Source organism: Lacticaseibacillus parakribbianus, assembly GCF_025490915.1.
Classification (GTDB): Bacteria; Bacillota; Bacilli; order Lactobacillales; family Lactobacillaceae; genus Lacticaseibacillus; species Lacticaseibacillus parakribbianus.
In genome coordinates this window covers 1-115,343 of sequence record NZ_JANQBA010000006.1, presented here as the reverse complement: position 1 = coordinate 115,343, position 115,343 = coordinate 1, and the positions used below count along the sequence as shown (strand labels likewise).

General features: G+C 61.3%; 98 protein-coding genes (1 of these 98 running past the window's edge). 60 read left to right on the top strand and 38 right to left on the bottom strand.

The annotated features are described in order from the left end of the window. Positions 1-405, top strand: partial view of a hypothetical protein gene (locus NUH19_RS07000; protein ID WP_262315835.1) — the end only. Its footprint begins 633 nt before the window's first position; 405 of the gene's 1,038 nt are visible here — the last part of the coding sequence; the start codon falls outside the window, past its left edge; the stop codon is at positions 403-405. A gap of 41 nt (positions 406-446) precedes the next feature. After that, entirely contained in the window at positions 447-1,862 is a 1,416-nt protein-coding gene (locus NUH19_RS06995; protein ID WP_262315834.1) for a hypothetical protein, read from the top strand. Positions 1,863-2,040: 178 nt separating this feature from the next. Here the strand turns inward: NUH19_RS06995 and NUH19_RS06990 are convergent, their stop codons facing one another. Continuing rightward, the gene (locus NUH19_RS06990) at positions 2,041-2,220 is read right to left on the bottom strand and encodes a hypothetical protein (protein ID WP_262315833.1); all 180 of its coding nucleotides are present in this window, start codon (positions 2,218-2,220) and stop codon (positions 2,041-2,043) included. 345 nt (positions 2,221-2,565) lie between these two features. Continuing rightward, a complete protein-coding gene (locus NUH19_RS06985; RefSeq protein ID WP_262315832.1) occupies positions 2,566-2,745 on the bottom strand; it encodes a hypothetical protein in 180 nt (59 codons plus the stop codon). A 379-nt stretch (positions 2,746-3,124) separates the two neighbouring features. On the opposite strand from NUH19_RS06985, the gene croR reads away from it, so the two are divergent. The 5 genes from croR to NUH19_RS06960 all read left to right on the top strand — a co-directional run bounded on the left by croR (position 3,125) and on the right by NUH19_RS06960 (position 7,799). After that, positions 3,125-3,811: a response regulator transcription factor CroR gene (croR, locus tag NUH19_RS06980; protein WP_262315831.1), complete on the top strand. Its 687-nt coding sequence runs from the start codon at positions 3,125-3,127 to the stop codon at positions 3,809-3,811. Beyond that, positions 3,811-4,983 (top strand): sensor histidine kinase, encoded by a 1,173-nt coding sequence (locus NUH19_RS06975; RefSeq protein WP_262315830.1) that lies wholly within the window; start codon positions 3,811-3,813, stop codon positions 4,981-4,983. The genes croR and NUH19_RS06975 overlap by 1 nt, the downstream gene beginning before the upstream one ends. 676 nt (positions 4,984-5,659) lie before the next feature. Next, positions 5,660-6,970 (top strand): D-alanyl-D-alanine carboxypeptidase, encoded by a 1,311-nt coding sequence (locus NUH19_RS06970; RefSeq protein ID WP_262315829.1) that lies wholly within the window; start codon positions 5,660-5,662, stop codon positions 6,968-6,970. Positions 6,971-7,139: 169 nt separating this feature from the next. Then, positions 7,140-7,463 carry a type II toxin-antitoxin system RelE/ParE family toxin gene (locus tag NUH19_RS06965; protein WP_262315828.1) on the top strand — a complete coding sequence of 108 codons (324 nt, stop codon included), beginning with the start codon at positions 7,140-7,142 and terminating at the stop codon, positions 7,461-7,463. Positions 7,464-7,472: 9 nt separating this feature from the next. Continuing rightward, complete coding sequence (locus NUH19_RS06960) at positions 7,473-7,799, top strand: helix-turn-helix transcriptional regulator (protein ID WP_262315827.1); 327 nt, start codon at positions 7,473-7,475, stop codon at positions 7,797-7,799. 101 nt (positions 7,800-7,900) lie between these two features. On the opposite strand, the gene NUH19_RS06955 is transcribed toward NUH19_RS06960, so the two are convergent. Then, complete coding sequence (locus NUH19_RS06955; protein ID WP_262315826.1) at positions 7,901-8,248, bottom strand: hypothetical protein; 348 nt, start codon at positions 8,246-8,248, stop codon at positions 7,901-7,903. A gap of 96 nt (positions 8,249-8,344) precedes the next feature. Between NUH19_RS06955 and greA the strand changes: the two genes are divergently transcribed. From greA to NUH19_RS06940, 3 genes are all read left to right on the top strand, one after another. Continuing rightward, on the top strand, positions 8,345-8,983 hold the full coding sequence (gene greA, locus NUH19_RS06950) for a transcription elongation factor GreA (RefSeq protein ID WP_262315825.1): 639 nt from the start codon (positions 8,345-8,347) through the stop codon (positions 8,981-8,983). Positions 8,984-9,019: 36 nt separating this feature from the next. After that, positions 9,020-10,570 carry a UDP-N-acetylmuramoyl-L-alanyl-D-glutamate--2,6-diaminopimelate ligase gene (locus tag NUH19_RS06945; protein ID WP_262315824.1) on the top strand — a complete coding sequence of 517 codons (1,551 nt, stop codon included), beginning with the start codon at positions 9,020-9,022 and terminating at the stop codon, positions 10,568-10,570. Between the two features lie 115 nt (positions 10,571-10,685). Next, the gene (locus NUH19_RS06940) at positions 10,686-11,150 is read left to right on the top strand and encodes a GNAT family N-acetyltransferase (protein ID WP_262315823.1); all 465 of its coding nucleotides are present in this window, start codon (positions 10,686-10,688) and stop codon (positions 11,148-11,150) included. 120 nt (positions 11,151-11,270) lie between these two features. Here the strand turns inward: NUH19_RS06940 and NUH19_RS06935 are convergent, their stop codons facing one another. The 9 genes from NUH19_RS06935 to NUH19_RS06895 all read right to left on the bottom strand — a co-directional run bounded on the left by NUH19_RS06935 (position 11,271) and on the right by NUH19_RS06895 (position 20,682). After that, positions 11,271-11,678 carry a GtrA family protein gene (locus NUH19_RS06935; RefSeq protein ID WP_262315822.1) on the bottom strand — a complete coding sequence of 136 codons (408 nt, stop codon included), beginning with the start codon at positions 11,676-11,678 and terminating at the stop codon, positions 11,271-11,273. After that, the gene (locus NUH19_RS06930) at positions 11,671-13,416 is read right to left on the bottom strand and encodes a hypothetical protein (protein WP_262315821.1); all 1,746 of its coding nucleotides are present in this window, start codon (positions 13,414-13,416) and stop codon (positions 11,671-11,673) included. Before NUH19_RS06930 ends, NUH19_RS06935 begins: the two co-directional genes overlap by 8 nt. A gap of 48 nt (positions 13,417-13,464) precedes the next feature. After that, positions 13,465-13,845 (bottom strand): hypothetical protein, encoded by a 381-nt coding sequence (locus NUH19_RS06925; protein ID WP_262315820.1) that lies wholly within the window; start codon positions 13,843-13,845, stop codon positions 13,465-13,467. A gap of 3 nt (positions 13,846-13,848) precedes the next feature. After that, positions 13,849-14,796 carry a glycosyltransferase family 2 protein gene (locus NUH19_RS06920; RefSeq protein WP_262315819.1) on the bottom strand — a complete coding sequence of 316 codons (948 nt, stop codon included), beginning with the start codon at positions 14,794-14,796 and terminating at the stop codon, positions 13,849-13,851. Further along, a complete protein-coding gene (locus tag NUH19_RS06915; protein ID WP_262315818.1) occupies positions 14,793-15,494 on the bottom strand; it encodes a phosphatase PAP2 family protein in 702 nt (233 codons plus the stop codon). Before NUH19_RS06915 ends, NUH19_RS06920 begins: the two co-directional genes overlap by 4 nt. A gap of 188 nt (positions 15,495-15,682) precedes the next feature. After that, a complete protein-coding gene (locus NUH19_RS06910) occupies positions 15,683-17,047 on the bottom strand; it encodes a HAMP domain-containing sensor histidine kinase (RefSeq protein WP_262315817.1) in 1,365 nt (454 codons plus the stop codon). Beyond that, complete coding sequence (locus NUH19_RS06905) at positions 17,044-17,745, bottom strand: response regulator transcription factor (RefSeq protein ID WP_262315816.1); 702 nt, start codon at positions 17,743-17,745, stop codon at positions 17,044-17,046. The genes NUH19_RS06910 and NUH19_RS06905 overlap by 4 nt, the downstream gene beginning before the upstream one ends. 620 nt (positions 17,746-18,365) lie before the next feature. Then, a complete protein-coding gene (locus NUH19_RS06900) occupies positions 18,366-19,508 on the bottom strand; it encodes a trans-sulfuration enzyme family protein (RefSeq protein ID WP_262315815.1) in 1,143 nt (380 codons plus the stop codon). Positions 19,509-19,569: 61 nt separating this feature from the next. After that, positions 19,570-20,682 (bottom strand): trans-sulfuration enzyme family protein, encoded by a 1,113-nt coding sequence (locus tag NUH19_RS06895; protein WP_262315814.1) that lies wholly within the window; start codon positions 20,680-20,682, stop codon positions 19,570-19,572. A 564-nt stretch (positions 20,683-21,246) separates the two neighbouring features. On the opposite strand from NUH19_RS06895, the gene NUH19_RS06890 reads away from it, so the two are divergent. Continuing rightward, entirely contained in the window at positions 21,247-22,107 is an 861-nt protein-coding gene (locus NUH19_RS06890; protein ID WP_262315813.1) for an aldo/keto reductase, read from the top strand. A 676-nt stretch (positions 22,108-22,783) separates the two neighbouring features. Here the strand turns inward: NUH19_RS06890 and gnd are convergent. Continuing rightward, on the bottom strand, positions 22,784-23,680 hold the full coding sequence (gene gnd, locus NUH19_RS06885) for a phosphogluconate dehydrogenase (NAD(+)-dependent, decarboxylating) (RefSeq protein ID WP_262315812.1): 897 nt from the start codon (positions 23,678-23,680) through the stop codon (positions 22,784-22,786). 127 nt (positions 23,681-23,807) lie between these two features. Here gnd and NUH19_RS06880 point away from each other — a divergent pair, with 127 nt between their 5' ends. From NUH19_RS06880 to NUH19_RS06865, 4 genes are all read left to right on the top strand, one after another. Further along, on the top strand, positions 23,808-24,644 hold the full coding sequence (locus NUH19_RS06880; protein WP_262315811.1) for a MurR/RpiR family transcriptional regulator: 837 nt from the start codon (positions 23,808-23,810) through the stop codon (positions 24,642-24,644). Between the two features lie 198 nt (positions 24,645-24,842). Next, positions 24,843-26,291, top strand: coding sequence for a gluconokinase (locus NUH19_RS06875; RefSeq protein WP_262315810.1), 1,449 nt, complete (start codon positions 24,843-24,845; stop codon positions 26,289-26,291). 59 nt (positions 26,292-26,350) lie between these two features. Further along, positions 26,351-26,698, top strand: a complete 348-nt coding sequence (locus NUH19_RS06870) for a hypothetical protein (protein WP_262315809.1) — start codon at positions 26,351-26,353, stop codon at positions 26,696-26,698. Between the two features lie 119 nt (positions 26,699-26,817). Beyond that, positions 26,818-27,567, top strand: coding sequence for a Fic family protein (locus NUH19_RS06865; protein WP_262315808.1), 750 nt, complete (start codon positions 26,818-26,820; stop codon positions 27,565-27,567). Positions 27,568-27,654: 87 nt separating this feature from the next. Here NUH19_RS06865 and NUH19_RS06860 read toward each other — a convergent pair whose 3' ends face one another. The 4 genes from NUH19_RS06860 to NUH19_RS06845 form a co-directional block, all read right to left on the bottom strand. Further along, positions 27,655-29,313: an extracellular solute-binding protein gene (locus NUH19_RS06860; protein ID WP_262315807.1), complete on the bottom strand. Its 1,659-nt coding sequence runs from the start codon at positions 29,311-29,313 to the stop codon at positions 27,655-27,657. A 73-nt stretch (positions 29,314-29,386) separates the two neighbouring features. Continuing rightward, positions 29,387-30,304 carry a carbohydrate ABC transporter permease gene (locus tag NUH19_RS06855; protein ID WP_262315806.1) on the bottom strand — a complete coding sequence of 306 codons (918 nt, stop codon included), beginning with the start codon at positions 30,302-30,304 and terminating at the stop codon, positions 29,387-29,389. Positions 30,305-30,316: 12 nt separating this feature from the next. Further along, positions 30,317-31,288, bottom strand: a complete 972-nt coding sequence (locus NUH19_RS06850) for an ABC transporter permease (protein WP_262315805.1) — start codon at positions 31,286-31,288, stop codon at positions 30,317-30,319. A 431-nt stretch (positions 31,289-31,719) separates the two neighbouring features. Further along, entirely contained in the window at positions 31,720-33,060 is a 1,341-nt protein-coding gene (locus tag NUH19_RS06845) for an alpha-L-fucosidase (RefSeq protein ID WP_262315804.1), read from the bottom strand. A 168-nt stretch (positions 33,061-33,228) separates the two neighbouring features. On the opposite strand from NUH19_RS06845, the gene NUH19_RS06840 reads away from it, so the two are divergent. The 11 genes from NUH19_RS06840 to NUH19_RS06790 all read left to right on the top strand — a co-directional run bounded on the left by NUH19_RS06840 (position 33,229) and on the right by NUH19_RS06790 (position 50,263). After that, entirely contained in the window at positions 33,229-34,263 is a 1,035-nt protein-coding gene (locus NUH19_RS06840) for a glycoside hydrolase family 18 protein (RefSeq protein WP_262315803.1), read from the top strand. A 15-nt stretch (positions 34,264-34,278) separates the two neighbouring features. Next, positions 34,279-34,740, top strand: coding sequence for a hypothetical protein (locus NUH19_RS06835; RefSeq protein ID WP_262315802.1), 462 nt, complete (start codon positions 34,279-34,281; stop codon positions 34,738-34,740). A gap of 112 nt (positions 34,741-34,852) precedes the next feature. Beyond that, positions 34,853-36,808 carry an alpha-amylase family protein gene (locus NUH19_RS06830; protein WP_262315801.1) on the top strand — a complete coding sequence of 652 codons (1,956 nt, stop codon included), beginning with the start codon at positions 34,853-34,855 and terminating at the stop codon, positions 36,806-36,808. Positions 36,809-36,973: 165 nt separating this feature from the next. Next, a complete protein-coding gene (locus NUH19_RS06825) occupies positions 36,974-38,839 on the top strand; it encodes a beta-N-acetylhexosaminidase (protein ID WP_262315800.1) in 1,866 nt (621 codons plus the stop codon). A gap of 338 nt (positions 38,840-39,177) precedes the next feature. Further along, complete coding sequence (locus tag NUH19_RS06820; RefSeq protein ID WP_262315799.1) at positions 39,178-39,849, top strand: DUF624 domain-containing protein; 672 nt, start codon at positions 39,178-39,180, stop codon at positions 39,847-39,849. Next, positions 39,842-42,049, top strand: coding sequence for a helix-turn-helix transcriptional regulator (locus tag NUH19_RS06815; RefSeq protein WP_262315798.1), 2,208 nt, complete (start codon positions 39,842-39,844; stop codon positions 42,047-42,049). The genes NUH19_RS06820 and NUH19_RS06815 overlap by 8 nt, the downstream gene beginning before the upstream one ends. A gap of 227 nt (positions 42,050-42,276) precedes the next feature. After that, positions 42,277-44,571 carry a glycoside hydrolase family 31 protein gene (locus tag NUH19_RS06810; protein ID WP_262315797.1) on the top strand — a complete coding sequence of 765 codons (2,295 nt, stop codon included), beginning with the start codon at positions 42,277-42,279 and terminating at the stop codon, positions 44,569-44,571. Further along, a complete protein-coding gene (locus NUH19_RS06805; RefSeq protein ID WP_262315796.1) occupies positions 44,568-45,677 on the top strand; it encodes an acyltransferase domain-containing protein in 1,110 nt (369 codons plus the stop codon). The genes NUH19_RS06810 and NUH19_RS06805 overlap by 4 nt, the downstream gene beginning before the upstream one ends. Positions 45,678-45,783: 106 nt before the next feature. After that, positions 45,784-46,479 (top strand): signal peptidase I, encoded by a 696-nt coding sequence (lepB, locus tag NUH19_RS06800; RefSeq protein WP_262315795.1) that lies wholly within the window; start codon positions 45,784-45,786, stop codon positions 46,477-46,479. A gap of 846 nt (positions 46,480-47,325) precedes the next feature. Next, positions 47,326-48,204 carry a proline iminopeptidase gene (gene pepI / locus NUH19_RS06795; protein ID WP_262315901.1) on the top strand — a complete coding sequence of 293 codons (879 nt, stop codon included), beginning with the start codon at positions 47,326-47,328 and terminating at the stop codon, positions 48,202-48,204. A gap of 406 nt (positions 48,205-48,610) precedes the next feature. Continuing rightward, positions 48,611-50,263, top strand: a complete 1,653-nt coding sequence (locus tag NUH19_RS06790; protein WP_262315794.1) for an ATP-binding cassette domain-containing protein — start codon at positions 48,611-48,613, stop codon at positions 50,261-50,263. Positions 50,264-50,541: 278 nt separating this feature from the next. On the opposite strand, the gene NUH19_RS06785 is transcribed toward NUH19_RS06790, so the two are convergent. The 4 genes from NUH19_RS06785 to NUH19_RS06770 form a co-directional block, all read right to left on the bottom strand. Next, positions 50,542-51,153: a helix-turn-helix domain-containing protein gene (locus NUH19_RS06785; protein WP_262315793.1), complete on the bottom strand. Its 612-nt coding sequence runs from the start codon at positions 51,151-51,153 to the stop codon at positions 50,542-50,544. Positions 51,154-51,476: 323 nt separating this feature from the next. Beyond that, a complete protein-coding gene (locus NUH19_RS06780; RefSeq protein ID WP_125753885.1) occupies positions 51,477-52,610 on the bottom strand; it encodes a site-specific integrase in 1,134 nt (377 codons plus the stop codon). Then, positions 52,607-52,870, bottom strand: coding sequence for a DUF3173 family protein (locus NUH19_RS06775; RefSeq protein WP_225419500.1), 264 nt, complete (start codon positions 52,868-52,870; stop codon positions 52,607-52,609). Before NUH19_RS06775 ends, NUH19_RS06780 begins: the two co-directional genes overlap by 4 nt. A 77-nt stretch (positions 52,871-52,947) precedes the next feature. Beyond that, positions 52,948-54,228 carry a replication initiation factor domain-containing protein gene (locus NUH19_RS06770; protein WP_125753887.1) on the bottom strand — a complete coding sequence of 427 codons (1,281 nt, stop codon included), beginning with the start codon at positions 54,226-54,228 and terminating at the stop codon, positions 52,948-52,950. A gap of 869 nt (positions 54,229-55,097) precedes the next feature. Between NUH19_RS06770 and tnpC the strand changes: the two genes are divergently transcribed. Continuing rightward, positions 55,098-56,318, top strand: a complete 1,221-nt coding sequence (gene tnpC / locus NUH19_RS06765; RefSeq protein WP_262315792.1) for an IS66 family transposase — start codon at positions 55,098-55,100, stop codon at positions 56,316-56,318. Here the strand turns inward: tnpC and NUH19_RS06760 are convergent. Beyond that, a complete protein-coding gene (locus tag NUH19_RS06760; protein ID WP_262315791.1) occupies positions 56,290-57,708 on the bottom strand; it encodes an IS5 family transposase in 1,419 nt (472 codons plus the stop codon). The two genes, tnpC and NUH19_RS06760, sit on opposite strands and share 29 nt — an antisense overlap. Positions 57,709-57,867: 159 nt before the next feature. Between NUH19_RS06760 and NUH19_RS06755 the strand changes: the two genes are divergently transcribed. After that, a complete protein-coding gene (locus tag NUH19_RS06755; protein WP_225877967.1) occupies positions 57,868-58,116 on the top strand; it encodes a transposase domain-containing protein in 249 nt (82 codons plus the stop codon). Positions 58,117-58,477: 361 nt separating this feature from the next. Here the strand turns inward: NUH19_RS06755 and NUH19_RS06750 are convergent, their stop codons facing one another. Then, positions 58,478-64,651, bottom strand: coding sequence for a SpaA isopeptide-forming pilin-related protein (locus NUH19_RS06750; protein WP_262315790.1), 6,174 nt, complete (start codon positions 64,649-64,651; stop codon positions 58,478-58,480). A 780-nt stretch (positions 64,652-65,431) separates the two neighbouring features. On the opposite strand from NUH19_RS06750, the gene NUH19_RS06745 reads away from it, so the two are divergent. The 3 genes from NUH19_RS06745 to NUH19_RS06735 all read left to right on the top strand — a co-directional run bounded on the left by NUH19_RS06745 (position 65,432) and on the right by NUH19_RS06735 (position 67,998). Continuing rightward, entirely contained in the window at positions 65,432-66,013 is a 582-nt protein-coding gene (locus tag NUH19_RS06745) for a helix-turn-helix transcriptional regulator (protein ID WP_262315789.1), read from the top strand. 306 nt (positions 66,014-66,319) lie between these two features. After that, complete coding sequence (locus NUH19_RS06740; RefSeq protein WP_262315788.1) at positions 66,320-67,231, top strand: ABC transporter ATP-binding protein; 912 nt, start codon at positions 66,320-66,322, stop codon at positions 67,229-67,231. A gap of 2 nt (positions 67,232-67,233) precedes the next feature. Next, positions 67,234-67,998, top strand: coding sequence for an ABC transporter permease (locus NUH19_RS06735; protein WP_262315787.1), 765 nt, complete (start codon positions 67,234-67,236; stop codon positions 67,996-67,998). A 568-nt stretch (positions 67,999-68,566) separates the two neighbouring features. On the opposite strand, the gene NUH19_RS06730 is transcribed toward NUH19_RS06735, so the two are convergent. After that, a complete protein-coding gene (locus NUH19_RS06730) occupies positions 68,567-69,064 on the bottom strand; it encodes a hypothetical protein (RefSeq protein ID WP_262315786.1) in 498 nt (165 codons plus the stop codon). A gap of 35 nt (positions 69,065-69,099) precedes the next feature. Next, positions 69,100-70,122, bottom strand: a complete 1,023-nt coding sequence (locus tag NUH19_RS06725) for an acyltransferase (protein ID WP_262315785.1) — start codon at positions 70,120-70,122, stop codon at positions 69,100-69,102. Positions 70,123-70,245: 123 nt separating this feature from the next. Between NUH19_RS06725 and NUH19_RS06720 the strand changes: the two genes are divergently transcribed. Continuing rightward, entirely contained in the window at positions 70,246-71,442 is a 1,197-nt protein-coding gene (locus NUH19_RS06720; RefSeq protein ID WP_262315784.1) for a VanZ family protein, read from the top strand. Positions 71,443-71,577: 135 nt separating this feature from the next. Next, positions 71,578-71,922 carry a helix-turn-helix domain-containing protein gene (locus tag NUH19_RS06715; RefSeq protein WP_262315783.1) on the top strand — a complete coding sequence of 115 codons (345 nt, stop codon included), beginning with the start codon at positions 71,578-71,580 and terminating at the stop codon, positions 71,920-71,922. Between the two features lie 408 nt (positions 71,923-72,330). Here the strand turns inward: NUH19_RS06715 and NUH19_RS06710 are convergent, their stop codons facing one another. The 6 genes from NUH19_RS06710 to NUH19_RS06685 form a co-directional block, all read right to left on the bottom strand. Next, complete coding sequence (locus NUH19_RS06710) at positions 72,331-73,203, bottom strand: ATP-binding cassette domain-containing protein (protein ID WP_338085544.1); 873 nt, start codon at positions 73,201-73,203, stop codon at positions 72,331-72,333. Next, positions 73,196-74,245, bottom strand: coding sequence for an ABC transporter ATP-binding protein (locus tag NUH19_RS06705; RefSeq protein ID WP_262315782.1), 1,050 nt, complete (start codon positions 74,243-74,245; stop codon positions 73,196-73,198). The genes NUH19_RS06710 and NUH19_RS06705 overlap by 8 nt, the downstream gene beginning before the upstream one ends. 233 nt (positions 74,246-74,478) lie before the next feature. Further along, positions 74,479-74,826 carry a hypothetical protein gene (locus NUH19_RS06700; RefSeq protein ID WP_262315781.1) on the bottom strand — a complete coding sequence of 116 codons (348 nt, stop codon included), beginning with the start codon at positions 74,824-74,826 and terminating at the stop codon, positions 74,479-74,481. Positions 74,827-74,830: 4 nt separating this feature from the next. Next, positions 74,831-75,745 (bottom strand): ABC transporter permease, encoded by a 915-nt coding sequence (locus tag NUH19_RS06695; RefSeq protein WP_338085543.1) that lies wholly within the window; start codon positions 75,743-75,745, stop codon positions 74,831-74,833. Positions 75,746-76,162: 417 nt separating this feature from the next. Further along, positions 76,163-77,113, bottom strand: coding sequence for an ABC transporter permease (locus NUH19_RS06690; RefSeq protein WP_262315780.1), 951 nt, complete (start codon positions 77,111-77,113; stop codon positions 76,163-76,165). A gap of 536 nt (positions 77,114-77,649) precedes the next feature. After that, complete coding sequence (locus NUH19_RS06685) at positions 77,650-79,323, bottom strand: peptide ABC transporter substrate-binding protein (RefSeq protein ID WP_420844675.1); 1,674 nt, start codon at positions 79,321-79,323, stop codon at positions 77,650-77,652. A gap of 642 nt (positions 79,324-79,965) precedes the next feature. Between NUH19_RS06685 and NUH19_RS06680 the strand changes: the two genes are divergently transcribed. The 5 genes from NUH19_RS06680 (at position 79,966) to NUH19_RS06660 (ending at position 85,549) form a co-directional block, all read left to right on the top strand. Continuing rightward, complete coding sequence (locus NUH19_RS06680) at positions 79,966-81,375, top strand: ABC transporter substrate-binding protein/permease (RefSeq protein WP_420844674.1); 1,410 nt, start codon at positions 79,966-79,968, stop codon at positions 81,373-81,375. Next, positions 81,375-82,115, top strand: a complete 741-nt coding sequence (locus tag NUH19_RS06675; protein WP_262315777.1) for an amino acid ABC transporter ATP-binding protein — start codon at positions 81,375-81,377, stop codon at positions 82,113-82,115. Before NUH19_RS06680 ends, NUH19_RS06675 begins: the two co-directional genes overlap by 1 nt. A gap of 723 nt (positions 82,116-82,838) precedes the next feature. Then, positions 82,839-84,431 carry an Nramp family divalent metal transporter gene (locus tag NUH19_RS06670; RefSeq protein ID WP_262315776.1) on the top strand — a complete coding sequence of 531 codons (1,593 nt, stop codon included), beginning with the start codon at positions 82,839-82,841 and terminating at the stop codon, positions 84,429-84,431. A gap of 36 nt (positions 84,432-84,467) precedes the next feature. Beyond that, on the top strand, positions 84,468-84,902 hold the full coding sequence (locus NUH19_RS06665; RefSeq protein ID WP_262315775.1) for a universal stress protein: 435 nt from the start codon (positions 84,468-84,470) through the stop codon (positions 84,900-84,902). A 5-nt stretch (positions 84,903-84,907) separates the two neighbouring features. Continuing rightward, positions 84,908-85,549: a helix-turn-helix domain-containing protein gene (locus NUH19_RS06660; RefSeq protein ID WP_262315774.1), complete on the top strand. Its 642-nt coding sequence runs from the start codon at positions 84,908-84,910 to the stop codon at positions 85,547-85,549. A 179-nt stretch (positions 85,550-85,728) separates the two neighbouring features. Here the strand turns inward: NUH19_RS06660 and NUH19_RS06655 are convergent, their stop codons facing one another. Continuing rightward, on the bottom strand, positions 85,729-86,232 hold the full coding sequence (locus tag NUH19_RS06655; protein ID WP_262315773.1) for a hypothetical protein: 504 nt from the start codon (positions 86,230-86,232) through the stop codon (positions 85,729-85,731). An 88-nt stretch (positions 86,233-86,320) separates the two neighbouring features. On the opposite strand from NUH19_RS06655, the gene NUH19_RS06650 reads away from it, so the two are divergent. The 4 genes from NUH19_RS06650 to NUH19_RS06635 all read left to right on the top strand — a co-directional run bounded on the left by NUH19_RS06650 (position 86,321) and on the right by NUH19_RS06635 (position 89,895). Further along, on the top strand, positions 86,321-86,962 hold the full coding sequence (locus NUH19_RS06650) for an HAD family hydrolase (protein ID WP_262315772.1): 642 nt from the start codon (positions 86,321-86,323) through the stop codon (positions 86,960-86,962). Positions 86,963-87,386: 424 nt separating this feature from the next. Next, positions 87,387-88,121 carry a metal ABC transporter ATP-binding protein gene (locus tag NUH19_RS06645; protein ID WP_262315771.1) on the top strand — a complete coding sequence of 245 codons (735 nt, stop codon included), beginning with the start codon at positions 87,387-87,389 and terminating at the stop codon, positions 88,119-88,121. Next, positions 88,118-88,963: a metal ABC transporter permease gene (locus NUH19_RS06640; RefSeq protein WP_262315770.1), complete on the top strand. Its 846-nt coding sequence runs from the start codon at positions 88,118-88,120 to the stop codon at positions 88,961-88,963. The genes NUH19_RS06645 and NUH19_RS06640 overlap by 4 nt, the downstream gene beginning before the upstream one ends. Then, complete coding sequence (locus NUH19_RS06635; RefSeq protein WP_262315769.1) at positions 88,960-89,895, top strand: metal ABC transporter solute-binding protein, Zn/Mn family; 936 nt, start codon at positions 88,960-88,962, stop codon at positions 89,893-89,895. The genes NUH19_RS06640 and NUH19_RS06635 overlap by 4 nt, the downstream gene beginning before the upstream one ends. Before the next feature lie 388 nt (positions 89,896-90,283). On the opposite strand, the gene NUH19_RS06630 is transcribed toward NUH19_RS06635, so the two are convergent. Together NUH19_RS06630 and NUH19_RS06625 are read right to left on the bottom strand one after the other, a co-directional pair. Continuing rightward, complete coding sequence (locus NUH19_RS06630; RefSeq protein ID WP_262315768.1) at positions 90,284-91,549, bottom strand: hypothetical protein; 1,266 nt, start codon at positions 91,547-91,549, stop codon at positions 90,284-90,286. Between the two features lie 63 nt (positions 91,550-91,612). Further along, positions 91,613-92,134, bottom strand: a complete 522-nt coding sequence (locus NUH19_RS06625; protein ID WP_262315767.1) for a LuxR C-terminal-related transcriptional regulator — start codon at positions 92,132-92,134, stop codon at positions 91,613-91,615. A 291-nt stretch (positions 92,135-92,425) separates the two neighbouring features. On the opposite strand from NUH19_RS06625, the gene NUH19_RS06620 reads away from it, so the two are divergent. Further along, positions 92,426-93,016, top strand: coding sequence for a hypothetical protein (locus NUH19_RS06620; protein ID WP_262315766.1), 591 nt, complete (start codon positions 92,426-92,428; stop codon positions 93,014-93,016). Positions 93,017-93,155: 139 nt separating this feature from the next. Here the strand turns inward: NUH19_RS06620 and NUH19_RS06615 are convergent, their stop codons facing one another. After that, positions 93,156-94,208: a GH25 family lysozyme gene (locus tag NUH19_RS06615; RefSeq protein WP_262315765.1), complete on the bottom strand. Its 1,053-nt coding sequence runs from the start codon at positions 94,206-94,208 to the stop codon at positions 93,156-93,158. A 138-nt stretch (positions 94,209-94,346) separates the two neighbouring features. On the opposite strand from NUH19_RS06615, the gene NUH19_RS06610 reads away from it, so the two are divergent. The 13 genes from NUH19_RS06610 to NUH19_RS06550 all read left to right on the top strand — a co-directional run bounded on the left by NUH19_RS06610 (position 94,347) and on the right by NUH19_RS06550 (position 109,884). Continuing rightward, positions 94,347-94,574 (top strand): hypothetical protein, encoded by a 228-nt coding sequence (locus NUH19_RS06610; protein WP_262315764.1) that lies wholly within the window; start codon positions 94,347-94,349, stop codon positions 94,572-94,574. Between the two features lie 467 nt (positions 94,575-95,041). Next, the gene (locus tag NUH19_RS06605) at positions 95,042-95,269 is read left to right on the top strand and encodes a DUF2922 domain-containing protein (protein ID WP_262315763.1); all 228 of its coding nucleotides are present in this window, start codon (positions 95,042-95,044) and stop codon (positions 95,267-95,269) included. 60 nt (positions 95,270-95,329) lie between these two features. Continuing rightward, positions 95,330-95,920, top strand: a complete 591-nt coding sequence (locus tag NUH19_RS06600) for a hypothetical protein (RefSeq protein ID WP_262315762.1) — start codon at positions 95,330-95,332, stop codon at positions 95,918-95,920. A gap of 168 nt (positions 95,921-96,088) precedes the next feature. Then, complete coding sequence (locus NUH19_RS06595) at positions 96,089-96,646, top strand: hypothetical protein (protein ID WP_262315761.1); 558 nt, start codon at positions 96,089-96,091, stop codon at positions 96,644-96,646. Between the two features lie 397 nt (positions 96,647-97,043). Continuing rightward, positions 97,044-98,354, top strand: a complete 1,311-nt coding sequence (locus NUH19_RS06590) for a C40 family peptidase (RefSeq protein ID WP_262315760.1) — start codon at positions 97,044-97,046, stop codon at positions 98,352-98,354. Positions 98,355-98,978: 624 nt separating this feature from the next. Next, positions 98,979-102,446 (top strand): MSCRAMM family protein, encoded by a 3,468-nt coding sequence (locus NUH19_RS06585; protein WP_262315759.1) that lies wholly within the window; start codon positions 98,979-98,981, stop codon positions 102,444-102,446. Beyond that, positions 102,443-103,558: a prealbumin-like fold domain-containing protein gene (locus tag NUH19_RS06580; RefSeq protein WP_262315758.1), complete on the top strand. Its 1,116-nt coding sequence runs from the start codon at positions 102,443-102,445 to the stop codon at positions 103,556-103,558. Before NUH19_RS06585 ends, NUH19_RS06580 begins: the two co-directional genes overlap by 4 nt. Further along, the gene (locus tag NUH19_RS06575; protein WP_262315757.1) at positions 103,555-105,252 is read left to right on the top strand and encodes a SpaH/EbpB family LPXTG-anchored major pilin; all 1,698 of its coding nucleotides are present in this window, start codon (positions 103,555-103,557) and stop codon (positions 105,250-105,252) included. Before NUH19_RS06580 ends, NUH19_RS06575 begins: the two co-directional genes overlap by 4 nt. An 81-nt stretch (positions 105,253-105,333) precedes the next feature. Further along, a complete protein-coding gene (locus NUH19_RS06570) occupies positions 105,334-106,482 on the top strand; it encodes a class C sortase (protein WP_262315756.1) in 1,149 nt (382 codons plus the stop codon). A gap of 618 nt (positions 106,483-107,100) precedes the next feature. Beyond that, the gene (locus NUH19_RS06565) at positions 107,101-107,781 is read left to right on the top strand and encodes a type 1 glutamine amidotransferase domain-containing protein (RefSeq protein ID WP_262315755.1); all 681 of its coding nucleotides are present in this window, start codon (positions 107,101-107,103) and stop codon (positions 107,779-107,781) included. Between the two features lie 115 nt (positions 107,782-107,896). After that, on the top strand, positions 107,897-108,463 hold the full coding sequence (locus NUH19_RS06560) for a histidine phosphatase family protein (protein ID WP_262315754.1): 567 nt from the start codon (positions 107,897-107,899) through the stop codon (positions 108,461-108,463). Positions 108,464-108,520: 57 nt separating this feature from the next. Beyond that, the gene (locus tag NUH19_RS06555) at positions 108,521-109,069 is read left to right on the top strand and encodes a hypothetical protein (RefSeq protein WP_262315753.1); all 549 of its coding nucleotides are present in this window, start codon (positions 108,521-108,523) and stop codon (positions 109,067-109,069) included. After that, positions 109,060-109,884: an alpha/beta hydrolase gene (locus NUH19_RS06550; protein ID WP_338085542.1), complete on the top strand. Its 825-nt coding sequence runs from the start codon at positions 109,060-109,062 to the stop codon at positions 109,882-109,884. Before NUH19_RS06555 ends, NUH19_RS06550 begins: the two co-directional genes overlap by 10 nt. Positions 109,885-110,047: 163 nt before the next feature. Here the strand turns inward: NUH19_RS06550 and NUH19_RS06545 are convergent, their stop codons facing one another. Beyond that, positions 110,048-110,557 (bottom strand): YbhB/YbcL family Raf kinase inhibitor-like protein, encoded by a 510-nt coding sequence (locus tag NUH19_RS06545; protein WP_262315752.1) that lies wholly within the window; start codon positions 110,555-110,557, stop codon positions 110,048-110,050. Positions 110,558-110,868: 311 nt separating this feature from the next. Then, positions 110,869-110,964 (bottom strand): putative holin-like toxin, encoded by a 96-nt coding sequence (locus NUH19_RS06540; RefSeq protein ID WP_262315751.1) that lies wholly within the window; start codon positions 110,962-110,964, stop codon positions 110,869-110,871. Positions 110,965-111,261: 297 nt separating this feature from the next. Between NUH19_RS06540 and NUH19_RS06535 the strand changes: the two genes are divergently transcribed. From NUH19_RS06535 to NUH19_RS06520, 4 genes are all read left to right on the top strand, one after another. Next, complete coding sequence (locus NUH19_RS06535; protein ID WP_262315750.1) at positions 111,262-112,179, top strand: hypothetical protein; 918 nt, start codon at positions 111,262-111,264, stop codon at positions 112,177-112,179. 220 nt (positions 112,180-112,399) lie between these two features. Then, positions 112,400-113,086: an NAD-dependent protein deacylase gene (locus NUH19_RS06530; protein ID WP_262315749.1), complete on the top strand. Its 687-nt coding sequence runs from the start codon at positions 112,400-112,402 to the stop codon at positions 113,084-113,086. Positions 113,087-113,125: 39 nt separating this feature from the next. After that, entirely contained in the window at positions 113,126-113,719 is a 594-nt protein-coding gene (locus NUH19_RS06525) for a TMEM175 family protein (protein WP_262315748.1), read from the top strand. Next, positions 113,716-115,020 (top strand): TPM domain-containing protein, encoded by a 1,305-nt coding sequence (locus NUH19_RS06520; protein WP_262315747.1) that lies wholly within the window; start codon positions 113,716-113,718, stop codon positions 115,018-115,020. Before NUH19_RS06525 ends, NUH19_RS06520 begins: the two co-directional genes overlap by 4 nt. A gap of 85 nt (positions 115,021-115,105) precedes the next feature. On the opposite strand, the gene NUH19_RS06515 is transcribed toward NUH19_RS06520, so the two are convergent. After that, the coding region (locus NUH19_RS06515) for a hypothetical protein (protein ID WP_262315746.1) at positions 115,106-115,343 on the bottom strand (238 nt) is incomplete at its 5' end.

The following is a 115,343-nucleotide window of genomic DNA, read 5'->3' as shown; positions in this document are numbered from 1 at the left end:
GCCTTGGTGCTGCTGACGCCCGGGATCGATGACTACTCGCCGACCGGCCGGTCACTCATCGACGACTGGCAGACCGAGGACGTGTATTACGGGGATGAGTTCATCGGTGACGCTCCGGATGGCGTTTTGGCCTACCGCCTCTCGGAAACTACATCCCGCGCGGACAATCATCCAGTCATCGTGATGATCAATGGTGGTACCGCTTATGTGTACGCCACCGAGGAGATTCACACCTATCGCTGGCTGGTGGCCAACAGCATGCGCGTCGACCTGAACGCGCAGTGGCAACGGCTGTGGCAGAGCCACGACCTCAGGGCGATGACCTCGCTCATGACGATGCAAAATAGCGCCGGCGTTGGTGATCCCGGCATGAGTGAGGAGTACCTGGAAGCCACTAACGAGTAATTTGGTATCAGGCGTCGCAACTGTTTCAGATGGAGGAAAACATGGCACCGAACGAAAAATGGGTGAAGCGCTTCGAGGCGACGATGGGGCGTGAGCCCAGCGTGGCGGAGTATCAACAAGGCAAGGCCACGGACTTTGACCTGGACTTGCTGGCCGAATGGGCCGCGCTGCAGGGCAACGTGGCGACAGAGACCAAGACTGAGGCCAAGCCCGAGACCGATCCCGAGACCAAGTCAGAGACCAAGCCCGAGACGCCTGGTGCTGCGGCCAATCAGGCGCTGCCCGAACAGTCGAATCGGGCCGCCGATGGTGGCACGACGAAAGCCGCACCACACGACGAGGCCGGTGAGGAATCCACAGCCGCGGCCGGCGGCGCCAATACCACCAGCGCCGCAACTGCTGCCGGTGCCGCAAATACCGCAAGCGGGGTCGCGACTCGCGCCACAACTGCCGCAACCGTAGCGCATGATGACCGCACCTCCGCCAACCGCTCCGCCAAGCGTCACCGCGCGTTGCCGCGACCGGCGCTGATCGGTATTGGCGTTGCGGCGGTGGTGGTGATTTTGGCCGTGGCGCTGGGGCTTTTCTGGCACCACAACCAGGTGGCCGAATCGGCGGCTCGCGCGTCCAGCCTCAGCGCCGCTCGGGTCAGCAGCCGGGCCAAAGCCAAGGCCCAGGCCGCATCCAAGGCTAAGGCCCAGGCGGCGGCCAGTGCCAGCCGGGCCGCTGCGGCCAAGCCGCCGCGAGCCGCGACGGTTGCGGAGAAGCTGGCGCTGGTTTTGCTGGCGCCGGGAGCGGAGAAACAGGCGATGAGCGGCCAGCAGCTGCTGGAATCCGGAGATAAGGTGACGGCCACCCCGAGCAGCAGTCTGTACTCCGACGTGCCGGCCGGCAGCCACGCCTACTACCTGAGCCTCAGCTTTGAAGGCAAGACGCCGACCATCACCATCGTGGGCGATCATGCTTACATGGTGGCGTCCCAGGTTGCAGTGCCATATGCCTACATGAAGCAAAAAGGGGTTCACGTTGACCTGGCCGCCGCGTGGCAAAAGCAGTTCAAGAGTCAGGATCTGGCCAAGCTGGTGAAGCAGCTCACGGTCAAGGCCGCCGAAACGGCGACCGCTGACGAAAGCACGGCCGCCGCCTCCGACGCTTCCAGCGCCAATGACAGCGAGGTCGATGTCCACAACCTGACGCAGGCGCAGCTACTTCACTGGGTCAAGCTGGCCCTGGTTGCGCATGGGGCAGACGAGTCGGCGGTCAACGACTCCGACCAAATCGGGTTGAAACCCGGGTTCACCGATGGTTTTGCCACCGTGGCCGTTTACATGTGGAACGAGCTTCACACGGTTCAGAAGTGGGAGTACACCTACCGCGTGAACGCGAACGGCGAGCTCGAGTACACCGGGTCGGAGACCGAAGATTACAAGCCGACCGGGGTTGACTACAGCGAGTGACGCCGGCGGTTTACGGTCGGTGCCGGCCCATGTTATACTGGAGGCAGCAAAAAACGGCACCCCTGCCAGGGTGCCGCCTTGCAGACTACCGCGTTAAGAGCGGTGGCCCAAGTGTTATGGAAGCTAAGAAGCCGCCACTACTTCGGTCAAAAAGTTATGTGGGCGGCTTTTAGCTTGCTCATTTTTTGATGATGGCCCTCAGTGCCTGAATCGCAACGACCAGGCGGCCGATGGCTGCGATCGATTGCTCGATTTCCGCAATCAGCCGGTTCAGGCTTGCGACCTGTTTGCGTAACGCGTAGGTCGCAAGCGTCGAACCACTGAGGAACACCACGATCGCCGTCATAGACGGGATCACGAGTTTGCAAAGACTCCTTTCTTTCAGAATCCGACCACCAACACGCCTCAGCGTCATTGGCATCACCGGCTTTCGGAAGTGGGGGACCACCGCTCAGATCACTTTGTCTGCGGATGCATTGTACCAAGAAGCGGTTTGATTTGCCTAGGTGAGGGGCATGAGAAGTTGGTGTGACGCGGCTTTACCGCCGCGAACAGGCCATGTTATACTGAAGCCAGCAAAAAACGGCATCCCTGCCAGGGTGCCGCCTTGCAGACTACCGCGTTAAGAGCGGTGGCCCAAGTCTAAGAAGCTAAGAAGCCGCGTTAAACTCGGGAAAAGTTATCTGCGCGGCTTTTAGCTTGCTCATTTTTTGGTGATGGCCCTCAGTGCCTGAATCGCAACGACCAGGCGGCCGATGGCTTCAATCGATTGCTCGATTTCCGCCATCAGCCGGTTCAGGCTTGCGACCTGTTTGCGTAACGCGTAGGTCGCAAGCGTCGAACCACTGAGAAACACCACGATCGCCGTCCAGGACGGGATCACGAGTTTGCCGTGTCCTCCTTTCCACCAGAATCCGACCACCAATCCGCCTCAGCGTCATTGGCATCACCGGCTTTCGGAAGTGGGGACCACCGCTCATATCACTTTGTCTGCGGATGCATTGTATCAAGAAGTGCCGCTTTTTGCCTAGGTGAGGGGCATGAGAAGTTGGTGTGACCTGGCGCAAAAGTGGCGCGAACCGCTGTGAAGCAACGGCCTCGTGCTTTTTTGGCTTGCTCTGGGGGACGGGCTCTGCCCGTTGCAAACCCGCCCCACCCACAGATTAAGTTTTTCCAGTCGTTGCGCCGGCCGGCAAGCGCGGGGCGGTGAGGTTTGGTACAATGTATGCGACGTGATTACCCGTGAAAAGGGAGCGAATGGTATGAAAATCCTGATTGTCGACGACGACAAAGAAATCGTGGAACTACTCAGCATTTACGTGAAAAACGAAGGCTATGAACCGATCCTGGCTTACAGCGGCAAGGAGGCGATCACCCGCCTGGCGACCAACCCCGACATCGCGCTGATGATTCTCGACATCATGATGCCCAACATGTCGGGCATCGAGGTGGTGCGGCAGGTTCGCAAGGACTCGCAGATTCCCATCATCATCGTGTCGGCCAAGACCGGCGACATGGACAAGATTCAGGGGCTGATCACCGGCGCCGACGATTACGTGACCAAGCCGTTCAACCCGCTTGAGGTGATGGCCCGGGTCAAAAGCCTGCTGCGCCGCAGCCAAAACAACGTGACCAACCCCGAGCCCGACGAGCTGGAGGTCGGGCCGCTGACCATCAAGAAGGACAGCCACGAGGTCACCACCCTGACCGGCAAGCAGATTCAGCTGACGGCGCTTGAATTCGGCATCTTGTACCTGCTGGCCTCACACCCCAACCGCGTTTTTTCCGCCGACGAAATCTTCGAGCGGGTCTGGCAGCAGGAGTCGATCGTCTCCGCCAAAACGGTGATGGTCCACGTCTCGCACCTGCGCGACAAGATTGAGGAGGCGACCGGCGGCGAGAAGGTGATCGAAACCGTCTGGGGCGTCGGCTACAAGGTCGAAGCGTAATGGGTGAAAAGGTACACTTGACCGGCAAGGAGAAATCCGAGCTGTGGTTCGAGGGCCTGGTCACCCTGGTGCTGTTGCTGATGCTGAACTTCGCGATTTTCGTGCTGCTCAAGCAGATGATCGCGGCCAACCAGAACCTGCAAGACTCCATCTGGAGCGTCAAGCAGGTGCTGACCTTCGGCGCCAACCGGGCTCACCTGTGGAGCTGGCGCAACGTCTTCGGCATCGCGATGGCGCTGATCGACCTCGCCGTCATCTACTGGCGCCTGATTCGCCGCTACCGGCAGATGCAGATGCGCCACGTCATCCGCGAGCTGCACTACATCGCCGATGGCCACCTGGACCACCGCGTTCGCCTGGCCGTCAACACCGACCTGCAAAAGGTGATCAACAGCATCAACGCGCTGGTCGATTCGACCGTCAACTCGATGGCCGAGGAACGCAAGATCGAGCAGAGCAAAGACGAACTGATTACCAACGTCTCGCACGACATCCGAACGCCTTTGACCTCGATCATCGGCTACCTCGGCCTGATCGAGGACAACCAGTACCGCAGCCGAGACGAGCTGTTGAAATACACCCACACCGCTTACCTCAAGGCCAAGCAGATGAAGGTGTTGGTCGAGGACCTTTTTGAATACACCAAGGTTCGCCAGACCACGACGCCTTTGAACACCGTCCAGTTCGACATGCTGGCGATGCTCGAGCAGCTGGCCGCGAGCTTCGAGATGGAGTCCTCCAAAAAAGGCATGACCATCGTCGTCAAGGGCGAGCCCGATCCCCTGATGATGGAGGCCGACACCGAAAAGCTCGGCCGCGTGTTCAACAACCTGATTGTCAACGCCTTGAAGTACGGCAAGGGCGGCAAGCACATTTTCCTCGACGCCCAAAAGGTCGGCTCCGAGGTGGTGATCAAGGTCTCCAACGACGGTCAGCCGATCCCCAACGACGCGCTGAACCAGCTCTTCGACCGCTTCTACCGTGTCGAGGAGTCGCGGTCGCAGGAAACCGGCGGCACCGGCCTCGGCCTGGCCATCGCCCAGAGCATCATCGCCTTGCACGGCGGCTACATCTACGCCGACTCCACCGCGGCTTTGACCAGCTTCGTCATCCACCTGCCGCTGAAGGTGGGGGAGACGCTGAAAAGAGAGGGCGAAAAGCCGCGGGGTTAGCTGCACCGCGTTACGGCCTGGACCTCCGGGACTCGGGACGGGAACGCAGTGGGGCGTCCGAGCCGCGGTCTCGGACCTAGATTTGAAGCCGGAGCCGCGTTGCGGCTACCCTGTCTCCAAATCTGCCGGAATCGGTTGCGCGAAAGCCTCGCACAACCCGCGAGTCTTCCGGGCAACCGATTCTTTCACGGCGTTCCCGTCCCGAGTCCCTCCGGTGGCGACGCAGTGGGGCGTCCGAGCTGCCTGATACCGTGGTTTCTTCAACAAACGCCGTGACACGGTCTCGATTGCAGACTCGTTTTGATTTTTGAATTCGACTCAGATAGGGACGACAATTTTTATGCCGCAGATTTCCGCCCGGCCGGATGGTTGCAGTTAAGTACAATGCAGCAACCGGAGGGTAGCGGGGAGACCGGGCCGCGAAAGGATTAGGCGACGAGAGACTGCGGGTTGTGCAGGCTCTCGCCACCTAATCCCGGCAAAATCAAAGACCCCAAAGGAGCCGCAGGCGACGGGGGCTTTGATTTTAGGTCGGAGCCGTGCGGAGACCGGCCGCGCAGCTCGGCCTCCCCGCGGCCCGGAGGTGCGGCTACCGGCACCAGCATTGCCAGCACCAAGCGTCGCCAGTACCACCGAATTGTTCAGCACTTACCGAATTAGCTTAGGAGATTATGACATGAAGAAATTTTGGCGCGGCCTCATTGTAATGGTCGCAACCCTCAGCGTCTGGGCCGGCGTGGCGCCGGTCGCCGGCGTTCAGGCCGCAACCGCGGCCAGCACCGTCAGCATCGACGCCTCTGCGGCCCTGGCCGTCGAGGCGAAGACGGGCAAGATCCTTTTCGCCAAGAACGCCGACAAGCAGCTGCCCATCGCGTCGATGACCAAGATGCTGTCTTTGTACCTGGTGCTTGACGCGATCAAGTCCGGCAAGCTCAGTTGGAGCGACAAGGTGGCGCCGGACCAGGCGATTTACAAAATCTCCCAGGACACGGCGCTGTCCAACGTGCCGCTGCGCGTGGATGGGACGTACTCGGTCAAGGAGCTTTACCAGGCCAGCTTCGTCTACTCGGCCAACGCTGCGATGATGCTTTTGGGCAACGCGGTGGCCGGCAGCCAGAGCAAGTTCGTCGACCTGATGTCCGCCCAGCTGGAAAAATGGGGCATCAAGGACGCCCACATCGTCAACGCCACCGGGCTGCCGAACAGCTCGCTGACCGTCGACCGCTACCCCGGCAGCAGCGCCGACGACGAGAACAGCATGACCGCCAAGGACGTCGCCGTGGTCGCCCGGCACCTGCTGGCTGATTTTCCCGAAGTGCTCGACACCACGACAATCAAAACCGCGACCTTCCGCGCCGGCACCAGCGACGCGACCAAGATGGACAACTACGACTGGATGCTGCCGGGCCTGGTCGCGGCGCAAAAGGACCTGCCCGTCGACGGCCTCAAAACCGGCACGACGGACAAGGCCGGCGACTGCTTCACCGGCACCGTCGAGAAGAACGGGATGCGCATCATCACCGTCGTTCTCCACGCTAACGGCACCGCCAAGACCCGCCGCTTCGACCAGACGGCCAAGCTGATGCGTGCCACCCTGAGCAGCTGGAAGCTGATGAAGGTGACCACCGCCGGTCAGCCGCTGGCCGGCCACAGTGCGGTCAAGGTCGACAAGGGCAAAACCGCGACGGTGCCGCTTGCGGCGACCAAAACCGTCAGCATCTGGGTTCCAACCGGCACCACGGCCAAGGACCTCGCCTACAACTACAAGACCAAGAAGCTGGTGAAGGCCAACACAATCGAGGCCCCGGTCAACAATGGCACCACGGTCGCGACGGCCAACATCGCGGCCAAGGGCGACGACCTGGGTTACCTGAGCGGCAAAACCGGCGCCAAGGTCACCGTCCAAACCGCCAAGGCGGCGGAGAAGGCCAACTTCTTCGTCCTGCTGTTCCGCGGCATCGGCGAGTTCTTCGCCAACCTGTTCTAACTGACCACGCGAAGCGGCCGGTCCTTTCCCGGAAAACGGGAGGACCGGCCGCTTTTTGATTGGTAACGGGTGATGCAGCCGCTTTGCGGTAATCTCATCATAGTGAGGTTCGATCTTTGCTGTTTACTAGACGGGAATATTCCCCTGTGGTAAGATGAGGCGGTCAAAAATGGAAATCAGGTTTGTCAGTCGCAAGCTCGGCCGGCAGCTGCGCGAGCAACGGCAACGCGTTCGGGCTTTTGGCTGGGTCAGGGCCAACCGCTTGGCAGAACGAATGGATGAGTTGGCGGCCGCCGCGACGTTGCGAGAGATTTCGCGCTTTCCGCCGGCACGACTTCATGGTTTGCTCGGAGATCGTGCCGGACTTTGGGCGGTAGATGTGACGGCGAATTGGCGGCTCATTTTCGCCGGTGCCAATGATTATGGCATCCGAACAACGGACGATGCCGAGACGACGAAGGTCCTGATTGTTGCAATCGAAGATTACCATTAGGAGGGTCTCATGCAGGATTATGAATTTAGCAAGGGCGTCGCTATGCCTATTGTCGCCAGCACCTCAGCCGCCGATGCGCTGAGGGAGTTGATGGCGTTTCACCACCTGACCCAGGCGGATTTTGCCCAGCACATCGCCATATCACAAAAGCAGCTGTCCTTCATCCTCAATCGCAAGGCCTTCATGTCGGCGCCCGTGGCCCGGCAGATTGAGGCGGCGACCGGGTTGAGCGCCCAGTGGCTGCTGAAGCTGGACTTCAACTACCTTTACGCCCAGCGTGAAAACGCGCCGCTCGAGGCCGCCGTTCAGCCCTACGACTGGGCAAAGCGGGAGTAGTGGTTTCCAGCGGGGGCGATTCTTCTGACCGGCGTCCCGCCGGTGTGTGCAGTCCCGCGGTCCGCATTCACGGTCGGCCGTGGTTGCGCTGCGCCGCCGTTCTACACGCCGTACTGCGCCCGAACCTGAGCCAGCGCGGTGGCCGCGCTGTCCAGGGCCGCCCGGGCGGCCGCGGCCTCACGCTGGGCCGCCTCAAGCGCCGCCTGATGCGCGGTGGTCGCGCCCGTTCCCGTGGCGGCCGGCCCGGCGGCGCAATCGCCCCGGCTCCCGCAATCGCCCCGGCTCCCGCAATCGCCCCGGTTGCTGGGGGCGCCAGATTCGGCCGCCTCGATCGCCTGGCGCATCGCGGCGGCGGCAAAGACGTTCAAAGAGACGCCGTGCAGCGCCAGGTAGCGGTCGACTTGGGCCTGGGTCTCCGGATCGAGGTGAATGGTCACAACGTTGTTCATTAGGACGCCTCCTTACATTAACTTAATTATACAAGGCCGGGGCCGCACTCGTCAGGTGCGGCCCCGGTGCGTTATAGTGAAGGCGGAGGTGGCACAATGGAATTCTACGACATCACGGCAGAAGGACTAGCGAAGCTTCACGCGGAGGTCGCGGCGCTGCAAAAGCAGCGGCCGCACCGCATTGCGGTTTTGCAGGCGGCCCGGGCCCTGGGTGACCTGTCCGAAAACGCGGATTACAGCGCGGCCAAGCGCGACTTGCGCCACCTGGAAAGCCGGCTGCGCTACCTGGACAAGCTGATTCGCTACGCCCAGGTCGTCGCGACGCCGGCCGGGGATGCGGTCGCGATCGGCAAGGTAGTGACCGTCGCCTTCGTGGATGAAGACCAAGGCCGCGGGGCCGGCGCGACCACCGGCGGGGATGCGGCGACCGCCACCGCCGCGGTGGCCGGTACGAACGCGGCAGCCGCCGCTGCGAATGCGTCTACCGCCGATGCGGCTGCCAAGGTGGCCGCCGCTCGCGTCGCCGCGGTGCTGGCGGCGACGGCCCCCGAGGACCTAGCGACCTACCGACTGGTCGGACGGCACGAGGCCAGCATGGCGCCTGAAAACCTCGCCAGCGACTCGCCTTTGGGCCAAGCGCTGCTGCACCACCGCGTCGGCGACCGCGTGACGGTGGCCGCGCCGGCCGGGGCCTACCCGGTGGTCATCACGCGGGTGGCCGATTCCATGGTATAATAGAGCAACTAGACTGGATCGAAACGAGGAAAGACAATGTCATTATCGTTGAACGCATGCATTTTGCTACTCAAGGAGCACCACCTGCTGAAAAGCAGCGCGGTTCAAAACTCAATCGGCGTTGAGATGACGGGGATCAGCCTCGACTCGCGCAAGGTCTCCGGCCCCACGCTGTTTTTCTGCAAGGGGGCGCATTTTCGGCCGATCTACCTGTCGATGGCGCGAGACAACGGGGCGACGACCTACGTGGCCGAGAAGCCTTACGTCGAAGGCAACGGCATGAACGCGCTGATCGTCGTCAACGTCGAGAAGGCGATGGCGATTCTGGCGGCGGCGTTCTTTGATTTTCCCCAAGACGATCTGTTCGTGATCGCCTTCACCGGCACCAAGGGCAAGACCACCGGCGCCTACTTCACCCGCGGCATCCTCGAGCAGGCGCATCCCAAGCGCGTCGCCCTGTCCTCGACCATCGAGCGGGTGCTGGGCCCAAGCCCGGACCAGCGGCAAAAATCACACCTGACGACGCCCGAGTCCATCGACTTGTTCCGCGACATGCGCGAGGCGGTCGACAACGGCATGACCCACATGGTGATGGAGGTCTCAAGCCAGGCCTACCTGAAGAGCCGGGTGTTCGGTCTGACCTACGACGTCGGCGTGTTCCTGAACATCACGCCGGATCACATCGGCCCCAACGAGCACCCGGATTTTGCCAACTACCTGCACAACAAGCTGCAGCTGTTGGTCAACTCCCGCAAGGTGGTGCTGAACGCGGAGACCGAGCACTTCGATGCGGTCTACGCGGCGGCGACCACCACCACCAACCCAGACAGCATCTACCTTTACGCCAGTGCCGAGTTCAAGCCGGCCGATCCGAAGCTCGACATCGATTTTCGCTTCGAGAACCTGGAGGCCGATACCTCCGAGAGCCGCTTCAAGTTGGTGCCGGTGACCGACAAGGCGGCCGCCCTGAACCTCGGTAACACTTACGGGCTGCGGCTGATCGGTGACTTCAACGAGAGCAACGCGACGGCCGCCGCCATCGCCGCCGGCCTGGCCGGCGTCGACGCGACCAACGCGGTGCCGGGCGTCGCCAACGTGATGATTCCGGGCCGCATGGAGTTCCGCCAGGTCGCAGGCCACGGGACGGTGTTCATCGATTTTGCCCACAACTACGGCAGCCTCGCCGCCTTGTTCCACTTCATCAACAAGGAGTACCCGCAGGCCCCAATCAACTTGGTCCTCGGGGCCCCCGGTGACAAGGGCGTCTCGCGCCGCGCCGACTTCGCGCAGGTGATCAACGAAAGCGTGGCGACGGCGTACCTGACCACCGATGATCCCGGCTTCGAGGATCCGGCCGCCATCGTCGACCAGATCGACGCCGGCATCGACCACGACCACGTGACGGTTCACAAGGTGCTCGATCGCCGCACCGCCATAGAAGAAGCGCTGGCCGCGAACGCGGATGGCGCCGTGCTGGTGGTCGGCGGCAAGGGTGCCGACACCTACCAGAAGGTTCGCGGCGTCGACACGCCTTGGCCTTCCGACGTCGTGGTGGTCGACCAAAGCATCGCGGCGCTTCAGGACTGAGGCTGGCCCGACCGACCGTGCGCCGGATTCGGACCGGGCCGCGTTGGGGCGAGCGTTCGGCCGCACCGCACCGGGCTTTTGCAGCCCGACCGGCCGGCCCAAAGGAGGGACTGTGATGGCCAATGTCACACTGATACCGATGACCGAGGCGGCGTATGCGGCCTGGCTCGCCCAGGCGGTGCCGGAGTATGCCCAAGACAAAATCGCGGCCGGCACGTGGCCTGCGGCAGTCGCCTTGGCCAATGCGCAACGCGCCTTCGCCAGCCTGCTGCCGCAGGGGCTGGCCACGCCCGATGCCTTGCTGTGGACCATCACGTGCGAAGGCGTTGGCGTCGGCAGCCTGTGGGTCAGCTGGGACCAAGCACAGCGGCGCTTTTTCATCTACGACATCAAGCTGGATGCGGCCAGCCAGGACCAAGGCATCGGCACGGCGGCGCTGCGGCGTTTGGATGAGGCCGCCGCGGCTCGCGGCGTTTTGCGCATCGGCCTGCACGTATTCGGCCGCAACCACCGGGCCCGGCACGTCTACGAGAAGGCCGGCTTTGCCGTCACCGATCTGGAGATGGAAAAGCGGGTGTGACGGCGGCAACGACCGCTGGGTCAACGTGGTTCGAAACTTGAGATAAGACACGAAGGCGCCACCCCAACCGCAAACATGCGGTTGGGGTGGCGCGTTTGCTTTTGCCTAGTTTTCACTAGTTCAGCGGCTGAACAGGCGCTTGCTGAAGGCGTAGTTGAGGACGATCACGACGACCTGGTCGACCAGCTTGACCACAAGCGGCGCCGCGTGAAGCAGGCTCAGGCCGACGAAGAGAATCGCGGTGTCGACGGCCAACGACGCCCCGCGGAGGCCGAAGAAGCCCAGGGCCTCTTGCAGGACCGCCAGCGGCGCGGTGGTCGCGGAGTTGAACACCACCGTTTTGTTGGCGACGAAGGCGAAGGCGACGCTCAGCCACCACGCGGCGAGGTTGGCCCAAAACCAGGCGACCCCGAGGTGTGTGAGGGTGAAAAACAGCACGACGTTGATGCCGGTGGTGAGGCCGCCGACCACCAGGTAGCGCAGGATAGCGCCGAACTGAAAGCGCGAAAGGGTGGCATGTTTATCCATTGTGAGTCCTCCTTGCAAGGCAGGTATACACCAGGCTGGCCGCGGGGTCGGCGAAGCCGTTGGTGACCAGCGGCTTGGCACTCAGGCGCAGCTGCTGTGTGTGAACGATGTCCAGCGGCTGCCGGCGGCCGCTCAGGTTGCGAACGGTGATCCGGTAGCGGCCGGCGGCAAGCGCGTGGCGCAGCCGGAACACGGAGCCTTCCTGCCGCAAGCGCCGGCTGCGACCGGTCGCCGCGTTGGTCAGCGTGACCGTCAGCGCGGTGCCGGGGTGCCCCTGGACGGAAAAATAGTTGGCCGGCCCGTTCAGCGTCACCGCCTGGGTCGCCACGGTGCCGGGAATCAGCCACGTCGCCTTGGCCCCGTACTGCTCGGACTGCTGGCTGCGCTGGGCGGCGACCACCACCGGCGTGGCGGCGCTGCGACCGGCGCTTGCCGCCAGCAGCAGCGCGGCGGCCAGGGTGAGGGCGGCGGCCAGGGTGCCGGGCAGCCAGGCCGGGCGCGGCCGCCGCAAGTCGGCGGCAGGACGCGCGGTGGTTGGACGCTCGCCGCGGCGCGTCGCCCCCGCAAGGATTGTGCCTCGGTGGTTCTCACGCCAGAGCATTGTGCCGCGGCCGTTCTCACCCGCAAGCGTTTCGCCCCGGCGCTTTTTCCCCGCAGGCGCCTCGCCCCGGCGGCTTGCGGCCTGCCGGCGAGCGATTGTGGGGCGAGCCGGTCGCGGCAGCGCCGCCACGGCGACCAGCGCCAGCGGCACCAGCACCTGGCCGTAGCGGCCTTCAACTTCCCACAGCAGGACGTGAAAGGCCAGGTAGCCCAGCGCGGTGATCACGCAAAGCGCCGCCACCACGTCGGCTTGGCGCGTCCAGTCCGGCCGCCAGGTGAGCAGGCGGCCGGCCAGCGTCAGCCACAGCGTCAGGGTGGCAACGGTGTAGCTCAGCGCGGTGAGCGTGCGAAGGAACGCGGCGTGGCGCAGGTACCAGGCCGGCGCGGCCCGGAAGCCGCCGTTGTACCAGTCTTGGATGCTGCTGGGGTTCAGCAGCACCCCGAGCTTCACCACCCACAGGCGAATCAGGCCCCAGGGTCCGAGCCGCCGCACCCGCTGGGTGATGAGGGCGACGGCGTGGCGGTTTCGCGCCGCCTTGGTCGGCAGGGCGATGGCGGCGGCGACATCTGGGCCGGCGTAGGTGCCGCGATGCGCGGCGTTCACGCCCATCGCTAGCCAGTTGGTCACCGGCAGGGCGTAGGCGTCGTTTGCGGTGTAGCCGCTGGCTTGGCGAATGGCGGTGGTGAGCGGCGGCGTCAGTGCAAACCCCAGCACCACCAGTAGAATTGGCAGCACCAGGTGCTTTGGGCCCGACCGGTGGCCGTCCAGGGACCGGGCCGCGGTGCGGGAACCGCGTCGCCACAGCAGCCAGGCGAGAATTGCCAGTGCCGGCAGCAGGACAATTAGGTTGGGCTTGAGCAAGGCGCCGAGGGTGACGGTGCCGACCAAAAGGGTCCCGGACCGCCAGCGCCCGGCACCGGCGAGGCGCGGCCAGCGCCAGAACTGCCGCAGAATCACCAGCAGCACCAGCAGCGTCGGCAGGTCGGAGTAGGCGACCTGCAGGTAGTAGGTGTAGGCGAAAGGCGTCAGTGCGACAAAGGCAAGGGTGCCCAGCACGACGGTCGGCCGCCGGCTGAGCTGCCAGGCGGTGAGCAGGGCAAGCCCGATGAAACCATCAAGGCAAAGCAGGCTGAGCAATGGCACCGCCACGCTGGCGCCGAGGTGCAGCGCCGCCGTCAGCCGCAGCTACTGGGCCAAAAGAAACGCCAGCGGCACGTTGTTGGGATAGCGCCAAAAATACGTGGAGCCGAATCCGGACAGGCCGGCCGCTAGCCGGTCGGCCTGGGCCAGCACTCGAAACGGGTCGTGGTAAATCGTGTCGGGCAGCGCGTGTCGCACCGCCAGCTGGCCGCACAGCGCGGCGACCAGCACCAGGGCCACCACCCAGGCCAGCCGCCGGTGCGACCAGCCGGCGACCCAGGGGGCCAAAAGCCGCGCGGTGGCCACGACCAGCACCGTCAGAATCAGGCTCGCCGGACCAAGCGGCTTGATCAAAACGCTGAAGGCGGCCAGCGCCAGGCAGGCGACCAGCAGCAACGGTAGGAATGCGGGGCGAATTTTGACCATCGGCTAGTCCAGCACGGTCTGAACCGTGTAGCGAGGCCGGCCCTTGACCTCGGTCATCAGCTTGCCGATGTACTCGCCGATCACGCCCAGGCTGATCATCTGAACGCCGCCGACGAACCACAAGGACACCATCAGAGACGACCAGCCGTGAACGGTCAGCCCCAGTAGCTTCATCACGACGGCGTAGGTGACCATGCCGATCGCCAGCAGGCAAGACAGGGTGCCGAGCAGCAGGATCAGCCGCACCGGCGCGATGGTCAGGCTGGTGATGCCGTCCCAGGCGAACGCGAGCATTTTGCGCAGCGGGTACTTGGACTCGCCGGCCAGCCGCGGGGTTCGCTTGTAGGTGACCTGGGCGGTGGGGTAGCCGAGCTTGGGAATCAGGCCGCGGATGAAGATGTTGCGTTCGGGGTAGGCCAAGAAGGTGGTGACGGCGCGGCGCGACATCAGGCGAAAATCGGCGTGATCCGGCACCAGGTCAACGCCGAGCAGCCGCAGCACCTTGTAGTAGCCCTCGGCGGTGGTGCGTTTGAACCACGTGTCGGTGTCGCGGTTGTTGCGAACGCCGTAGACGATGTCGGCGCCATCCGCGTAGCGCTCGACCATCTCGGGAATCTTGTCCGGGTCGTCTTGCAGATCCGCATCGATGGTGACGACCGCGTCGGCCGTGGCGACCGCGGCCTGCATGCCGGCGATCAGGGCCGCCTGGTGCCCGAAGTTGCGGGAAAAACGCAGCCCCCGGACCCGCGAGTTTTGGCGATGCGCGTCTTCGATGATGGCCCAGGTGCGGTCGGTCGAGCCGTCGTCGACAATCAAGAGGTCGAGACGGGCGGTCGCCGGGCTTTGGGCGGCCACGGTGTCTTCGATGGCCAAGAGGCGCTGGATGGTCGAAGGCAGCACGGCCTCCTCGTTGTAAGCGGGAATCACAATCGTGAGTTTTTGCGTGTTCATGCGTGAGCCTTCCTTTCGATCAAGCGCTGCAGGCGACACTGCAGCGCCGCGGCGCCGGCGGTTGCCGCCGCGCCAAAACTTGCGGCCAGCAAGGCGCCGGCCAAGACATCCGAGGCGAAGTGGTCGCGCAGGTAGACGCGCGACGCGGCGACCAGCCCGATCCACACCAGCGCCAGCAGCAGCGCCACCAGCTGGGTCTCCTGGTCGCCAAGCTCCGGCAGGAAAATGACAAGAAGCAGAATCACCAGCAGCGTGGTGGCGAACACGTGGCCGCTGGGGAAGCTGAAGCCGGTGTCCGCCACCAGCTGGTGCGTCGGGCGTTGCCTTCCGGTCACGCCCTTGACGATCTCGGCGGCGGCCAGCCCGGCGACCTGAACGCCGGTGAACCACAGCGCCACCGCCGCGTCCCGGCGGCGCCACAGCCACCAGCCGATGATGGCGGCGACAATGAGGCAGGAAGCGGGGCTGCCGAGCACCGCCACCGCCTTGAAAAGCGCCGTGTTCAGCGGCGTGATGCCTCGGGTGGCGACGCCTCTGGCCGCCGCGTCGAGGTGGCGCAGCCAGGCGGCGTGGCTGACGACGCCAAGCGCCAGCAGGATGAACAGCACCAAAAGTGTCGCGGCCAGCCACTGGGCGAAGGCGCGGTGCGGCGATAAGGCGCGGCCTGGCGCAGCCGCCAGGGTGTTGGGTTGTGACATGTTGCGACCTCCCATCTGAATGACTCTAGGATAGGCGCCACGGTCGCTTGTTCCCACTCACGAAAACTGAGGCGAAACTCAATTTTCTTCAGCCGGCCGGCGCGAGCCGCGTGGCGGCGGGAAGCGAAGCTGAAGATTTTTCAGAAAGCCAAAAAACCACCGCCAAAAGTTTTTTGACGGTGGTTGCATCAGCCCTTGGGCAGGGTTAGAAAGAAAACGGTGCCGCGCGGCTGGTTGTCGGCGACGGCAAGCGTCGCGTGGGTCAGCTTGGCCAGCTGCGCGGCGATTGCCAGCCCAAGCCCGGTGCCGGCGACGGTGCCCCGCACGTCGGCGCTGCGGTAGAAGCGTTCGAAGACGTGTGCCTTGTCCGCCGAATCGATGCCGATGCCGCCGTCTTTGACGGCTACCACCGGCTCGCCGGCCGCGTTCGGGCTAAGCGTGACCGTAATCGGACAGTCTTTGGGCGAGTACTTGGCCGCGTTGGTTAGCAGGTTGACCAGGATCTGGTCCAGGGCCTGCGCGTTGCCTTGGGTGTGGAGGCCCGGCGTCAGGTCGGTTGCGATCGGCTGGGCGATGGTGCCGACCAGCTTTTGCACGGTGGCGGCGACCGTCGCGGTGAGGTCCAGGTCACCAAGATCCAGCGCCAGCCGGTCGGCACGAGACAGCTGCAGCAGCTCGGCAATCAGCTGCTCCATCTGGCGCGACTCTTCGGTGATGTAGCCGACGGACTTGGCCACAATCTCGGGATGCGCGACGCCGTGCCGCTCGATCAGCTGGGCGTGGCTGCGAATCGTCGCGATCGGCGTTCGCAGCTCATGCGCGGCGTTCATCACGAAGAGCTTCTGCTGGGCCTCACGCTCGGCGAGCTGGTGCAACAGCGCGTTGAAGTTGCCGGCAAGCTCCGTCACCTCGGTCGGCCGCTTGGGCACCGGCAGCTGCAGGTCGCCGGGCTCCTGGGCCCGGGCAATCGCTTGCGTGGTCTGCGACAGCGCCGTCAGCGGGTCGGTCAGCCGCTTGGTCAGCCGCCGAATGTAAAACGGCGTGAGTACCAAGGTCAGCACCAACAACACGACGGTCACCTGCACCACCAGCGTCAAAACGGCGAGCTGCGGCGCCATGTTCTGCCACAGCGTGTAGTAGATGCCCTTGGCGTGAACCATGCGGTGGTACAAGAAGCCGATTTTGGGGCGGTAGTACAGATGGGCGATTAAGGGGACCTTGACCGGGTCGACTTCCAGCACGTCGTCGGCGTTGGGCGACAGGTACTGGGTGACCTTGGCGTCCTTTCGCATGTTGTGAACGTAGACGTAGGTCTGGCTGGTGTCCAGGGTGCTGTTGCGCCGCCAAGTTTCCCAGTCGTCGTTGCCGTCGATGTCGGCCTGGCGCAGGCTTTGGCTGATGTGAGCCGTGGTGGTGCGAACCTGGGCCAACAGCTGATGGCCGACCGCCAAAATGATCGCCAGCCCCAGCGCCACCGTCACCACGGCGATCAGCTTGGTCAGGCTGCGCAGCATGATGGCGGCGCTGGACTGGTTGTGCGGCCGGCGCCTCATGCCTCTTCGACCTTGGCCGACAGCATGTAGCCGACGCCGCGAACGGTGTGGATCAGCTTGGGGCCGGAGGGGCCGGCGTCGATTTTGTTGCGGAGGTTGCGAACGTAGACGTCCAAAATGTTCGGCTGCCCCTCAAAATCCACGCCCCACACGGTGTCGAGTAGCGCCTCGCGCGAGCAGGGCTGATCGCGGTTGGCCGCCAAGGCGACCAAAAGCTCGTACTCGCGCTGGGTCAGCGGAATGATGGCACCGCCGCGGGTCACGCGCTTGGTCGCCGTCGTCACGGTGAGGTCGCCGACGCTGTACGTCGCATCGCTGTCGGACACTGGGCGGCCGTGGCGCAGCGCGACCTCGATGCGGGCCAACAGTTCCTCCATCTCGAAGGGCTTGGTGATGTAGTCGTCGGCGCCGCCGGTCAGCCCGGCCACCTTGTCGCCGATGTAGTCCCGCGCCGTCAGCATGATGATCGGAATCTGGCTGGTTTTGCGAATGCGGCGCAGCACCCCGAAGCCGTCCAGCCGCGGCAGCATCCAGTCTAAGATGATCAAGTCGAGCGTCGCGGCGTTTTGCGCCCACCGGTCCAGCGCCTCAAGGCCGTCCTTGGCCCAGATCACGGTCATGCCCTCCAGCTGAAACTCGGTGGTCAAAGAATCAGCCAGTCCGGCCTCGTCTTCCACCAATAGAATTGTCGTCGTCATTGTCTGCCTCCTGTGTGCCATTGCCAACAGTGTGGCACGGCGCCGCCAGCGTGTAAAGCCTGGCGGCGAGTCTAGCGTAGCCTGTTTTGGGAGGTAGCGCCACGCAGGGAAACTGAGCGCAATCTGAAGAAAACTCAGATGAGAACAGCCGATCGCATCGACTTGTCAGAAGTGGCGGAAAAGACTCGGCGGCTTGGACACGCAGCAAAGCGCTTAACCCTCAGCCCAATCGCGGCGATGTTGGACAAGGTACCCGTGATTCGGATAGTGCAAGAACCGTTCGTCAGCTGATGCGCCAATTGGCTGACAACGGCAAGCTGGTGATGGTTGCCACCCATGATCCGGTAATGGTAAAGATGGCAGATTTGCTGATTGAGTTGGGGTGATGTCGTTGAATCAAGGCAGACAGGCCCCGGCTGATACGTGTGACTAGTCGCAGAATTGATCCGAAACTGCACGAACGGCGCGATGCCCCCCTGCACTGCTACGGGATGGCTTCGCGCCTTTTGGTGTTTTGGGTGAGGCGTGGGTGCGACCAGCTAAAGGCACACTCGCGCACAACTTGGCGCGTCACGACAACTGGTGCGAAACGTCTATCATTGCTGCCGGTCCGGCCCGGCCTACTTCAGCTTCGCCAGCCCCTGGGCGAGGTCGGCCTGCAGGTCGCGGGGGTCCTCCAGGCCGACGGAGAAGCGCAAAAGCCCCGGGGTGATGCCGCAGGCCAGCTGCTCCGCCGGGCTCATCTCGGCGTGGCTCATCTTGGGTGGGTAGGAGAGAATCGACTCGGCGCCGCCCAGGCTGACGGAGAACTCGGGGATGGTCAGGCTCTCGGCCAGGATTCGGGCGTTGGCCTCGCTGCCGACGTCGAAGCTCAGCACTGCCCCGCCGTTGACCGCCTGCTTGGCCTGAATCGCGTGGCCGGCGTCGCCTTCAAGCCCCGGGTAGCAGACCCGCGTGACCTGCGGCTGCGCCTGCAGCCAGGTCGCCAGCGCCAGCGCCGCCTTGCTCGAGGCTGCCATGCGAACACCCAGCGTCTTGATGCCGCGCAGCAAGAGGAAGGTGTCGGTCACCCCGAGCGTCGCGCCGAACGCGTTTTGGATGAAGTAGATGCGGTCGGCCAAGGCGTCATCATTGGTGATCGCGGCGCCGGCCAAAATGTCGGAGTGGCCGGACAGGAACTTCGTGGCGGAATGCACCACGATGTCGACGCCAAGCGCCAGCGGTTTTTGCAAAACCGGCGACATGAAGGTGTTGTCGGCGATGGTCAACAGATTGTGGCGGCGGGCCAGCTCGGCGACGGCCCCGATGTCGGTGACCGCGAGGACCGGGTTGGACGGCGTCTCGATGTAAATCGCGCGGGTGTTGGGCCGAATCGCGGCCTCAACTGCGGCCAGGTCGGTCGGGTCGACGAAGGTGTGGGTGATGCCGAAGCGGTTGAGCACCTCCGTCAGGATGCGGAAGGTGCCGCCGTAGACGAACTTGGAGACCAGCAGGTGGTCGCCTTGGCTGAAAATCTCCAGGACGCTGGAAATCGCGGCCATGCCGGTGCTGAAAAGAAAGCCGTGCTTGCCGCCTTCAAGCGTCGCGACGGCGGCCTCGCCGACCTGGCGCGTCGGGTTGCCGGAGCGTGAGTAGTCGAACTCGCCGAAGTGGTCGAAGTCTGCTTGATAAAAGGTGGAACTGAGGTGAATCGGCGTGTTGACGGCGCCGCTTGCGGGGTCCTTGACCGTGGTGGCCTTGATGATGGTGGTCCAATCGTGCATGATGTGCCTCCTGTGTGAAAAATGCGTGGGTGGTTGCGTGGAATCGGTGGCGGCGCGGCTCTCAGGCCTTGGCGCCTGCGATGGCCTGGGTCAGGTCGGCCAGCAGGTCGTCTTGATCCTCTAGACCGACCGAGACGCGGATCAGCTGCGGCGTGATGCCTAGCGCCAGCCGCTGCTTTTCCGGCATGTCGTGGTGGGTCTGCACCGTCGGCACCGTGACCAGCGTCTCGACGGACCCCAGGCTCTCGGCGAACGAACAGACGCGCAGGCCGCGCAAGAAGGCGTCGACCGAGTAGCCAGTGGCCAGGTAAAAGCTGATCATGCCGCCGACCCCGGCGTAAAGCAGCTTGGCCACGCCGGGCAGCGCGGTGAGCTTGGCCGCCAGGTACTGGGCGTTGGCGGTGTGTGTACGCATCCGCACGGCCAGCGTTTTGAGCGACCGCAGCAAAAGCCACGCGTCGAACGGCGCCAGCGTCTGGCCGGTGGTGGTCAGCTGCGCCGCCAGCTGCGCCGCCAACGCCGCGTTTTGGACCACGACGGCCCCGGCCAGCAGGTCGTTGTGGCCGCCGAGGTACTTGGTGGCCGAATGCACCACGACGTCGGCGCCGAGCGTCAGCGGCCGCTGGTAGACCGGGGTCAAAAAGGTGTTATCGACGGCGATCAACACGTCGGGCCGCACCGCGTGAACGGCGGTCGCGACGGCCTGGATGTCGATGATTTTCATCGTCGGATTGGATGGCGACTCCAGCCAGATCAGCTTGGTGGTCGGGGTCAAAAGCGCGACCAGGTCGGCGACGTTTTGGCCGTTCCAGGTCCGGTAGGGGATGTTGTAGCGGTCGCGGCGCGTGTCGAAGTAGCGGAAGGTGCCACCGTACAGGTCGTCGCTTGCGATGATCGAGTCGCCGGTCTTCGTGAAGGTGCCAAAAACCAGGTCGATCGCCGCCATGCCGGAGCTGACGGCAAAGGCGTGGCTGCCGCCTTCGATCGCGGCCAGCTGGTCTTCAAGCAGCGCCCGGGTCGGCGTGGTCACCCGCGAGTAGTCGTAGCCGGTCGACTCGCCCAACCCGGGGTGGCGAAAGGCGGTGGAGAAGTATAGCGGCGGCACGATGGCGCCGGTGTTGGCGTCGTCGGTGCGGTTGGAACCCTGAATCAGTTGCGTGTCGAGTTTAGTCATGGTGTTGCCTCCAATTGTGATGTGATGGTTGAGAGAGACGAGTGGCGCCGCAGCGGCGGTTTGCGCCGGCGGGGCACCGCGGGAAGGGTAGCTTGGGTCGTCACTCGAGGCCAAGCCCGGGCCTCAAGCGCCAACCCTACGTTACCCGTCCCGCGCATTCGCCCGGCTGCGCCCTGGTACAAAAAAAGTCCCGCAGCAATAGTTCATTGCTGCGGGACGCGTTGGCGCGGTACCACCCGGTTTCGGTCGGGCGTCGCCGCCTGGCCCTCATCTCGTACGGCGCAAGCGCGATACGATAGTACGTTAACGGGTACACCCGGTCCGCGCTCGCATCGCTCACGTGGGCGCGACTCCAAGACCATTTTCACCGCCGCCGCTGACCGGTTCGCACCAATTCCGGCTCTCTGCACAGCTTGTGGGGGTTACTTATCTCTTCAACGTCGCTTATTGACTCGTATCTTAGGCCAAATGCGGCCGCGCGTCAATGATTTTTGGTCGAAGCGAGGCAAGTCTGTTACACTAATTAATGGTAAGTCACAAGTTTTCTGATAAGGAGCGAACAAAATGGCACATTTGACCAAACTGACCGACACTTACACGCTGAACAACGGCGTCGAGATTCCCATCGTGGGTTTCGGCACCTGGCAGACCCCGGACGGCGACGTCGCGCGTGACAGCGTCGCGGCCGCCATCGCCGCCGGCTACCGCCACATCGACACCGCCGCCGCATACGGCAACGAGGACAGCGTCGGCGCCGGCATCCGCCAGTCCGGCGTCAAGCGCGACGAGCTGTTCGTCACCACCAAGCTGTGGAACGGCGAGCACGGCTATGACGCGACCCACAAGGCGATTGACGCCTCTTTGACCAAGCTGGGCCTGGATTACGTCGACTTGTACCTGATTCACTGGCCGAACCCGGTCGCCTTCCGCGACCGCTGGGAGGCCACGAACGCCGAAACCTGGCGGGCGATGGAGGAGATTCTGAAGGCCGGCAAGGCGCGGGCCATCGGCGTGTCCAACTTCCGGCCCAAGCACCTCGACGCCCTGGCCAAAACCGCGACGGTGCAGCCGGCGGTTAACCAGATCTTCCTCAACCCGTCGGACCTGCAGCCGGAAGTGGTCGCCTACAACAAGGCCCACAACATCCTGAGCGAGGCCTACAGCCCGCTTGGCACCGGCAAGATTTTCGACGTGCCGGCCCTGGCCAAAATCGCGGCGCGTTACCACAAAACCGTCGCGCAGATCGTCCTGCGCTGGTCCCTGCAGCACGATTTCCTGCCGCTGCCAAAGTCCGTTCACGCGGCTCGCATCCAGGAGAATGCTCAGTTATTCGACTTTGAGCTGAGTTTCCACGACATGGAGCAGATCGACGCGCTGCGCGGCGTGGCCGGTGAGGCACTGGATCCGGACCTCGCCACCTTCTAGCACTTTGTGGTGGTTCTCACGATAAAATAGTTACGCAATGCAACCTTTTACAAACTTTTTACAATTCGTCGAGCCGTAAAACGTTTGCAATTTAGCGTGACTGGTAGTATCATGACACCGTAGCGATCGCAGCGCGGCCGGTCGATACCGCCGCCGCGCAGCACGCGGGACCCGCCTGTTTTCCTCATTCTCATCTGATGAACGTCGACCTATGTCGACCACGTCCGCGGCGTGAGTGTCTAGCGACGAAGAAATTCGCGTAAATGAAAACAGCTTAACTGGTTTGAGTCCAGAAAACGGGGCGGGTCCCGGTCCGATACAGGTATGCAACACCCCTCAAGCGTGGTGGTCTTTGCTGAGCGGACCACCGCCGTTCCGCGCTCGGCGCAAGCCAGCTTTCAACCGAGACACTGTGGGCTCGCCCGCAGTGCCTTTGTGCGTCCAACGCCAAACGGCAGCCTCCCAACGCGGGGAGGCTGCCGTTTTTTTGGTGTGGGAGACTGTTTGGGGTGAGTGAATTTCTTGTGTTCAGTGACTTTTTTGTGCGAGCGATTTTTTGGTGTGGCCGGTTCTTGTGTGGTCGCTTCTGGTGTGGCCAGCTTCTCGCATGGCGACTGTCCGGTGCAGACTGCTTCCGGTCGACCAATTTTCAGCGCGGTCTGCTTTTTGGTGCGACCTACTTCTGGTCGACGGCGTGGCCGCCGAACTCGTTGCGCAGCGCCGCGACCACTTTGCCGGTCATGGTGTCGTCTTGCTCCGAGCGGTAGCGCATCATCAGGGCGCTTGAGATCACCGGCGTCGGCACGTGGAGGCGCTGGGCCTCGGTGACGGTCCAGGCGCCTTCGCCGCTGGAGTGCATCACGCCCTTGATCTGGGTCAGGTCGGCGTCCTTAGAAAAGGCGGATTCGGCCAGCTCCATCAGCCAGCCGCGAATCACGCTGCCGTGGTTCCACATCTTGGCGACGGCGGCGTTGTCGTAGTCGAACGGACCATTGGCCAGCACGTCGAAGCCCTCGCCGATCGCCTGCATCATGCCGTATTCGATGCCGTTGTGAACCATTTTGAGGTAGTGACCGGATCCGGCGGGGCCGACGTAGAGGTAGCCGTCGGTCTGCGCGATGGCCGCAAAAATCGGCTCGATGGTCTTGAAGGTCGCCGCGTCACCACCGATCATGAAGTTGCCATCGGCCCGGGCCCCGGCCATGCCGCCGGAGGTCCCGACGTCGAAGAAGTGGATGCCCTGTTCCAAGAGTAGCGCGGCGTGGCGCAGCGAGTCTTGGTAAAAGGAGTTGCCGCCGTCGATCACGATGTCTTCGGGGTCCAGCAGCGTGGCGAGGCTGGCGATCGTCGCGTCGGTCGGCTTGCCGGCCGGTACCATCACCCAGACGATGCGCGGGGCAGGCAGCGCCGCTTTGAGCGCCTCGAGGTCGGCGCAGGCGGTGGCGCCGGCCAAGGCCGCGTCCTCGCGAGCGGCCGCGCTCAAGTCGTTGGCGGCGACGTCGATGCCGTGGTCCCTGAGGTTTTTGACCAGGTTCAATCCCATTTTGCCTAAGCCGATCATGCCGATTTTCATTGTGTGAGAAGCCTCCTTGGTTGATGCCTTAAGTGTATGTAAATTTGTTACAAAAATCAATCGAATCTGATGTAAATATTTTTCTCAAGGCGGGTCTGGTATACTAGTCTCGACTGGAGGGATTACGATGCCGGATTTCAACGCACTGCTGCAGGCCAATCGCCCGCACCTGAGCCAAAAGGAGCAGGGGTTGGGCGACTACCTGGTGCAACACGCCGCGGCGGCCAGCACGATGTCGATCTCGGCGCTGGCCCAGGTGACCGGCGTCAGCACCGCCACGCTGTCGCGCTTCGCCAAGGCGCTGGGGCTCGCCAATTTTCAGGCGCTGCGGGTCGCCTTGGCCCAGGCGCCGGCTCACCTCCCGCTGTTTGAGGAGCTCGACGCCAGCGACGCGCCGCTTGCCGTGGCGAAAAAACTGTTCGCGCTGAACCAGACCGCGCTGGCCGCCACGGCCGACCGCCTGGACGCGGCGACGCTGGAGCAGGCGACCGGCCTGATCACCGGTGCGAAGACGCTCGGGCTGTTCGGGCTGGGGGCGTCGAACCTGGTCGCGCTTGACGGCTACCACAAGTTCCTGCGAACGCCGATTGACGTGGCCTACACGATGGATTACCACATGCAGCTGATGGCGGCCACGCGTCTGGGCGAGCAAGACGCGGCGCTGGTGATTTCTCACACCGGCATCGACCTGGATGCCTTGGCCCTGGCCGAGACGCTGCAGCACAACCAGGTGCCGCTGATTGTAATCACCGGCGACGCCCGGTCGCCGCTGGCGGCCAAGGCCGACTGCCTGCTGGTCGCGGTGGCGGAGGAAACCGAGTACCGCGCCGAGGCGATGCATGCGCTGATCGCGCAGCTGTCTTTGATGGACACGCTGTTCGTGCTGGCGGCCAGCGCCACGGACACGGACTCCGCCAAGGTGCTGGACGCGATTCGCGGCACGATCGCCAAAACCCGGCGGTGATGCGCAACCCGGGGGCCACCCGGCGACGCGCAACTGGGGAGAAGTGCTACGGTGGCGCGTAACCCGGGGGAAAACTGCCCGACCACTCGGCGACGCGCGACCCGGCGGAGCCGTAACGGTCTTGCACGGTCGGCGGCGAGCGGTTTTGACCCTGATTTTGAGGCGTCACGTAGCAAGATAACGGAATGGAGCGACAACATGAGCGTGATTATCGGCGTTGACATCGGCACGACCAGCACCAAGGTGGTGGCCTTTGCCCCGGACGGCACAGTGCAGGCCCAGGCCGGCGGCGGCTACCCGCTGGAACGGCCGGTGCCAGGCGCCGCGGAGCAGGATCCGCGGCTGATTCTGGCGGCGGTGCGAGCCGGGTTGGCCCAGGTGGTGGCCCAAGTCGGCGGCCAAAACGTCGCGGCCATCAGCTTTTCCGCCGCGATGCACAGCCTGATGCTGCTGGACGCGGCCGGCCAGCCGCTCACGGCGATGATGACCTGGGCGGATAACCGTGCCGCCGCGGTCGCCGCGGCCCTGGCCAAAGCGGCGACCACGGCGGCCCGGCTGCGCCAAACCGGGGTGCCGATTCACCCGATGAGCCCCTTGGCCAAGCTGATCTGGCTGAACCAGACGCGTCCCGGCCTGGTGCAGCAGGCGGCGCAAGTCGTCGGCATCAAGGCCTTCGTCTTGCAGGCGCTGTGCGGCCGCTTGGTGGTGGATCGCTCGCTGGCCAACGCCACGGGGCTGTACGATCCGGCCACCGGCGACTGGGCCGCCGACCTGCTGGCGCTGGCCGGGGTCACCCGGGGCCAGCTGCCGGCGTTGTGCGAGCCGACCGCGGCGGTCGGGCCGCTTTTGCCTGCCGTGGCCGAGTCACTGGGGCTGGCCCCGGCCACCCCGGTGATTGCCGGGTCGTCCGATGGCCCACTGAGCAACCTCGGGCTCGGGGCGGTGGCCCCCGGGCAATACGCCGTGACCATCGGCACCTCTGGCGCGGTGCGGGTGGTGGCGCCCAAGCTGGCGCTTGATCCCGCCGGGCGGCTGTTCACCTACTACCTGGGGCCGCGGCAGTGGGTGATCGGTGGCCCGGTCAACAACGGCGGCAACGTGCTGCAGTGGCTGAACCGGACGCTGGCGCCGCAGCTGACGCTGACCGAGTTGACGGCGCTGGCCGCCACGGCACCGGCCGGCAGCCACGACCTGCTTTTTTTGCCCTACCTGGCGGGGGAACGGGCCCCGCTGTGGAACGCCGCGGCGACCGGCAGCTTCGTGGGACTGACGACGACCCACACGACCGCCGACCTGGTTCGCGCCGGCATGGAGGGCGTGATTTTCAACCTCGCCGCGGTGCTGGCGCTGCTGACGCCGCTGGCCGGGCCGGTGACGACGCTGGCGGCGGCCGGCGGCTTCGCCAAAAGCCCGCTGTGGTGCCAGATGCTGGCCGACATCACCGGCTGCGCGGTGACGGTGCCAGCCAGCGTCGAAAGCTCGGCGCTGGGGGCGGCGGTGCTTGGGGCCCAGGCGCTGGACCGGCTACCGCTGGGGCAGGCGCTGCCAACCGCCGCCACGCACCGCTTCGTGCCGAATCCCGAGGCCGTTGCGATTTACCGGCCGCTGGCGGCCGAGTTCCGGCGGCTCACCGCGGCGCTGGCCTGACGTGCAACGCCGGCTTACTTGTGGTAAGTTAATTACATTACAATTCATTGGAGGTACGTATGTACGACGCAAGCAAAAAGACCCACGTCAGCCCGACGGTGGCCAAGGTGTTCCCGACGGCCGTGACCGATCAGCTCTTCGAGGTGATCAAGCTGATGAACAAGGCCGACCAGCTGGTGACGGCGCCGGTTGCCATCGCCTTTTCGGATGACTACTCCGACGATGAACTCTACGCGCTGCTGATCCAGGGCAACCTGGCGCCGGCTCAGGAGTTCCCCATCACCTACGTTGGCGACAAGGACGCCTTTCTCGGCCACGGCTACATCCTGATCGTCAAGGACAACCCCAAGGCCATCTACATCGACTTCAGCCAGGCCAACGACCTGAGCGAGCTGAAGCAGGACTGATGCAAAAGCGCGGCGCCGCGATGGCGACGCGCTTTTTGGACCGCCAGGCGGCTGGCTTACACCGCCGCCTCGCATCGGTTACGATGACGTTAATCAAATACGCGAAAGGGTGATTTGCGATGACGAACACGGCGCTGGCGAGATTCATCGCCTCACTGGGAACCTTGAACGGCTACGGCAGCACAGTTTATCAGACCAAGTTGGCGCTTGATCGGCAGTCGCCGGCGCCGCTTCGCCAGGATAATTCAGACGTGGCGATTTTCACGGATGCACTCAAGGGCATCGCCGCGGTTGAGGTCACCGGTTTCAGCGCGGCCGGGATCATCGCCATCAACCGGGCGTTCGATTCGCCCTCGCCCGAGGAGTCAGCGATGCCGGGGCATTTGCGGAATGCCTATTATAATCCGGACGACAAAACCGCGATTCTGCTGGACGCGCATGGCAAGGCGGCGTATTTTCCGCCGGATGTGGTGACGCAGGCAGATCTTGAGACGATTGTGGGACAGTACCGCGATTCCGCGAAGGCGGAGGCTGAAGCTTGGCGGGTGTTCGCACGACTCGCCAAGCTTCAGCCCTGCCAAGACGGCAACAAGCGAACGGCGCTAATCGCGGCCAATGCGGCCTACAACACGCTGACTAGCGGCGATTATCTGCTGCTGCCGATTAACGACCTGGACCGTGCCGAGTTCATGATTGCGCTGATGCGCTATTATCAGGCCACCGACTCTGCCGGTGAGGCGCAGGCATTCGCGCGTCTGCTGGCATTGCTGCCAAGCCCGGCCGCTCGGCGGCAGGCGCTGGCGGCACCCATCACGCCGGACGACCCGGGACCGCTTGCGACGCGGCGCATTAAGCGGACGTTTCGCTGAGTGCTGGGCTTGGAGACGTGAAAAGCAAACAGGCGGTGCCACCGCCCTCGCAATGAGGGGGTGACACCGCCTGCGTAGTTCTGGCGCTTACTTCGCGTTGTTCCAGCGGTCGTAGGCGTCTTGGTAAACCTTGACGTACTTGTCGACGTTCATGCCCTTGATGGTCTTCACGTAGTTATCCCATTCGGACAGTGGGGTCACACCGGTGATGAACTTGGCTTCGCTTTGCTGAACGAAGGTCTTCAGGTCGTTGGCGATCGGGGACACTTCGTCTTGTTCCGCGTTGGTCAGGTATACCAGTGGGTAAGGAACGCGAACGTACGGGTCGATCTTCTTTTGGGTTTCGGACACGGCGAACTTAGCGTAAACGTCGCCGGTTGGGTCGTCGGTCTTCTTTTCCAAAATGGTGTTTTGGTAAGGGTCCTTGGAGAGCTCGCCGCTCAGGCCAGGGGAGGTGATGCCGTAGTTCGGGGTGATCTTGGAGCGGAAGTCTTCGGAGTTGGAGGAGTCGATGCCCTTGTTGAAGACCTTGGCCTCGTTGCCGTCGGCGGTCTTCTCGTAGTGCCACATCACGCCTTCAGGGCCTTGGTTCATGAAGTTTTGACCCTTGACGGTGTAGAGGTAGTCGACCCAACGCAGCGCCGCTTCAGGCGATGGGCAGGCCTTGGTGATCACGAAGCAGCCGCGGTTGATTCGGGGGTTACCAGGGATGATCGCCTTTTTGGAAACGGAGCTGGTCAGCGGCTGCCACATCGGGTTGGTAGCCTTTTGGGCCGCGGTGGTTTCACCGTTGAAGCCCGGGGCGTAATCCTGGGTGAAGCCGACCAGGCCCTTGTCCATCTTGGCCTTCTTGGCGTCGCCGGACTGGGTGAAGGTGTTCTTGTCGAGCAGCCCTTCCTTGTACAGCTTGTTGAAGAAGGTCAGGTAAGCCTTGTAGTTATTGGTGATCGGGTTGTAAACCACCTTGTCGCCGTTGTTTTGCACGTCGTTGGACAGCATGCCGAAGGTCGACATCAGCCAGGTGCGGCTCCAGAAGTCCTTCATGTCGGAGTACGGAATTTCATCCGCCTTGCCGTTGCCGTTCGGATCTTCGGTCTTGAAGCGCTTGAGCAGGGCGTAGAACTCGTCTGCGGTCTTCGGCAGCTCGGTGACGCCGAGCTTCTTCAGCCACGTGCCGTTGTACCACATAGGGCCAAGGTACCAGTTGGAGGTGTCGCCACGCTGCAGCATCGGCAGGGAGTAGATGTGGCCGTCCGGGGTGGTGATGGACTTTTCAATGTTCGGGTCGGCCTTCATCAGCTTGTAGAAGTTCGGTGCGTATTTTGGCAGGAGCTTCTCCAGTGGCACGATCAGGCCCTGCTTGCCGTAAGTGATTTCGTTGGCGGTGGTGAACGTCGAGGTCCCGGAGCCGTAGATCATGTCCGGCAGGTCTTGAGAAGCGAAGGCCAGGTTCAGCTTGGTGCCGTAGTCGGAACTCGATGGGGTGTTGTACTTGAGCTTGATGCCAGTCATTTTGGCGTACTTCTGCAAGGTCGGCATGTCCTTGTACTCGGCGTTACCGGCGACGTTCGGGGCCATCAGGGTCATGGTCACACCCTTTTTGACGATTGGGAAGCCCTTGGTGGTCACCTTGATGTCGCTGGACTTCTTGCCGGTGTCGGACCCGGACTTGCCGCCGCAAGCGGCGAGTGCGAGCAGCGACATCGCGGTGATGCCAGCGAGTTGGATAGCTTTGGACAGTTTCATAGCAATACTCCTTTCGATTCTTACCCTAAAATTTTTTAAAGCCGGGGCCTCACCCTAATTGAGGCGGCGGTGTTTAACCCTTCAAGGAACCGATCAGAACCCCTTTGACGAAGAAGCGTTGCAGGAAGGGGTAAACCAGGATGACCGGCAGTGATGACACGATCATGACGCCGTACTTGATGATGGCGGCGAGTTCGGCCTTGCGTTCCATGGCCTCTGCGGCACTGGCGGTCACGGCCGAGCCGGTCGCGGCGCCTTGCTGGATGTCTTGCAGCACCAAGATCTGGCGCAGCACCATCTGCAATGGGTACAAAGCCTTGTTTTGCAGGTAAACCAGGGAGCTGAAGTAGCTGTTCCAGATGCCGACGCCGTAAAACAGCGCCATCACCGCGATGATCGGTGCCGACAGCGGCAGCACGATGCGGAAGAAGATCTGGAAGTCGGACGCGCCGTCGATCTTGGCGGCCTCTTGCATCTCCCAGGGCACGTTGGACTGGAAGAACGCGCGGGTTACGACGATGTTGTAGACGGACACGGCGCCGGGCAGCAGAATCGCCCAGACGGTGTTGAGCATGCCCATCGACTTGATCAGCAAGTAGCTTGGAATCAGGCCGCCGTTCAGGAACATCGTCACCAGCATGAAGGTGGTGAACCATTTTTTACCCGAAAAGTCCGGGCGGGAAATCGCGTAGGCGCAAGGCAGCGTCATGAAGAGGCTGATGGCCGTGCCGGCGACCGTGTAGAAGATGGTCATGCCGTAGCCACGCCAGATGTCCTTGTACTTCAGAATCACTTCGTAGCCTTCAAGCGAGAAGCCCTTGGGCCACAGCCACATGGCCCCGGAGTTCACCGCGGTCGGGTCGGAGACCGACGCGCTGATGATGTAGATCAGCGGGTAGATGACGATCAAAACCGCCAGCAGGATGAAGAGGTAAAGGAAGTACTTGAAGATGCGATCGGCCTTGGTGTCTTTGATCAGTGTTGTGTTCATATTACCCCTCCTTTACCACAGACTTGTCTCGGAGACTTTGCGGGCGATGTTGTTGACGACAATCAGCAAGATCGCGTTGATCAGCGAGTTGAACAGCCCGACGGCCGCCGCGTAGCTGTAAGCCCCGTTGATCAGCCCCTGCTGGTAGACGAAGGTTGCAATCACGTTGGAGCTCGACATGTTCAGCGGGTTTTGCAGCAGCAGGACCTTTTCGTAACCCATGGAGAAAAGGCTCCCGACGTTCATGATCAACAAGATGACCATGGTCGGCACAATCGACGGCAGGTTGATGTGCCAGACGCGCTGCAGGCGGGTGGCGCCGTCGACGATCGCGGCTTCGTGAAGCGATGGGTCAACCCCGGCCAAGGCGGCCAGGTAGATGACGGACCCCCAGCCGGTGCCTTGCCAGACGCTGCTCAGCACGTAGACCGTTTTGAACCAGCGCGGATCGCTCATGAAGGCGATCGGCTTGACCCCGAACAGGCCGAGGGCGTGGTTGATAATCCCGGTCGATGGGTCCAAGAAGGCGACCAGCATCCCGCCCATGACAACGACGGAGATGAAGTTCGGTGCGTAGGTGACGGTTTGGCTGAACTTCTTCCAAAAACCGTCCTTCATCTCGTTAAGCGCCAGGGCCAAGATGATCGGCAGCGGGAAGCCCAAAATCAGGCCGTAAACCTGGATACCCAGGGTGTTGCGCATCAGGTCCCAGAAGTAGTAGGAATTGAAGAACTGGTTGAAGTACTTCATGCCCACCCACGGGGAGTTCCAGATGCCCAAGGACGGCATGTAGTCCTTGAAGGCGATCAAAACCCCGTACATCGGGACGTATGAGAAAATCAGCAGGCAGAGAAACGCCGGCAGGATCAGCACGTAAAGCTGCCAGTTCTCCTGCAGTCGCTTGAGTGAAAAAAACTGACGTGTTCGTTTCTTCCGCTTGGCCTCTGGAATGGCAAGCGTAGTAGCCGGTTGCATGGCGGCCATAGAATCAACTCCTTTGTAGAGAGTATAAAAGCATTTACTTAGCGGGTAGGGTCATCAGGTGATCGTTGTGGATTCGGGCTCCGGCCCGGACAAGCAGCTGTTTCCGCCTCCGAGCCGGGGCGGCGGAACGCGTGGGGCTCCCTGGAGCCCGTGCCGGTCTCCAGACCCGCCCTTGCTGTAAGCCGGCAAGGGCGGCCGCCTAACAGCAATTTCACGCTGGCTCGCCCCGGTTCTCCGTCTCCAGCAGCCGCTTGGCCAGGCCTCCGCCCGACAAGGTGGATGACGCCTTACACCGCGTTAATGCTAGCTGCAGGACGTGTTGTGCGTATGGGACCCAGCACAGCTACGCCTGCGTTGCAGGGCCAGTTAGTGGCGCGTGACGTTCGGCGCCGGTCTTGCGGTCCGAGTGGCGAAAAACCGTGCGGGTGAGGCTACTCGGGCCGCTTGGCCAGGGCGATGCCCGGCAGCAGCCGCTGACGCAGGCCGCCCGGCAGCTTGACCAGGTCACCGTCGCGGGTCAGCGGGGTGTTGGTGCCGAGCAGGCTGGCCGTCGTCACGGCATCGGCCAGGCCCAGCGCCTTCAAGTCGATAGCGGCACTCGGCACCTTGGCCTTAGGGAACAGGTAGTAGTGCGTCGCGCCTTCGGTGATGAAGTACTTGAGGTCTGCCGCCCGTTGAATCAAGTCGGCGCTTGCGGCGCGGGTGTTGTAGATGCCCTGGCCGTTGAGGTTCAGCCAGCCGCCGAGCTGCAAGAGCAGCTTGACGCCGACCTTCGGCAGGGTGCCGTCGGGCTTGGGGCCGATGCCCAAGACGATGTTGCCGCCGAGGGTGACGACCTGCAGCACGTCTTGGATGACGGTGCGGCTGTTTTTGTAATCGGCGTGGGGGACATAACCCCAGTCGTTACTCAGGGGGATGTTGCTTTCCCAAGGCAGGCGCGGCCGGTCGGCCAGCGTCGGAATCTGCCGCTCCGGGGTCACGTAGTTCTCGTAGCGGCCGCCCATGGTGCGATCGACCACCAGCATGTCCGGTTGGGCCTGGCGAATCTCGGGCATCAGCTCGTCGAATCCGAGCGGCTCGCGCTCGCCGTTGACCCAGCCGGCGTCCAGCCACAGCATCCCGAGCGGCCCGTAGTTGGTGGCCAGCTCAAGTAGCTGCTTGTGGACAAAATCGGTGAAGCGGCCCCAGCGTTCGGGATCGTCTGCCGGCAGGTAATCGGCGTGGCGGCTCTTGGGCTGGCCATCCGGGCGCCAGTAGTCGGGGTGGTGCCAGTCGGCCTTGGAGTAGTAGACGCCGGGCACGATGCCGGCCTGGCGCATGGCGTCAGCGTAAGGGCCGACCAGATCGGCGGCCGTTTTATAATCGCTGTACTGCGTATTGAATAGGTTGAAGCCGTCGTGGTGCTTGGTGGTCAAAATGGTGTAGCGGATGCCGGCGGCCTTGAAAATCTTCGCCCAGGCCGTTGGGTCGTAATGCTGCGGGTTGAACTGCTTGGCCAGCCCCCAGTAGTCTTTTTTGAGCTGATGCATGTTCGGGCGGAACGGGTGCTTGCCCCGGGCCCAGGTGTCCTCGTCGGACAGCTGCCAGGATTCGACGATCCCGGCCTGGCTGTACACGCCCCAGTGCATCAACAGCCCGATCTTTTGATCTTGGAACCACCGCCACTGCTTGACCAGCGTCGGATATTCGGGAAATTGCGCGAAATCCTGCGTGGTCCAGCCGGCGGCCTTGGCGGTTTCAATGTCCTCACGGGCCGTGGTAGGTTCTGTCATGTTGCGTCCCCCTTTCGAAATTCAGCATAACCCGGGAAATAAACCGCTTACAATATGTGGATTTTTCGGCTATGTTGTTCTTGCGGTTTCCTTGTCCCCCAAGGGTCTGCTGGGTATAGTGAAACTTGTAAGCGATTACGCTAATCATAGAAAGAACGGAGTGACAATATGCCGACACTGATGGCCTACCTCGACGACGGCAAGCCCTGGACGGTGGCCGATCTGCGCCTCGCCGACCTGTCCTGCATCAACTACGCCTTCGCCAAAATCGACGGACTGAAGCTGACCCGCGAGCTGCAAAGAATTGACCTGATCAACGCCGAAAAACCCAAGTACCCGAACCTGAAGACCTGCATCTCAATCGGTGGCTGGACCGCGGATGGCTTTTCCGACGCGGTGGCGACGGCCGCCAACCGGGCCGTTTTCACCCAAAACATCATTGAATACATGCGCCGCTACGACTTCGACGGCGTCGACCTGGACTGGGAGTACCCGGGCATGGACACCGCCGGCATCGTCGCGCGGCCGGAAGACGCGGCCAACTTCCTCGCATTCGTCAAGGGGGCCCGGGCCGCCTTGGACGCCGCCGGGGCGGCGGATGGCCGCTATTACCGGCTGACCGCGGCCATTGGGGCGGCCGAGCCGCTTTTGGCCACCATGAGCCCGGACGACAAGCACGAATACGTCCAGTACCTCGATTACCTCAACGTGATGACCTACGACATGCGCGGCAGCTGGACGAAGCTGGCGTCGCACCACACCAACCTGCTCGGCTACACCGCGGCCAACGGCAACTTAAGCGCCCAGCAGGCGGTCAACAAGCTGCTGGCCGTCGGGGTGCCGGCCGCCAAAATCGTCATCGGCTCGGCCTTTTACTCCCGCGACTGGTTCGAGGTCTCGGCCAAGGCCGCACCGCTGGGCCAGCCGACCGCCACGCTTGGCACCCACACCACCAACTACAACGAGCTCAAGCTGCTGTTGGCTGAGCATCCGGCCAATGTACATTGGGATGACGAAGCCAAGGCGCCGTACTACTGCGACGGCGACCGCTTCTCTTCCTATGATGACGCCCGGTCGATGGCGGCCAAGGCCGAATACGCCGTCGCCCATGGGCTGTGCGGCCTGATGTTTTGGGAGTACTCGCTGGACCTGTCGGGAACGCTGGTCCAGGCCGCCGCAGACGTGTTCAACCGCCAAGCCTAAAAGGAGGTCCTGTCGATGCGCCGCTTCTTAAAATTGCTGCTCACATCCGTTGCCTTGGTGATGGTCGCCGCCGCCGTTGCCTTTTTCCTGGTCGACCGCAAGATTGTGGCCGATGACGTGTCGGCAAGCGGGGCCCAAAGCGCCGAACGCGCCGCCCAAACCACGTACCGCCAAAACGTGGCGGCGATCAACGCCGGCGACCAGGCCGCCTACCTGGCCACGGTGCCGCCGGCTAAGCGAGCGGCCACCGAGGCGAAGCTGGGGACCAGCCTGAGCCAAGGCACCCGCGTAACCCTGCAGTCCTTCAAGGTGCAAAAGGTCACGGCGACCGGCGTCGTGGCGAAGGTGTCTTTGAAGCAGGTGACCAAGCACCCGGCCAAGACCCAGGTGCTGGAGAACACGGTCGAGTTCGTTCGCCAAGGCGGCCGCTGGTACATCCAAAAAAGTGTGCTGGTCAACGTGATTCCGGCCAGTTGAGCCGCCAGTGACCGACCCGTCCGAATGGCCGACTGAAAGTGGCCTTCTTCGACCCGCACCACCGCCCCAAGCGCCGCCAGCCGGCGCCACCACGATTCCACGGAGGACTTCGATGATTGAACGCCAGATCCACCTCGACTTTCACACCAGCCCGGACATTCCCCAAGTCGCCGCCGCCTTTGACGCGGCGGCGTTTGGCGATTACTACCGCGACCTGGCCGCGACCAGCGTGACCGTGTTCGCGCGTGACCACCACGGCTACCTGTTTTTTCGCTCGCAGGCAGAGCCTGGGGCGATGCACCCGACCAGCGTCGTGCCGGACCTGCTCGAGCAGCAGATCGCGGCGCTGCACGAGCGCGGCATCCGGGCCCCGATCTACACCACCGTGCAGTGGGACCACCGCACCGCCTTGGCGCATCCCGAGTGGCTGTGCCGCGATGCCGACGGGCGGGTGATCAACACCCAAGACGTGCCGGCGCCTAATTTTTACGACAGCCTGTGCTTGAACACGCCGTACCGCGATTACCTGCTCGCCCACATCGCAGACATCATCCAATCGGTCGGGCCGGCCAACGTCGACGGGCTGTTCTTTGACATCGTCAACGTGGTGCCTTGCGCCTGCCCGAGCTGCCAAGAGACGATGGCAGCGGCCGGGCTGGACTGGCACGACCCGGCGGCCTGCAGGCAAAATTGCGCGGCGGTCTTGGCCGCCTTCAAGGATGAGGTCGCGGCCTTGATTCGCCGGCAGCTTTCGCACGCGACCATTTTCTTCAACGCCTCGCACGTCGGCCCGGGGCAGGAGGCGACGCTTGCGGACTACACGCAACTTGAGATCGAAAGCCTGCCCAACGGCGCCTGGGGCTACGACAACTTCAGCCGCGTGGCGCGATACACCCGGACGCTCGGGCTGCCGTACTTGGGCATGACGGGCAAGTTTCACACCTACTGGGGTGATTTTCACTCGCTCAAGCGGCCGGCGGCGCTTGAGTTCGAGTGCTTCCAGATGGTGTCGCTCGGCGCCGGGTGCTCGATCGGCGACCAGCTGCTGCCAAGCGGGGCGCTGTTGGCCGGCACCAAGGCGCTGATCGCGCCGGTGTATCGCCGGCTCAAGGCGCTGAGCGAGCGGCTGCCGCAGACCACGGCCGTCGCACCGATCGCGATTTTGACGGCGGAAGGCGCGTTGACCAGCCCGGCCGGGGCCGCTTCGGCCTTGACCGGCGCGGTGCGGCTCTTGGAGCAGGCGCATCAGCAGTTCGACATCGTCGATGCGACCAGCGACTGGACGCCTTACCGGCTGCTGGTGGTGCTAGACGTGCTGCCGGCCGAATCAACGGGCTTGGCGGCCAAAATCAAGGCCTTCATCGCGGCCGGCGGCAAGGTCTTGGGCTGCGACCACGCGGCCGAGCTCGGCGCGTTCGGCGTCGACTACGCCGGCCGCTCGCCTTGGCAGCGCGACTTCATCCAGCCCAACGCGGTGCTGGGCCGCCAGTTGGTCGCGGAGCCGTTCGTGATGTACGAAACCGGCGCCGCAGTGGCGGCGGCCGGGGCCGAACCGGTGCTTGAGACGCGCGTTCCTTACTTCAACCGCGAAGGCACGACGTTCACCTCGCACCAACACGCCCCAAGCTCTGGCGTTGCCGGGGTGCCGGCGGCCTGGCGAACCGGCGCTGTACGTCACCCACCCGCTCTTCACGCTGTACTACGACTACGCCCCGGACTGGGTGGCAAGCCTCTTCCAAGACGCGCTGGCGCTGCTGGCGCCGGAACTGGTGGTCGCCACCGACTTGCCCGGCACCGCCCGAGTCGAGGTGCGACGCGCCGCCAACGGAGACCTGTACCTGCACGTGTTGAACTACTGGATTCAAAAAACCGGCCGCCTGACCTACTCGGTGGCCCCGAGCCCGGTGCTTGGGGCGGCCACCATCGCGCTGCCGGCCGGCTACTGGCCAGCCGCCACCGCCCAGGCCGCCGGTCACCCGGCCGCCACCGCGGCGGGTCCGGGCAGCTCGGCTGGATCGGACGAAGCGAAAGGCGCCGGGCCGGCTGGGCAGGCCGCCGCGGCGTCTGAGCCGCGCGACGCCGCCACGTTCGTCGCCACCGCGCCGCTGGCCACCGATGTGGAAACCGGCGCCGCCCAGGCCGTGAGCGTCACGGCCGCCGGCGTCACGCTGCACCTGCGTGAGGTGCGGCCTTATCAAGTGATTCACTTAACGACTAGTGAGGGAGAAAACTGATGACATTAAACTTTGTGACCCTACCAGAGGAACTGAAGCAAGGCGTCACGGCGCTGATTGAGGACTGCCAGCTGGGCGAGCTCGAGGCGCCGGTGGCGGTCACCGTCACCCACGCCGACGACCTGGTGGTGAGCTACCGCGGCGGCGTCGCACATATCGGCTACCCGTTCCCGGCGGCGTTTTTCCGCGGCCTGACGGCACTGGCCAGCGCCGTGCGAGCCGGCCGCGACCTGGATTTGGTCGAGCACCCGCAGTTTGACACCACCGGCATCATGATCGACATGTCCCGCAACGCCACGCTGAGCCCGGCCGGCCTGCGCCGGTTGATCAACCTGTCGGCGCGGCTGGGGCTCAACGCCGCGCTGCTTTACATGGAAGACGTTTACGAAGTGCCGGAGTACCCGTTTTGGGGGCACCAGCGCGGCCGGCTGAGCCAGGCGGAGCTGAAGGCAGCCGACGATTACGCCGCGGCGCTGGGCGTCGAGCTGATTCCTTGCATCCAGACGCTGGGCCACCTGAAAAACCCGATGCGCTGGTCGTTCATGAACCCGATTCGCGACACCGATGGCATTTTGCTGGTGGGGGAAGAGGCGACCTACACCTTCTTGCGCAACATCATCACCGCCGCCTCGGCGCCGTTCCGCAGCCGCAAGATTCACATCGGCATGGACGAGGCGCATGAGCTCGGCCGCGGCCAGTACCTCGACCGCAACGGCTGGGTCGACCGCACCCAGATCATGTTGGATCACGTGTCGCGCGTCACCGCGATCACCACGGACCTCGGGCTTGAGCCGATCATGTGGAGCGACATGTGGTTCAACGCCGCCGGTTACGGCTACGGCGACCCGGCCACCGAATTCTCCGATCAGCTCAAGGCGCAGATCCCCAACGTCGGCCTGATGTACTGGGACTACTACAACAACTCCCAGGCTAACTACGAGCAGGTCTTTCGCATCCACCAGACGCTGGGCCAGCCGGTCAGCTTCGCCACCGGCGTCTGGACCTGGAACGGCCTGGCGCCGAATTACGGCAAAACGATGCAGACGATGGCCGCCGGCATGAGCGCCGCCAAGGCCGTGGGGCTCGACACCGTTTTTGCCACGATGTGGGGCGACGACGGCGGCGAGACGCCGTTCACCGCCGGGGCTTTGGGGCTGCAGAGCTTCGCCGAGCAGTGCTACCACCAGGCGGCGCCGGATGCGGCGGCGCTGGCATCGGCCTTTGCCACCTACCAGGGCAAGAACGCGGCGGATTACTGGCTGCTCGACGACTTCGATCAGCTGCCGGAGCTTGCGGCCGGCAACCCGGACGCGACCAACCCGAGCAAAATCGTGCTGTACTCGGACCTGTTGCACCCGTTGATGGCGGCCAACTTGGCGCCGTACGACCTGCTGGACCACTACCAGGAACTGGCGGCGCAGCTGGACGCGGTGGTGCCGACGCCGGCCGATGAGAGCCTTTTCACCTTCTACCGGGCCCTCGCTCACGCCTTGGTGGCAAAGCTTTCATTGATGGAGAAAATAAACTCTAGCTATCAAAGTGGACAAAAGGACCAGCAACCCGTTATAGTAGACTTATCGACAGAGTTAGTTAAACGCTTGCACGACCTGCGCGACGCGCATCGGGCGGTGTGGTTCGAGCTCAACGCGCCGTTCGGCTGGGAGGTCATGGACATTCGCTACGGCGGCCTGATCGCTCGCGTCGATACCGCGCTGTGGCGCCTGCAGCAGTGGGAGGCTGGCCAGGTGGCCAAGCTGGACGAGCTCGAGGTGCCGCGCTTGACGATCGGCAAGCCGACGGACCGCAGCCTGGGCCGCGGGCTTTACGCCGACCTGGCGACGGTCACCAAGCTCTCCGGGGTCTGAGCCACGGCGGTCGCCTGGTCGTCCAGCCGCGTGGTCAGCGGCGGTGCTCGCCGCGGCGGGGCCGCCGGTGGGTCGGTGCCGGTTGCGTCGCGGCGGTCGTCGCGTTCGCGGCGGCCAGGCGGTTCGCCACACCGCGCGGGGCGGTCTGGCCGCTCCCGCCGGCGTGGGTGCGACGCACCAAGCGAGCCGGCGTGTGACGAGGTTGTGCCAGGCGCAAACGGCGAAGGTCGTGCGGCGCCGCCAAGCGGGGGCAGGGCGGTGCCGCGGTGGTTCACAGTGGCCACCATTAGGTAACTGGGTTGGACGGACGTTTTAGAATCGTATAGGGGGTATTCGACATGATGGGAGCGGAACCACGAGGCATCGTGAAGCTGACGTTCAAGCTCGGGCAGGTGCTGTTGTTTGGCATCAAGCTCCAGCTGTTGTGGTGGTGGTGGACGCTGCGCGGCGGGATTGTTCTCGGCGCGTTCCCGGCGCTGGCCAGCTGCGTGAAGCTGCTGTTGCGGCGGCTTGAAAGCACCGAAGACGACCGCTTCGGCGGCGAAGCGGCGCAGCTTGGCGCCATGAACCGCGAGTTCGGCCTGTTTTGGCGGCAGTCGTTCAAGGACGCCAACGGCATCGGCTTCATCAGCGGCGGCGCCATTGTGCTCTTGATGCTGGACCTGGCGGTGAACCGGGTGCTGATTCGCTCGGCGGTGCTGCAGTACGGCCTGATCGTGCTGCTGGTCGCGGCGCTGATCTACCTGATGTACATCCTGACGGTGTTCGGCCGCTACCAGCTGAGCTTTTGGCAGTACTTCCGCCAGGCCTTCGTGATTTCGGTCGCGCGGTTCACCGACACGCTGGCGATTCTGGTCGGCACGATGGTGGCCACGGCCCTGGTCGTGCTGTTCCCGGCGCTGTCTTTGGTGGCCCTAGTGCCGCTGTACCTGACGCCGGTGGTGTGGTTCTCGCTTCACGCCTGCCGCTACGTCGAGGCCGTGATCAAGGTGGCATCCGACCATGCTTGAGCGGCTGCGGCACTGGCAGCCCCAGCGCATCATCACCATGTACTGGGCGTTTTTCGCCGTGGTGTTCCTGGTGCCGGCCGGTATTTTGACCGCGACCTGGATGCACAACGAGGTCCAGGGACAACGCGCCGAGGTCGATACCGCCCGGGAACGCGCCTTGACGTCGGTTCGCACCAACCTGAACGATAACCTGGCGCATCTTCTGACGGCGGCCAACCAGATGGCCATCGACCCGGCGTTCGCCCGTGACCCCCAGAATTTTGACGACTACGCGGCCATCGAGGCGGCGCTGCACCGCTACAACCTGTCGAGCCCGTTGGTCCAGCGCAGCTGGGTCAACATGTTCCGCCGCCCTGAGGCCCTGTACTCGGCGGATGGCACCTACGACACCCAAGACACCTTGTACAAGTACAACCTGTTGCCGGCGGGAACCAAAGGGGACCAGCAGGACGCCCTGATTCACAGCAGCGTCCCGCACCTTTTGGCGACCGGCAGCCGCGACCAAGACGCCCAGCTGACGCTGGTGGTGCCGTTGATGCCGCTGTCGGGTGAGCAAAACGGCGTGGTGTTTTTCACCCTGAACACCGAAAGCATCCAAGACATCCTGGCCGCCGGCGCCAGCTCGCCGGACCAGGTGTTGGGGCTGGCGGTGGCCGGTCGCACCGAGCTGTTGTCCAAGCCGCGGCTGCAAGACGTCGACCTGGCCGGGATGGTCGGGGCCAAGCCCAAGACCGAACGCGTCAAGGCGGCCGGGCAGGCGCTGGCCGTGACGGTCAGCCCGGACAAAGGCGCCTTGTTTCAGGCCGTGTCCTACGCGCTGCCGTACCGCGCCGGCCACTCGCTGCTGCGCTTCCTCGGCAACAGCCTGTGGCTCCTGGGGCTGGTGGCGCTGCTGGGCTTTGGCCTGATCCACTGGTTCGCCAAGCGCCAGTACGCGCTGATCGCGCGGCTGGAGTCGGCGCTGCCGTCGGTTCCCGACACCGCCAGTGCGGTCGGCCCGGAATCCGCCCGGCTGCAGACGGCGATCGAGGGCTACATCGCCGATCACCAGAACCTGATCACCACCTCCAAGGTGCAGCTGCCCTTCGTTCGCAACCAGATTCTGCAGCTGCTGCTCAACGGCCGCATCCAGGACCCGGACACCACCGGCGACCTGCTGGAGGTGGCCGACCTGCACCTGCCGTACAAGAACTTCGTCGTGGCGCTGCTCGCCAGAAAGGCGCAGTGGAACGCCGACGACCTGGCGGCGCCATACACCGCCGAAGACTACACCGTTTTGCCCATGCATCGCACCAGTGAGGCGCAGGTGGTGCTCCTGATCAACTACGCCGACACCCAGACCCCGGCCGCGATTGTCGCTGCGCTGCGGGAACAAGGGGACATGGTCGATGCCACCACCGTGCTGTACCTGAGCCGGGCCCACCGCGGCCTGGCCACGCTGCATGAAGCCTACATCGAAGTTGTGTCGACGCAGATCACCGCGCATCCAGGATTGGGGGAGAGTGTAACGTATGAGACCGGAGCGGCCCTGGCGGCCAGTCGCGAGGACATGTTCGACTTCACCACGGAGCTGAAGCTCGACAACAGTCTGTTGCACCGTAACTTTGACCATGCGCAGGAGGCCTTCGAGGTGCTGTTCAACCTCGCCAGCCAAAACTACGATCCCCGGGCCCGCTTCGATCTTGGCATGTCCAACCTGATCACCCGGGTGCTCAAGGCCGATTACCAGCGCAACCTGCAGGTCTCAGACGAACTGGTTCGCCAGCTGTTGGCGGTCGAGTCGCTGAGCCAGCTCCACACGCTTTTGCTCAAAACGATCCGCGTGATCACGGCGCCGGAACCCGTCGCGCAGACTGCGGACCAGCCGGAAGACGTCGGCGCCAAGCTTCGCGCCTACATCGAGGCCAACGCGGCCAGCCCGACGCTGTCTTTGGTGGATGTCGCCGACCACTTCGGCTACTCGGTGCCTTACACCAGCCGCTACGTCAAGGAGGTGACCGGCAAGACCTTCACCAACTTCGTGGCCGAGCGGCGCCTGGTGATGATCGAAACCGCGCTGGTCACCACCAGCCTACCGATCAAAACCATCATCGAGCAAAACGGCTACTACGACGTGGCCAACTTCACCCGCAAGTTCAAGAAGCTGACCGGCATCACCCCGGGCGAGTACCGCCGCACCCACGCGGTGGCGGCGGGGTAGGCGGGTCGGCTCACAACCGAGTTTCAGGCCACCGCAGGCAACGCTTGCGGTGGCTTTTTGGGTACCAGAGCGACGGCCGGCGAACGTAGCGGGACGGGTCGCGCAGCCGTGGCGCTTGGGGCGGGGCGTGTTACCGCAAACAAGTCGCCGCCCAGGCTTTCAACCGCCGCGAGAAAACGGTATCATTGAGCTGACACCTGATTTCGCGTGAAGGAGAAGGAACACACATGAAAGCCATTCAATCCGTTGAACAAGAGGGCCAGCTGGTCACCATCACCTACGCCGATGGGCAGTTGAACCTGCAAGTCGTCACCCCGCAGATCGTCCGGGTCCAGCACGGGCCGTGGCAGCCCGGCCACTCCTACGCCATCGCAGGCGACAAGGTCCAAGCCGCGCCGTATCAAGTCGATCGCGGCTCGCAAGAGGTGGTGGTGACCACCGCCGCCTTGAAGGTGGTCGCCGATGCGGAAGGCTTCGTCGACTTGTTCGACGCGGCCGGCACCCCGCTGGTCCAGGATTTTCGGGGACCGCGCCACGCCTTGGCCCGAGACCTCTCCAAGGCACAGGCCGACCTGGCCGCGGCCGAGGGCCACGACCTGGCGCAGGTGGAGGCGGCCAACGCCAACCTGGTGGTCAAGGTGCTGCACGAACACGAGCACCTCTACGGCCTGGGCGACAAGGCCGGCTTCATGGACAAGCGCGGCTACGAGTACGACATGTGGAACACCGACAACCCGGTGCCGCAGCTGGAAAACCGCACCCGCCTGTACAAAACGGTGCCGTTCATGATCGGCCTTAATGACGGTCACGCTTACGGGCTGTTTTTCGACAGCACCGAACGCAGCCACTTCGACTTGGGCAAGGAGTCAAGCGACTACTTCTACTACACCAGCGCGATCGGCACGGTCGATTACTACCTGATCGCCGGCGCCGGCATCCCCGGCGTCCTTGAGGCCTACACGTACTTGACCGGCCGGACGCCGCTGCCGCAGAAGTGGACGCTGGGCTACCAGCAGTCGCGCTGGAGCTACGGCACCGAAGCGCAGGTCAACTACATCGCCGACAAAATGCGCGAGTACCGGCTGCCTTGCGATGTGATTCACTTAGACATCGACTACATGGACGGCTACCGCGTGTTCACCGTTGACCACAACCACTTCCCGCACTTTGCTTCGCAGCTCAGCGATTTGGCCAAAAAGGGCATCAAAATCGTCACCATCATCGACCCCGGCGTCAAGGAGGACCCGGGCTACCACGTTTACGACGAAGGCGTCGCCCAGGGGCTTTTTGCCAAGAACACTGACGGGTCGGTCTACGTCAACGCCGTGTGGCCAGGCGCCGCCGTCTACCCGGACTTCGGTCGCGCCAAAGTGCGGGACTGGTGGGCCAACAACGTCAAGTTCCTGACCGATAACGGCGTGGCCGGGGTCTGGAACGACATGAACGAGCCGGCCAGCTTCAAGGGCGAGATTCCAGACGACATCGTTTTCTCCGACGGCGACCAGCCTTCGACCCACGCGACGATGCACAACGTCTACGGCCACAACATGTCCCAGGCGACCTACGACGGCCTGCGCGAGCAGACCGGCAAGCGGCCGTTCGTGATCTCCCGCGCGGTATACGCCGGCTCGCAAAAATACGCGACGGTCTGGACCGGCGACAACCACAGCCTGTGGGTTCACCTGCAGTGGTCCGTGCCGCTTTTGTGCAACCTCGGGCTGTCCGGCTTCGCCTTTGCCGGCACCGACATCGGCGGCTTCGGCTCCGACACCACCCCCGAGTTGTTGACCCGCTGGATCGAGGCCGCGATTTTCAGCCCCCTGCTGCGCAACCACTCGGCCATCGGCACCCGGGCCCAGGAGCCTTGGCGCTTCGGTGAAAAAACGCTTGGCACCTACCGCAAGTTCCTGGAGCTGCGCTACCACCTGATCGATTACCTCTACGACCTGTTCGAGGCCGGCACCCGTACCGGGCTGCCGGTGATGCGGCCGCTGGCCGTGCATTACCCGCAAGACGAACGCGCCGCCACCATCAACGACGAGTTCCTGGTCGGGGCGGACCTGCTGGCGGCGCCGGTGTTGACCCCGAACACCGCCGAACGCCTGGTCTACCTGCCGGCCGGCGAGTGGTGCGATTTTTGGACCGGCAAGGCCTACGCCGGCGGCCGCTCCTACGTGATCGCGGCGCCGCTTGACGCGCTGCCGCTGTTCGCGCGGGTCGGCGCCATCCTGCCGTGGCGGCCGCTGACCCAGTACGTCGACGTCGCGACCGAGACGACGCTTGGCTTCAAGTGCTTCGGCAACACCGGCACCTACTCGCACTACCAAGACGACGGCGAAAGCTTCGCCTACGAAACAGGCGCCTACAACCGTTACGCGGTGACGGTGCAAAACGGCGCGGCCAAAGTCACGCTGACGCACCAGGGCTACGCCAAGCCGTACCAGACCATCACCGTGGCGGTCGCGGACGGCGCCGTCCAGACGCTGACCTACGACGCCGCGACCGGGAGCTACCGGGCATGAGCGGCGACCGGGACCAAACCGCGCGGGACGTAGCCGCCCGGGCGGCGGCCGCGCAAAATGCGCCCGGACAAGCGGCAGCGACACAAGGGCCGACCGCGCGTGACGCGATGACGCTGACCACGCTGGCCGCCGGCATCGGGCTGCCCCAGGCGGTGCTTGAGGCCGCAACGGCGGCGCTGACCGTACAACTGCAGGGGGGCTCGCCGCTGGCGGCCGCCGGCACCAGGCCTGATTCGGCCGCCGCAACCGCCGCAATCGCCCCAACTGCGCCGGCAACCGCCGCCGCCCCGACCTCGGCCACTGCGCCGGCAACCGCCGCCGCCCCGACCGCCGCGACCGCCGCGTCGCCCGAGCCCGTGGCCCCGGCCCAGACGCCCGGCGTGGACTGGCCGGCGGCTTACGCCCAGGCGCTGGCCCAGACCAGCGACACCGCGTTTCACGACTGGCAGGCCGCCTGCCTGCCGCTGCCGGATCCCAGCGGCCTGGCGACGCTTGGGCTGCAGCTGAACCTGGCCGTCCAAGCGAATGGGCGCTACCGCGAGCTTGGGCTCAGCGATGCTGTTTATTTGGCCTCGATGGGCTACTTCTCCCGCACGGTGCGGGAAAGCACGGCCGAAAGTGGCCGCGCCGGCTTTTTGGTGCGGGACTGGTCGCGCCGCCAGCTGCAGCTGCGCGAGTTTCGGCTGGGGAGCTTCGAGTACGAGCGGGTGGGTAGCACCATCAACCTGCACATTCCCGGGGATGCCGACCTGACGACGCCGGCCCGGCTGGCGTCGTACCGCGCGGCGCAAGCCTTTTGGCGCGAGTTCGCCGGGCTTGCCGTCACCCAGCTTGACTGCGAGTCCTGGCTGCTGGCGCCGGTGCTTGACCGGGTGCTGAAGCCGCAGTCGCACCTGCGGCTGTTCCGCGGCGATTTTCGCCTCACCGGCAGCGACCCGGCCCCTGAAGACTACCGCAAGTGGCTGTTCGACAACGACCAGGGACCGGCCGCGGGGCTTGCGACACGCACCTCGCTGCAGCGCGGGGTTCGCGACCTCGTGCTGCACGGCGAGCCAATCGGCATCGGCTTTGGCGTGATCGACCTCACCGCCATTTTGGCCAACTGACCGCCTCTGACCGGCGCAATCCACTCGGGTTGCGCCGGCTTTAGTATCGCTTCTGGTCCAGTTGTGCTAAGCTAAGAAAACAGCGGTTGGTGAAGGAGACGGAGAGATGTCGAGACGACGCAAAATCTGGCTGTGGGTCACCTCGCTTCTGGTGGCTTTTCTGCTAGGCTTCAACGTATTTTTCCAAATCGATCACACGGAAGGCGACTCAATGGCGCCGACCCTTCGCGACGGCCAGTGGCTGCTGGTCGCCCGCAACCGCACCGTCGCCCTGACCGGGGCCGGCTACCACTACGGCGACATCGTGATCGTCGTCAACCAGGCGACCAACCTGGACGAAAACGCCCACCGGCTGCTGGTCAAGCGCCTGATCGGCAAGCCCGGCGACCTGATCAGCGTCAGCCGCTACCACGTGTTTCGCAACCTGAAGCAGCTCAAGGAGCCCTACGTCTACTACCCGATGGACAATCGCAAGTACGACTACGACGGCGAGCCCGGCGCCGGCCTGCTGTTTCAAAGCACCCACTACATGCGCTCGACCGCGCTGCACAAGGGCCAGTACTTCATCCTCGGCGACAACCGCCCGATTTCGGCGGATTCGCGCTGGTTCGGGCCGATTAATCAGGACCAGCTGCACGGCAAGGTGGTCGCGCAGCTGGCGATGAACGACCACGTCGCGTGGCAAAAGGCGCTGGGCGTCGTGATTCGCTTCCTGCCGCTGGGCGTGATCGCGCTGTGGCTGCTCGGGCTGTACGGCCCGAGCCTCGCCCGGTGGTGGCGCCGCCGCAAGCGGCCGCAATGAGCAGGGGGGGACCGCCGCGGCGGCCCCCGTTTTTTGTATCGAAAAACGTTATTTTATTTACACAACATTTACCAAACATTTACACGGATGCAAGTCAAATCGCTTGTCAAAAGCGGCGACCCGGTGTTATTCTATCTGCGTAGAATTCGACAGCGCCTCTCGGTCGCACGGCCGAAGCGCAGCTTAAGGCAGCTCGCAGTGACTATCATCCTCATCTGATGAACGTCGACCTATGTCGACCACGTCCGCGGCGTGAGTGTCTAGCGACGAAGAAATTCGCGTAAAAGAAAACAGCTTAACTGGTTTGATTCCAGGGAGCTGCGACTGCCGGGTCCACCACAGTGCGTACCACCAACCGAATCGGTTTTACCATCTGGCGGGGGCGGTCTGCCTTGCAGTTGGGGCGATTCCTCAAGTTAATATCAACCGGGGACACTGTGGGGTAGCCTGCGGTGTCCTTTGCGTGTCGCGTTGGTGCGGCCGCCGAACCGCCGATTGGAATGCCTCGCGACCGGCCGCGGCCCGGGCCGGTGCTTGGGTGTAATCGGGCGCGACCGCGTATCGGGCCCTGCATCCGGCCTTGCATCCGGCTCTACATCCGGTTCCGCCTCCGTCCCTGCATCCGGCCTTGCATTCGGTCCTGCATCCGGTTCCGCCTCCGTCCCTGCCTCCGGCTCGGCATCCAGCCTTGCATCCGACTCTACATCCGTCCCTGCATCCGGTCCTGCATCCGGTTCCGCTGGCGGTGGTGCCAACTCGGCGGCCGCCGGTGGCCATTGGTGGTACAATCGAGGCAAGCGCCTGCGTTGGCGGCGCAATCTGTGACGAGGTGAGCGAATGTCTAGCATCAAGATTGAAGAAGGGTACATGCCGTTTCACGAGTTCAAGACCTACTACCGGATCGTGGGAGAGCGGACGCCGGGCAAGGCGCCGCTGCTGTTGATCCACGGCGGCCCCGGGTCTTCGCACAATTATTTTGAGCTGATGGACGACTACGCGGCGACCGGCCGCCAGCTGATCATGTACGACCAGGTCGGCTGCGGCAAGTCCAGCCTGCCTGAGGACGAAAAATGGTACGTCAAGGAGACCTGGGCCGAGGAGCTGATCGCGCTGCGCAAGTACCTGCACCTCGATTCGCTGCACATGCTCGGCCAGTCCTGGGGCGGGATGCTCGAGATGCTGTATCTGACCCAGTACGACCAAACCGGCGTCAAGTCGGTAATGATCGACGGCTCGCCGGCCTCCATCAGCCTCTGGACCCGCGAGCAGCACCGCCTGATCTCGTATTTGAGCTACGAGGACCGCGAAGCCATCGCCCGCGCCGAGGCCACCGGTGATTTCACCGGCGCCCAGTACCTGGCGGCCAACGAGCGCTACATGCAGCGCTACTGCTGGGACGCCCCGACGGCAGCGGACCCGGAGTGCCTGCGCCGCGAGACCAACGGCCAACGCGCCAGCCGGATTGCGGAAGGGCCCAACGAGTTTACGGAAAACGGCACGATTTCCGACTTCGAGCTCAGTCACGAGCTGCACAAGATTCACGTGCCGGTGCTGGTCACCAACGGCACCGACGACCTGTGTACCCCGCTGATCGCCAAGGACGTCTACGACCACATCCCGGGCGCCAAGTGGCATCTGTTCGCCAACTCCCGCCACCTGGCCCTGCGCGACCAGCACGACGAGTTCATCCAGGTGCTGGATCAATGGGTCAACGCACACGACTAGATTGACTGAGACAGGCGGCTTCGGCGGCCTGTTTTTTTGCGCCGCCGCCACCAGTGGCGCGGATGAGCGGCCAATGCGCAAGCCCCGGCGGCGCGGTCGGGGCGGGGCGTGACCACGTCGGCGCTATGCGCGGCACTTGGCGCGGCGGTTGGGCCGCAGCGGTGGCCTGACCCGGCAAGGATTGACGCACCCCAGCCGGAAGGGTACACTGGGTCGGCAAGCCGCCGCCGTTTCGGCCGCGACCGAGTTTACACGGATAAGGATGATCAACATGTCAATCACAACAACAGCCATCACTGGGCAGCGGAGCAAGCCAATGGGAGACGCTGACCCACGTCGTTGAAGGTGACGAAAGGACGATAGGCCCGAGCTCGTCAATCTGCCATGGCCTATCTTGGCAAAAACAATGTTTCGCTATTTATTGCAGCACCCCTGGCGCCTGAGCCTGGCGCTGTTTTTGAACGTCTTCGCCTCGGCGGTGCTGGTCGGCTACGCGTTTGCGATGCAGCTGATCACCGACATCGCCACCGGCCGCAGCGACATGACCTTCGCCGTGGCCGTGCCGGTCGTGGTCGGCTACCTGCTGCTGCAAGGCGCAAGCTATGCGGCAAGCGACTACCTTAACCAGGTGCTGCCGGCCCAGGCCGGGCTGGACCTGCGCCGCGAGTTGTTCGCCCATGCGCTGGCCAGCCGGGCGACGCATTCGACCGGTACCGTCATCGCCCAGCTGACCAAGCAGGTCGACGTCGCAATCGATAATTACTTTCGGGTGCTGCTACAGGCGCCGGCCCAGGTGGCGATGCTGGTGTTCGCCGCGGCCGGCACCCTGTGGATCAGCCCGGTGATCACGCTGTGCGTGGTGGCGATGAGCCTGCCGGCGCTGCTGTTTCCCTTCCTGGTCAAAAAGGCGCTGGAACGCGCCTCCGACCGGGTGGTGGCCAGCGTCGAGCGCTACACCGCGCAGATTACCGACGCCTTGGCCGGGCTGACCACCATTCAGCACGGCCTGGCGCAGGGACCCTTCGCCAAGCGCCACGACGCGGCCAATCAGGTCCAGTACGACACGCTGCGCCAGGATCAGCGGATCCAAAAAATTACCGGTGGGGTCACCGATTTTCTCGGCGACATGATGTACCTGGGAACCTGGCTGGTCGGGGCCTACTTCGTCCAGCAGGGCCGCATCACGATGGGCCAGCTGGTGGCCTTTTCCCAGCTGATCGCCTTTTTGAACACGCCAATGGCGGAGCTGCCGGAGATGATGGCCAAGTTCTACGGGGCCCGGCGCGTGACTGGGAGGTTGACCGCCGTGCTGGCCGCACCGGTGCCGACGCAACCGCGCCAGGCGCTGGCCCTGACGACCCCGCTGCTGGCGGCCGAAGCGGCCGACGCCGGGGCCATCCTGCACGACATTACGCTCACGGTCGCGCCGGGGCAAAAGGTGCTGCTGGTCGGCGCCAGCGGCAGCGGTAAAACCAGTCTGGTGCGGCTTTTGCTCGGCGAAACCGCCCCGACCGTCGGCACCGTGACGCTGGCTGGCCAAGCGCCGACCACGCTGAATCCGGCCGACATTTTCGGCCTGATCGGCGTCTTGGACCAGCAGCCGGCAATTTTTGCTGCGACGCTGCGGGACAACGTGACGCTTTTGGCGCCGGGCTATTCCGACGCGCAGGTACAAGCCGCCTTGGACGCGGCGGGGCTTGGCGCCTGGCGCCGCGAGCGGTCGCTGGACGCCGTGGTTTCTGCGACCAGCGCGAACCTGTCGGGCGGCGAGCGGCAGCGGCTGGCGCTTGCGCGGCTGTTGCTGCGCAAGACCCAGTTCTTCGTCTTCGACGAGCTGACCACGGGGCTTGACCCGCAGATTGCGGCGACGCTTCAGGCCGACCTGATGGCGATGCCGCAGGGGTTGCTCCTGATCACGCACCAGTACTCGGCCGCGACCTTCGCCGCGGCCGACCGGGTGCTGGTGATGCAAGGCGGCCGCTTAATCGCAAGCGGCCGGGCCAACCAGCCGGCGGTGCAAGCGGCGCTGCGGGAGCTGGGCATGTTGGTTTCGGCCTGATGAGAAGAGACGTTGCCTCGCCGGAATCGGCGAGGCTTTTTCGTCGCGCCATTGGCGTGGCGCTGGGCGTGGATCGACCGTATACTAGGCGTGGCGACGAAGCGCCACCACAGGAGGCCATGCGCATGAGGACGGAAAAACAGGTTTGACACGACTTTGAACATTGTTCATCACGACGAACAGTCCCCATCCCATACCGCGTCGTGGTGTGGGGTGGGGACTGTTGTCAAAGACGTGCAGGGCATCGGGCTGGGACGGGGTCTAGCACCGCACCGCCATCACAGGTCGCCCTGGTGCCGGCGGTACTTCGCCCAGAGCATCACGGCCCCGCCGGCGGCCAAAAGCCCCAGCAGCAGCGGGTCGAGGCGGTGACGCGGATCCAGCGCGGCCACCACGGCGGCCCCAATCAGCACCAGCCCGACGACAAGATTCGCCTTGTGCGACCGCCGCTTGACACCTGGGCTGCGCAGGGCCTGGTAGCGATGCGCCGTCAGGCCGATCACCACGAGGTTGAGCCAGAGCAGCGCCAGCAGGCCGTACTGCGTGGTCGGACCCATGGTCAGGCCCGGCACCGCCAGTTTTTTGCCGAGAAACAGGAGCGTGATGCCCAGGCTGACGGCGACCGCCGTGAACTCGGTCCAGGCGGCGCGTCTGCGTTCCTGTTCCTTTATGCGTAAGTCATTCATCATTCGCTTGTCCTCCTTAATGAGTGTATCCAAGGAAAGCCCGTAGAGGTCGCTGAGCGTGATCAGACTCGCGATGTCGGGGTAACTGCGACCGGTTTCCCAGTTGGAAATCGTAGTCCGGGTGACATGCACCTGCGCGGCCACCTGGGCCTGCGTCATCGCCGTCGTAGCCCGGGCCTTCTTCAATCGCTCACCAACTGCCATTGTTCTTTCCTCCGATACCCTTACTATGAAGCCGCTTCCTTCATTCTACTAGCCAAGTTGCTGCGCAGCCAGGGGGTGAGACGCCAAGAATGTTGACATCGGGGTTAATCGGACTCAATCGTGGGGGTGGCGCCCACGCGGCAAGGTACAACTGCCGGCAGCGGTTGGAAGCAGACCGGCTGGTCACGCGCAACGCCCCGGCGTTACCGCGCCGGCTCCGGCAATATTTCCCGGGAACAATGGCACATCTCGCGCCCGTCCCGTGGTATCAAGGTTTCTAGCACCACCGATTTTACTGTGGCACAGTTTTGACCCTTTTCAAATTATTTTGGCTCATCGGGCACCTCCTTGGAGAATATCCCGTTGAGCTTTTTTGCGACTTCAAAGTTACTGTTGGGGTAAAGATGACCGTAAGTGCCGAGCGTCGTTTCGATGTCCTCATGTCCCAGACGTTCTTTAATCTGGAGCGGGTTTTCACCGAGACTGATCAACAGCGACACATGCGAGTGGCGGAGGCCATGCACGGTAATCCGCTGAACTTTGGCGAGTGTACTGTACGCGTCCACAATATCCAAAAATTGCCCGTCAGAGCACGGAATCCCATCACGTGAGAATACCCACTCGGACGTCACCATCGCCGCTTGTGCGACCTGCCACGCATCTAAGCACGCAATGGTATCATCATCAAGCGCCACGGTACGGCGACTGGCGGCAGTCTTTGGCGCTGGAGTTTCAAACCAGTTGCGGTTGTGATAGTCCATGGTCTTATTGATGTTCACCGTCTTAGCTTCAAGATCAACGTCTGTCCACTTTAACGCCCGTGCTTCACCGCTACGCAAGCCAGACATGAACATGAACCACAACATCGTGTAATCAAAGCGGCCAGTGTACGTGTTGGTGTTCGTCTTGGCGAGTACCTTTTGGAAGTCGGCTTGCGTCCAGAAATTGATCTTCGCTTTCTTCTTTTTGATGAGGCCAACGACCCGTACTGGATTCTCGTTGATGATACCAAGCGCCTTAGCACGTTCAAGCACTTGGCCTAACATAATGTTGATGGTACGCGCATAGGATTGCTTACAGTCTTTGAGTACGCTGACTTGCCAATGTTGCACATCAATCGGCCGAATTTGGTCAATGACGATGTCGTTGAACCTAGTCAGATACTCACTGTTCATCAAGACTAGCCGCTGACGGTAGGTGCGTGGCTTTACTTGGGTTTTGTACCAAGGCTTGAACACGTCTTCCATAAAGTCGACAAACTTAGTCTGCTTGATGTCCTCATCATCGGCGATCCCCGCCGCCAACATTGCAACTCTTGCTTTTTTCGCCTCCGTTTTCGTTTTGAAGCCGCTGGCACGTTTTTGAATTCGTTTGCCAGTTCGTTTGTCAGTTCCTAAGCTTACGCGGAAGCTAAAAGTGCCGTCCGCCTGTTTGGTAATATGGTCTTTCGTAGTCAAGATAGTTCCTCCTTAACTGCGGAAAGGCCACTTGGTGCACCCTCAAGTTGGCTTAGTTTCAAGCCTAATACTGCGTCTACTGCTTCCACTGGAACACGGTCTACGCCTTTCTTACCGTACCATCCAAGGCCACGTTTGAGCAACAACTCTTTTGCCATTTTGATGATACGGCTTGCTTGCGATTGACTGTACCCCAGCTTGATAAGGTCAGCTCTAGTCATCGTCAGGAAGACTGGCTGTTCTGGTACGTTAATATTCAATCAAATCACTTCCTAAAGTTTGGTGGGAGTGAGATAATCAAACCAGATAGAACCCATATTTTATCTGTGAAGGGTGACTACTTGCTTTGGTCGGCGTAGTCGCTCTTTTTTGATTTCTCACGTTGCTTTGAATCGGTCATAACACCGTTGCGTTGGTGCTGAAAATGGTGGATCACGTCCCAGTGGCGTTGCGTCAACTTACCACTGTCGATGATGGCTTTGAGTTCGTTTGTGTTATTGTACTGGTCAATCAACTGCAACATCTTGAGTGAGGGTGCGACTTGCTTTCTCAACCACCGCGTAATATGGTCATAGTTTAACGGTTCTGGATTAGTGGAAAGTCGCAGCTTATCCCGATTGTTACCGATGAACGCCGCCCAACGAGGATCTAACACCCACTCACTTCTGGGTTTATGACTTGGCGTCAAGAAACGCAGATACTGATTGATGATGCCGAACACGACTTGTTCGGGATCGCGCGTCGCCAATAGATGTTCAACCGCTGTGGCGGCACGTTCGCGGCGTAGCCGCACTTCAAAGCGAGTACGGATCGGTTGATCTTCAATGGCGATTTCTGGGTGTTTCTGATGTTGCTCAAATGCCTTGTCGTAGATACAGAAATTGACTTCGCTTTGTGGCGAACCAAGGTACAAGGTGCGCCCAGAGGCGTGCCACTGTTTGGTGCGGTTGTCCCTGAACCCGCGAAAGCGTGAGCTGAATTCATCATGGTCGCACTTCTCAATTAGTGTTGGCACATCTAGTAATCCGTTGCGGTCGTTGATGGCTAAATCAAGTCGGGTAAAGTGGCAATCCAGTTTGAGACAAGTTTCGAGAAAATCGTACCAAGTTCGATGTTGCGATTGCAGATACGATTCGACGTAGCGACAACCTTGACCTTTCAGCTCAATCATTGTGCCACTGTCGTCTTTCGGGTTGTAATCTTCGGCATCCACATCTTGGTAAGGTGATAACATCATCTTGATCTCACCGCATGTTAAGGTTGCTGAATAGCCGTAGTGAGCGCCGTCGTGGAGATTGAAATGGATCGGGCTGATTTGGAACAGTTCGTTAATCAACTCTTCGTAGTCGTGCGTCTTGAAGGTGACGCTGAGATAGTCGATACAGACGTCCAGATTATTCTGACCGGTCAACGCACGCAACGCCAACGTCAGTTCTAATCGGGCTTTATCGTTGAGCGGCTTCTTGCGACCCAGCAGTTGATTCAGGTGTGACCGGCTGTAATTAGCCATGTCTGCGAGCTGACCTTGAGTAATATTGTTATCGCGCATTTCGTCGTGGACTTGATCAAGCCAATCTTTGTTGGTCATGCCGCCAATTAGGTTTAAGTCTTTGAGCATGTTAGCTCCTTTCCAAGCGTCCTAACAGCAATTCGGCGTTTTACCTATACGGTAAGGCCGTGCCACAGGCGCTTTATGCCTACCGTCGGATTTCTTGTTACTTGTATTTGCCCCCCTATTAGACACTGGGGGCTGATGGCGGTCGGCTAACGCCGACCGCCGCCGCTCGCGCTAGCGGCTTTCGCGCTGCACGCCGCGCACGGCGGCAAGGCTACCTCCTTTCAAAAAGATTTGAGAACTTTTGCTCTCACCATATACAGACAGCTTTTACAGCGTATTTGAAACCAAAGCTCTGAAATGTAATGGTTTCCTAATATTTAAGGCACTTTACGCTCCTCAAAAATTCTGAGCCTCCACTAATCACCAAGTCACTAACCGTCTTTGTATAACACCTCGTAAGCAATTCCGATTTATGCCAATTCAAATTTCTGCTTACATATACACGGAATGTAAGTCCTATAACGCATTCGAAGTGAATAACATGGATTAAAAGGCTTTATTACTACCACTTTTCGTAACAAGTGCTCGGCGTTCTTTATCTGCTCTAGTCAGTGCCAGAGATTCGGATCACGGATTTGACGCTGTTGAGGTCAACCTAGGTCCGTTCAAGTTCAGACTATTAAGGATTTGGCAAGCATATGGAAGACCCGCTATTTGTATTGTGAGGCCCAATGTAAGGCAATTAAGGTATGACGCCACAACTACTTGTTGCCGGAAATTCGAAGCCTTCTGAAATCTTCTTATTGATTTAATTTCCAAGCTAGTTGTTTGGGTGTTGACGAAATATCGCCTTGACTAAATAAGCCAATCAGGATATTCCTAACTCACTAAAAGAAAGAGACGAAGTATAATGACTAAAATTACGATTTGTGGAAAAGGGAACATGGAGCAAGCAATCGGTAATGCCTTTATATCGGTGGACAACGCTGTCAACTACATTGATGTTGGGGATTCGGACGACAATATCGGTGATATTGTCGCAAACTGGGCAACAAAGCGAAGCAGTAACAGATGATGAACCGCAGCAGCTAAGAAAGCCGAAATCTACTCGGCAGCAGTTGTTGGCGAATGATCTACCGGTAAGAACCACCTTTGTTTCCAAAACCGATGAACACAGTGAACATGGTCATGAATTGAAATTGGTAGGCACTCACTTTGTTCGCGAGGTCGTTCATAGAATCCCAGGGCGTTTGTTTGTCGAGAAAATCTATGAGAAGACCTACAAGTGCTCGACTTGCGAACTTGAAGATGGATGTAGTCATATCTATCGTGGTAACGCGCCGAAGGCATTAATTGCCCACAGCATTGCGACGCCTTCGTTGATCGCGTCGATTTTGCATCAAAAATGCATTCTCGGGACACCGCTCTATCGCCAATTAAAGGATTGGCAGCGTGCAGGCGTCTTATTAAGTGAGACCACAATCTCAAATTGGGTCATCAAGTGTGCCGAGTTAGTGAAGCCAGTTTATGACCTGATGCGTAGCCACTTGATGAGCCAAGGTTTTCTCCAAGGCGATGAGACCCCTTATCAGGTACTTCAAGAGCCTGGCAAGTCGGCGCAGAGCAAGTCGTATATTTGGGTAGCCCGTAGTATCACGCGGTGCGAAACGCCAGTCGTCATGTATGCCTATGCGAATACTCGCTCCGGGAAATTCGCTCAGAACTTATACAGTGGCTTTCCTGGTGTCCTACAATGCGACGACTACGCCGGCTACAATCTTCTGGGTGATTCAATCACTCGCGTTGGTTGTTGGGCGCATGTACGGCGTAAGTTCTTCGATAATTTCAAGAACACTAAGAAGATGACGCTGGGCTTGAAGCTACTCAATCAGATGTTTGAACTCGAACGGAATTGGGCAGGCTTAGATAGCGCATCACCCCTGGAAAAGCGTCAAGTGGTGCTTAAACCGTTGATCGAGCACTTTTGGGAGTGGTGTGATCATGTCGAGACTTTACCAAAAGATCGTCTAGGTAAAGCATTGGCGTATGCGCAGGGGCAACGTGTCGCATTAAATCGCGTCCTAGAATTTGGGGAAATCGATTTAAGTAGTGGCTGTTCAACTAGGCCACCATATTCTTGGTGCTGGTAGTAAATTTGTACCGGAAACGATAGGTTTGCCCTTCGTTCGTGGTTGAAATTAAAATTGGTATAGCAAACACTCTCAAGAATGTCAGCGCATTGCTTAATACCATTGCCTGATCGATTTTAACGGCCAATGACTCAGCTGTTCGGGTATTGACTAAGTCCAAGCCTACTGACCCTTTGAGAAAGGCAAATCGGCGTTCAATGGCACCGCGTCGATTCTCTGCGTCCGTATCCTGGCGACGTTTCTTGGCATCAACGTGTTTTGGTTTTGCGCCCAGTTTTGGGCCACAGATCATGATACCTAGATCTTTACACAACTTGCGATTGTCGCGGTTGCGGTAAAGTGTATCCGCCAATACCTCATCTGGGTAATGGCCATGCAAATCAAAGTAATGATCCAAGGTCGCTTCAAAGTCCTTACTTTCATTTAAAGCACTGAATTCAAAGCGCTCAATATCAACGATACCTTCGCTTAATGAAGCGTCGATTTTGGCACCAAACTCAACTTTAGCTTTCGCCTTACCGCGCTGGATCGGTCGAATATAAGGCTGTTGGAGACTAATAATGCGGTCTGCGACATGGTGAATCTTGTGTGTAAACATGTGCCACTGTTGGTCAAACAAGATTCGGATGACACCCAAGCGTACTGCTTGTTTGGCGGTTAAGATTGCCCCTGCATCAATGAATTCATTGATGTAGCGCAAGTCGCGACGGACGTATTGAAGTTGCGCTTTAACTTGCTTGTGAACGGATTGCTTTTGGCTCTTTGGATGGCGTGAGAAAGCCGTCCAAACTTGTTTAGCTTCACGCTTATACATGCGTGGATTAGGGACATTCAGTTGATGCGCCATGTCAATGGCCATGTCTTCAAGATTCTGGCGGGCTTGATTGAGCAGCGAGGTATCTTGGGGATAGCGGATCTTCACCGGAATCGCTGTGGCATCCGTGATCATGACGTCAACTTTGAATGGCACCACCGCTTCGATCTTGGCACGAAGCCAATCATTGATAATGTTTCTGACCAGTTCAGAGATATCCGCAATCCGTTTACGGAAGGTACACAAGCTGGTGTATGCGAAGGGCTTCTCTGCACGATATTCCGAGAGCCCGATGAAATACTGATAAGCCGGCGTATCTCGAATTGCGTCGACCACACCGCGATCGGTTAGTTTCATTCGATTCTGAATCAGTCCAGCGCCATAAAGCATCCGAAATGGCTTGGCCGCTCGCCCAGTACTTTTCTTGGAAAACTCCAATTGGTATGCCTCATCGAGTTCTTTCCACGGAAAAATATCGGCTAAGCGAACCCACTCATTATTTGGACTGAGCGGTGTACTCAGACCGCAACCAAAGGATTCAAAAGAGAGTTGGTGGGGACTTTGACGATAAACCATGGATAAAACCTCTGAGTGAATTTCGTGAATGCACGGGAAATGTCTGAAAACCAGGATTTCGTATGCATTTATTATATGACATTAATGACCTAAAATCACTAGTATCAAACGCTACACGTTTTTGAACAGCCACTAAGTAATAACGCTTCTGAGCGCAACATGAAGAGTTATGTGATTGGCCGGAAAAACTGGCTGTTTAGCACTAGTCCAAAAGGTGCCGAAGCCAACGCCATCTGGATGACCGTGGTTGAAACCGCGAAAGCCAATGGGATCGATCCGCGGAACTACATCACACAACTGTTAGAGATTGTCTCACAGCTACCAACATTCGCAAAAACGGAATCGTTGGAGGCGTGTTTGCCATGGAATTTAAAGACTAACAGTTCAAACGTAGAATCAATCGTTTAAAGAATACGAAGGCCCGCAATCTCAAAAGACGAGATTGCGGGCCTATTTCAGCGGTCGATTACTAGGTGCCTACCTTACGAGCGGGATTCATATGCGGTCAGTTATTGGGTGCTTACGAATGAAAGGGCATAAGAAAAGCACCTAGACCAGTTAAGGCCCAAGTGCTTCATAAAAAAATTATCAACTCTACTTGACGAAGAGCCACAATCTCAAAAAACAAGTTTGTGGGGTTCCTTCGTATGGTCGAATATTAGGTGATTACTAATTGTTAGCGGTTTACTGACGCTCTAAAAATTTGAGTCGCAGTTCTTTTACTTCACTAAAACAATCCTTCAGCACCAGAGGCCCTTATTTTCTATCTCTACTGGCGTTCTCGTCTGTAAAGATTGAAAAGACTGTAGGTGAACATACTGAGCAACAAAGCCACTCCCATCAGTGTCGTTACTAAACTATTGCCATCTCCTGTAGCAGGCATGTTTTGGTCGCCTTTGTGCTTATCGTTGTTACTTTGTGATGAACTCTTCTTAAAATTCTTAGCCGTAACTACAGACTGTTTGCCACTAACTTGTAGGTCGATAGTAAATGAAAGCTTACCATCATTCAATTCATAACCAGCAGGGGCAGCAGTTTCAACAAAGTAGTAGTCGCCTGGCTTCAGGTCATCAACTTTAATCTGACCCTTGGCATTGGTGGTCAAGCCACTGGCAACCTTCGTCCCGTCCTTCTTATACAGATTGAACACGGCGCCCGCCAGGGCTTTACCTGTATCACCGTCCGTCTTATTCAGAACAACGGAACCGGTCTTTTCGGCATTTGTGGCCGAGACGGTCGCGACCTTGGTAGTTGTTTGTAGTTCAACCGTGAAGATCAGCTGACTGTCATTTAGTTCATAACCAGCAGGGGCGGCAGTTTCAACAAAGTAGTAGTCGCCTGGCTTCAGGTCATCAACTTTAATCTGACCCTTGGCATCGGTGGTCAAGCCACTAGCAACCTTCGTCCCGTCCTTCTTATGAAGATCAAACACAGCGCCCGCCAGGGCTTTACCTGTATCACCGTCGGTCTTATTCAGGACAACGGAACCGGTCTTTTGGGCGTTCGTAGCTGAAACGGTCGCAACTTTGGTGGTTGTTTGCAATTCAACCATGAAGCTCAGCTGGCTGTCATTCAATTCATAACCAGCAGGGGCAGCAGTTTCAACAAAGTAGTAGTCGCCTGGCTTCAGGTCATCAACTTTAATTTGACCCTTGGCATCGGTGGTCAAGCCACTGGCAACCTTCGTCCCGTCCTTCTTATGAAGATCAAACACAGCGCCCGCCAGGGCTTTACCTGTATCACCGTCGGTCTTATTCAGGACAACGGAACCGGTCTTTTGGGCGTTCGTAGCTGAAACGGTCGCAACTTTGGTGGTTGTTTGCAATTCAACCATGAAGCTCAGCTGGCTGTCATTCAATTCATAACCAGCAGGGGCAGCAGTTTCAACAAAGTAGTAGTCGCCTGGCTTCAGGTCATCAACTTTAATTTGACCCTTGGCATCGGTGGTCAAGCCACTGGCAACCTTCGTCCCGTCCTTCTTATGAAGATCAAACACAGCGCCCGCCAGGGCTTTACCTGTATCACCGTCCGTCTTATTCAGAACAACGGAACCGGTCTTTTCGGCATTTGTGGCCGAGACGGTCGCGACCTTGGTGGTTGTTTGTAGTTCAACCGTGAAGCTCAGCTGACTGTCATTTAGTTCATAACCAGCAGGGGCGGCAGTTTCAACAAAGTAGTAGTCGCCTGGCTTCAGGTCATCAACTTTAATCTGACCCTTGGCATTGGTGGTCAAGCCACTGGCAACCTTCGTCCCGTCCTTCTTATACAGATTGAACACGGCGCCCGCCAGGGCTTTACCTGTATCACCGTCCGTCTTATTCAGAACAACGGAACCGGTCTTTTCGGCATTTGTTGCGGAGACGGTCGCAACCTTGGTCGTTGCCTGGAATTCAACCGTAAAGTTCAATTTACCGTCATTCAATTCATAGCCAGCTGGCGCTGCTGTTTCAACAAAGTAGTAGTCACCTGGCTTCAAGTCATTAACCTTGATTTGACCCTTAGCGTCTGTGGTTAAACCACTGGCAACCTTAGTGCCGTCCTTCTTATACAGTTCGAATACCGCACCGGCAAGTGTTTTACCAGTATCACTATCCGTCTTGTTCAAGACAACGGAACCAGTCTTCTGAGCATTTGTTGCGGAAACGGTCGCAACCTTAGTCGTTGTTTGTAATTCAACGGTGAAGTTCAGCTTACTGTCATTCAATTCATAGCCAGCTGGCGCTGCTGTTTCGACAAAGTAGTAGTCGCCTGGCTTCAAATCATTGACTTGGATCTGACCTTTAGCATCTGTCGTCAAACCACTGGCAATCTTAGTGCCGTCTTTCTTGTACAGATTGAATACTGCACCAGCAAGAGTTTTACCAGTATCGCCGTCTGTCTTGTTCAAGACGACCGAACCTGTCTTCTCAGCATTGGTTGCGGAAACGGTCGCAACCTTGGTTGTTGTTTGTAACTCAACCGTGAAGTTCAGCTTACTGTCATTTAATTCATAACCAGCTGGTGCTGCTGTTTCGACAAAATAGTAGTCGCCTGGCTTCAAGTTATTGACCTTGATTTGACCTTTAGCATCTGTCGTCAAACCACTAGCAAGCTTTGTGCCGTCCTTCCTATACAGATCGAACACGGCACCGGAAAGAACTTTACCAGTATCACCATCTGTCTTTGTTAGAAGAACGCTCCCTAATGCTTTATCATTTGTGACTGGAACTTTTAATTGAATACTATCGCCATTAATTGTAAAGGCATGCTGAGTATCATCTAGCTTATATCCATCAGGAGCCTTTGTTTCGACAATATAATAGTCTCCAGCATTAAGACCGGTATAACTTACAGTGCCATCTAATCCCGTCTTAAGATTCGAAGCAACCTTAGTCCCGTCTTTCTTATAAAGATCAAATATTGCTCCAGCTAAAGGACTTGAGTTATCAGCATCAGACTTCTCAATCGTGACCTTGCCTTTTTGATTAGTGGCAGAAACCAAGATATTATTATCAGCATTTGCTTCATTATACTGAAGATTGATTTCTTTTCCATTTGCCAAACTGGTAGAAATCACATAGCCATCTGGGGCCTTTGTTTCAACTAAAATATATTTTCCAGATTTAAGATTACTCCATGTGATACTGCCTGCAGCATCCGTCGTCCCTGTACGAAGCTTCTGCCCTTTTTGTCCGGAAACATCCGACCAAAGTTCAAAAGAAGCTCCAGCAATTGACTTTTTGGTATCTGCATCACTCTTAGTGAGAACAAGATTGGTGTTCTTACCAGTTGCTGACCCGCTATTGTTTACTACTGCCGTCGATCCACTGGTATTGTTATCAACATCTTTTTCGCCTTTTCCTGATATTGAAGCTGTATTTGTCAGCGTATCATTAATCTTTGACGAATTGATCAGTGAGCGATAGTGTATCGAGTAAGCCGAGCTGATTTCATTTGTAAAGGAAATCTTCATCGTTTGCTTACCAGTTGCATTATCAGTCTGCAAATCCACAGAGTAATCCTTACCAAGTACTAATGGATTACTCGTATCTTCGGTAAAGTTACCATTAGAAGCTACCTTTCCTGGATAGATCACAATAGAACTCTGATCAATAATCTGATTGTCAGAAGGCTCATCGGTAACAACTGCATCGCTGAAAGTTGATTGTGCTTTATTGACCCATATTGTCCACAACGCATAAGCAGAGTTCGTTGGATCTTGTTTACCACTCTTATCCAGAACATTACCACTGTTTGGCACTGTCACCTTAGCCGTCAAATCACTAGATTTTTCGTTATTTGTATAGGTTGCTGTATTGTCATATGACTTTTGATCAATGACCTTACCAGAGAGACTAGTCTGGTAAATCAATACATAAGCTTTAGAACTATCATTTGGTAATTTAGCAGTAAGCTGTTTCTTAGTACTGTCAAAGGAAATATTAGCGGAAGCAACTTGTGTCCCCAAAACATATGAGCCATTTGTGTTAATAGAAGCTTCATACAACTTGGCGCTATCTGCTACATAGTCTTGGTCACCAATAATTGGATCAGTAATGGAGGCATTGCTAAGTTTACGTTGATTATAGTTAGTAACCACGGTCCAAGTAATTTGCTTCGAAACGGCGTTGTAACTTCCTGACTTGCTGCCATCATTTTTAAACTCAGTCTTAGGAGTGAAGTCTGCCTGTCCCTTGTTTGTATGATCGTGACCGTCTTTGTCAGTCCAAGTTGCCGTCGCAGTGTTAGTCCACTTGCCCCCATCTGGAAGGCTATTCGTTTCAAAGGCAGTTTTATAACTTAGTGTATACCAACTTGTGGCATGTTCCTTTAAAGCATTAGCAAAGGATATGGTAAACCCGTTTCCCTGCTTGCTAATCACATAGTCCGTTCCTTCACTGAGAGTTGTATTATGATCTTTATCCTTTAAAACAAAGGAATCATAGTCTACGGTCAGCCCATTCGGGACTGGATCGGTCATTGACCAATTGCTCATATCTTGCCGAGCCATATTGATATCAAAGTTCCACGAAACAGTCTTAGCGTTGTAGTCAACGCTACCGAGTGACTTAGTTAGTCCCTGCTGTCCGACTGAATGATCTCCAGAATTCGAGGTTTTGCCGTTGCTAGTTACCGAGTTACTAATCTCTTGGCCTTTATCACCAATTGGGTCTGTTACTTGTGACTGATACGAAATTTTGACTCCCTTGTTCAGCCCATTGGGGAAAGTAATAGTCATTTCCGTTCTATCAGTGTTGTAAGTCACTTTATACTGATCGGGACTAATAGGGCCACCAGCCTCATCAACTAATGAAATCTTATTGTTCTCAGGGAATGTTTGACCCGGTGATAACGTATCCACCAATTTAGTATTAGCAGGAAGTGTCTTTTCGCCATAATTGTAGTCAATATGCCAATTATACTTTTGACTACCATTATTATCTTGACCGTCAAAACTCTTGTTTAAAAGTTTTCCGTAGTTAGCGTTGACTGTCGCACTAGCTGGATAGTTTTTATCACCGTTAGTTAAGGTAGCGTTGTTCGTAAAGGTTAATTTTCCACCATTATCTGGCAATTTACTCGAATCAATATCGCTAGTGTATTCAACCTTAAAAGCCTGATAGGTATCTGCATATGCACCAATAAACGTGATTTTTCCATTTTCAACCTTGTAATCTGTACCTTCTTTAAGAGGATCGCCAGTTTTAGTCACATTCCCATTCAGATCAACTGTCAAGGGATATACACTAACCGATTTCAGCGTGGTTGGCACAGTGTTAGTAGTATCACTTGGCATTGGGTCAGAAATTGTTGCATTCTTTAGCTCTTGACCATTGGTATTAATTGTGACGTTCCACGTAATCCCGGTTGGATTATTTCCAGATGTGTTAGCGCCAGTTAGTTGACCAGTCTTTGCGATGTCGTTACCACCTGATGGCTGAACAACGATTGGTATCGTTACCGGTCCAGTAGTCGTGTCAATGACAATGCCTTCTTTGCCAGACGATGAGTCACTGCTGATGGTAGAAGTATAACTAAATGTCCCTTCAATGTGGTTCACGTTTTCAACATCACTGTTAAAGGTGAACTTAACTGTGCCATCAGCAGCTATGCTATAAGTTCCATAGTCACCGAGAGTTCCCGTACCTGGTTTATAGGTAATTCCTTCAGGTAACTTAAATGAGAAATAGTCACCATCTTTAATTTGGTATCCGTCTTTCAGCTCATCCGGAATTGCCCACGTATATTGAAAATTAAGATTGGTATCTTTTGTCACTTGTGTAGGATCAACAGTATTACCTTTGCTATCTGTGAATTCAATATTTGCTCCGGTAATGATTGTTCCTTTGGAGGCATCTGGCAAATATTGTGAGATATCATTGCCCTCAGCACTCTCAGATACTGTCTTTACGATTTGGCTCTTCGAAGCAACACTAGAAGCATCCTTGCTGCTAACATTGGCTAAAGGCATATAAGCTTTTGCTGTTGAAGTAGTATCAGACAGTTTTGCAGTAACGTTTTGACCATCCGTTGAGAAATTGATAGATCCTTCTAAGGATGAAGTATCTGTGAGGCCTAGTTGGATCGTTGCTGTTCCAGAAACATTACCTAAAACCTCTAACTGTAATTTGTTGGCCGAATAGGTATATTTTCCAACAACTTTTTGACTGGCATCGAGAATATTAGAGTTGCTCGTCTCTTTCAGTTTCTGATCACCTGATAAGGATACTGAAACTTGCTCTTGAACAATTTCATCCGTTGAGTTGTTTAGTGAAAGTTTCAGCCCAATTGTTCGCGATCCAGGCGTTTCTTGGGTAGCCTTTAAAAGTTGAACAGTCTTGGAATCATTAGTACCGCCAGAGCTATCCGTCACCGCCCCTACAACTTGTGCCGAGGATTGTAAGAACAGCAGAAGCACTAAAACTAAAGCATATATTTGCTGTCCAATTTTCCTTTTATCCATGTTTTTTACCTCTTTCCATGATTGAGTTTCTACCCCTCAATTTATACATGATAATTTGAACACCCCACTTTCTTGAAATTCGAGTTTCCGCGTCTAACCATATGTTAATTTATATTACTAACCTGATGTGGTTTTGACTACGGTTACACACTTTAAATATACCAGGCTTCCACCGTTTATTCCACTTGTATAACAATGCGTTCAAACGTAACCTAAAAACAGACGCTCCATGTGTTCGACTGAAAAACTGGTTATTCAGTATAAGTCCAAAAGGCGCAACAGCACCCACGACTTAAACGGCATCGATTGAAAGCTGCAAACCAAACACGCTTACGGCCATCTAACAATTTAAGGACCTGCTTAAAAAAATCAAAACTATAGACATTCGCAAAGGATAAAGAACTGGAAGCTTGTTTGCCACGAAATTTAATTCACGCCCAAACCTACATTTTTAAATTGCCATTGACATCAAGTTAAAATCGGAGTTACAAGAAGCCCGAACTCAGTATAACGTTTTGCTAGTAAAAAAAAAGAAGCCAACACGCTTCTCTTTTTTCGTGGGGTGGCACGTTTGTGGCACATTCCATCAGCACATTATATAATATTGATTTAGCAAAGTGTCCTAAAGGGCAGTTTACACCGCGATTCTGAATTTCATTCGTTTGAGACGTTTATTTCCCGGGAAATACTGCCGCGTCCAACGCTTTTGACACCCGGCGGCAAGGCTTTGATGGTAGACTGGCATAGTTCCTGAGACGATGGGCAAGAGGAGGGCGAGACATGCAGATCGGCAAGCAGATTCAGACGCATCGCCAAGACCTGGGAATGACCCAAGACCAGCTGGCGGAGAAGCTGTACGTGTCGCGGCAGACCATCTCGAACTGGGAGAACGACCGCCACTACCCGGACATCGAGAACCTGCTTTTGCTGAGTGTATTGTTTCACACCTCCCTCGACGACTTAGTCAAAGGAGATGTTTCGGCAATGAAGCAAAAAGTGTTCACCGCTCGCTCGACGCGAGACGTCAAGTGGATGCTGGGGCTGCTGGCGGCGGCCATCGTGTCGATGGGCCCGACCGCGTTCATGGGGGCCCCGTGGTGGTGGCTGGTTCCCGGTCTGCTCTGGGTGGCGGCGATGGTGCCGGCCACCCACCTGGAAGTGCTCAAGCACCGCGCCGACGTGCGAACCTACCAAGAGATCATCGCCTACGAGAAAAACGGCGACATCGCGGCGCTGCGGGCCAGGCGCAGCAAGTGGCGCAACTTCTGGCAGTTGGCGCTGATCGTGGCGGTGTTCGGCGCCGTCGTCTTGGTGCTGGCACTGATTGTGATGGTGCCGTTCATGATCTGGGGCGGCCGGTGACCGCCTGAATTGCCGTCTGGCCCGGCGACCGGCTAAATTGGCGCTTGCCTCGGTAGTGCCGAGGCAAGCGCTTTTTGATTGGGTCGGGGCCGTGGCCCCATGTGACGGAACTGTTCGTGCGTCGCCTCGGCTCTGGCCGTATACTTAATCACGATAGCCGCTTGAATCTCCATCCCAAGGCGGATGTGACAGGGGCTTAACGTGTTATGCTATTCACAATGTGGATGCCGCCGGCAAGACCGGCGGTACCACATCACTGCGCCTGGGTTCACGCTGTGAGGCCAGGCGACACGGAGGAGGAGTAATATGAGCACAGTTTTGACAGTCGACCACCTCGACAAATCGTTCGGCAGCAAGCAGGTCCTGCACGGCGTCGACTTTTTCGTTGAGGAAGGGCACGTGGCGGGGCTGGTCGGCCCCAACGGTGCGGGGAAAAGCACAATTATGAAGGCCATCCTGGGGCTGATTCCGGTCAACGGTGGCGGCGTCGAGATCACCGGCCAACCGGTGTCCATCACTAGCCACCAGGCGCTGCGCAAGGTCGGGGCCTTGATCGAGTACCCGGGCATCTACCCGTTTTTGACCGGCCAGCAGCACCTCGAGCTGTTCGCTGATAAGCACAACAAGGCCGCCAACATCAAAGAAATTGTCGACGCGCTGGGCATGGGGACCTACATCAACCGCAAGGCCAAGCTCTACTCGCTGGGCATGAAGCAAAAGCTCGGCATCGCCCAGGCGCTGGTCAACCAGCCCAAGCTGGTCATCTTGGACGAGCCGATGAACGGCCTGGATCCCCAGGCGGTCAAGGACTTGCGCGACATCATTCGCAAAATGGCCGCCAACGGCACCAGCTTCCTGATTTCCAGCCACATTTTGTCCGAGCTGGAGAAGGTCGCCGATGACGTCTTGATCCTCAACCACGGCCACATCGTGCGGGAGACCGGCATGGCCGAGCTCGCGCATGACGGTGGCGTGACCTACGAGATCACCACCGGCAACCTCGACCAGGCCAAGGCCGCCTTGGCCACGGCCAACGTCGCCTTCACGCAAAACGGCCAAAATCTCGTGATCAAGGACGACGAAGCGGTTGGCACCCTGAACCAGGCGCTTTACGCCCTGGTGCAGCACGGCGTGGCCATCACCGCCGTCGACCAGAAGACGCGCGACCTCGAGGCGTCCTTCCTCGACATGGTCCAAAAAGACAAGAAGGAGGCTTAACCATGGGAACGTTGATCAAACAGGAATTTTACAAGCTTTTTCACAAAACCGGCACCTGGATTGCCATCGGCATCATGGTTGCCTTGCAGATTGTCTTCGCCATCGTCCGGATGGTCAACCCGGACCTCTTCACGCTCGGTGACCTCGTGTCCCTTGACTTCATGGGCGGCGGCCTGGTCATCATTTTGGCCGTCGCGGCGACCGCGAGCGTGGTTGCCCAGGAGTTCCAGTTCGGCACGATGAAGCAGCTTTTGTACCGCAAGTACTACCGCAGCCAGGTCTTCATCAGCAAGGTGATCACCATGGTCTTGTACCTTTTCATCCTGCAGGCCATCGCCACGATTGTCACCGTGGTGCTGTCCGTGACCACCGGCAAGTACGACTGGCTCAAGGTGGTCGGCAAACACGCCAACTGGGAGACTTACGGCATCAGCGTGATCGGCTTCTTCTTGGTCAGCCTGCTGTTGCTGTCCGTCGTGCTGCTGCTGTCGACGCTGCTCAAGAGCAACGCCGCGGCCGTTTCCACCGGGATCGTCGGCTACTTCCTGATGAACATCGCCTCGGGCATTTTCATCGCCCTGATCGACAAGTGGGAATTTCTCAAGTGGAACCCATTCACCTTCCTGATGGTCGGCAGCCAGGTGGCCAATGAGACCTACAGCAAAATGACCCACCTCTCGACGCCGGTGATGATCGGCGGTTCGCTGGTCTACACGGTGCTGTTCACCGTGATCGCCTACCTGAGCTTCCGCAAGCGGAGCGTGTAAGAACCAGAGCGTAAGGACGCGCTCTTAGCGGGACGGGTAGCCTAGCGCCAGCGCTTGAGGCCTGAACTTGGCCTCGAGTGCTGGTGCGTAGCTAGCCGCTCCCGCGTTGCGGCCTGAAGCTCGACGAACCAGAGCGTAAGCCGGCGGGATTAGCGGGACGGGTAGCCTAGCCCTGGCGTTGAGGCGGGTTATGCCTCGGCGCCAGGGCGTAGCTAGCCGCTCCCGCGTTGCCGGGTGAAGCTCGACGAAACCAGAGCGTAAGGACGCGCTCTTAGCGGGACGGGTAGCCTAGCGCCAGCGCTTGAGGCCCGAACTTGGCCTCGAGTGCTGGTGCGTAGCTAGCCGCTCCCGCGTTGCCGGGTGAAGCTCGACGAAACCAGAGCGTAAGGACGCGCTCTTAGCAGGACGGGTAGCCTAGCGCCAACGCTTGGGGCCCGAACTTGGCCTCGAGTGCTGGTGCGTAGCTAGCCGCCTCAACCACGAATTCGTCCGACACACCAAAACAACCGGTCCTCCCCAAGCGGGGGGCCGGTTGTTTGCTGTCTCGTCGGCATTTTGGTCGGCGGCGTCACTTGCTGAAGGTCACCGATTGGGGTTGTACGGCGGTGGTCGCACCCCAGGCGATCAGCGGCCAGCGCAGGGTGAAGGTGACGTGGGTCGCGGCGGTTTGCGGCGGCGCGGTGCCGGTCAAAACGAAGGTGCGGCCGCTGGCGCGAACCGTCAGCTCGCCGCCGCTGGCCGACACGATAGCGCCGGTGTAGGTGGTCAGGCCGCGGCCGCCGCCCCAGAGCCCAAGCATTAGCGCCAGCGCAACGGCCCCGCGCCAGACGCGACCGCGTGTGTTGGCCCGACGCGCGTCGAGCCCGAGACCGACCAGAATGGCAGCGACGCCGACCAGAATCAGGCCGCTGCCCAAACCGTTGGTTACGCCGCCCAAGGCGAGGCCGGCGCCGGGTTCGTAATCCTGAATGGGGAGGGGCATCGGCATCAGCAACACCGCGCCGAGGACAACGGTGCCGATGCCAAGCGGCGCCAGGTAGCGCCAGTGGTGGTGAGTTGCGGTCATGCGTCGTCGCTCCTTTGCCCGAAAGTCATCGTCAGTCAGCTTTTAACCGGCGTTCCCTGGCGGTGCAGCTGCTTTTGCCCCCAGTGATAGACCGCGCCGAACACCAGCGAGCCGGCCAGCACCAGCAGGTAGACCAAGACCAGCCAGTGCAACCCCGGCCGCACCAGCCCGACGCGCTGCAAGAGCCCAAGCACCAGCGGATGAACCAGGTAAACCGGCAGCGATACCGCGGCGAGAAAGGCGACGCCCCGCGGCAACGGCCGGTTCCAGTAGGCCTTAGCCAGCGAAAACCAGCCGGTCGCTTGCAGCAGAATCCACAGCCCGAGGTTGGCCTGGAAGGCCTGATCGAGGTGACCGGCGGCGACCGACGCGACTTGGGTCAGCCAGATCATGCCCAGGGTGCCGACCAGCCCGGCCGCGGCCAGCACCCAGGTCTGAAGCCGCGAGAGCGTCGCACGGTGCAGCGCGTAGCCCAGCACGAAGTAAAACACGTAGCTGCCAAGCGTCGGCACGTGAAACTGGGTCAAAAGCGCCAGCACCGGGCTGCCCGGCCGCAGGAACGGCTGGGCGGTGGCCGGCAGCACGGTGAACACCGCCGCAAGCGTCAGGGCCCAGCCCATCAGCCGCGGATTGGCCGTGATCGGCCGCAGCAGCGGCACCATCAGGTAGCAGCCGATCAAGGCGTAGAGGAACCAGAGGTGGAAGGGGCCGAGCAGCAGGGTGTGGGTGACTTGGGACCAGTCGTGCGACCGCACCCATTCGGCGACGGCGTAGATGAGGTTCCACGCGACCAGCATCACCACCAGCCGCAGCACGTTTTTGCGCAGCAGGCGAGCGAACGCGACGGGGCGGTCGGGATCGAGGAACAAGGCGCCGGAGATCATGATGAACAGCGGCACGGCGGCGCGGGTGCCGTTGTTCAGGGCGGCGGTCACTACCCAGTAGCTGCGAGCCGGGGGGCCGATTAAGAACTGCGAGGTGACGTGGGTCAAAACGACCAGCAGGCAGCCGAGGGCCCGTAGCGCGTCGAAGTAGAAGATGCGGTGAGATTGTGGCATGTGATGAACCTTTCATTATCCGTGATTGTGGCGTTAATTCAGTTTACCCCAAAGATTCGCGGCTGTTAACTTGCCGGTTAGTTTCATATAATGGAACTAGCCTAATCAAAGTGAGGAATGCCTGTGAGTGCCTATGTTTTTCCCCTCAAAATGGCGGCGCTGACCTTCCCGGTCATCGCGCTGCTCATCGCCTTGCCCTTCCTGCTCGGCCAGTACCGCCGCTACGGCAGCCTGATCGCCTGGCGAGCGGTGGTGGTCTACACCTTCATCTTCTACCTGCTGGCCGCCTACTTCCTGGTGATCCTGCCGCTGCCGGACCGCGCCAGCGTTGCGGCGTTGACCACGCCGCGCTACAGCCTGGTGCCGTTCCACGAGCTGGCCGAGTTCCTGGCGGCCACGCCGTTCGTCTGGAACCAGCCGGCGACCTGGCTGGCGACGGTGCGGGAGTCGACGTTTTTCATGCCGCTGTTCAACGTCGCCTTGACGCTGCCCTTCGGCGTGTATCTGCGCTACTACTTCAAGCGGCCGGTGTGGCAGGTGGTGATCGCGAGCTTCACGCTGAGTTTGTTCTTCGAGCTGACCCAGCTGTCCGGCCTGTACGGGTACTACCCGCGGCCGTACCGGCTGTTTGAGGTCGACGACCTGATCTTGAACACGCTTGGCGGGACGTTGGGTGGCCTGCTGGCGCCGACCTTGATGCGCGTTTTCCCGTCGCGCGACGAAATGGACCAAGCCGCCATCCAAAAAGGCCGACGCGTGACCTGGACGCGGCGGCTGGTGGCGATGCTGATCGATAACCTCATCGTGGCCAGCCTGCTCGGGGCCCTGGCTCACCTGCTGCTGCAGCTGCTCGGGGTCGCCACCGATCTGACCTTGTTCGGCAACGTCGCCGGGATGCTTTTGACCTTCGGCTTGGCGCCGCTTCTGATGAACGGCCAGACGCCGGGCAAACGGGCGGTGCGGATCCGCATCGTCCGGGCCGATGGCAGTCCCGCCAGCATCTGGCGGGTGTGGTGGCGCGAGTTCCTGCTGTACGGCGCCGCGTTCAACGTCATGCGAGCGTTCCAGTGGGTGTTCGAGCAGATTTTCAGCAAGTTCCACCGCACCGAGACCAACTTCATCTTGCTGGGACTGCTGGCGATACCCGCGGTGTTCTTGGTCGCCAACTTCCTCTGGGAGGTCGTGACCCGCGACAACCGCTACTTCTACGACGTCTGGGCCGACACGACCCAGATCAGCACGGTGCAAGACGCGACTTTGAGCGACCCAGCCGCCCCGGACGGCACCACCACCGACGACGACCGGCCGGAGCCGCGGTGAGCGAGACGGCGCCCTTGACCGCTCGCGGCAAGGCAAGCAGGATGACCGACGACGTAAGCGGTGCTTTTTCCCTGCCCCCAATCCGCGACCAAGTGCGTTACAATAGAGTTAAGTAACGCCCAAAGGAGGCACACCATGGCAAACGCAACGCGCTACACGGTTGTTAACGCACAAGGGGAATTCCTGGAGGCCGACAGCCTGCTGCTGCTTGCCGCGTGGACCCCAGACATTCGCCGCACCTGGCTGACTTACAGCGAGCTGGAGGCGCGGCGCGTCGCCCACCAATCCGAGGGCCAGGCGGTCGCCGTGACCCTCACGCCGCTTCTGCCCGACGGCGAGACCGTGTCGCACCGCGGCCTGCCGATTGCCGTGCAAAAGCAGGTGATCGCGATGCGCGAGCAGGGCATGTCCTACCGCGGCATCGCCCGGCTGCTCAACATCAGCAAGTCGACGGTCGGCAACATCGTCAGCCGCAAGTGACCAGTCGGACGTCAAAAGCGAGCCGCTTTCCCGAATTCGGGAAGGCGGCTCGCTTTAGTTTTGTCGCGGCCCAGCAAAGCCGTGCGAAGGCTGGCCGCACGGTTCGAGGGGCCCGGCGGCCGCGGCCCTTAGCTCGCCAAACGATTTCGTACCCGTCCCGCTAAACCCGCCGGGCTTCGCCCTGGATTGTCGGGCTCCGCGACGCAACGCGGGAGCGGCTAGCTACGCCGCGGGACTTGGGGCTAGGCTACCCGTCCCGCTAAATACGCGCCGCTCCGCCCTGGATCGTCGGGCTCCGCGACGCAACGCGAACGCGATTAGCTAGGGCCGTCACTCGAGGCCAAGCCCAGGCCTCAAGCAACGGCCCGGCGCTACTCGGTTCGCTAAATACGCGCCGCTCCGCCCTGGTCACTGCAGCACCCAGTGGTCTTTTGCCACTGGGGTCAACTTGGCGTCTGGGGCCGGGGCCGAACTGGTGTCTGGGACCAGGATTTTTTGGTGCTCGTAGATTGGGTCGGCGTGGGGGACCGCCGACAGGAGCGACTTGGTGTAGGGATGGCGCGGGTCGGTGTAGACGGCGGCCGTGGCGCCGGCCTCGACGATGCGGCCGTGCGACATCACCAGCACCCGGTCGCAGAGGTACCGCACCATCGACAGGTCATGCGCGATGAACAGGTAGGTCAGGTGGCGGTCGCGCTGAATCTGCCGCAGCAAGTTGACAATCTGCGCCTGAATCGAGACGTCAAGCGCCGAGATCGGCTCGTCCAGCACCAGAAACTCGGGCTGCACCGCGAGGGCCCGGGCGATGCCGATGCGCTGGCGCTGGCCGCCGGAGAACTCGTGGGGGAACCGGTTGGCGGCGTCGGGCGGCAGCCCGACCTGGGCCAAAAGCGCCTGAACCTGGTCGCGGCGTTCGGCCGCGCTGTTGGCCAGGCGGAAGTTTTCGATGCCCTCGGCGATCGCGTCGCCGACTTTTTGCCGCGGGTCCAGGCTCGAGAAGGGGTCCTGGAAAATCAGCTGGACCTGGCGGCGGAAGGCGCGGCGGTCGAAGCCCCGGGCTCCCAGCACCTGGCCGCGGTAGCTGACGGTGCCGCTCGTGATCGGGCCGATGCCGGCGATGGCGCGGCCGGTGGTGCTTTTGCCCGAGCCCGACTCGCCGACCAGGCCGACGGTGGTGCCGGCGTCAATGGCGAAGCTCACCCGGTCGACGGCGGTCAGGGCCCGGCGGTTTTTCCTGAAAATAACACTGAGGTCTTGGACTGCAACTAACGGCTCAGGCATGGCTGGCCTCCTTCATGATTGCGGCGTAACGGGCCCAGCGGCGCTGGATGCTGACCGGCGGCTGGTAAGGCGGGGTGCGGGGGTCGAGCAGCCACGACCGCACCCGGTGGGTCGGCGTGACGGCAAAGACCGGCGGCGCCTGCTGGTAATCGATCGCCAACGCCTGGGGATTGCGCGGGGCGAACGGGTCGCCGACCGGCAGCTGGTGCATGTCCGGCGGGGTGCCGGGCAGCGTGAACAGCTCGCTGCGATCGGCCGTGTCGTCTGGTACGGCGTCGAGCAGCCCCCAGGTGTAGGGGTGCTGCGGGTGGTAGAAAATCTCGGTGGCGGTGCCGACCTCGACAATCTGGCCGGCATACATGATGGCGACGCGGTCGGCGATGTTGGCGACCACGCCCAGGTCGTGGGTGATGAAAACGACGCTGAGGTCGCGCTTGGCTTTTTGCGCCTGAATCAGCGCCAGCACCTGCGCCTGCAGGGTGACGTCAAGCGCCGTGGTCGGCTCGTCGGCGATCAAAACCCGCGGCTGGGCGATCAGCGCCTGGGCGATCATCACGCGCTGGCGCTGGCCGCCCGACAGCTCGTGCGGGTACTTGCTGGCGACTAGGGCCGGGTCGGGCAGCTCGACGTCGGCGATCGCTTCCAGCACCGCCTGGCGCAGCGCGGCTTTGCCCGGGTGGTGCCAGACGGTCAGCGCCTCGCCAATCTGGCGGCCGATGCGCATGGTCGGGTTCAGGGCACTCAGGGGGTCTTGAAAAATCAGGGACGCCAGCCGGCCGCGAACCCCGGCGAAGTCCCGCGGCGTCGCGTGGGTCAAGTCGACGTCGGCCAGGCGCATGGCATCGGTCGTGACGGTCGCGTCCTTGCCCAACAGACCGAGCAGCGCGTGGGTCGTGACGGACTTGCCGGAGCCGGATTCGCCGACAATCGCCAGCGTCTCGCCTTGATGGACGGTCAGGTCGACCCCGTTGACGGCGTGGAGAATGCCGTGGTCTTCTTGGAACTGAACGTGCAGGTTTTGAATCTCAATGATGTCTGACATGGTGTCCTCCAATTAAAAAGCGGCGCCGCGCATTCTGTCCGGGACGAGTCGACCGGGTGTGGCACCTGGGCCAGCCCTTGGCCCGGCGTTGCGGCCTCGGTGCAAGCGGTCTTGGCTTCGCGCCTCAGTGCAAGCAACTTCCGCGATGCTCGGCCCAGCACGTTTAAGCGAGAGGGCCCAGCCCGTTGACGCGAGAAGGCCGATCCCGTTTAACGCGAGAGGGCCCAGCCCGTTTACAGCAAGGTGTCCAAGGCGGCGCCGATGGCGATTGCCGCGGCGAGCCCGGCGATCAACCGCAGCGGTCGCGGGGTCGCCCGGCGATAGGCGGCACCGAGCCGGCCCGGCCGGAGGGGCGAGACCAGCAGGCGGCCGGCCAGGGCCAAGGCGGTCAGGCCGGCCACGCCCCAGCTCAGGCTGTGGCCGGTCCAAAGCACGGCCACGGCCAGCGGGTAGCGGGTCAGGTTCCAAGCCAAAGCGGCCAGGCCAAGGGCCAGCCCCAGACCGAGCAAGGCAATGTGCCGGCGCCTAAGCTGACGCTGCGGCAAGGGTGCGAGCGGCGTTTTGGCGTGAGTCACTGGCATGCGCTCACCCCCTGAACTTGGGGTCGAGGGCGTCGCGCAGCCCGTCGCCCAGAATGTTGAAGGCCAAGACGATGACGACCAGAATCGCCACCGGGATGTACAGCTGGCTGGGCGACTGCAGCATCTGGTTTTGCCCGTCCGAGATCAAAAGCCCGAGGCTGGTGTTCGGCGCCTGGATGCCCAGGCCTAGGAAGCTCAGCCCGGCCTCGGCGAAAATGTTGCCGGGGATGCTTTGGCCGATGTCCAGAATCAAAATGCTCATCATGTTCGGCACCAGGTGTCGCGCCATGATTTTGTAGAGCGGGGTGTCAAGCATCACCGCGGCGGTGACGTAATCGGCCTGGCGCAGCTGCAGCACCAGCCCCCGGGCCTGCCGCGCCGCCCCCGACCAGCTGGTGATTGCCAAAGCGAACAGCATCGTGGAGACGCCGTTGCCCAGCACGATCATGATGATCATGGTGACGAGCAGCCCCGGCAGCGAGTTGAAAATCTCGATGATGCGCATCAAAAGCTCATCGACCCAGCCGCCGAAGAAGCTCATCACCATGCCGTAGACGGTGCCAAAGCCGATGGCCAAAAACGTGGCGACCAGCCCGACGGCCAAAGACACCCGGACGCCCAGGCAGGTGCGAACGAACAGGTCGCGGCCCAGGTGGTCGGTGCCGAACCAATGCGCGGCACTCGGCGCCGCGTTCCGCAGGTTGACGTGAATCGTGTAGGGGCTGGCGCTAGACGCCAGCGGCCCGATCAAGGCGACGAGGACCAGCGCCAGCAAAATGACCAGCCAGACCATGGCCAGGTGGTCCTTGAGCAGCTTATGCCCCGCGGCCTGCCAGAACCCGATGCTTTTGGGCGGTTGCGCGGTTGGCGCAGCCGCATCGGGCCGGCGTGACACGAAGCGAAAGGCGGAATTATCCATGGTGACCTCCAATGATTGTTGTGCGAGTGTGGCGGTGAGCGGTGACACGCTCGAAACGGGCTTCCCGTGACGTCGCCGAAGTGCGTCCTGCTCGGGTCGCCTGGGGCCAAGTGCCGGCCCCAAGCGCTACGGCTAGGCTACCCGTCCCGCTAAGGTCGCTCGGCGCCACCCTCTAAACGGGTTCCGCCGAGCAACGCGGGAGCGGCTAGCGACGCCGCGTCACTCGGGGCCAAGTGCAGGCCCCAAGCGCCACGGCTAGGCTACCCGTCCCGCTAAGGCCGCTCGGCTCCGCCCCTAAACGGGTTCCGCCGAGCAACGCGGGAGCGGCTAGCGACGCCGCGTCACTCGGGACCAAGTGCAGGCCCCAAGCACCACGGCTAGGCTACCCGTCCCGCTAAGGCCGCTCGGCGCCACCCTCTAATCCTGGTACAGTTTGATTCTTGGATCCACCGCCATGTACAGCAGGTCGGTGAGAAACAGGGTGACGATGTAGAGCGCCGCCAGCAGCACGGTTTCGCCCATCACAATCGGCACGTCGCGGTTGGTCAGCGCCTGAACGAAGTACTGACCGACGCCGGGAATGACGAAAATGCTTTCGACGAACACCGAACCGGTGATGCCGAACGCGACCGTGACCGGCAGGCTGGTGACAATCGGAATCGCGGCGTTACGAATCACGTGGTGAAGCACAATCCGCGGCTCGGACAGCCCCTTGGCCCGGGCGGTCAGCACGTAATCGGCCGACAGCACGTCGAGCATCGAGTTTTTCAGCAACCGGGCGTAAGCGGCGATGTAGCCAAGCCCCCCGGCGATGGTCGGCAAAATGGTGTAGGACCAGCCGCCCCACCAAAGCTGCGCCCCCTCCGGCCAGCCGATGATGGGGAACCACCCGAGCTTGCCGCCGAAGTAGCTTTGCAAAAGCAGCGCGATAATCAGGCTGGGCACGGACATCAGAAGTAAAACGGCCACCGTGATCAGCCGGTCGACCCAGGTGTTTTTGAACACCGCGGCCAAAACGCCGAGGAGAAGCCCCAGGGGGATGCCGATCAGCATCTCCTGCAGCCCCAGCCTGGCACTCGGCGGCAGCTTCTCGGCCAACACGCGGCTCATGGTCTCGCTGGGGTCGACGATCGACGTGCCGAAGTCGCCGTGCAGCATCTTGACCATGGTCAGGCCGTAGCGCTCAAGCACCGGCTTGTCCAGCCCGGTGTTGGCGTAGACCTGCCGCCGCGTCGCCGCCGGTAGCCGGTCGGTTTGCGCCGACAGCGCGTCGCCCGGCACCGCCGCCAGCAGGAAAAAGGTGGCACTGGCGATGAGAAACAGTGAGACGAACAGCTCAACGAGCCGCCTCAAAATGATTTTGAACATGACTTTCTCCTTGTGGCGAGGATGTCGATGGACGTCGTGAGACAGTTTCAATCCTCGGTGGTCGTGGCACCAATCGTCCAGCCGATCGCAACGTGTGGCCTGAATCCGCGCCTTGATTGCAAGATGCCGATTCGGGCTCCCAAACGCGTTTCGCACAGGTCGTGAGTCGATTACCCAAGCGCCTGACGCCCAGCACAACCACTATGTAGCGGCCGCAGGGCCCCGGGCCACCTCGGACCGTGAAAGGATTGGCGGCCCGGATGACCCGCGGGTCTTGCGGGGCATTCGCGCGGCCAATCCCGGCAAAAGCTGAGACAAGCACGGGGCCGTAGGCAACGGCTTGGCTCAGCTTTTAGGCCGGAGCCGTGCGGAGGCCGGCCGCACCGTTCGAGGTGGCCCGGGGCCCGGAGGCCGCGGCCTTCAAACGGGTTCCCTGCAGCAACGCGGGAGCGGCTAGCGACGCCGCGTTACTCGGGACCAGGCCCGCGTCCCAAGCGCCACGGCTAGGCTACCGGTCCCGCTAAACCCGCCGCAGCTCACCCTCTCGTCGCGTAGACGTAATCCAAATCCGGGCCGAAGGTTGGGGTCTGAATGCCCTTGATGTCCTTGGCGACATAGTAGCGGTTTTGGTCGGAGATCAGCGGGGCGACGCCGTAGTCCTTGGTCAAAAGCAGCGTCTCCAGGCGCTTGTAGATGGCCAGGCGCGACTTGGTGTCGGCGACCGGCGCCAGCGTCGCGTAGAGCTTGTCGTAGGCGGGGTCGTTGTAGCCGCCGAAGAACTGCTGGAAGCCGCCGGTGGAGACCCACAGGTTCAGGAAGGTCGACGGATCGTCGTAGTCGCCGTTCCAGCCGTTGGTCAACAGGTCGTACTTGTTGCCATTACGCGCGGCGATGAAGGACGCGGAATCCGGGGCGACCACGGCCTTGACGGTGATGCCAAGCGACTGCTTGTAGGTTTGGGCCAGAAAGCTCGAGGTGTCCTCGTCGCCGGCCATGGTCAGGTAGGTCAGCTTGACCTTCGCCAGGTCGGTCGACTGGCCGAGCTCCTTGAGGCCGGCCTTGAAAAGCGCCTGGAGCTTGGCGTTCGTGTTGTACTTGGCCAAGGCTGGTTTCAGCAGGTCGCCGGCGTAGTCGTGGTAGTTGCTGGTGCCAACGGAGATCGAGGCCGGCACGAAGCTGTAGACCGCCTTGCTCTGGCCGTTGGCGACGGCCTTGTTGTAGGCCTCGCGGTTGATGGCCAAAGACAGCGCCTGGCGAATTTTGGCGTTGGTCATCAGCTTAGACAGGCCGCCGTTGTGCTGGTTGAAGGCCAAAAAGGAGGTGTTGCCGCTGGCCTGCGTCGACTTGCTCAGCTTGGCGCTTGAGGATAGCTTGTCAAAATCGGCGGCCTGGGCCCCGCTGGCCTTCACGAAGTCCAGCTGCCCGGATTGCAGAAGCGACAAGACGGTCGCGTCCTTGGCGGTGGTGGTGATGTTGACCTTAGTGAAGCTGACCTTCTTGGCGTTCCAGAACTTCGGGTTTTTGGCCAGCACGATCTTGCCGTTCTTCTTCCAGGACTGGATGGTGTAGGCGCCGTTGGAGACCTGGTCTTGCCAATCGGTCTTCCAGGCCTTGGTGCCGCCGGCCTTTTGGATCAAATCCAGCCGCACGGGGTAGAAGACGACGCTTGCGAGCTTCTTGAGGAAGTACGGGGTCTTGTTGGCGAGCGTCAGCTGCAGGGTGTGGGCGTCAAGCGCCTTGGCACCGACCTGCGCCGCGGTACCCTTGCCGGTGTTGAAGGCCTCGGCCCCCCGTATGTCGTAGGCCATGGAGGCGTAGGCGAACGCGTTCTTGGGGGTCAGCTCGCGGATGATGGAGTCGACGAACTGCTGGGCGGTCACCGCCTTGCCGTCGCTCCACTTGGCGTCCCGCAGCTTGAACGTGTAGGTCAGACCGTCCTTGGAGACGGTGTAGGACTTGGCCTGCGCCAGCTGCAGCCCGTCGTGGCCGTTCTTGGAGGTGATGCGAAACAGCCCTTCTTGGGTGGCGTTCAGCACGTCGAACTCGTTGGCGTTACGCACGTCGTTGACGTCGACGGTGGTGGGATCGGAGGCCTGAACCAGATTCAGCGTGGCCGTTGTGGCCGCGTTTTGCTTGCCGCCGCAAGCGCTGAGCAACAGCGTTAAGGCGGCGGCGGTCAGGGTGATGCCAAGTGTTTTTCTCTTCATAATCAATTCTCTCCTTGAGTGGCGTCGCACGGGGCGGCCAAGCCGGTGCGACGCGGTGCGATCGCCTTGCGTCTGCAGTCGCAAGGTGGTCGATTGGATACAAAAAGGCGGTGTGACAAGAATCGCTTCTCGTCACACCGCCAGTCGTTGCGCTCACAAAAACAGGGTTAGACCGTGACCGGTCGCCGGTGAGCATGCACTACGGGTACGTGAAAGAAGCCGTTATGATTGTCATAACAGCAACACATAGCCATGCACATGCTCAGCGTAACCTGGGCCATGGTAATCCCTCCCTTGCGAACTTGAGTCAAGCCTACTGCATGACATTTTTCCTGTCAACCTTAAAAACTGATTTCATTTCGGTGGCAGTCGCCATAAATTTCAAAGAAAGCCGGCGCGACCCCTGTGATCGCTGCCAATTCCCGCCGGTTAAGGCGCCACCCGCCGCCCAAGCGAATGAGAGCGGGATTTAATTACCGCTAATGTCAGCTTAGCTCACATTATCACTCGACCCGTCCGAGCATTATGGGTATGCTCGTTCTTGTGCCGTCGCGGCCGCGGCGGTCACCCAACAAAACAAGGAAAGCGGTGTAGGTGATGAGACGCAAGCTATGGGTGCCGGTATTGGCGCTGTTGCTATCGATTATGACATGGGGGAAGCCCCAGGAACAGCAGGTGCAGGCAGCCGAACAGACCTACACCATCGGGACGGACGTGACCTTCGCCCCCTTCGAATTCGCGGACAAGAACAACCAGTACGTCGGCATCGACATCGACTTGCTCAACGCGATCGGCAAGGCCGAGGGGTTCAAGGTGCAGTGGAAAATCCTGGGCTTCAACGCGGCGGTTCAGGCGCTTGAGGCCAAGCAGGTCGACGGCGTGATGGCGGGGATGAGCATCACCCCCGAGCGGCAGCAGAAGTTCGCGATGTCCGACCCGTACTACCAGTCGGGCATCGCGATGGCGGTCGCCAAAACCAGCAAGGTCTCGGGCCTGGCCGGCTTGCGCGGCAAGCGCGTGGCGGTCAAAACCGGCACGGAATCGGCCGCCTTTGCGACGGCTCACGCCAAGCGGTACGGCTTTTCCGTCGTCACCTTCGACGACTCCAACAACGTCTACCAAGACGTGACCTCCGGCAACTCGCAGGCCTGCTTCGAGGACTTCCCGGTGATGCAGTACGGCATCGCCCAGGGCGTCGCGTTGCGGGTGGTCAACTCAAAGCCTTACGCGGCCAACGACTACGGCATCGCGGTGCAAAAGGCCAAGCCGCAGCTGGTCGCAAAGATTAACGCCGGCCTCAAGAAGCTGCGAGCGTCGGGCGACTACGCCAAGATCGTCGCCAAGTACGTCGGCGACGGCTCGCAAAAGTCGCAGTCGGCGGCGACCAAGAAGACCCAAGAAACCGATCGCAGCTTCTGGGGCCTGTTGAAGGCCAACCGCCAGACGCTTGTGGCCGGGCTGGCCGAGACGCTGGAGCTGACCGTGGTCGGCATCCTCTGCGCCACCGTGGTCGGCATCCTGGTCGGGCTGCTCGGCGTGATTCCCAACCGCTTCGCCCAAGGCGTCGCCGCGACCTTCGTCTACGTGTTCCGCGGCCTGCCGATGATCGTGTTGGCCCTGTTCATCTACACCGGGGTGCCGGGGCTGATTGGTTTCAAAATTCCGGCCTTCGTCGCCGGCATCATCACCCTGACGCTCAACGAAGGGGCCTACACGGCGGCCTTCGTCAAGGGCGGCATCGCGGCGGTCGACCGTGGCCAGATGGAGGCGGCGCGAAGCCTCGGCCTGCCTTGGGGCAAGGCGATGCGGCGCGTGATCCTGCCGCAGGGCATCCGCATCATGATTCCAAGCTTCGTCAACCAGTTCATCATCACGCTCAAGGACACCTCGATCCTGTCGGTGCTGGGCCTCTTGGAGCTGACCCAGACCGGTAAAATCATCATCGCCCGGAACATGGAGGGCTTCAAGATCTGGACGATTGTCGCCTTGATCTACCTGATCTTGATCACCCTGTTGACCTGGCTGTCCAACTACATCCAAAAGAAGGTGCGATAATGACCAAGACCCGAATCGAAATGAAGGACGTTCACAAGCGCTACGGTCACAACGAGGTGATCAAGGGCGTCAACCTGGCGGTGCAAGACAACGAGGTCGTCGTGCTGATCGGCGCCTCCGGGGCGGGGAAAAGCACGGTGCTGCGGATGATGAACGGCCTGGAAACCACCAGCGCCGGCGAGATCCTAATCGACGGCGTCGACATCGCCAAGCCGCACGTCAACATCGACCAGGTGCGAACCAAAATCGGCATGGTGTTCCAGCACTTCAACCTTTTTCCCAACCTCACCGTGCTGGGCAACATCACGCTGGCGCCGGTCGAGCTGGGTCTGATGAGCAAGGACGCGGCCGCCAAGGAAGGGCGGCGCCTGCTGGATGTGGTCGGCCTGGCCGACAAGGCGGATGCCCGGCCGGCCAAGCTCTCCGGCGGCCAAAAGCAGCGCGTCGCCATCGCCCGGGCCCTGGCGATGAAGCCGGACATCATGCTGTTCGACGAGCCGACCTCGGCGCTTGACCCGGAAATGGTCGGCGACGTCCTGGCCGTCATGCGCAAGCTGGCCAAGCAGGGCATGACCATGGTGATCGTGACCCACGAAATGGGCTTTGCCAAGGAGGTCGCCGACCGCGTCGTCTTCTTCGGCGACGGCCAGATTATGGAGCAGGGGACCCCGGAGCAGATCTTCAACCACCCGCAGTGCCCGAGGCTGCAGAGCTTCTTGGAAAAGGTGTTGGAGGCGTAACCGAACAACCGTTGTGGCCGTCACGCGTGAGCGTGGCGGCCTTTTTGGTGCCGCGACGAAGATTAAGGCCACGCTAACTTGCGGCGCGTGGCGGTGGTCGCACCGCCGCCGCCGCGTTAGTGACGGCTGCACGGCGGCCAACCGCTGAGGTGCCAATCGGCAGGCCGTTGTTCGTGCGACAACGGGCCGCGGTGCGACGCCTCCTGGTCCCCTTGGCTAAAGTTAGTGTCGGCGAACTTACCGAAATGCCTAGTTACGGGCATTCGTCAGCGAAACCGTCGCGGAATGCGCTGGAGCTCGCCTCACATAAAAATTTAATTAAGCGTGGCGAACTTTTTTGAGATTCGTTAGGAGGCGAATTTTCGGCGGATAATAACCGATTGTCCGACTCAATCGCCTTCGTTGTAACGTAAGAAAACGGTTTTTCTCGCGCCGTCAAGCCTCGAACCAGCGACGAATTTCGCTTAAACGGTCGCTCAGTCAACTTTAGGTGGAATTGGTGGCGTCTTCTCGGAACGGTCATTGGCATTTTGCGACGCTTGTTTAGATCGCCGTTATCATCTCGCGACGCTGCCCAAAATTGACGAGTTAGCCGTGCCTTAAAAAATCCTTTAACTTCGGCAAGGACCGCCGTATACTGATTTTGGAATTATTAGGAACATGATTGTGACGCCGCGAATGCGGCAGCCGGGCCGCGGTGGCCCGGCAGAAAGGAAGGGTAGCATGGCAGAAGAACCACGCAAGCACAAGCTGATCGAATACGCGAACGGGCCGTCTTTGGAGGAGATTAACGGCACCGTGGAGGTCCCCAAGGGCAAAGGATTTTGGCGAACCTTATTCGCCTACTCCGGACCCGGGGCCCTAGTCGCCGTCGGGTACATGGACCCCGGTAACTGGTCGACCAGCATCACCGGTGGTCAGAACTTCGGCTACCTCCTGATGAGCATCATCCTGATTTCGAGTCTGATTGCGATGCTGCTGCAGAACATGGCGGCCAAGCTCGGCATCGTCACCCGCATGGACCTCGCCCAGGCGATTCGCGCCAGGACCAGCAAGCCGCTGGGCATCATCCTCTGGATCATGACCGAGTTTGCCATCATGGCGACCGACATCGCCGAGGTCATCGGGGCGGCGATCGCCTTGTACCTGCTGTTCAAGATTCCCCTGGTCATCGCGGTGTTCCTGACCGTTTTGGACGTCTTGATCCTGCTGCTTTTGACCAAAATCGGCTTCCGCAAAATCGAGGCGATTGTGGTCTGCTTGATTCTGGTGATTCTGCTGGTCTTCGCCTACCAGGTCGCCTTGTCCGACCCGCAGTGGGGGCAGGTGATCCTCGGGTTGGTGCCTAGCGCCAAGTCCGTCGCGATCAGCCCGACCGTCGCCGGCATGACGCCGTTGAGCGGGGCCTTGGGCATCATCGGGGCCACCGTGATGCCGCACAACCTGTACCTGCACTCCGCGATTTCACAGACGCGCAAGCTCAACCACGACGATCCGGACGAAGTCGCCACGGCGGTTCGCTTCTCGCAGTGGGACTCCAACATTCAGCTCAGCTTCGCCTTCGTGGTCAACGCGCTGTTGCTGATCATGGGGGTGGCGGTGTTCAAGTCCGGCGCCGTCAAGGACCCGTCCTTCTTCGGCCTGTACGAAGCGCTGTCGAACACCGACACGCTGAGCAACGGCGTGTTGATCGCCGTCGCCAAGTCCGGCATTTTGTCCATCCTGTTCGCCGTCGCCCTGCTGGCCTCGGGCCAAAACTCCACGATCACCGGCACCCTGACCGGGCAGGTGATCATGGAGGGGTTCGTTCACATGCGGATGCCGCTTTGGGCCCGGCGCCTGGTCACCCGGCTGATCTCCGTGATTCCAGTTTTGATCTGCGTCGCGATGACCAGCGGCCTGAACAAGGTCGACCAGCACGAGGCGCTGAACACGCTGATGAATAACTCGCAGGTATTTTTGGCCTTCGCCCTGCCGTTTTCGATGCTGCCGCTTCTGATGCTGACGGACAGCCCGGCCGAAATGGGGGCCCGGTTCAAGAACTCAACGTGGGTCAAGGTCTGCGGCTGGATTTCCGTGATCGGCCTGACCTTCCTGAACATGCTGAACCTGCCGAAGTCCTTCGCCGACTTCCTGGGTGACGGTGCCAGCGCCGATGCGGTACTATCGGCTCACATCGCGGCCTACGTGGCGATTGCGGCGATCCTGGCGCTTCTGGTCTGGTGCATCGCCGACCTGCGCCGCGGCAACCAGCGGCTGGCCGACCACATCGCCGCGGCAAAGTTGCACGAGGCGACCGCCACCCGCGATAATTAAGTTGATAGGGTAGATAATTCTTAGGGAGGCACAACTATGGCAGAAGATTATACCAAAATTCTGGTCGGGGTCGACGACTCGGCGGATGCGCTGGCGGCTTTTCGCTACGCCATCCACCGCGCCAAGGCCGACGCGGCCGAGCTCATCATCACAAGCATTCTGGAGTCCGGCGAGATGAACGTCTACCAGGCGCTGAGCAAGGATTACGTTCACGGCGAACGCGCCGAGCTTGAGGCTCACCTCAACGCCTACGTCGAGCTGGCGGAAAAGGCCGGCATCGCCAAGGTTCGCGCGATCATCGGCGAGGGCGACGCCGGGGAGACCATCATCAAGACGATCATTCCCGAGGTGCAGCCGGACCTGTTGATCATCGGCGCCGAGTCCAAGAAGGGCCTGGCCCGGCACTTCGGCAGCCAGGCCGCCTACATGGCCAAGTATGCCGACATCTCGGTGCTGATCGTGCGGGAGTGAGGCCGGTGACGACGATTGAAGGCCGCGGGGCAACGGACCCGCGAACGCGCCTGCTGACGCTGGCCCGGCACCTGTTTGCCACGCAGGGGTACCAGGCGACCACCACGCGGCGGCTGAACCTCGGCGGCAGCGAAAGCCCGGGGCTGCTTTACTATTACTTTCCCGGTGGCAAACGGGCGGTACTCGATGCCATCATCGCCGCCGGTGCCGACTGGCCGCCGCTGCCGGTGTGGCAGCTGGGCGCCCCGGCCGACGCGGCCGCGCTTGAGGCAAGACTTTTGACCGGCATGGCCGCCTGGTGGCAGGTGCTGGCGACGCCGGCGGTCGCCGAGACCCTGCTGATCCTGGTTCGCGAACGGCCGCTTCTGACCGCAACGCAGGTGAGCTGGTGCCGCGAACGCGAGGCTCAGGCCACGGGCAGCGTGGCCCAGGCACTGGCGGCGATGCGCGGCCCCCTGGCGATGGCGGAAGCGACGGCGGCGGCCCTGGCCCCGGTGATTCGCGGTCTGTATCAAAAAACGGTGCTTGAGGAGCTGCTGATTGCCGGCAGGTCGCACGACACAATCGACCTGGCCGCGGCGGTGCAACCCGGGCTGCGCCTTTTGACCACGCGCATGGGGCAAGCGGCCGCTGTGCCGACCCGCTGACCCTTCAGGCCACGATTCAGTGTGAATCGTGGCCTTTTTGGTCCCGTTAAATATGGTAGAATCGTGGTGCGGCTCGCCGCGCTGCCGGCACCCGAACGACGCGTCGACAGCGCAGCGAGCTGGGGCCCAGGCCGCCGCGGCCACGGTAGCCAAGGTGGGCGGTCACGCAACGGCCACGGTTACCGTCGCAGTTCCGTTTTCGGCGCCGCTGGCCGGCGGCGCATGATTGGCTGGTGCAGCCATTCCTTGCCCAGCCGGACCAGGGCTCCGGGATAGTCCAGCATGAACGGCTCGTAGGCTAGTGATCGCCGCGGTCGGGCGGCGCTTGCCATCCGGGTGACGTAGCGGGGTTCTGGCAGCACTAGGAGTGGCACCAGCTGGCTTTGCAGGGTCGCCAGGCGCCTGTCTGCGGCGAAGCTGCGACCGGCGGCGACCCAGGCTTCAATCAGGGCGGCGCCGGTGCCGGGCGGGGCGATGTACCAAAGCTGGGTGCGGCCGCCGACCAGCGCCGTGTCGCCGCACCGCACGTCGGCCTGGATGAAGGTGGGGGTGAAGCCGACGCGCAACGCGTTGGGGGCGGAGACGAAGGGACGGGTGACGGGTTCGCCGGTCCGGGTGGTGCCGGTGGTGGTGTACAGCGTCAGGCGGTTGAACACGCCTTGCAGCTCGCAGGGGTCTGCCATGGGTACGCTCCTTAATCGAATGAATGTTTAGAAAACGTTTACATCTAGTGGCAATGCAAAAGCGCCGCACGGGTGGCGGGAGGATCGAATGAAGAAGCAGGCAGTGATTTTTGACCTAGATGGGGTGCTGATCGACAGCGAGCCGCTGTACTTCCGGTGGCGGCAAAAGCAGTTCAGAGAAACCGGCGTGACGCCGGCGCATTTTTCGCTGGCGGAGACGGCGGGGGTGGCCGACGACGCCTTTTGGCTGCAGGCATTTCCGACCGATGCCGCGCTGCGGCAGCGGCAACGCGCGATGTTCGAGGCGGCCGTCGCGGCGCAGCCCGTGCCGTTCCCAAGCATCCTGAAGCCCGGCGTGGCCGCGGCCCTGGCGTGGCTGCGCGGCCACGGCTTCCAGCTGGCGCTGGCCTCGGCCGGGGCGATGCCGGACCTGCAGCGCTTCGTCGCCGAGTGCGACCTGCGCTTCGACCGGATCATCAGCGGCGTCGACCTGCCGGCCAACAAGCCGGACCCCTTGATCTACCGGACCGCGCTCGCCGCGCTGGGGCTTTCGGCCGCCGCCTGCCTGGCCATCGAGGACAGCGCGGTCGGCATCGCCGCGGCCAAGGGTGCCGGCCTTGAGACCTGGGCGGTGCGGCCGACCGGCTACGCGCTGGACCAACGCGCCGCCGACCGGGTGATTGCAGGTGTCTTTGAGCTGCCGCGGCTTTTGGGCGAAGGCGGCGAGTAGACGGCCGCCCCGTGACTACAATAATGGAAAATTCCGGCGCCGGCAATTTTTAAGCTCGCGTTGGCTATCGTGTATCACGACACTGTGGGACACGACTTGAATCCGGCGGTCGGGCAAGGCGGCCTGCGGCAGGGGTTGTGCGTTCCGCTTGGCTATGAAGACGCCACATGTCACAGCGGCTTCCCCGCGTTGTGCAAACACTGTCACCACCTCAGAACCTGCCCCGGCACGATTCTCCAAGTCGTGCCGGGCGGTCTGGTTTGTTGCACCACCCGTGCCACAATTTGGCGGCCGCAACGACGTGAGAACGCCGGTGCGACCGCTTTTTGGCGCCGCCAATCGGGCCGTGGTTGCCTTTTGAGCGAGGCTTGGGTAGAATTAGTGTAGATAGTTTAGACGTCCCTAAAAATAATGGAGGTGCCGCATGCTCAAGCTCACGGCCCTCACCGTTGCTTACGATGACACACCAGTCTTCTCTGATGTTGCCGTGGACTTTCACGCAGGCGCCATTACTGGGATCATCGGCCCCAACGGTGCGGGTAAATCAACCATGATCAAGGCCGCCCTCGGCCTGATCAAAGCCACCGGAACCGTCACGTTCAATGACCGCCCGATCAAGGACAGCCGAAAAAACGTCGCTTACGTCGAACAGCGCAAGGAGCTGGACCTGACCTTCCCGGCCTCGGTGCTGGACGTGGTGCTGACCGGCACCTACGCCAACCTCGGGCTGTTCAAGAGCCCCGGTAAGGCCGAAAAAGCCGCCAGCCTCAACGCCTTGCACCAGGTCGACCTGACCGCCTTCACGCACCGGCAGATCGGCCAGCTCTCCGGCGGCCAGCTGCAGCGGGTGTTCGTCGCCCGGGCAATCGTCCAAGACGCCGACCTGATCATTCTTGACGAACCCTTCGTCGGCATCGACGTGCAAAGCGAGGCCGCGATCATGACAATCCTCAAGGCATGGCGCGACGCCGGCAAGACGATTATCGTGGTTCACCACGACCTGAACAAGGTATTCGACTACTTCGACGAGTTGGTGATCGTCAACCGCGGCATCGTGGCGGCCGGGCCGACCCGGCAGGTCTACACCGCGCCAAACATTGCCAAGGCCTTCTCGCAGGACCTGGCCACCGTGCTTTTTGAACCGGAGGTGACGGCATGACCACCCTGACCGATTTCGTAGCGGCGCTTGGTAAGTACGATTTTCTCCAAAGCGCCTTGATCACCGCCATCATGGTCGGTGTGATGTCCGGCATCGTCGGCAGCTTCATCATCCTGCGGGGGATGTCTCTGATGGGCGACGCGATCTCCCACGCCGTGCTGCCCGGCGTCGCCGTCGCCTACATGCTCGGCATCAACGTGCTGCTCGGGGCGTCGGTGTTCGGCATCCTGGCAGCGATGCTGATCGGCTTCGTCGCGTCACGCAGCAAGATTAAGACCGACACCAGCATCGGCATCGTCTTTTCGGCCTTTTACGCGCTGGGCTTCATCCTGATCTCGCTGGCCGAAAGCGCGACGAACCTGCACCACATCCTGTTCGGGAACATCCTGGCCGTGTCGGATTCGGACATCATGACCACCGCCGTTGTGCTGGGGCTGGTCGTCGTCTTCGTCGTGGTGTTTTACAAGGAACTGTTCATCACCAGTTTCGATGAGACCTTCGCCCGGACTTACGGGTTGCCGGCCCAGGTGGTGCATTACGCCCTGATGCTGGTGCTGACCCTAGTGACCGTGTCGTCGCTTCAGACCGTCGGCATCATCCTGGTGGTCGCGATGCTGATCACGCCGGCGGCCACGGCGTTTCTTTGGACCGACCGGCTGCACGTGATGCTGGTGTTGGCCGCCGTCATCGGGGCGGTCGCCGCCACCGCGGGGCTGTACCTGAGCTTCACCTTCAACTGGGCGTCCGGCCCGGCCATCGTTCTGGTCGCAGCCGCCTTGTTCGGCCTGTCGTTCGTCGCCTCGCCCAAGCAGGGCTTCCTGCGCCGGAGGGTCACCCAATGAGAAAAATTCTGCTCACCCTGGCCGCCGTCGCCGCCATGCTGTTCGGCGTCCATCACTTCATCGCCACCCGGGCCGCGACCCAGCAGCAGGCGACCGGCGCCAAGCTGCGGGTGGTCGCGACCAACTCGATTCTGGCCGACATGGTCCAAGAAGTCGGCGGTCGCGACGTCGAGGTCTACAGCATTGTTCGCCGCGGCGTCGACCCCCACGAGTACGAACCGCGGCCCAGCGACGTCGCCGCCGCCGCCGAGGCCGATCTGCTGTTTCACAACGGCCTGAACCTCGAAACCGGCGGCTCTGGCTGGTTCAAGAAGCTGGTGACCACCACCGGGCAGGCGTTCGGCAAGACCGTTTTCGCCGCGTCCGAGGGCGTCACGCCCAAGCACCTGACCACCAACGCGAACGAGGTCGACCCCCACGCCTGGCTGGACTTGCAAAACGGCATCCAGTACGTTCGCACCATCGCCAAGCGCCTGAGTGCGGCCGACCCGGCCAACGCGGCGGTGTTCGGCCAAAACGCCGACGCCTACGTGGCCAAGCTCGAGGCGCTGCACGAGGCCGCGGTCGCCAAATACCGCAAGCTGCCCGAAGACCGGCGCGTCCTGGTCACCTCGGAAGGCGCGTTCAAGTACTTCGGCGCCGCTTACGGCGTCACCCCGACCTACATCTGGGAGATCAACACCGAGTCGCAAGGCACCCCGGCGCAGCTTCAGGCGGTGCTGGGCAAGCTCGCGACAAGCACCGGCCGTCACGTCTTCGTCGAAAGCTCGGTCTCGCCCAAGGCCATGCAAAAAGTGGCCAAGGAAAGCGGCCGCACCATCTACGCCAAGCTCTTCACCGACTCCTTGGCCGCCGCCGGCACCACCGGCGACACCTACTACACGATGATGAAGTGGAACCTCGACCAGATCTACGCAGGGCTTGCGGCCTAGGAAGAATTTGCCGAGTCGGGCTCCGGCCCGGATGGACCACTATGTCCGGCCCCGGCCCGGCCGGACCAGCGCTAAGTCCTCGGACCAAGAGCTGGGCTGGGCGACCGCACCGCGATGGGTGAGCTGACCGAGCTGCACCTGACTCGGCGTTAGGCCGGTGCTGCGCTAGCCCGGCCCGACTGTAGGTGAACTCGAGCAAGTCCGAGCAATTCGAACAAGTCCGAGCAATTCGATCAAGCCCGAACAAGTCGAGCAAGTCGAGCAAACCGAGCAAGCCCGAGCAAGCCTGAGCAAGCCCAAACCAAAAAAAACGCTGGAACTGGCCGTGATGTCGCATCACGACCGGCTCCGGCGTTTTTTTGGCGTAGCTGGATTCAGATCACCGAACCTAGTGGCCCAGCACCAGCCGGCGGTAGCGCAGCTGCTGCACGACCGCCGCAGCGGCCCAAAAGCCGACCGCCCAAACCGCCAGCACGAGAAAGACGCTCGCCGGCGTCGTGTTGTTGAAGGGCTCGGCCTTGGCCAAGATGGCCGGCGGGTTGGTGTAAAAGGCCGGCAGCACTTTTTGCACCGCCAACGGCAAGGCGTCCAGCACGTGCAGCGGTGCCAGGAAGAACGCGGCGCAGGTCATCAGCAGCGCCAGCAGCGGGTTGTCAGTGAGCTGCGTGACCAGGAAGGCGACGCCGGCCAAAAGCGCTGCCCAAAGCCACAGCATTCCGAGCTGCAGCGCAATCTCCTGCCACATCGGCGTCAGGTAGACGCTGGCCGGGGTGGTGTGAAGCACCGGCTGCCACAGGGTTCCCATGCGCTTGCCCGGCACGATGGCGGTGATCAGCATCGCCAGGCCGACCAAGGCGACCAGCACGACGGCGATGACGGCGAGCGTGAGGGCCGCCTGCGTCGCGACCATGCGCAGGTCGCGGCGCGGCGTCATGCGCATCAGGGTCTCGGTGTTGTGGCGCTGGTCGTACCCAAGCGCCGCCGTCAGCACGAAGGCGGCGTAGAAGAGAAACACCCAAGTCAGCGTGGTGCCGGCGTTGAGCTTGTAGAAGTAGTGCTTGCGGGTGCCGACCATCGTCCACTTCCAGACGTGGCTGCCGTAGTGGGAGAACACGCCGTAGACCGCAGCGGCGGCCGTGCCGCGGCTGGCGATCGCCGGCAGCGCGTTGATGCGGTGCTTGACGTAGTAGGCTAGAATCTGCTGCTTGGCCTCCAGGTTCAGCTGGGAGCTGGTGAAGGTGTTTTCGATGAAGTCCAGCCTCCCGATGTTGTCGAGAATCTCGGGGTGCTTGGTGATGGCGGCGAGCGTCAGCCGGTCGACGGTCAGGTAGTCGCGTTCGGCCAGCGGGTCGCGAATCGCGCTCAGCAAAGCCAGCGTCGGCTTGGCGGCGGTGAGGTTGGGATTGGCCTTCAAGTCGGCAAGTACCTGGCGCTTTGCGGCCGCTCGCTGGCCAGGCGCCGCCTGTTCCATCGTCGTGGCGGGGCTTGGGTCGTAGGAGGGAAAACGGGTGCCGGCGACGTAGCGGTAGGTGGTGGTGAGAATCCCGAGGTGGTGCCCCAGCGGCACCGCGAAAAGCAGCAGCAGACCGAGCAGGGCAGCGAGGTGCAGCGACCAGGGGTGCTTCTTGAGCTCGAGCGACAGTAATCCGTGCATGGCGGCCTCCGTCAGCGCGACCGTGAGTCTCACGATGCGCTCATTTTCTAATCATTCTATCACTCAACGGTTGGGACCGCTATCATTATTTGCCGCCAAAAATTTCTTGCGAATGGCGGCTCGCAGCTGGGTGACGCGCTGGTGCGACAGGCCGAGCTCCCGGGCGATCGCGGCGTTGGTCGCGCCTTGGTAGGCCAGGTTCAGCACCCGCCGCTCGCTTGCGGTGAGCCGCGGCCAAAGTCCGACCAGCGCCTCCGTCACCAGCAGCGGCTCAATCGGCTGCGCGGCCGGCGGTGGCTCCCGGACTGCCTCCTGCAGGACCCGGGCGACGCGGTCCTGGCGCCGTTGGCCAGTGCGGCGGTTGCGAGCCAGGGTGGCCAAGCTGCGCTTGAGGCGCCAGGCCAGCAGGTGAGCGAAGTCGTCACTTGCGCCGCGGGACTGGTAGGCCGGGTACTCGGTGGCGATGAAGTGCCAGGCGAGTTCCAGCGCCTCCCCGTAGAACTGGTCGAAGTCGCCGGCGTGGGTCGCCACCCGGCGAATCAGGGGGTCATAGTCGCGGAGCAGGGAATCGATGTCAAGGGTCATCACAATGCCTTCTCGGACGCGGTCGCTGCAGTCAACCGCGCGGGTTATTCATCGATGATGACGTCAGGTTACCGCGGGGTCGCGCCGGCGCCAACGCGACCTTCGGCGTGGCCAGGACCGATACGACGGGGCCTGGCGGCACTGGGTCCGGTGCGGCCGGCGCAAGTGGCGGCCGCACGGCAATTGTTAAGTGAAACTCCGGCCGATTTTTATTCGAAATGAGCATAATATTCGTATATTTATAAAAATGTTGCTAGAATGAAAACGATTTTAGGCTAAGGAGGGATTCAGATGAGAACGACAAAGCAAAAATCGGCGGTGATCCTGACGCTTGATGGTTACCCGGTCGCGCCGCAAGCGCTGACCACGGCGGATTGGCACAGCGGGGCGTCACTGGACGGCGTCGCGCTGCTAGTGGCCGTCGCCAACGCTTCCGGTGGCCCTGGTGCGGTGCTTTTGGCTCACGGCCGTTGGTACCGAAGCGATTGTTCGCCGGCCCAGCTGATCGCGGCCGCCCGGGACAGTCAGAAGCGGGGGGCGGCCGACCTCGCCGCCTGTGAGCGGCAGGTCGAAGCGGAATTGGGGGTTGCCGCGCTGCCTTGGAGTCTGCCGTACCTGCACAACCACCTGGTGTGTCTGACCCGCAGCCCGACCGGCAGCTTGTGGCTGGGGATGGGCCGCGTGTACCGCGCGACCTGCCTGGGCCCGGCAGGCTTCAGCTGTCAGGTGCGACTCGGCGACGGGCGGTGGCACGTCCTGCGGCTGGTCGCGACGCCGATGAGCCCAGCGACCTTCGTGCGGCGCTGCGAGGCGGCCGGGCGCCTGCGGAAGCTGGTGATCGACGACCTGCAAAGCGGCCGCAGCGCGTTCGGCTTCCGCTGAACCGGGGCGGCCAGACCGCGGCCGGTGCGAACGCTGCCTTGGCCCGATTGAATTTCAAAAAGCCGCGGGTGCCGGCGCAGCTGCTGAGACAGCAGCCGCGTGATACCCGCGGCTTTTTGGTCTGTTGGCGGCGGTCGGGTCACGCGAACAGCTGAGTGGCGGTCAGGGGTCCGACGATGCCATCGGCCACCAGCCGCCTGGCCTGCTGGAAGGCCACCACCGCGGCGCGGGTCTTGGCGCCGAACACCCCGTCCACGCCTTGCGGGTCGTGGCCGGCCAGGTGCAGGCCAATCTGAATCAGCCGCACCAGGTCGCCGCTGGCGCCGGTGCCAAGCGGCCGCACCGCCTGGGCCGAGCGGGGCCCGAACACGCCATCGACGGCCAGCCCCGCGTGGTACAAGGCGTTGAGCGTGGTCTGGACACCACGCACCAGCGCCTTTTTCGTCAGCGGTCCCGCCACGCCGTCGGTGGCCAGCCCCGCCTTGAAGCGCTGGTTGAGGAAGGCCTGGGCGGCGGTCACCACCGGGTCCTTGGGCGTGACCGCCGCGGTATTCTTGGCGCCAGCGGCCAGGGCCGCCCAGTCGGCGCTGCCGCCGCTGAACACGTCGAAGTCCAAGGGCCCGGCCCAGCCCGGCAGCCGGCCGCTGCTGGTGTACTGAAAAAGCGTCGCCGCCGGCCACCAGCGCGGTGCGGCCGGCAGCGGCCGGGGCTGGTAGCCGGTGACCTGGTTGTAGTTGTTGTACTGGGCCAGCCACAGGCCAAAGCCCCCTTGCACGACCTTGGCCCAGTTGCGGGTGCGTTCCTCGGCCAGGTTGGTGTAGACCAACGGCCGGACGCCGGTCAGGCTGACAATGCGCTGAAGAAAAAGCAGCCCGTGATCCGGCCCGGCCTGGCTGAGCAGCGGCCCGTCTTCGATGTCGAGCGCCAACAGCGCCCGGCCCAGGTAAGGCCCGGCCGCGTCCAGAAAGTAGTCGGCCTCCCGCACCGGGTCGTTGTTGCGCAGGTAGTGGTAAAGCCCAATCAGCTTGCCCGAGTCGCTCGCCTGCTTCAGGTTGAGGGCCATCACCGGGTTCTTGTAGGCGACGCCTTCCGTGGCCTTGACGATCACGAAGCTGCCGGGGATGCCGCCGGCGTTGATGTAGTGCCCGTTGAGTGCGTTGTTGCTGGAAATATCGATGCCATTGAGTGTCATTGTTTTCGCCTCCTTACTGACTAAGACAACAATTTTGACAAAAGTTGCTAGACCCCCTAGCACTTTTGGCCAAAATTGTTGTCTTAAAGGTGTAGGCCCAAGCGAGAGCTTAATCCGGCCGCAAGGGAGGTGAGTGCAATGCAACTGATTCAATCTGTTCACGTGGTGTACACCTACGCGAACGACACTGACGCTACGGACACGTTCAAGCGCAGCTTCGGCAACGTCAACCTCGATCCGCGCGACGCGTCGGTCACCAGCTACGGTGAGGCCCTGGCGATTCTCAACCCAGGCTACCACCTGGCGGACGCCGTGATGACCAAGGTCTACCAGGTCACCGCAGACAGCGAGGCGCCGACCGCGTAACCGTGAGGCGGGAGGCGGGAGCGGGTAGGCTATCCGTCCCGCTAACTGCACGGCGTTCCACCGGCTAAACGGGTTCCCCAAGGCAACGCGGGTGCGTCCAGCTAGGACTGGCACTCGACGCAAAGGACGCGCCAAGCGCCAGTCCTACGCTTGCCGCCCCGCTAAACCCGCCTTGTTCCACCGGCTAAACGGGTTCCCCAAGGCAACGCGGGTGCGTCCAGCTAGGACTGGCACTCGACGCAAAGGACGCGCCAAGCGCCAGTCCTACGCTTGCCGCCCCGCTAAACCCGCCTTGTTCCACCCTCTCAACGGGTTCCCCAAGGCAACGCGGGTGCGTCCAGCTAGGACTGGCACTCGACGCAAAGGACGCGCCAAGCGCCAGTCCTACGCTTGCCGCCCCGCTAAACCCGCCTTGTTCCACCCTCTCAACGGGTTCCACCCGCTCTTCTCGAAAGGAGGTGAATCACATGAATGATACCGTTCAACTGCGGCTGGTTTTTGCCGCCGCGAGTGGGCTTCGGCGTACCCTGACGATGAGCAACATCGGCGCGAAGCCGTCGACCGAGGCCGTCGAAACGATGATGGCGGCGATGGCCAACGCCCAGCTCTTCAGCATTGGCGGCATCGCGCTGTACGTCCAGCCGCTTGAGGCTTGGTACATCGCGACGGATGTCGAGCAGATCTATCAGGCCTAGCGTCGCCCGGGGAGTGAGCTCCCCGGTACATAAGCGTTAACGCGCGAAGGAGGAAGCGCCATGCGATTAATCTTGTTGCTGCTGGCTTTTGTCAGCGTGAACCTGGAGTACCTGTTCCTGCTGCTGTTTTTGCTGCAAAAATACGCGCCGCTTCAGGTCACCTTGGGCTACCTCGCGGCGGATGCGGTGCTGATGGGGCTGAGCTACGCGCTGGGCCTGGGGCTTGAGCTGATCGTGCCCGATTGGGTGGTCGGCGGCGTCGGCCTGCTGCCGCTGGTCTTCGCGCTGCACGCCAAGTCACCGACGGACCCGGCGCTGTCGCCGCAGGCCGCGACGGTGGCGGTGGTGCTGACGGTGCTTGCGGTGACCACGCGCTGCCACCTCGCGCTGTACCTGCCGATTCTCACCGGCATCGGGGCCACGGAGGCGCTGCTGGCCGGGGTGCTGATCGGCGTGGCGACGGTGGTCGTAATGCTGGCCGCCAGCACCGTCGCGCGTCACCCGGCCTGGGCGGCAGAGATTCAGGCTCGCAGCCTCGCGCCGACCAAGGCCTGCTACGTGCTGGTCGGCGCCTATGTGATGTGGGATTCGGACTTGCTGGGGCAGCTGCAGACGGCGGTTCGCGCGGCGCTGCTAGCACTGGGCGGGTGAGCCGATTGACGCGGCGCGGTTGGTCGCCGGAGCGAGTGAGGGAAAACGCGCCCCGCCAAGCGGTGTTGGACCGCGGCAGCGGTGTGCCGTCGCGGCGGCGTGCTTCAGATTCGCGCGTCCTGACACCCTGTGGTAACATGGACGCATAACGTCATGGGGGTGGCATTTTTGGAGACAACGGCACAGGCACGGGGTACGGCGCAGGAGCGGCTGATCGCGGCGACGGACCAGCTGATGCAGGTGAAGGGCATCGGGCACTTCAACGTCAGCGAGATCTGCGTGCTGGCGCGGGTAGATTACGCGACGATGCGCAACTCGTTTCGCAAGGACGAGCTGATCGACCTGGCGGGGATGCGGGCGTTCTCGCGGTTCTACCGCCAGGCGCAAAAGCAGGCGACGGCGCCGGGGGTGTCCTTGACCCAGCGCATCACGCAGTTCGCGGCCTGCGCCCAGGCCTTCCGCGCCGGCATTCCGGGCAAGGGCTTCCAGCAGCTGTTCTTGCGGCTGCAGGCGTCGCCGACCCACGCCGCGCAGCTGACGGACTGGAACAACGAGCTGTGGGCGGCCATCATCGCGCAGGGTCGCGCCAGCGGCGAAATCGCCGCGACCACCGACGAGGCGACGCTGCGCCGGTTCCTGATGATTCTGGTCGACGCGCTGATCGACGCGCAGCCGGGCAGTGACCAGACCAAGCTGACCGCGCTGTTCATCGCCGGGGTGCGGTGAACAATCGTGTTTCTTCTATATAGTCAGTCAGTGGTGGCACTTGGCCACCGCTGACGCCGACCCGCCTGGACAACCGGAACCACCGGCTGCCCAGGCGGGTCTTTGCGTCGGCGCAATCTTCGGCATTTGTCGGTCGGACCGGCTTGGGGTCGCGGTTTTGCGCCGATCCCGGGAATATTCGGCGAATAGTTTGTGACATTTTGGACAGAGTGGAACGACTGGGGCCAGGCGGCCGCGAGACCAGGCGGGACGCGGGATTGCGGCCGCTGGGAGCCGAGCCCGTGTGTTACAACCGACCGTTTTCATGACAAGCGCCGCGAATCGTTAACTTCACTGTAACAGCGCTGTAACTTTGGTCTGCTATATTCTTAGACAGTGAAGTAAGGGAGTGTAATTTATGAAATTCGCAAAATCAATCACAGTGGCTGCCCTGATGACCATCCTGGCAGCAGGCACCTTCAGCACCAGCAACACCGTCTCCGCCGACGATGTCAGCTCGGCGAAGTCCGCGCTGAGCAACAAGAAGAGCGAAGCCACGACCTTGCTTAAGGAACTGCAGACGGCCCAAGAGAAGGTCGCCAAGATCGATAATAAGGTCTCCGACAAGACGCTGGCCATTATCGACACTAAGAAGAACATCAGCACCACTGAAGACACCATCGCCAGCTACGCAGCCAAGATCGCCAAGGAGAACCAGGAGATCAAGAGCCGCAAAGCTGTTTTGAAAAAGCAACTGGTTTCCCTGCAAAAAAAGGCCGGCGACTCCATCACCGGTAACGTCTACGTCGACTTCGTCCTGAACGCCAAGGACCTGTCCGACCTGGTCTCCCGCGGGGTCACCGTCAACAAGCTCAACTCCGCCAGCAAGGATGCGCTGGACGCCGTGAACGCCGCCAAGGCCAAGGTCAAGACGCTCAAGGCCACCCAGGAAGACAAGAAGGCCGACCTGGTCGCCACCAAGAACCAGCTGGAGGCCGACAAGAAGGAACTGACCAGCTTGCAAAAGCAGGCCAAGAAGGACTCCGCCGCCTTGGCCAAGAAGCTGGATGACAACAAGGACGAAATCGCCGCCCTTGAAAAGAAGCTGACCACCGCCACCGCCCAGGCCGCCGCCCTGAAGGCCGCCGCCGAGCAGGCGAAGGCCACCGCTGCCGCCCAGGCCGCTCAAGACACTGCGATCGCCAAGGCCACCAGCGCCGCAACGACCGTCAAGAAGGCCACGAGCAGCAAGTCCAGCGCCGCCACCGTCGTCTCCAACACCAGCTCCAGCACCTCGCACCACAGCAGTGCCGCCAACACGAACAGCTCAAGCTCAAGCGCCAACACCGGCAGCACCAGCCACGTCTCGGCCGGCAGCTTCTCCAGCATGATCGCCGCCGCCGAATCTCAGCAGGGCAAGGCTTACGTCTGGGCCGCCGCTGACCCATCCGTTGGCTTCGACTGCTCCGGGCTTGTGATGTGGTCCGCCGCCCAGGTCGGCATCTCCCTGCCGCACCAGGCCTCGCAACAGGCTCACTACGGCTCCGAAGTATCCCTGAGCAGCCTGCAGGCCGGTGACCTCCTCTTCTGGGGTGGCCGCAACAGCGCCTACCACGTCGCCATCTACATCGGTGGCGGCCAGTACATCCACGCGCCTCAGGAAGGCGACGTGGTTCGCATCGCGACGATCTCCGCCGGCTTCATGCCAAGCTTCGCCCGTCGCCTGTAATTTCAGACTGAATAGGTCACACCGTAATCGGTTCTGCCAGCTGGCAGGGCCGATTTTTGTTTGGTATAGCCCAGTCGGCGAGATCAAAAAGTCGGAAAAATTGGCACCGAAAATAGCCCGGTGCCGCCTGACCGGCCGGGCGGCTGTCGACGCCACGCGAACAGTGACTGCACCGGTCAGCGGCGGCGATTGGTACGGGTGATGCCCTCGCATGGGAGTTTGCACGTCATGTTTTCAACTATTCGGTTATAAAATTTGATAAGTAACATAAGAAATTAGAGGAAACGTTTTTGTGCAAGCGATTTCACAAAGCCCGACGCGACGGGACGTGACCGCTCCTGACCGCTTGTTTCGCGGGAACTCCTGCGGTACAATCACCCAGACGATTATTGAAAATATTCGCACTAAAATTTGCAAAACCATATACATTCAACAAAAATTCTTGTAGGATGGACCTGTATAGCCTTTGAGTTTATTAACCATAACCTAATGCGCATTTACTTGGGTACAGGTTGAATTCGTATCGTGACGCGACACAATTTTCGGGGCAACGTGTAAGTTTCGCACCCAGCGTAAGCACTGGGCCACCACTACACATCAACAATGACTGGGGGGTTATTGTTGATGCAACAGCAACTAGCACAGCTGAGACGACTCGGTCGTCTATTAGGCGCAGCATTGAGCCTGATGGGCGTCTTTTGGGTCGCCTATTTTGTGCTGGTCAATGCGTTTGCAAACACCAATGCCGAAACCACCAGTGATGTTGAACCTCGGGTCACACAAGATCCCCGCATGACCGTCGATTCCGGTATCGGCAGCGACGACGCACGATTACCGATTTCCCAGATTCAGACCTACGCCAATGAATTCCCCTCCACTCAAAATGACTACCTCGGCAGTGCCCAGCACTTCACTATTTTTGCTAATACGGTGACCCTCTCCAGCAACGTTCACGGGAACGTCGCGGCCGGCACGATATCGACTGGGGGTAACGGGATTGCCAGCCCAGTTCAGCTCAAGAGCGAGCTGGTCACCGGCCCAGGTGCCAACGATACGGATGGCCGCGACGTTTTCTACTATCAGAACTTTGCGGATGGCACGAACACACTTCCTGATATCACGGATGATCCATCGTTGAATCCGAAGTTAGTTCTTGGCAGCGGCATTAGTGGCCTTCATGTTACCACTAGAGTCGGGCAGATTTATGCGATTAACGGCCGCGACTTTAACCACTTGAAGGCCGGCCAGGTCGCGCTGGCCGATAGCGTTGCGCCGTACATCAACATCTCCGCCGTCCTTGATAGCCTCGACCTCAAGTCCGATGAGCTGTCCAACGATGACAAGCAGGAAAAGCTGACTGACCTGGACACCGCGGATCCCAACCTCACCATTTACGACTTGAACAACACCGGTACCGCCGATGCCTACGGGGATACCTACGAGAATGCCTACGCTCTGAAACTGACCAAGAAAGATGCCGAGACCGGCGCCCTGTTGGCCGGGGCCCGGTTCACGGTGCAGTACCCGGTGTATCCCGCGACCTACACCGGCAGTGGTTCACCGGACCCGGTGAAGTGGGCGGATATGGCGCCAGGAACTGAACTGCCGGTGACCGATGACGACGGCAACCCGACCTACGATGAGAACCACAAGCTGATCACCAAGCCGGCCAGCCTGTATGACGCGCAGCACCAGATTATTCCGGATGACACCGCCTACAACGATTTGTACAAGGTGGCGGATGGCAAGCAGTACGGCCTGACCGCCGGCATCTACATCCTGAATACGAATGACAAAGGTGAAATTAACGTCGCCGTCAACGTCTCCGGTAACTACCGCTTTCGCGAAGTGGCGGCGCCAAAGGGCTACGCGATGCCGACCACCATCGATACCGATGTCACGACCTTCCGCACCAGCACGACGCCAATGGCCCGTGAGTTCAACATTCCTTACGACCAGATTTTTGCGGTCGGCAGCAATGTCACTTCCGGCGGGAAAGTGTACTTCCTGAACATGGATCTGTCCAAGCACGCGGCGCCAGTTGAAATCAATATCGACTTCACCGGAGCCCCGGACAACCTGGACGTCGGCGCCCCGAACGTCGTGTTCGTCTCCGCCGCTAACTCGCCCAAGGATGCGCTTGATGCGGCTTCAGCCACCCCGATGCCGCTCGAAGAGGATGCAGATCGCGCCCAATATTCCAACAAGATTCTTTGGAACTACAAGAACGCCGAGGGCAAAACCATCAGCGTCTCCAGTGATACCTTCTACGGCACGATTTTGGCACCTGGGGCCAACCTGATCAATAAACAGGGTCACATTTTCGGCTCGATGATTGCCAACTCGGTCAATGTTTCCGGTGGTGAGGTTTCCCGTTGGGACCTGCAGTACAACCCTTGGACTAGTACCACCGATGAAAAGTCGAACAACCGAATCGTCACCAACGAACCGAGCAAATTACCCGATACCACTAGCGTCACGGTGACCAAGAAGTGGTCCGGCCTGACCGGCAGTAATCCGGCCAGCGACTCGGTCACGATGGCGCTTTACCAGCGCATCACCGATCCGGACGGCACCACGCATGACACGAAGGTCGACCACGATCCGCTGGTTTTGTCGAAGGCCAATAACTGGTCGATCACCGTCAGCAACCTGCCGACGCGAGCGGATGGTTACGAGCTGGTGTATTACGTGAAGGAGACGGACCCACCGAGTGGTTACACGCCGGTGTATGAGGCCAAAAACATCGACGGCAGGCGTGAGCTGACCGTCACCAACGCGGAGTTCGGCTTTGATATCACCAAGCTGACCAAAGACGAAGACGAGCCGCTGGCTGGCGCCAGCTACACGCTGACCGATCTGAGCAATCCTGGCACCGCACCGAAAACCATCACCACCACCGAGGCTGACCTGCATCCCACGACGAAGCTGAAGCCAGGAACTTACCTGCTGCAGGAAACCAAGGCGCCGACGGGGCTGCAGCTCAGCTCCAAGATCTACGCGCTGCGCCTCAGCACCACCGGCAATCCGGTGACTGGTACAACGTACGACTGGCAAGAGACGGTGCTGACGGCTACCACCATTCCGGAGGCCGAGGCGCAACTCACCGACGCCTCAATCTGGACTGACCTGCCGTCGCAGACCGATAACGGCTTTTCGGCAGACAACACGCAGAGCGGCCCGATTCACCTGGTGCATTTTACCCAAGAGGACGCGTTGCAGCCGCTGACCATCACCAAGGTCAATCCGCAAGGCAATCCACTCGGCGGCGCCGTCTTCTTCTGGCAGCGCGGAGATGACAACCCGGGCGTCTTGATTACCGACATCGATGGTCACCTGACCAACTTCAGCGCTAGCCCCGTCACCTACACGCACAGCATGCAGGCAGGGGTGCGTTACAAGCTGTGGGAGATTTCGGCGCCGGTTGGCTACACGGTCGACAAGACTCCGATATACATTCAAAACGGTCAGCTTGTCGACGACAAGGGCTCGCCCCTGTCAGACGATGAGATTAAAAAACTGCCGGTCACGCTGAAGCTCACCGACGACGGCTACGCCATGACCTTCACCGACCAGCCCGAGGCTAAGCCCTGGTCCCTCAAGGTCGTCAAGGTCGACCAAGACACCGGCAAGCAAATCGATGGGGCGGCGTTCCCACTGACCGGATCCGACGGCAAGGCCGTCACCACGCTGAAGCCGACGGCCACGGCCGGCGCCACCATCGAGAACCTCGACATGGGCGCTGGCTACACGCTGGAGGAGGGCACGGCGCCGGCCGGCTACGTGCCGCTGAACGGCGCCATCACCATCAAGACCGCCAGCGACGACTCGCCGCCGACACTGACCTGGCAAGGGGCCACGGTGACTGCGGCCGACGCCAAGGACGCCGCCTCGCACCAGGTGGTGGCGAGCGTCGACACGACGGCGCATGTCGTCACCATCACCGTGAAGGATCCGAAGAAGGGCATTTTGCCCAAAACGGGCGGGACGGGGCCGCTGGTGCCCCTGATCCTGGCGACTCTGACCTTCGCCGCGGCGGCCGGGCTGTTCTGGCTGGCGCATGTGCAGCGAAAGGCGGGTGAGCGCGGATGAAAAAATCGCTTCAAGTGTTCATCGCCTTGCTGATCGGTTGCGCCTTGGGCCTCGGCCTGAGGGGGCAACCGGTGAGAGCCGCCAGCGCCACCGTCGTGATCCACGCGCCAAGCGCGATCACGTCGCGGGGGCACCCGAATTTTTCGGCCTACGACATCACCGCCTACGTCCAAAAGCGCAAGGCGGCCGGCGAGTCGCTGGACGAACTAAGGCTGCGCCTGCAGGCCGCAGACGCCAGAAAGCTGCGCCAGTTCGTGGCCAACCACCACCTGGTGGCCGCCGCGACCGGCGCCGAGAGCCTGGCGGTGCCAAGCGACAACCGCGACTACCTGCTTTTGCAGGACACGGCGGCGACGCTGGACTTCGCCGGGTTCGCCCGGACGCTTGCGGTCATCGTTGAGGTCACGCCGGCAGACGGCGTGGTCGGGGCGTATCCCAAGCCGGTGACCGAGACCGCGGCCGTGTACTTTTACAAGTATGCGACGCTGGTCGATGGCGCCAAGACGCCGCTTGCCGGCGCGAGATTCGTACTTGCCCGAACCCACGACGGGTCGCGGCAGTACCTCGGCACCGGCGGCGGCTGGGTGGAAAGCACCGCACCGCGAGCCGACAAGGCGGTTCGCAAGCTTCGCTCGGATGCCTCGGGCGCGGTTTTGCTGGAAAACATCCGGCTTCCCGCCGGACGCTACTGGTTCCGCGAGGTCCGAGCCCCGCAAGGCTTCACCATCACCGCCGCGGCCCGGCGCGTCGACTTGCGCGTCACGGCCACGGATCTGTGGCTGAACGGCCACCGGCTCGCCAATCTGCTGGATGGGCACATCCAAAACGGCGAGTCGGCCCGGGCCGTCCTGCGGGTCTACAACCCGCAGAAGCCGGCCGGACCGCCTGGCAAGGAGACGACGCCGCCAACGCCGGCGACGCCTTCGACGCCAAGTACCAAGCCACCGGCCACCACGCACCACAGCTTTTGGCCACACCTGCCGATCACCGGCGGTTGGCTTCCCCAGACCGGGGAGGCCAGATCCGCGATGGCGCTCTTGGGGATCGTCATCATCGGCATCGCACTATATTTTTGGTTCCACACCAAGACGAATAAGAGGGAAAAACAATGAAAAAAGGACAACTCAAGCACCTCCTTGCCAGCGCGTTACTGATTCTGCCGCTGGCATTCCAAGCTGCCGTAGGGGTTCAGACCGTTAGCGCGGCAGACGAACCGTCAACAACGGATCAAACCACCGTAACCGTTCACAAACTGGCCTATGATGAAGATGGCTGGAAGGCCCTTCAGGATAGCCAGAAGGACGGCAACGCACAAGAAGCAATCGATAACACCGGTGCCATTCTTTCGAGCGATGAACTCAAGGGTGGGACACCGATGCCCGGCGTTGAGTTCACGGCATACGACGTTACCTCGGCCTACAAGAAGGCACTTGATACTGACGGTACAACTTCGCAAAAGGCAATTCAGTCAATTCAAAACGAAAAAGATCTAACCACGGTTGGCACCAAGGTCGGTGACGCACAGACGACCGGCGACGACGGGACCACGACGTTCAAGCTTGATAACAAGGTTGGCGGCGACTGGGCTGTGTACATGCTTCTTGAAACCAAGTCGGCCGTTTCTGGTAACAAGAGTGGTGCAACTATTGAAAAGGCGAACCCAATCATTCTGGTGCTGCCACTGAAGGCTGCGGATAACGGCGCTACTGTCAATGTGTACCCAAAGAACGAAATTGGTAAGGCAGCTACCAAGGACCTTGCGACAGACAGCAAATCGAACTTGGATCTTGCCGGCAACGCTGCTCACCAGCTCGGTGACGATGTGACCTACAACGTCATGGAAACTATCCCAACGGATATTTCCGTGCTGGACGCTTACACACTTGTCGATACACCGGACGTTGGGCTGAACATTGATGCCAGCTCCATCGCGGTTTACACGGACGAGGCTCACACCAACAAGCTGACACTCGGCACCCACTATACGGTTGAGGCCACGCCTCAAAGCGACAAGCAAGGTGCCGGCTTCACACTTACTTTCAAGAACGATCAGATTGCCGATGCAGCGGGTCAGGCCCTCTACATCACTTACAATGCTCAGATCAACAAGCTGCTTGCCCCTGGCAAAACGTTGAACAACAGCATTACCGTTCCAAACGCACCAAAGCCAATCACCAGTACGACACCGCTGACGACCGGCGGCAAGCGCTTCGTCAAGGTTGACGCGGATGATAAGACCAAGACGTTGGCGAATGCCAAGTTCGTCGTGTTGAGCAAGGACGGAAAGCAGTACCTGACCACCACGAAGCCAGTCGCTTCGACCACGACCGATGCAGACGCAACGTCCTCCGATTCGACGTCTACGACCAGTGAGAGCTCGACCAGCGAGACGAAGGCTGCGGCAAGCACCTCCGCTCCAACCAACTACTACTGGGCCGATGTCAACGGCGCCACTGCGGCAGAAATTGCCAAGAAGGATGGCGCGGTGACCCTAACCTCTGCTGATGACGGGACCTTCGAAATTACGGGTCTGGGTTATGGCTCGTACGAGATTCAGGAATACGAAGCACCTGAGGGTTACGCGGTTGCGACCGCACCGTTGTCCTTCGATGTTGATGCAACATCGTACTGGACCGACAAAGACTACTCGGACGCTGCCAAGGCGCAGCAAGTTACCAACGCCCCTAAGGGTATCCTCCCAAGCACCGGTGGCATGGGGATCTACATCGTCATCGTGGCCGGGCTGGCCATCATGGCGGCTGGCGTCTTCTTCCTGCGTCGCGGCAAGCACCACGAAGAGGTTTAAGCTAACTTAATCCGACCTTTTAACAGGCGCCAAGTCGCAAGGCTTGGCGCTTGCTGTAAGGGTCGAATGGAAAGGATCGCAATGGCACAAAAACACCCCCGGGCCCGTGGCCACCTGATCACCCAGGCGATTGCCGTCGTCTTGCTGATGGTCGGTGTCGTGGTCGCGTTGTACCCGTTTTACGTCGAATCGCTCAACAGCCTGCTGGACGCGCGGCGCGTGGCCCAGGTGGAAAAGCAAAATGCGGCCAACGTCGAGGCCCAACGCGCCAAGATGGCCAAGGCCAACGCGGCTTTGAAGAAGTCCGGGCTGCATGCCGACGCCGATCCGTTTTCCGGCATGGACAAAAAGGACAAGGTCAACCTGCAAAAAGACCAGCTCGGCACGGTGACGGTGCCTAAGATTGCGCTGACGGTGCCGCTGTTCAAGACGCTGACCGACGACACGCTGGCCGTCGGTGCCGCCGTGGTGCCGGGGACCTCGCTGCCGACCGGCGGCCCCAGCACCCACACGGTGGTCGCCGGCCACCGCGGCCTGGTCGACCGCCGGCTTTTTTCCGACCTCAACCGGGTCAAGAAGGGCAACCTGTTCGTTTTCACCGTCGGCAAGCACCACTTGGCCTACAAGGTCTTCCGCATCCAGGTCGTGCTGCCGGAGGACACCGATGTCTTGAAAATCGAGCCCGGCCGCGACCTCGCGACGCTTCTGACCTGCACCCCGTACATGATCAACTCGCACCGGCTGCTGTTGACCGGCTACCGGGTGCCGTACACGGCCAAAATCGCCAAGGAGGTCAAGGCCGCCCAAAGCGCCGAGACCTGGCAGCAGCTGGCCATCCTGCTCGGCTGCATCGCGGCCTTGCTGCTGACGCTGGGGCTACTCGGCCGCTACCTGCACGGGCTCTTGCTGCGGCGCCACCTCTTTGACCTCTGGTTCACGGTGGTCGACGCGAACGGTGACCCGGTGCCGGGCGTGACGTACCGGCTGTGCAAGCCCAACGGCAAGCCGCTGTACCGCAAGCGCCAGGTGCTGACGGTGACCACCGCGGCGGATGGCACCGCAAGCATCGACGACCTGCCGGGTCGCACCTACCTGCTGAAGGAGGAAGGCCGCAAGTGGCGCGTCGCCTGCGGGGTCAAGAAGCTGCGCCAGCAGAAGATGCGCTTCTACCCGAAGAAGGGCCAGCGCGTCACGCTGGAAGGCGGCGTGTGGCGGATTGTCAAATCGTAACTGGGAAGGGCCGCGACCGCGGCCCTTTTGTGCGTGGTGAAAAAGTGGCGGCAAGCGAGCTTAATAGTTGACGGCTGAAATGGCAGGGCTTACACTTGCTTCAGATGATTATCTTAGGACGGGGTGGCGGCTTTGATCACAGCCGCAGCGCGACCACCGTCTATGGGGAACGGTCCGGGACATAAGCATTCCCAGTACCCCACTCATGCCATGCCGAACCAGGCAACAACGCCGACGTTTTCGTGCAACGGTCCCCTCCGATTGGGACCGACCACCAGGGTGTGGACCACCACCCGCCTGCCGCAAAGCCTGACGCCTACTCGCATTGCGAGGTAGCTGCGGCGCCGACTGACAGGCGGCTTGTGCCAAGGCACCGCGCAGCAGCGCGGTTGCCGCGGCGCGATCAGCACCAGAGCGCAGGTCGCCAACGTAAGTACGCAAGTCATCAACACAATAACCGAGGCTGCCGCGGGGTTACCCCTGCGGTGGCTTCGGCGCGTCCGGCGCAGTGGGGCCGGGCGCTTTTTTGGTGTGAACGGGTGGCGGCCGGTTGACGCGGCCACTCGGTGATGGTTTAATGAGTCACAATATTGAACGGCGGAGCGAAGGAGGAGCACGATGACCAAGGTGCTGGTGGTTGAAACCAATGTGATGCAGTACGGTGAGCGAGCCGAGCCGACCGGGCTGTGGCTGGGCGAGGCCGCCGAGTTCGTCTCGGCGATGGCCGCTCACCACGTGGCAGTGGATTACGTCAGTCCCAAGGGCGGCTTCGTGCCGCTGGATCCGCGCAGCATGCGCTACGTCGACGCCGACATCATGCGCGTGTACGAGCAGCCGGACTTCATCGACCGGGCGCTGACCCACACGCTGGCCCCGGCCGCGGTCAACCCGGCCGATTACGCGGCGATTTACTACACCGGCGGCCACGGCGTGATGTGGGATTTTCCAGACGACGCCGGGCTGTCTCGGCTGGCCGCGGCCATTCACGCGCAAGGCGGCCTCGTCGCCTCGGTGTGTCACGGCATCGCCGGGCTTTTGAACGTGACCGACGCCTCGGGCCGGCGCCTGATTGCCGGTCGCACCATCACCGGCTTCACCGCCAGCGAGGAGCTGCTGGCCGGTAAGCGCCGCGTCGTCCCGTTCCTGAACCGCCAGGCCGCCACGGCCCGTGGTGCTCACTTCGTCCAAAAACGGGCCTACCGCGAGTTCGCCGTGCAGGACGGCCAGTTGATTACGGGGCAGAATCCTTTTTCCGTCAAGGCCGTGGCCCGGCTGGTGCTGGCGGCGATCGGGGATTAGGTTCGAGACGGCCATGTGTTGCTCAAAGGCGCCGACTACGGCGCCTTTTTTGCGCGGAAAAACATGCGGTGCAAGCGCTTTTCCACTATAATCGAGGTAGACGGAGGCGGCGATAATGCAAACGCTTTACTTAATGCGCCACGGGGAGACCCTGTTCAACGTGGAGAACCGGATTCAGGGGTGGTGCGACTCGCCACTGACGTCGCGGGGCATCACCCAGGGCCAGGCGGCCGCGGCGTGGTTCGCGCGGCACCACATCACGTTCGACGCGGCCTTTTGCTCGACGGCCGAACGCGCCTCAGACACCTTGGAGCTCGTCACCGGCCAGCCGTACCGGCGGGTGAAGGGGCTGCGCGAGTGGGGGTTTGGCCGCTTCGAGGGTCAACCGGAGATCCTCAACCCCGCCATTCCCTACAACGACTTTTTCGTACCCTACGGCGGCGAGGCCCAGCAGGCGGTTGAAAAGCGCGTGGCGCAGACCATCGGCTCGCTGATGGCGGCGACGCCCGGCCAGTCGGTGCTGATGGTGTCACACGCCGGCGCGATCCGCAACTTCCTGGCGCGTCACGCCGACGCCGCCGTGCTTCGATCGCGGCTGCCCAATTGCGGCATCGTGCAGTTGACCTACGCGGCCGGCTCCTTCTCGCTGGTGCGAATCGTCGATCCGGTCCAGGACGCGTAGAAGCGACCGCAAGCGCCGGCTCAAGCCAGTCCCACCACTGCGAAAGGCGGTGCTTCGATGACCAACCGTGTTCACCCCGAGGAAGTGCGAGCCTTGGCCGTGCTGCGCCAGATCGAGCCGGTCAAGTTCGCCGGCGCGTTCAACGCCGATCGGCCCGACATTCAGACGCCAGGCGGCCGCGTTGGCTGCGAGGTCACGCGAGCGATTGAGCAAGACGTCTCGGCGCTGTTGGCCCGGGACCGTCACGCCGCCCGGCGGTACGGGCCGCACCAGGCGATGCGGCTGGTCCACGCGCCGGGAGGGCCCCGCGACGCCGTGTTTCCCAACGCCCGGACCGCCTCCGGCAACGACTTGGTCGCGGCCTACGAGCGCAAGCGGGTGCTTTTGCCGGGCTACGCGGCGTTTGCCGAGCAGGACCTGTTCTTGTTCATGCTGCCGGAAGCCGCCGACCTGACGCGGCTGCGGACCTTTTTGCAAGCGAATCCCGACCGGCAGGCATTCGCGGTTGTCTACCTGTACGACGCGCGTCACTGCTGGCGGCTGACGGTTTCGACTAATACCATCACGCGCTTCGCGCCCATTTTGAAAGGAAAATCATGGCTATGAGAATCATCACCACCAAGCTCGATCGTTACCACACCGACGCGACGTTGACCGCCTACCTGCGCGACACGACGCCGGACATCGTCACGACCACCCGGCCGGGCATCATCATCTGCCCCGGCGGCGGTTACGCCTTCGTCTCACCGCGGGAGGCCGAGCCGATCGCGCTGCAGCTGTCTGCCCAGGACAACCAGGCCTTCGTGCTGGATTACAGCACCACCGATCGCTCGGACCGGCGCTACCCGACGCAGCTCTTGGAGCTGGCCGAGGCGGTGAAAACGGTCCGGGCCAACGCCGCCGATTGGGGCGTTGACCCCGAGTGCATCATCGTCGCCGGTTTCTCCGCCGGTGGCCACCTCGCGGCCAACCTCGCGACCCAGTGGGACCGGCTGTTGACGCTGAAATACGGCTACGACCCGGCCAGCATCCGCCCCAACGGCCTGGTGCTGGCCTACCCGGTGATCACCAACGGGGCTTTTGGCCACCAGGATTCGTTCAAGAACCTGCTGGGCAAGCAGTACGGCGACCCGGCGCTGATGCAAGAAACCAGCCTGGAGCTGCAGGTGACGCCGAGCGTCCCGAAGACCTTCATCTGGCACACCGACGAAGACACCCTGGTGCCGCTGGAAAACACCCTGCTGTTCGCCCTGGCGCTGCGCAAGGCCCATGTGCCGGTGGAGTTTCACGCTTTTGCCAAAGGCGGCCACGGCCTGAGCCTGGCCACCGAGCAGACGCTCAGCCCGGCTCGCACCGAGCTGCAGGACGCCGTCGCCGTGTGGCCGCAGCTGCTTGAGAAGTGGCTGAAACAGGAGTTCTAGCGCTAACGTCAAAACCCGGCCCCGCCGCCTGCACGTGAATGCAGGCGGCGGGGCCGGGTTTTTGTTGGTGGTGGGTGACAAGGGCTCGGCTGACAGGGTCGGGCTTCGGTTCGGTGACGTTCGTCCCGGGTTGGTCGCGCCGCCTAGCGCGGCCGCCTGCGACTCAGGCGCGTGACCACAGCGTCAGCTCGGCTCGGGCCAGCACGTGGCCGGTGGCGGCGCGGCGCAGGTCGTTGAGCCAAAAGCCCGGCGTTAGGCCCAGCGTGGTGTCCAGCGCGAACACCAGCAGCGTGTAGGCGTGGTCCTTGTCCGGCGGCTGGGGGCCGACGTAGCCCTGGGCGACCTGCACGTCCGTGGCGCGAACCAGGCCGCCGGCGTTGGAGTTGCGCCCTTGTACCATCGGCACGGCCGCGGTGCGACTGGCGTCTTCGGGGATGGTGGTCACCGTGGCCGGAATGTCGGCGGCCAGCCAGTGGAGCCAGACGAAGCCGGACACCGGCACGGCGTCGTAGTCGATGAAGGCCAGCGCGAAGGTCTTGGTGTCTGCCGGCGCGTCTTGGATCTCGATGGGAAAGCTGCGCTTGGGGTGAGCGGCGTACACGTCGGCGCCGGTTGCGTGTTTGCCAAAGCGAGCGGCGAGGTAGCCGGCTTCGGTGGGAACGATGAGTTTCATGGCAAAAACCTCCTTGGACTTTTGCCTCCAGCTTACCACACTGGACCCGGGGCCAAGCAAGAATCCGCTGCGGCCGTGGCGCCGACGCGGGTCGATTGGGCTTGTGATTGGACACACTGGCTCGCTCGCGGTGCCGATGCCTTGGCGGGACCGCGACACCATGTTATAATTAAACCACAAAAAAGAATCGGTGCTGCTAACACCGATTCCCCGCGCCGAAGCGCTGCAGCGATTGTTGCGGCGGTGGCACGGACATTACGGATTTGACCCGCTTAGCCATGCGTCGGCCGAGGCGGGCCTTTTTGTTTACCCTACCGCCGGTCGATCAGCAGTAGGATAAAAGTCAGCAGCGCGAACAAAAACATGCCGCCGACAAAGAGCAAATCAGGAACATCATGGGTCGACATTCTGGCAGCGTTCTCCTTCCTGGAGGGGAACGCCGCCGGTTAGTCACCATGGGCATCACCTCCGGCGTGTTGAGCGCCTCCGCCTGAGTAATCACTGTTCCGTGATTGTAACATGGCCTGAGGTGCCTGAAAAGCTGCGATTTATCGCGATAATCGGCGAATAACGATTGGATGTATCGCCGGCATAATTATTTGAATCTCAACCGTCGCGAGCGGGTCGCCGACTCCTCCCGCGGCATTTTTCATGGTAGAATTAGTGCAGTATCTGTCCGTCGGGTCACACAGGAGGTTATCGCAATGATTCCAGAGAAGCTTCAGCCGCTGTTCGAAGAGGTGCAAAAGCGCTACACCATGCCGATTGAGGTCGTGATTGACGGCCCGGCCAGCGGGGTTTTGACCCACGCCCAGTCGCACCAGGAGCTCTTGGCCAACGACCACCTGCAGATCACGGTGTCGGACACGACCAATGTCGACTACACGCTGAGCCACGAGCTGTTGCACATGCGCTTTACCGCCGCCGGCTTCCCGCCGCTGCAGTTTCACCTGGCGTCCGGCGATCCGGATGTCGACCAGCAGTTCTTCGCCGTCGCCACCGCGCTGTACGACGCGGCGTTGCACGGCCAGATCAAGGCCTGGCAGCAGAGGCTGGGCGTGTGGGACGAGGTGGTGGAAAAACAGCTGACCGACGGCTACGTGCAGACGCTGGGGCTCGACGCCCCGGGGCTGAGCGTGTTTCGCACCCTGACGGCGCTTGACGCCTGCGTGATGATCGGCACGTTCGGCGACTGGACCACCACGGCGCCGGAGGAGGCCGAAGCCGCCCAGCAGTTGTACATGCTGCTGCAAGACAAGCCGCTGGACACGCCGTTCGCCTTTCGCCGCGCCGTCGTCAAGCTGTGGCGCCAGTTCGATAACGTGCTGACCCAGCACGGCTACCAGGCGACGTTGAACGACGAGTTTGCGACCCTGCCGCCGGTGTTGTCCGAGCGGCAGCTGCGCCTGGCGGTCAATCAGACCTACGAGATTCGCCACAGCGCGATGCGCGATCGCACCACCAAGCACCGCGCCTACGTGGCCCAGGCCAAGGGCGACGGCCAAAACGTCTTCGTGCTGCCGCTGCAATCCGAAAGCCCCGAGGCCTTCCAAGACCTGTACCGCCGGCCGCTGAAGGAAGTGCTGGACCAGTACCAGCTGGATTACACGATTCGCGAGTGACCGGCCGGTCGCCGCGAGTTCGCGGCCGGTTGGGCAGTCCGATCGGCGCCCGCAGCCGCGGCGAAGACTGAGCAGCTGCAAGTGGCGCGACCGCCCGGCCGCCCGGGTGTGGTGCCGGCGAGTTAAGCGCCTGGCCGCACCGGCTCGCCACGACTGGCGATTGCGGCGAGCCGGTGGCGCCGCGGCCATCCGCCGCTCACGCGCAAAGGGGGATGCGAGCATGTTTGATCTGAAACAAGCGATTGCGCAAGCGCATTTTGTCACGTTCATGACCGGGGCCGGGGTGTCGACCGCCTCGGGCATTCCGGATTACCGCAGCAAGGGCGGCCTGTATTCGGCCATGACGCGGCCGGAATACGCGCTGTCGGCCGACAACCTGCGCGACCACCACCAGGCCTTCCACGACTGGGTGGTCGCCAACATGTTCTACCCAAGCGCCCAGCCCAACGCGATTCATGCGGCGATGGCGAGAATCACCAACGCCAAGGGGGCGATCGTCACGCAAAACGTCGACGGGCTACACCAGGCGGCCGGCGCCAAGCACGTGACCGAGTTCCACGGCAACTTGTACGACATCCGCTGCCTCACCTGCGGCCGCCGGGTGCCGTACCAGGATTACCTGGAGTCGGACGTTCACACGGTCGACGGCGGTCGGCTGCGGCCGCACATCGTCTTGTACGGCGAGCCAATCGACCCGCAAGTCAGCGCCGCGGCGATTCGCGCGGTGCAGGCGGCCGACCTGATCGTGGTGGTCGGCACCAGCTTTCAGGTCTACCCCTTCGCCGGGCTGATTCTCTTCGCGCAACCCAACGCCTTACTTTTGGCGGTCAACCGCGAGCCGATCGCCTTGCCGGCCGGGGCTCACCTGGTGGTGGGGGACGCCACCGCAGTTTTTGCCACACTTTAACGCACAGGCTGGTGGGGGCTGGCCGAAAGGAGCATGCTTATGCCGAAAAGTCGTCTGGAAGCCTTCACGGATGGCGTGATTGCCATCATCATCACCATCATGGTCTTGGAGCTGCGGCCCCCGGTCGGCGGCACCTTCGCCGCCTTGTGGGGGTTGCGCTACGCCATTTTAATCTACCTGGTGTCGTTTTTCACCCTGGCGGTGTACTGGAATAACCACCACCACCTGTTCTTGATCGTGCGGCGCATCTCGGGGCGGGTGCTGTGGGCCAACGTGCTGTTCCTGTTCACCATCAGCCTGTTCCCGTTCGTCACGGCCTGGGTCGGCGAGCACCACGTCGGCGCCGCGGCCCCGGAGATGACTTACGGCATCGTGGTGGCGGCGACCAACTTCGCCTTTTACCTGCTGATTCGCTGCCTCAGCGCGGCCGACCAGCACAACGCGGCTTTCGCCCAGCTGGTCGGCGCCGGCTACTACAAGCCGCTGGTGTCCGTGGTCGGCGCGGTGGTCGCAATTGGGCTGGCGCTGGTCTGGCCGCCGTTGACCATTCTGGTCGACACGGCGCTGTTGCTGTTGTGGGTGCGGCCGGAGCGGCGCATCGAGGCGCATGTTGCGCAAAAGGAGTCCCGATGAGAAAAAACCACCACCGGCTGCTCGCGCTGCTGGCCGGCCTACTGCTGGGGCTTGTGCTGTTCGGCTTCGCCCGGCCGGTTCGCGCCGCTCACAACGCCTGGGTCAACGACCACGCCGGGGTGCTGAGCCCGGCCACGCTGCGCCAGATTGCGACGCTCAACGACACGACCTTCGCCAAGCTGCCCGGCTCGCCGCAACTGGCGGTGGAGACCTACGACCGCATTCCCGGCGGCGCCGACATCGATGATTTTCGCGCGAGCCGCTTCAACACGCTGGGCATCGGCCACAAGGATTGGGACAACGGGCTGTACTTCGTGATGGCGGTTAAGGACCGCAAGTTCGGTCTGGAGGTCGGCTACGGGCTGGAAAGCGCCGTGCCGGACGGTGCCTCCAGCAAAATCGTGACGGCGGCGGTCAAAAAAAAGCTGCGGGCCAGCGACTACGACGCGGCGATGCAGCAGATTGTGCAAAACATCGCCGCAACGCTTGCGGCCAACCGCAGCGCGATCATGACTCCGACCGGCATCGCCGCCAAGCGCCAGCAGGCTGCGACCATGCGCCGCATCATGATCGTGGTGGTCGAGTTGACGGCGCTGCTGGCCGCCGGCGGCACCGCCTGGCTGGTGATCCGCAAGCGCCGGCGCAACGCGCGGCTGCAGGCGCTGTTCGCCGCCCCGGGGGCGGGGCTTGCGCTTTTGGCCAGCCTGCCGCAAGCCGAGCGCGACCGCTTCGTCGCCCAGGTCAAGGCCCCGCTGAGCGGCCCCATCGACCTGGCGCTGCAGCAGACGCGCTTTGCCGCCTACCTGCGCGATAACTTCGGCGAGCTGAGCCTGCGCCTGGTCACGGGCAGCCCGTTCCCACCGTACGTGTTCGGCGCGATCACACTTCACCAAGGCGCCGCCGCCCTCAACGCCTACCCGGACTTCGCCGCCTTGGTGGCCGCCTGTGCCGGGCAGCTGCAAGCCGTCAGCGGCCCGTTCGCCCCGTACCAGCCGGCCTTTGAAGCCTGGGCGGCCGACATCAAGGTGACGCCCTTGGACCAGCAGCAGGTCTGGGCCGAGTTCGTCAAGCACGTTCGCGCCAAGGACGCCGCCAAGCTGACGCCGCAAAAGCAGCGCAAGACCTTCCAGGCCATCTACGATTACCAGTACGGCCGCGACACCCACACCGGCGACCTGCCGCTGTGGGTCGGTGTCAACTACGCGCATGATTCGACCACCTCAAGCGGCTCTGGCGGCGACTTTGGCGGCGGCTTCGGCGGCGGCTCAAGCGGCGGCGGTGGCTTCTCCGGCGGCTGGTAGGTCATCAATCAAAGCTTAGCGGCCCCGCGGGTGTATCCCCACGAAGCATCTGGCTTTGGCGCAGCACCGACGCGGGATTACGGCGCTACGATATTTGGAGTTGATAGGCTACTTGCCTGCCAACTCCTTTTTCTATACCATTTAGTTTCCAGTACAAAAACAGGACACCACAAGGTTTCCTGTTCATCTTAGTTTCCAGTACAAAAACAGGACACCACAAGGTTTCCTGTTCATCGTCCCGACCAAAGAATTCAGAAATGGAGTTTGTGTGATGTCCCTTACTAGTCAGTCTATCCGACTTGCCCTTGAAATTACAGACCCAA

Coding starts and splice junctions, on each gene's coding strand:
- NUH19_RS06745 (WP_262315789.1), top strand. CDS start 65,432: ATGCAGATCGGCAAGCAGATTCAGACGCATCGCCAAGACCTGGGAATG.
- NUH19_RS06785 (WP_262315793.1), bottom strand. CDS start 51,153: ATGGCAGTTGGTGAGCGATTGAAGAAGGCCCGGGCTACGACGGCGATG.
- NUH19_RS06650 (WP_262315772.1), top strand. CDS start 86,321: ATGAAGAAGCAGGCAGTGATTTTTGACCTAGATGGGGTGCTGATCGAC.
- NUH19_RS06845 (WP_262315804.1), bottom strand. CDS start 33,060: ATGACAGAACCTACCACGGCCCGTGAGGACATTGAAACCGCCAAGGCC.
- NUH19_RS06605 (WP_262315763.1), top strand. CDS start 95,042: ATGAATGATACCGTTCAACTGCGGCTGGTTTTTGCCGCCGCGAGTGGG.
- NUH19_RS06810 (WP_262315797.1), top strand. CDS start 42,277: ATGAAAGCCATTCAATCCGTTGAACAAGAGGGCCAGCTGGTCACCATC.
- NUH19_RS06910 (WP_262315817.1), bottom strand. CDS start 17,047: ATGAGGCGCCGGCCGCACAACCAGTCCAGCGCCGCCATCATGCTGCGC.
- NUH19_RS06890 (WP_262315813.1), top strand. CDS start 21,247: ATGGCACATTTGACCAAACTGACCGACACTTACACGCTGAACAACGGC.
- NUH19_RS06970 (WP_262315829.1), top strand. CDS start 5,660: ATGAAGAAATTTTGGCGCGGCCTCATTGTAATGGTCGCAACCCTCAGC.
- NUH19_RS06630 (WP_262315768.1), bottom strand. CDS start 91,549: ATGCACGGATTACTGTCGCTCGAGCTCAAGAAGCACCCCTGGTCGCTG.
- NUH19_RS06620 (WP_262315766.1), top strand. CDS start 92,426: ATGAGAACGACAAAGCAAAAATCGGCGGTGATCCTGACGCTTGATGGT.
- NUH19_RS06535 (WP_262315750.1), top strand. CDS start 111,262: ATGATTCCAGAGAAGCTTCAGCCGCTGTTCGAAGAGGTGCAAAAGCGC.
- NUH19_RS06995 (WP_262315834.1), top strand. CDS start 447: ATGGCACCGAACGAAAAATGGGTGAAGCGCTTCGAGGCGACGATGGGG.
- NUH19_RS06870 (WP_262315809.1), top strand. CDS start 26,351: ATGTACGACGCAAGCAAAAAGACCCACGTCAGCCCGACGGTGGCCAAG.
- NUH19_RS06580 (WP_262315758.1), top strand. CDS start 102,443: ATGAAAAAATCGCTTCAAGTGTTCATCGCCTTGCTGATCGGTTGCGCC.
- NUH19_RS06635 (WP_262315769.1), top strand. CDS start 88,960: ATGAGAAAAATTCTGCTCACCCTGGCCGCCGTCGCCGCCATGCTGTTC.
- NUH19_RS06820 (WP_262315799.1), top strand. CDS start 39,178: ATGATGGGAGCGGAACCACGAGGCATCGTGAAGCTGACGTTCAAGCTC.
- NUH19_RS06830 (WP_262315801.1), top strand. CDS start 34,853: ATGATTGAACGCCAGATCCACCTCGACTTTCACACCAGCCCGGACATT.
- NUH19_RS06655 (WP_262315773.1), bottom strand. CDS start 86,232: ATGGCAGACCCCTGCGAGCTGCAAGGCGTGTTCAACCGCCTGACGCTG.
- NUH19_RS06900 (WP_262315815.1), bottom strand. CDS start 19,508: ATGCACGATTGGACCACCATCATCAAGGCCACCACGGTCAAGGACCCC.
- croR (WP_262315831.1), top strand. CDS start 3,125: ATGAAAATCCTGATTGTCGACGACGACAAAGAAATCGTGGAACTACTC.
- NUH19_RS06690 (WP_262315780.1), bottom strand. CDS start 77,113: ATGTTCAAAATCATTTTGAGGCGGCTCGTTGAGCTGTTCGTCTCACTG.
- lepB (WP_262315795.1), top strand. CDS start 45,784: ATGTCGAGACGACGCAAAATCTGGCTGTGGGTCACCTCGCTTCTGGTG.
- NUH19_RS06955 (WP_262315826.1), bottom strand. CDS start 8,248: ATGAACAACGTTGTGACCATTCACCTCGATCCGGAGACCCAGGCCCAA.
- NUH19_RS06645 (WP_262315771.1), top strand. CDS start 87,387: ATGCTCAAGCTCACGGCCCTCACCGTTGCTTACGATGACACACCAGTC.
- NUH19_RS06615 (WP_262315765.1), bottom strand. CDS start 94,208: ATGACACTCAATGGCATCGATATTTCCAGCAACAACGCACTCAACGGG.
- NUH19_RS06735 (WP_262315787.1), top strand. CDS start 67,234: ATGGGAACGTTGATCAAACAGGAATTTTACAAGCTTTTTCACAAAACC.
- NUH19_RS06760 (WP_262315791.1), bottom strand. CDS start 57,708: ATGGTTTATCGTCAAAGTCCCCACCAACTCTCTTTTGAATCCTTTGGT.
- NUH19_RS06770 (WP_125753887.1), bottom strand. CDS start 54,228: ATGCTCAAAGACTTAAACCTAATTGGCGGCATGACCAACAAAGATTGG.
- NUH19_RS06755 (WP_225877967.1), top strand. CDS start 57,868: ATGAAGAGTTATGTGATTGGCCGGAAAAACTGGCTGTTTAGCACTAGT.
- NUH19_RS06945 (WP_262315824.1), top strand. CDS start 9,020: ATGTCATTATCGTTGAACGCATGCATTTTGCTACTCAAGGAGCACCAC.
- NUH19_RS06805 (WP_262315796.1), top strand. CDS start 44,568: ATGAGCGGCGACCGGGACCAAACCGCGCGGGACGTAGCCGCCCGGGCG.
- NUH19_RS06725 (WP_262315785.1), bottom strand. CDS start 70,122: ATGCCACAATCTCACCGCATCTTCTACTTCGACGCGCTACGGGCCCTC.
- NUH19_RS06560 (WP_262315754.1), top strand. CDS start 107,897: ATGCAAACGCTTTACTTAATGCGCCACGGGGAGACCCTGTTCAACGTG.
- NUH19_RS06585 (WP_262315759.1), top strand. CDS start 98,979: ATGCAACAGCAACTAGCACAGCTGAGACGACTCGGTCGTCTATTAGGC.
- gnd (WP_262315812.1), bottom strand. CDS start 23,680: ATGAAAATCGGCATGATCGGCTTAGGCAAAATGGGATTGAACCTGGTC.
- NUH19_RS06730 (WP_262315786.1), bottom strand. CDS start 69,064: ATGACCGCAACTCACCACCACTGGCGCTACCTGGCGCCGCTTGGCATC.
- NUH19_RS06680 (WP_420844674.1), top strand. CDS start 79,966: ATGACATGGGGGAAGCCCCAGGAACAGCAGGTGCAGGCAGCCGAACAG.
- NUH19_RS06590 (WP_262315760.1), top strand. CDS start 97,044: ATGAAATTCGCAAAATCAATCACAGTGGCTGCCCTGATGACCATCCTG.
- NUH19_RS06565 (WP_262315755.1), top strand. CDS start 107,101: ATGACCAAGGTGCTGGTGGTTGAAACCAATGTGATGCAGTACGGTGAG.
- NUH19_RS06935 (WP_262315822.1), bottom strand. CDS start 11,678: ATGGATAAACATGCCACCCTTTCGCGCTTTCAGTTCGGCGCTATCCTG.
- NUH19_RS06750 (WP_262315790.1), bottom strand. CDS start 64,651: ATGGATAAAAGGAAAATTGGACAGCAAATATATGCTTTAGTTTTAGTG.
- NUH19_RS06570 (WP_262315756.1), top strand. CDS start 105,334: ATGGCACAAAAACACCCCCGGGCCCGTGGCCACCTGATCACCCAGGCG.
- greA (WP_262315825.1), top strand. CDS start 8,345: ATGGAATTCTACGACATCACGGCAGAAGGACTAGCGAAGCTTCACGCG.
- NUH19_RS06540 (WP_262315751.1), bottom strand. CDS start 110,964: ATGTCGACCCATGATGTTCCTGATTTGCTCTTTGTCGGCGGCATGTTT.
- NUH19_RS06545 (WP_262315752.1), bottom strand. CDS start 110,557: ATGAAACTCATCGTTCCCACCGAAGCCGGCTACCTCGCCGCTCGCTTT.
- NUH19_RS06855 (WP_262315806.1), bottom strand. CDS start 30,304: ATGAACACAACACTGATCAAAGACACCAAGGCCGATCGCATCTTCAAG.
- NUH19_RS06815 (WP_262315798.1), top strand. CDS start 39,842: ATGCTTGAGCGGCTGCGGCACTGGCAGCCCCAGCGCATCATCACCATG.
- NUH19_RS06840 (WP_262315803.1), top strand. CDS start 33,229: ATGCCGACACTGATGGCCTACCTCGACGACGGCAAGCCCTGGACGGTG.
- NUH19_RS06550 (WP_338085542.1), top strand. CDS start 109,060: ATGGCTATGAGAATCATCACCACCAAGCTCGATCGTTACCACACCGAC.
- NUH19_RS06740 (WP_262315788.1), top strand. CDS start 66,320: ATGAGCACAGTTTTGACAGTCGACCACCTCGACAAATCGTTCGGCAGC.
- NUH19_RS06530 (WP_262315749.1), top strand. CDS start 112,400: ATGTTTGATCTGAAACAAGCGATTGCGCAAGCGCATTTTGTCACGTTC.
- NUH19_RS06940 (WP_262315823.1), top strand. CDS start 10,686: ATGGCCAATGTCACACTGATACCGATGACCGAGGCGGCGTATGCGGCC.
- NUH19_RS06975 (WP_262315830.1), top strand. CDS start 3,811: ATGGGTGAAAAGGTACACTTGACCGGCAAGGAGAAATCCGAGCTGTGG.
- NUH19_RS06640 (WP_262315770.1), top strand. CDS start 88,118: ATGACCACCCTGACCGATTTCGTAGCGGCGCTTGGTAAGTACGATTTT.
- NUH19_RS06875 (WP_262315810.1), top strand. CDS start 24,843: ATGAGCGTGATTATCGGCGTTGACATCGGCACGACCAGCACCAAGGTG.
- NUH19_RS06575 (WP_262315757.1), top strand. CDS start 103,555: ATGAAAAAAGGACAACTCAAGCACCTCCTTGCCAGCGCGTTACTGATT.
- NUH19_RS06675 (WP_262315777.1), top strand. CDS start 81,375: ATGACCAAGACCCGAATCGAAATGAAGGACGTTCACAAGCGCTACGGT.
- NUH19_RS06520 (WP_262315747.1), top strand. CDS start 113,716: ATGAGAAAAAACCACCACCGGCTGCTCGCGCTGCTGGCCGGCCTACTG.
- NUH19_RS06670 (WP_262315776.1), top strand. CDS start 82,839: ATGGCAGAAGAACCACGCAAGCACAAGCTGATCGAATACGCGAACGGG.
- NUH19_RS06695 (WP_338085543.1), bottom strand. CDS start 75,745: ATGGATAATTCCGCCTTTCGCTTCGTGTCACGCCGGCCCGATGCGGCT.
- NUH19_RS06960 (WP_262315827.1), top strand. CDS start 7,473: ATGCAGGATTATGAATTTAGCAAGGGCGTCGCTATGCCTATTGTCGCC.
- NUH19_RS06715 (WP_262315783.1), top strand. CDS start 71,578: ATGGCAAACGCAACGCGCTACACGGTTGTTAACGCACAAGGGGAATTC.
- NUH19_RS06665 (WP_262315775.1), top strand. CDS start 84,468: ATGGCAGAAGATTATACCAAAATTCTGGTCGGGGTCGACGACTCGGCG.
- NUH19_RS06710 (WP_338085544.1), bottom strand. CDS start 73,203: ATGCCTGAGCCGTTAGTTGCAGTCCAAGACCTCAGTGTTATTTTCAGG.
- NUH19_RS06925 (WP_262315820.1), bottom strand. CDS start 13,845: ATGGTCAAAATTCGCCCCGCATTCCTACCGTTGCTGCTGGTCGCCTGC.
- NUH19_RS06625 (WP_262315767.1), bottom strand. CDS start 92,134: ATGACCCTTGACATCGATTCCCTGCTCCGCGACTATGACCCCCTGATT.
- NUH19_RS06860 (WP_262315807.1), bottom strand. CDS start 29,313: ATGAAACTGTCCAAAGCTATCCAACTCGCTGGCATCACCGCGATGTCG.
- NUH19_RS06965 (WP_262315828.1), top strand. CDS start 7,140: ATGGAAATCAGGTTTGTCAGTCGCAAGCTCGGCCGGCAGCTGCGCGAG.
- NUH19_RS06610 (WP_262315764.1), top strand. CDS start 94,347: ATGCAACTGATTCAATCTGTTCACGTGGTGTACACCTACGCGAACGAC.
- NUH19_RS06920 (WP_262315819.1), bottom strand. CDS start 14,796: ATGAACACGCAAAAACTCACGATTGTGATTCCCGCTTACAACGAGGAG.
- NUH19_RS06895 (WP_262315814.1), bottom strand. CDS start 20,682: ATGACTAAACTCGACACGCAACTGATTCAGGGTTCCAACCGCACCGAC.
- NUH19_RS06600 (WP_262315762.1), top strand. CDS start 95,330: ATGCGATTAATCTTGTTGCTGCTGGCTTTTGTCAGCGTGAACCTGGAG.
- NUH19_RS06700 (WP_262315781.1), bottom strand. CDS start 74,826: ATGCCAGTGACTCACGCCAAAACGCCGCTCGCACCCTTGCCGCAGCGT.
- NUH19_RS06880 (WP_262315811.1), top strand. CDS start 23,808: ATGCCGGATTTCAACGCACTGCTGCAGGCCAATCGCCCGCACCTGAGC.
- NUH19_RS06555 (WP_262315753.1), top strand. CDS start 108,521: ATGACCAACCGTGTTCACCCCGAGGAAGTGCGAGCCTTGGCCGTGCTG.
- NUH19_RS06825 (WP_262315800.1), top strand. CDS start 36,974: ATGACATTAAACTTTGTGACCCTACCAGAGGAACTGAAGCAAGGCGTC.
- NUH19_RS06790 (WP_262315794.1), top strand. CDS start 48,611: ATGTTTCGCTATTTATTGCAGCACCCCTGGCGCCTGAGCCTGGCGCTG.
- NUH19_RS06835 (WP_262315802.1), top strand. CDS start 34,279: ATGCGCCGCTTCTTAAAATTGCTGCTCACATCCGTTGCCTTGGTGATG.
- NUH19_RS06850 (WP_262315805.1), bottom strand. CDS start 31,288: ATGGCCGCCATGCAACCGGCTACTACGCTTGCCATTCCAGAGGCCAAG.
- NUH19_RS06525 (WP_262315748.1), top strand. CDS start 113,126: ATGCCGAAAAGTCGTCTGGAAGCCTTCACGGATGGCGTGATTGCCATC.
- NUH19_RS06865 (WP_262315808.1), top strand. CDS start 26,818: ATGACGAACACGGCGCTGGCGAGATTCATCGCCTCACTGGGAACCTTG.
- NUH19_RS06905 (WP_262315816.1), bottom strand. CDS start 17,745: ATGACGACGACAATTCTATTGGTGGAAGACGAGGCCGGACTGGCTGAT.
- NUH19_RS06915 (WP_262315818.1), bottom strand. CDS start 15,494: ATGTCACAACCCAACACCCTGGCGGCTGCGCCAGGCCGCGCCTTATCG.
- NUH19_RS06705 (WP_262315782.1), bottom strand. CDS start 74,245: ATGTCAGACATCATTGAGATTCAAAACCTGCACGTTCAGTTCCAAGAA.